The organism is Sphingomonas sp. ERG5 (assembly GCF_000803065.1).
In the GTDB taxonomy this organism is placed as follows: domain Bacteria; phylum Pseudomonadota; class Alphaproteobacteria; order Sphingomonadales; family Sphingomonadaceae; genus Sphingomonas.
The window spans coordinates 171,223-286,565 of record NZ_JSXI01000016.1 but is presented as its reverse complement, the minus strand read 5'-3'; the positions used below and the strand labels follow the sequence as shown (position 1 = coordinate 286,565).

Below are 115,343 nucleotides of genomic sequence, written 5' to 3'. Positions count from 1 at the left end.
GCGACTGATCGCCTCAATCTCGAGATCGAGCCGGGCGAAACCTACTTCGTCAAGTGCAAGATCTCGATGGGCCTGATGGTCGGCCGGCCGAACCTGTCGCCGTCGGACATTGCCGAATTCGAGAAGGGCAAGAAGAAGATCAAGTTGATGGATCCGGAAAAGCAGGTCGACAAGAACTTCACACCTGCCGCGGCAGCGACCAAGTAAGAAACCGAAAGGGGCCGGCGGCATTCCACCGGCCCCTTTTGCTTATTCCATTTCCAGGATCACGGCGTCCACGGCCAGGCTGTCGCCTGGTTGGGCATTGACCGTCTTCACCGTGCCGGCCTTTTCCGCGCGCAGAATGTTTTCCATCTTCATCGCCTCGACCACCGCAAGCGGCTGACCGGCCTCGACCTTGTCGCCGGCCGCGACGTCAAGCCGCATCAACAGGCCGGGCATCGGACAAAGCAGGAATTTCGACAGATCGGGCGGGATCTTCTCGATCAAATGCTCGGCATAGGGCGCGACATGCGCGGGCAGGACGCGAACCACGTGCGCCGCACCGCGCGCGGTCAGCCTGAAGCCGCCACGGGTGCGGGCAATGCGCACCGACAGATCTTCGTCGCCAATCTCGGCCTGCACGACGCGATCGCCGGGGGTATATTCGAGCGCGATGTCGAGTTCTTCACCATCGACGATGACACCGTCAGTCGAGATCGACACATCATGGTCGGTACCATCGATCCTGACCGACCAGTCGGCGGGCGGGCGCAAGCGCTTGCCCAGTTGGCCGTCGATGCGGCGCGCGCGATCCGCTTCCGCCGTAGCGGCAAAGGCGGCGATCGCCGACAGGCTGCGCAACAGATCGGCGCTGGCGGGCGCACCGTGGAAACCGTCGGGATATTCCTCGGCGATGAAGCCGGTGGTGATATTCCCATCGCGAAAACGCGGGTGCTGCATCAGCGCCGAGACGAAATCGATATTGTTGCCCGGTCCCTCGATCTCGAACGCGTCGAGCGCAGCGATCTGCTGGTCGATCGCCGCGATCCGGGTCGGCGCCCAGGTGATCAGCTTGGCGATCATCGGGTCGTAGAACATCGACACTTCGCCGCCCTCGCGCACGCCGTCATCGACGCGGACATAGGCACCGCCATCGGCCTTGACCTTGCCATAGGCCGGCCGCGCATCTTCGGGCGGATTGTAGCGCACCAGCCGGCCGATCGACGGCAGAAAGCCGCGATAGGGATCCTCGGCGTAAACGCGATTCTCGATCGCCCAGCCGGTCAACGTGACATCGTCCTGCGTGAAGCCGAGCGGTTCGCCGGCGGCAACACGGATCATCAGCTCAACCAGGTCAAGGCCCGTGATCGCTTCGGTCACCGGGTGTTCGACCTGCAAACGCGTGTTCATTTCGAGGAAGTAGAAGCCCTGCCCCGTGGTGTCGGCACCCGAGACGATCAGTTCGACCGTGCCGGCGGAAAAATAGCCGACCGCACGCGCCAGTGCGACGGCCTGCTCGCCCATGCTCTTGCGCATTTCGGGCGTGACGAAGGGCGATGGCGCCTCCTCGACCACCTTCTGGTGACGGCGCTGGATCGAGCATTCGCGCTCGCCGAGATAGACGATGTTGCCGTGTTGATCGCCCATCACCTGAATTTCGATGTGGCGCGGGCTTTCGATGAATTTCTCGATGAACACGCGGTCGTCGCCGAAACTGGCAAGCCCTTCGCGCTTGGTCGCCTCGAACCCTTCGCGCACATCCTGTTCGCTATAAGCCAGCCGCATGCCCTTGCCGCCACCACCGGCCGATGCCTTCATCATCACCGGATAGCCGATGTCGGAGGCAATCTTCACCGCTTCATCGGTGTCGGCGATCTCGCCCAGGAAACCGGGCACGACATTGACGCCGGCGGCCTTGGCCAGCTTCTTGGATTCGATCTTGTCGCCCATCGCGGCGATGGCCTTGGGCGGCGGGCCGACAAAGGCGATGCCGGCCTCGGCACAGGCCTTGGCGAAGCTCTCGCGCTCGGACAGGAAGCCGTAACCGGGATGGATGCAGTCCGCGCCGGTTTCCTTCGCCGCGAGCAGGATCAGATCGGCGAGCAGATAGCTTTCGCCCGCCGGCGGCGGCCCGAGCCGGACGGCTTCATCGGCCATCAGCACATGCGGCGCGCGCGCATCGGCGTCGGAATAGACCGCGACCGTGGCGATGCCCATCTTCTTGGCGGTGCGCATAACGCGACAGGCGATTTCGCCGCGATTGGCGACCAGGATTTTCTTGAACACGCGAATTACTCCAGCACGCCTCGCCACCAGGGCAAGCGATAGATTTCAACGTTAATTAGCATGGTCGCAGCTGGACCGGCCTCGCGGTCAGCAGTCAGATGCAATCGGCGAGTGAGCGAAGGCGTCCACCACCATTCTTCGTTCTTGTCCGGCGCATGTTTCGTTACGTGCGAGAGTGCGCTTCTCATCTCATTGAGAGCGGGTGCGACGGCGGGCTTGACCATCAACGCACAAGTCCAGACGCCCTTGACAGACTGACCGCGAAGGAGCTCTGCGTTTGGCAGTTCCCAGACATCAAGCTCAAGCGGATTGGCCGCGTTTGCGGTGTGCGTCCTGCCTGCCTTCCAGCCGATGGTCTTGAGGTCAGCCTCAAACTCGCCCAGATCATCAACGGGGCCGAAGCATTGCCGCTCAACAAAACGCGCAATCTTCGTCGCGTTACCGTTCAAGTCTGTAACGGACAGAGCCGGAATCGACGATGAGTCTGATCCGTTCGTGCAACCGCCGACGGCCAAGACGCAAGTCGCGGCAAGGATGAGGCATGCACGCTTCACTCAGCCGCGCCCCGCATCGCAATGAACCCAGGCGACGGCAAGGTCCGTCCCGATGCGCACAACGCGATTTGTGAATGGCGGATTTTCTTGAACATCAGCTAGCTTTTCGTCGACGGAATAGGAGCCACAGCGACACCAGATAGAGACTGGCCGACATGGCCAGAATGAGCTGACCGGCGCCTTCCTTGCCGTCGAGACACTGTCGCATCGCCTGTGGCTCGGGGAAGCAATCTCCCATTTGGCTGAACCCGAATACAAGGCCAGTCAGGATCACGAACGCAAAGGTGATCGCTCCAACGGCAATAATCTTGCCACCGCTCACGCTGCTATCGCTCGGATCTGCAGGGCGGCGGCGAAGATCAATCCTGCCCTCACTTCCACACCAACTCGCGCAACTGCGCCGTCCGTGCCCCGCTCAGCCGCGCCTTGCACTGCGCCTGCGCCATGGGTTGCGCCGAACCGCCAGCGAACTGGCCGCCCTCGATCACGCACTGGGTATCGCGAAACTTCAGCCAGGCGCGCTGGCTCGCCAGCAGCGCCGGGGCATAGCCGAAACCGCCGCCGCGCGACGTGTTCTGCGCATCGCGCCGCTTCATATAGGCATAGGTCGCGGTCCATTGCCGGGTCATCTCGGCATCGGCGCGCTGCGCCGCGCTGCCAGCGCATTGCGTCATGTCGGCCTGAGTTTGCGGATCGGCGCAATTGAGCGGCGCTGCGGCGAGCAGCGAGGCGATCAGCAGCATGTCTTTTCCTTCCGCATCGGTTCCGCGCCCTGCATCGGTCGCAGGCCGAGCCGGGCGAACATGGCCGCGTCGGCATCGTCGCCGGCATTGCCGCTGGTGAGCAACTTGTCGCCGGTGAAGATCGAATTCGCGCCAGCCATGAAGCACAGCGCCTGAGTCGCATCGGACATGCTTTCGCGGCCCGCCGACAGGCGCACCATGCTCATCGGCATGGTGATGCGTGCAACCGCGACGGTGCGGACGAATTCGATGTCGTCGATCTTGGCCAGCGGCGTGTCGGCGAGCATGTTGCCCAGCACGGTGCCCTTGATCGGGATCAGCGCATTGACCGGTACGCTTTCGGGATGCCGGGGCAAGGTCGCCAGAGCATGGACGAAACCGACGCGATCGGCGCGCGTCTCGCCCATGCCGACGATCCCGCCGGAGCAGACATTGATGCCCGCGCTGCGCACATTCTCCAGCGTATCCAGCCGGTCGGCGAAGGTGCGCGTAGTGATGACCTGATCGTAACGCTCGGGCGAGGTGTCGATATTATGGTTGTAGTAATCGAGCCCCGCCTCGGCGAGCATCTCCGCCTGTGACGGGGTGAGCATGCCAAGCGTCATGCAGGTTTCCAGGCCCATCTGGCGCACCCCCTTCACCATTTCGATGATTGCCGGCATGTCGCGATCCTTGGGGTTGCGCCACGCGGCGCCCATGCAGAAGCGCTGGCTGCCGCTGTCCTTTGCCTGCGCCGCCATTTGCAGCACGGCGCGCGGATCCATCAGCTTGGTCGCCTTCACGCCGCTGTCGGCGGAAGCGGATTGCGAGCAATAGCCGCAATCCTCCGGACAGCCGCCGGTCTTGATCGAGAGCAGGGTGCAGAGCTGCACTTCGCCCGCCGCGTGGTGCGCGCGGTGAACGGTCTGGGCGCGGAAGACGAGGTCATCAAACGGAAGGTCGAACAGCGCGGCGATTTCGGCGCGGGTCCAGTCAGTGCGGACGTCCCCCGTCATCCTCGCGAAAGCGGGGATCCCGCTGCCTTGGATCTGGGTGGAATCGTCACAGGAAGAAGAAGCGGGATCTCCGCTTTCGCGAGGATGACGGGCGGTCAGTGTATCACTCATTCAGCAGCCTCATCGATTGGGGGCATATTGTGCCCAAGCAGCCTAAGCACTTCGCCCGCCGCGTTAACCAGGTTGGTGCCCGGCCCGAAAATTCCCTGCACGCCCGCATCGCGCAGATATTGATAATCCTGTGCCGGAATGACGCCGCCGGCGATCACCTTGATGTCGCTGCGCCCCGCATCGCGCAGATGGCCGATCAGTTCGGGGATCAATGTCTTATGCCCCGCCGCGAGACTCGAGGCCCCGACCACATCGACATCCGATGCGATCGCCAGATCGGCCGCCTCTTTCGGGGTCTGGAACAAGGGACCGGGCACGACTTCGAAACCGAGATCGCCGAACGCCGAGGAGACGAGATTGGCGCCGCGATCATGCCCGTCCTGGCCCATCTTGGCGACAAGCAGGCGCGGGCGGCGGCCCTTGCGCTGAGTCAGCGAGCCGACGCCATCGAGCAGGCCCTGCCAGCGTTTGTCGAATTCATGCGCCCCGCCATAAATGCCCGAGACCGGCGTCGGCTTGGTGCCGTAGCGGCCGAACACATCTTCCATCGCGAGGGAGATCTCACCCAGCGTCGCGCGCTGGCGAGCGCACTCGACCGCGAGGCCAAGGACATTCTCGGTGCCGCGCGCGCCGTCGCGCAGTGCGTCGAGCGCGGCGCGGCATTTGTCCTCGTCACGACCGGCTTTGGACTTCCTGATGCGGGCGATCTGCGATTCACGCACCGCCACATTGTCGACGTCGAGGATGTCGATCGCATCTTCCTCGGCCAGCTTATATTTGTTGACCCCGACGATCACGTCCTCGCCCATATCGACGCGCGCGGCGCGGCCGGCCGAGGCTTCCTCGATCATTGCCTTGGGCCAGCCAGCGGCGACCGCCTTGGCCATGCCGCCTTCGCTCTCGACGCGCTCGATGATCTCCCACGCCTTGTCGTAGAGTTCCTGCGTCAGGCTTTCGATATAATAGGAGCCGCCGAGCGGATCGACGACCTTGGTCATGCCCGTCTCTTCCTGGATCACGATCTGCGTGTTGCGCGCGATGCGGGCGGAGAAATCGGTCGGCAACGCGATCGCTTCGTCGAGCGCATTGGTGTGCAGGCTCTGCGTGCCGCCGAGCATCGCCGCCATCGCCTCGATCGTGGTGCGGATGACGTTGTTGTACGGATCCTGCTCGGTCAGCGACACGCCGCTGGTCTGGCAGTGCGTGCGCAGCATCTTCGAGCGCTCGTCCTTCGCCCCGAGATCGGTCATCACGCGGTGCCACAATTTGCGCGCCGCGCGCAGTTTCGCGACTTCCATGAAGAAGTTCATGCCGATCGCGAAGAAGAAGGACAGCCGCCCGGCAAAGGCATCGAGATCGAGCCCCGAGGCCATCGCCGCCTTGGCATATTCGCGCCCGTCGGCGATGGTGAAGGCCAGTTCCTGGAGCTGCGTCGCCCCGGCTTCCTGCATGTGATAGCCGGAGATCGAGATCGAATTGAACTTCGGCATGTGCCGCGATGTGTAGCCGATAATGTCCGAGATGATCCGCATGCTTGGCTCGGGCGGGTAGATGTACGTGTTGCGGACCATGAACTCCTTGAGAATGTCGTTCTGGATCGTGCCGTCGAGCAGTTCCTGCGGCACCCCCTGCTCCTCGCCCGCGACGATGAAGAAAGCGAGGATCGGGATCACCGCGCCGTTCATGGTCATCGACACGCTCATCTTGTCGAGCGGGATGCCATCGAACAGGATCTTCATGTCGTCGATCGTGTCGATCGCCACGCCGGCCTTGCCGACATCGCCGGTCACGCGCGGATGGTCGCTGTCATAACCGCGATGCGTGGCGAGATCGAACGCGACCGACAGCCCCTTCTGCCCGGCGGCGAGATTGCGGCGGTAAAAGGCGTTGGAGGCTTCGGCGGTCGAGAAGCCGGCATATTGGCGGATCGTCCAGGGCCGACCGGCGTACATCGACGCGCGCACGCCGCGCGTGAACGGCGCGAACCCGGGCAAGCCGGGATCGATCTCCGCCACATCCTCTTCGGTGTAGAGCGGCTTGACCGTGATGCCCTCAGGCGTCGGCCAGTTGAGGTCCTTGCCCTTCACTTCCTTGGCGGCCGCTGCCTGCCATTGGTCGAGGGTGGGCCCGGTTGTGGGTTTATCGGTCATCTCAGCTTTTCCAACTGATTATGGTCGCGCAGGATCGCGACAAGCGCTTCGGCATTGCCCCTGGCATCATTGAGCGGATCGTGATCATGCACGGTCTGGCGCAGTTTCTTCCAGCCCTGCGTATTGCCGAAATTGGCGGTCAGGCCGGCGTAAAGATCACCGATCCGGCGTGCCGAAAAGCCAAAAGGATTGGCGATACCGGCCATCGAGAAGCCGTGGTTGATCCATTGCCAGTCGAACGCCGGATTGTCCGACCAGAACACGACACGATCGGCATCCAGCGTCGTCAGCCAATGGTTGAATTCAATCATCGCGGTCGCAAGGTTCTGCGTCGCTTCGGCAACGTGGCGCTCATGAGTCATGCCAATCGACGCATAGGCAGCGTCGTTATGCACGTCGGAATAAGGTTGGATCGTTGCAGAACGCCAGCCGCGCGACAAAGCCGCTTCGGCGACGAAAGCGCCAAAACAGATCATGCTGCCAAAGCCGGGACATGGGCCGGATGCTTCGCAATCGACGATGACATGCGCCTTCATGCCAGCACTTCCATGGCTGTCCAGCCGAAGCGCGATGCCGAAAAATCGGCTTCGAACGCATGCACATTACCCCCGCCGGGGTGGCCGCCTGCCGCCACCTGATCGTGGCGTCGGTCGATCGGGTCGCCGGTGATGGCGCATTTCAGCAGCGTGCCGACGCCGCCATGACCAACGAACAGGATCGTTTCGTCATCGGCGCGATCCGACAGGCTGCGCCGGACGGCACGCGCGATACGGGCCTGCGCATCGACCGCGCGTTCCCAGCCGCGGACCGATTGCCCGGGCTGCGCGAAGAACTGGTCGGCGGTCGCCTCGAACTCGTCGGGTGGCAGAAAGCCGGTCGCGGAGCGGTCATTCTCGTGCATGGCGGCAACCACTTCGACCATGGCGCCGGTCATCGGGGCGAGGATCTCCGCCGTTTCGATTGCCTTGCGCTCTCCGCTCGAAACGATGCGGCGGACAGTTGCCAGCCACTCGCGACCCGCAAGCGCGGACAGCCGCTCACGGCCGGCGTCCGACAACCCCCAATCGGGGACCGGGACTGCCGGATCGACCCTGACCTGCGGGTGGGAAAGATAATAAGCGATCGCCACGGCCGGGTCTCAGACGCCCTTGAAGCTGGGTTTGCGCTTCTGCAGGAAGGACACCCCCCCCTCCATCGCATCGGCACTGTCGCCGGCAATGCGCTGGCCATTGGCCTCGCGCGTCAGCGCCTCGGCATAAGTGCCGTCCATCGCGGCAGCGATGTTGCGGCGCATGATGCCAAGCGCGAGGCTCGGGCCGGCGGCGAGCCGGTCGGCCAGCGCCAGCGCTTCGTCGAGCAATACCGCATCGTCGACGCATTTGTGGATCAGGCCCCAGCTTTCGGCTTTCTCCGCGCCGATCTTCTCGCCGAGCAGCATCATTTCGGTCGCGCGTGCCTTGCCGACCAGCCGGGTCAACATCCAGGACGCGCCGCCATCGGGCACCAGACCGATATTGACGAACGCCTGGAGGAAATAGGCCGAGCGACCGGCGAGCACGAAATCACCGCACAAGGCGATCGAACAGCCAATACCCGCGGCGGGACCGTTGACCGCCGTGACGATCGGCACGTCGAGTTCGGCCAGCTTGATCATCGTCGGATTATAGTGGCGGGTCAGCGCATTGTAGGACCGGCGCCCACCGCTGATCGATCCCCCACCCCGCGCTTGCAGGTCGGCGCCGGAGCAAAAGGCACGGCCCGCGCCGGTGATGACGACCGCGCGTGCGCCGTCGAGATGGTCGAGTACAGCGCCGATATCGTCCGCCATTTGCGGCGGCGCGGCGTTGAGCCGCTCGGGCCGGTTGAGCGTGATCAGCAGCACGTCGCCGCGCCGCTCGGTCAGGATCGTTTCGAATTCAGGCACCATCTTCTCCGTCTCAATGACCGCCGGCGGGCGTTTCCATCAGCTCGACCAGCATCCCGCCGAAATCCTTCGGATGGACGAAGACGATCGGCGTGCCGTGTGCGCCGATGCGCGGCTCACCCAGCACCGTTGCGCCCTTCGCCTTCAGGTCAGCGACCGCCGCATGGATATCGGGCACTTCGAAACAGACATGATGCTGCCCACCCGCCGGATTCTTCTTCAGGAAGCCGGCGATCGGCGAGCTGTCGTCATAAGGCTCGATCAACTCGATCTGCGTGTTGGGCGTATCGATGAAGCACACTTTCACGCCCTGCGCAGGCAAGTCGAACGGCGCGCCGATCACGGTCGCGCCGAGCAATGTGCGATAGGTCTCGATCGATTTTTCGATCGATGGCGTCGCGACCCCGACATGATTGAGACGGCCCAGCGTCACTGTCGCCGACGTCACTTCTTGGCCGGCGGTGCGGGCGGCGGCGGCACCGTGCCGAGCGTGTAACCGCAAGCCGTGAGCACCTGGCGGATCGGGGCATCGGTCGCCGGGCCGTCAAAGGTCGCGGAGAAGGCGAAGTTGGTCGCGTTGGTGGTTTCGACCGTGATCGTCTTGGCCTTGGCCAGCCCGGTGGTCAGCGCGGTGACGGGCGTGGCGCCGGCGATGAAAGCGGCACTACCGCGAAACTGCCAGCCATCGGCGATCGCCGGGCCATTGTTGAAGCGCATCGCGACCTGCTTGTCGGCGAACTCGCCACTGTCGGCGGCGATCTGCAATGTCTGTTTGGTGATGAATTGCACCGACACGATCGATTCGGCGCCGCGATCGCACTTCACGACCAGGCGCGACGATCCATCGCGCGCGATGACCGAGGTCGTCGTCGTCGCCACCCCCGCGGCGTCGGTGCGCTCACGTATCGCCCAGGGGACAGGCGCTGCCGGTGCCGGTGGCGCCGGAGGTGGGGGAGCCGCGACGGGAGCCGGCGCGGCCGCTTGCAGGGCGAGCAGAAGGAATGGGAGCATGGGTTCTACCTCCACGGAAAAGTCAAAGCGGAATGTTGTCGTGCTTCTTCCACGGGTTCTCGAGTGCCTTGCCCCGCAGCTTGCGCAACCCTAGCGCAACGCGCCGCCGGGTCGAGTGCGGCTGGATCACCTCATCGATAAAGCCCTTCGATGCGGCGACGAACGGATTGGCGAAGCGCGCCTCATATTCTGCGGTCCGCGCGGCGATTTCCTCCGGGGTCTTGCCGCGGAAGATGATCTCGACCGCGCCCTTCGCGCCCATCACCGCGATTTCGGCGGTCGGCCAGGCATAATTGAGATCGCCGCGCAAATGCTTCGAGGCCATCACGTCGTACGCGCCGCCATAAGCCTTGCGCGTGATCACGGTGATCTTGGGCACGGTCGCTTCGGCATAGGCGAAAAGCAGTTTCGCGCCATGCTTGATGATGCCGTTCAGTTCCTGGCTGGTGCCGGGCAGAAAGCCGGGCACGTCGACGAACGTCACGATCGGAATCTCGAACGCATCGCAGAAGCGCACGAAGCGCGCGGCTTTCTTCGACGAATTAATGTCGAGGCAGCCGGCCAGCACCATCGGCTGATTGGCGACAATGCCGATCGTACGGCCCTCGATCCGGCCAAAGCCGATGATGATATTTGCGGCATGGGTCGGCTGCACCTCGAAGAAGTCGCCTTCGTCGACGGTCTTCCGGATCAGCTCATGCATGTCATAGGGCTGGTTGGCGCTGGCCGGGATCAGCGTGTCGAGACTTTCCTCGATCCGGTCCCACGGGTCCGAGCTGGGGCGTTCGGGCGGGGTTTCGCGGTTCGACGCGGGCAGGAAGTCCACGAAGTCGCGGGCCGCGAGCAGCGCCTCGATATCATTCTCGAACGCGACATCGGCCACGCCCGACTTGGTGGTGTGCGTCACCGCACCGCCAAGCTCCTCCTGGGTGACGATCTCGTTGGTCACGGTCTTCACCACGTCGGGGCCAGTGACGAACATATAGGAGCTGTCCTTCACCATGAAGATGAAGTCGGTCATGGCGGGGGAATAGACGGCGCCACCCGCGCATGGCCCCATGATCAGCGAAATCTGCGGCACGACACCGCTGGCCAGTACATTGCGCTGGAACACCTCGGCATAGCCGCCGAGCGAAGCGACACCCTCTTGGATGCGCGCGCCGCCGGAATCGTTGAGGCCGATGACCGGCGCGCCGACTTTCAGCGCGGTGTCCATGACCTTGCAGATTTTCTGCGCGTGGCGTTCGCTGAGGCTGCCGCCGAACACGGTGAAGTCCTGGCTGAACACGAAGACCAGCCGGCCGTTGATCGTGCCCGAGCCCGTGACCACGCCGTCACCGGGGATAATCTGGTCCTGCATGCCGAAATCGACGCAATTATGCTCGACATACATATCGAGCTCCTCGAACGACCCTTCGTCAAGCAGCACGTCGAGCCGCTCGCGCGCGGTGAGCTTGCCCTTCGCATGCTGGGCGGCGATGCGTTTCTCGCCCCCGCCCATGCGCGCCGCCTGACGCTTGCGTTCGAGTTCGGCAATGGTCGACGACATGCGGCTCTCCGGCAAAGTGCGTGGCCTCTCTTTCAAGGAGTCGGCGCTTTTGCAAATGTGAACTTGCGAAGTTGTGAAGAGTGAGTTTGCGAAGTAGAGCCGCAACCATCGATGCCCCGCCCTACCCGCCTCTTCGCCGGAGAACAGCTCCGCGCATTGCGCCAGTCGGTCGGATTGAACCAGGCGGCAATGGCGGCGCGGCTCGGACTGTCGGTCAGCTATCTGTCGCAACTCGAAAGCGGCGCCCGCCCGCTGACCCCGGCGGTGACCGCGACACTCAGGCGCAACCATCCGAATGCACTTGCCGCAATCGAAGACAGCGCGCCGGCGATGCGAGTGGCATCGCTCGCCGAAGCGCTGGCCGACCCCTTGTTGCCCCCTGCCCCGCCGCCCGAGGCGATCGCGCGGCTGGCCGAAGAGCGGCCGGAAATCGCCGACCGCATCATTGCGCTGCACGGCGCGGTGCGCGCGGCGGAAGAACGGCTGCAAATGGTCGAGGAGACGATCTCCTCGGGCGCGGGCGGGCGGATGCCGTGGGAGTCGGTGCGCGACTGGTTTCATGCGGCGGGCAATTATGTCGATCCGCTCGATCGCGCGGCCGAGGCACTGGCGAGCGCGCTCGGACCCGGCGAGGCGGTGATGGTTGCCGCGCTGGCGCGGCACGGCATTGCGATCGAAACGGCGCCGGGCGACCCCGCCCCGATCCGCGCCTTCGATCGTGGGCGCGGATTGCTGACGCTCGGCGGCGCATTGCCGCCCGAGAGCCGTCGCTTCCTGATCGCGCATCAGCTGGCCGCGATCGAGTTCGACGCGGCGATCGAAACGATCGTCGCCAGCGCGCCGCTGGCAAGCGATGCGGCACGCAATCTGCTGCGCATTGGCCTCGCCAATTATGCCGCGGGCGCGCTGATGATGCCCTATGGCGCTTTCCGGGTGGCGGCGCGGGCGGCGCGGCACGACATCGACCGACTGTGCCGCAGCTTCGGGGTGAGCTTCGAACAGGCATGTCACCGCTTGTCAACGCTGCAGCGGCCCGGCGCGGAGGGCATCCCATTCTATTTCTGCCGCGTCGACATGGCCGGCAACATCACCAAGCGGCACAGCGCCACACGCTTCCAGTTCGCGCGCTTCGGTGGCGCTTGCCCATTATGGATCGTGCATGAAGCGGCGGCGATCCCCGACCGCATCGTCGTGCAGCATGCCGAGACGCCCGACGGGGTGCGCTATGTCTCGATGGCCAAGGGACTGGTGAAGCCATCGGGCAGCTTCACGCGCACGCCGCGTCGCTATGCCGTGACGCTCGGCTGCGAGGCGGAACATGCCGCCGACTTCGTCTATGCCGATGCGCTCGACCGCAGCGCGCCGGCGACTCCGATCGGGATTTCATGCCGGCTGTGCCCACGCGACGATTGCGACCAGCGGGCATTCCCGCCGGCGGACCGGAGCATTGCGGTCGACCCCGATTTGCGTGGAACCGTGCCGTACAGAGTGGTCTAACGCTCGTCCCCGGCATGGGGGAGCTAGACCTTCACGATGCCCAGATCGATCAGGCTGCGCGCGGTATCGACGATCGAGTCCTCGGCCGGGCGGGTCTTCCAGCCGAAGCGATCGAGCGCATGCGCCGAACTGGCCGAACGAGTCCGGCCCAGTTCACCCACGACCTCCTGCAGGGCAGCGTCGAACAGCGCCATCACGCGCAACACGAAATCGGGAATGTTGCGCGTCGGCACCTTGCGCCCCTGTGCACCAAGCCGATCGCGCAGAATGGCGCCGACGTCCCGGATCGCCATGAACGGGCCCGCCGCGATGAAGCGCTCGCCAGCCATGCCCGGCGCGGTCAGCGCACGGACATGAAGATCGGCAACATCACGCACATCGACCACCGCGACGCCGAGGCGCGGATAGCCCGGCACGCCGCCGCCGATCAGCCGCTTGATGATGTCGATCGTGATGGTGAAATCGGGACCGAGCACCGGCCCCAGAATGAGCGACGGATTGATCGTGCAATATTCCATTGCGCCGCCCTCGGCAGCGATCCAGTCGCGCGCCGCGCGTTCGGCAATGGTCTTCGATTTTGCGTAAGCGCTGACGCCCGGCGCCGTGACATCGCTCCAGTCGGCTTCGGTGAAGAGCCGGTCCGGATCGGCATGGCCATAGACGATCGCCGCGATCGAGGACGTCTGGACGAAGCGCTTGACCCCGGCCGCCTTGGCGAAGCGCAGCGCCCTGAGCGTCCCGTCACGCGCGGGCACGATCAATTCGTCTTCGTGATATTTGGCCCGGCCCGACGGAATCGGCGATGCGACATGCACGACGTGACTGCACCCGGCCATCGCCTCGGCCCAGCCGGTGTCGCTGGTCAGATCGGCGGCAAAAAAGGCCAGTTCCGGCCCCGGCACGCCAAGCGCCGCACGCACCTCCGCCTCGCGTCCGGGCGAGCGCAGCGTGGCGCGGACGGTCCAGCCTTCCGCCACCAGCTGCCGGATCACATAGCCGCCGATATAGCCGCTGCCCCCCGTTACCAAAACCGTGCCCGCCATCGCCCCGCTCCTGTCGATAAGTGTCAGATCTTCACGATGCCCCGATCGATCAGGCTGCGCGCGGTATCGATGATCGAGTCCTCGGCCGGCCGGGTTTTCCAGCCCAACACCTCGAGCGCATGGCTGGAATCGACCGCGCGGACCCGGCCCAGTTCGCCGAGCACCTGGCGCAGGCCGCCGTCGAACAATGCGATCAGCCTGACCAGGAAATCGGGCACCACATGTTTCGGCACTTTCTTCGCATCGGGCCCAAGCCGGTCGCGCAGCACCTGGCCGACCTCCTTCATCATCATGAACGGCCCGGCCGCGATGAAGCGTTCATTGGCGATCCCCGGCGTGGTGAGCGCGCGGACATGAAGGTCGGCGAGATCACGCACATCGACCACCGCGAAACCGAGCCGCGGAAAGCCCGGGACCGACCCGTCGATCGCGCGTTTGACGAACTCGATCGAGGTGGAATAGTCCGCACTCTGCACCGGACCGAGCACCGCGGACGGATTGACCGAGCAATATTCCATCGCCCCGCCATTGGCCGCGATCCAGTCGCGCGACGCGCGCTCGGCAATCGTTTTCGACTTCGGATAGGCCGCCACCTTAGGCGAAGTCACGTCGGTCCAGTCAGCCTCGGTGAAGGGTCGCGTCAGATCGTCGCGGCCATAAGCAATGGCGGCGACCGATGAGGTCTGTACGAAACGCTGCACCCCCGCCTCCTTGGCGAAGCGCAGCGCGCGGAGCGCACCTTCGCGCGCTGGAACGATCAGCTCATCCTCATGCTTGACCGCGCCAGCCGGGAAGGGCGACGCAACATGCGCGACATGAGTGCAGCCGGCCATCGCCTCGGCCCAGCCCGTATCGTTCATCAGGTCGGCGGCGAAGAATTTGAGCTCCGGCCCCGGTACGCCGAGCGTGTCGCGCACCTCCGCTTCGCGCCCGAGCGAACGGACCGTGGTGTGAACGGTCCAGCCTTCGCGAACCAACTGCTGAATGAGATAACCGGCGATATAGCCGCTGCCGCCCGTCACCAAAACCGTGCCTGCCATCGATCCACTCCAGCCGAAGTAAATAAAGTTTTATATTGAAACCTAACTTATGGCAAGCAGGGCCTTGCATTCGCCCACCACCCCCCGGCAAATGGGCGGGCAGGAGAGCGTTACATGACCGATCAGTCCCTCTACCCCGTCACCCCCGAATGGGCGAAGCGCGCGCGGTTCGATGCGGCGGGATATGAGCAGCTGTATGGACGGTCGCTCGCCGATCCGGGGACTTTCTGGCTGGAACAGGCACGCCGGCTCGACTGGATCAAGCGACCGGAGATCGCCGGCGACTGGTCGTTCGACGAAGCGGATTTCCGCATCCAATGGTTCGCCGACGGGCGGCTGAACGTCGCGGCGAATTGCCTCGACCGGCATCTGGCGAAGCGCGGCGAACAGGTCGCGCTGATCTGGGAACCCGATGAACCGAGCGAACAGCCCAGACGTTTCACCTATCGTCAGTTGCATGCCGAAGTGTGCCGCTTCGCCAATGTGCTGAAAGCCCAGGGCGCGAAGAAGGGCGACCGCGTCACCATCTACATGCCGATGATCCCCGAGGCCGCGTTCGCGATCCTCGCCTGTGCGCGGATCGGCGCGATCCATTCGGTGGTGTTTGGCGGCTTCTCGCCCGAGGCGCTGGCGGGACGGATCACCGATTGCGATTCGAGCATCGTCGTCACCGCCGACGAAGGGCGCCGCGGCGGCAAGAAAGTCCCGCTCAAGGCCAATGTCGATGCCGCCGCCGAGCGCGCACCGGCATTGAAAAAGGTGATCGTGGTCCGGGCGACCGGCGGCGACGTCGCGATGCGCGAAGGGCGCGACGTCTGGTATCATGACGCTGCGGTGGATCAGCCGATAACCTGCCCGCCCGAGCCGATGGGCGCGGAAGACCCGCTGTTCATCCTCTACACCAGCGGATCGACCGGCCAGCCCAAGGGCGTGCTGCACAGCAGCGGCGGCTATCTGCTCTGGGCGAGCCTGACGCATGAACTGGCGTTCGACTATCGCCCCGGCGATGTGTGGTGGTGCGCGGCCGATATCGGCTGGGTCACCGGGCACAGCTATATCCTGTACGGCCCGCTCGCCAATGGCGCGACGACCTTGATGTATGAGGGCCTGCCCAACTGGCCCGATGCGAGCCGCATCTGGCAAGTGGTCGACCGACACAAGGTCCATACCATCTTCACCGCACCGACCGCGTTGCGCGCACTGATGAAGGATGGCGACGAATTCGTCACCCGGACCGACCGTTCGTCGCTCAAGCTGCTTGGCACGGTCGGCGAACCGATCAATCCCGAAGCGTGGCGCTGGTATCATGACGTGGTCGGCGAAGGCCGCTGCCCGATCATCGATACCTGGTGGCAGACCGAGACCGGCGGGGCGATGATCGCGCCGATGCCGGGCGCGACCGATCTGAAGCCGGGCAGCGCGACACGGCCAATGCCGGGAGTCGATCCGCAACTGGTCGATGCCGAGGGCGCAGTACTGAACGGCGCAACCGAGGGCAATCTGGTCATCGCGCGGAGCTGGCCGGGGCAGATGCGCACCGTATGGGGCGATCACAACCGCTTCTTCCAGACCTATTTCACTACCTATCCGGGGAAGTATTTCACGGGCGACGGCGCACGCCGTGATGAGGATGGCTATTGGTGGATCACCGGCCGCGTCGATGACGTGATCAACGTCTCCGGTCACCGCATGGGCACCGCCGAAGTCGAATCCGCGCTGGTGCTCCACCCGCAAGTCGCCGAGGCCGCGGTGGTCGGCATGCCGCACGACATCAAGGGTCAGGGCATTTATGCCTATGTCACGCTCAACTCGGGCGAGACGGCGTCGGACGAGCTACGCGCCACGCTGATCAAATGGGTCCGGGGCGAGATCGGGCCGATCGCCGCGCCGGACAAGCTGCAATTCGCGCCGGGCCTGCCCAAGACGCGGTCGGGCAAGATCATGCGCCGTATCCTGCGCAAGATCGCCGAGGGCGATGTGTCGTCGCTCGGCGACACCAGCACGCTGGCGGATCCGGCGGTGGTTGACGACCTGGTCGCTAACCGGGTGGTGTAAAACGCTGATCGTCCTCAACAAGGCCCAAGGTCAGATCCCATGCGCAAAACCGGCAGGACAAAGGCGCTCTATGCGGGATCGTTCGACCCGATCACGCGCGGACATCTGGACATCATCGGCAAGGCGCTGATGACGTTCGACGCTGTTCACGTCGCGATCGGGACAAACGTCAGAAAACAACGAGCCTTTGATGTCGAGGAAGGCCGGCGGCTTATCGTGCGGTCAATTATGGAACATTGGCCTGAGGCAATCCCGGCGATTGATGCCGCCGCCTCGAGCGAATTGCTGTTCGATGGCGCGCTGGAGGTCGGCGAATTCACCAATCAAAGCCTGATGCGCTATGCCCGAAAGATCGACGCAACGCACATCGTACGAGGGCTTCGTGAAGCCAGCGACTTCAACGAGGAATTCAACTTGCACGGCGTGGCCGAGCGCATCGATCCTTCGATACCCATGGTGCATTTTATCTGCGAAGCTCAGTTCCTGCATATATCATCCAGCACAGCGAAAGAGCTGAACGCCGTGGGTGAGGCAATTGGCTGGCTGGTCATGCCCTGTGTTGAGGCTGCCCTTGCCGCACGTCGCGGATGAATCGCGACAACTTACTGACGCAGAGAACCTCCACCAGCAGTCACGCACGAGACGATTGAGGCATTCTCTCCAATAGTATCGATCATTACAAATAGCCGCTCCATGCTGTGAGCGACCCGCCTTGCCAATTGCCTCGCTTGCGACCCACCGCTATCCCACGGCAATACACCTCAGGAGGAATCTCCCTTATGCGCGTCTCGATTCTGGTTCGTCTCACCGCGGCGACCGCCGCTCTCGCCATCGCCATCCCGGCATTGTCCAAGGACGCCGCCACCACCGGCGCGCGCTATGGCGCATTCGGCATCGACCAGACCGCTAAACAGCCGGGCGTGAAACCAGGCGACGATTTCTGGGCATATGCCAATGGTGGCTGGGCCGCGAAGACCGAAATCGCCGCCGACAAGGGATCGGCCGGCTTTGGCTCGATCCTGTCTGACGAAGCCGAGGTCAATGTCCGCAAGATCCTCGACGACATGGCCGCCAATCCCGCGCAATATGGCGCGACCGGCAAGCAAGTCGGCGATTTCTACGCCAGCTGGATGGACACGGCCGGGATCGAGGCGAAGGGCACCGCGCCGCTGAAGCCGTATCTCGCAAAGATCGCCGCGGTGAACGACCTGACCGGGCTGCAGACGCTCTTCGCCAGCGTCGGCTATGCCACGCCGGTCGAGATCGGCATCATCCCCGACCTGGCCGATCCGACGCGCTACACCGCCGCCGCGGGTCAGGCCGGGCTGGGCATGGCGCGCGACAACTATCTGCTGCCCGGCGAGAAATATGACGGCTACCGCAAGGCCTATCGCGCCTATATCCAGCAGATTCAGGAACTGGCCGGCATTCCCGACGCCAGCGCCAAGGCCGATGCGATCATGGCGCTGGAAACAGCCATGGCGAAGGAACAATGGTCGCCCGAACAAAGCCGCGACATCGCCAAGCTGAACGATCCGCAGACCGTCGCCGGCCTTGAGAAGAAGGCGCCCGAATTCGACTGGGCGCTGCTGCTGAAGACATCGGGTCTCGATTCGTCGCCGACGGTGCTGATGACGCAGAACACCGCGCTGACCGCAATGGGCAAGCTGCTGGTGGCGACGCCGCTGCAGACCTGGAAGGACTATCTGGCCTTCCACTTCGTCAGTGACCACGCGACTTACCTGCCCAAGGCATTCGATGACGCGCAGTTCAACTTCTTTTCGAAGACCCTGTCGGGCGTGCAGGTGAAGCGTGATCGCTGGAAGCGCGGCATTCAGCTGATGAACGGGTCGCTGGGCGAAGCGGTCGGTCAGATCTATGTCGCGAAATATTTCCCGCCAGCGGCCGAAAAGCAGATGGGCGAGCTGATCGAGAATCTCCGTGCCGCCTATCAGCAGCGCATTTCGGGATCGACCTGGATGGACGATGCGACGCGCAAGGCGGCGCTGGTCAAGCTGGCCGCGTTCGAGCCGCGCATCGGCCACCCGGTCCGCTATATCGATTATGCATCGCTGAAGGTGGAGCGCGGCGACCTGCTCGGCAATGCGATGCGCTCGGGCGAGTTCGAGCAGCAATTGCAGCTCGCGCGCTTCCCCAAGCCGGTCGATCGCAGCCTGTGGGACATGACGCCGCAGACGGTGAACGCCTATTATAACCCGCTGTCCAACCAGATCACGTTCCCGGCGGCGATCCTGCAGCCGCCTTTCTTCGACCCCAAGGCCGACCCAGCGGTCAATTACGGCGCGATCGGTGCGATCATCGGCCATGAGATGGGCCATGGCTTCGACGATCAGGGCAGTCAGTTCGGACCGACCGGCAAGTTCGAGAATTGGTGGACGCCCGCCGCGACCGCCGCGTTCAAGAGCAGCACTGGCGCTCTCGCCGCGCAATATGACCAGTATGAACCGGTCCCCGGCACCAAGATCAATGGCAAGCTGACATTGGGCGAGAATATCGGCGATCTGGGCGGGGTCGAGGCGTCCTATACCGCGTACCAGATCTATCAGCAAAAGCATGGCAAGGCGCCGGTGATCGGCGGCCTGACCGGCGATCAGCGCTTCTTCCTCGCTTTTGCCCAGGCCTGGCAGAGCAAGCGGCGCGAGGCTCTGGCGCGGCAATTACTGCTCACCGATCCACATTCGCCGGCGGTGTTCCGGGTCAACGGTATCCTGCGCAATGTCGATGCCTGGTATGCGGCATTCGACGTGAAGCCGGGCGACAAGCTGTATCTGCCGCCCGAAAAGCGCGTCCATATCTGGTAAGCAGCGGGAGCTTCCCTCTCGCCGTTCGCTCTGAGCCTGTCGAAGCGCCGTTCTTCCATCTCCTGCGTGGACAGGAAGGACAGTGCTTCGACGAGCTCAGCACGAACGGGGTTTTGGGGGCGATCTTGCGCGCTAAGCCGCGCGCAACCCCAGCCAGTGGCGCGCCGGTGCGATCCGCCGCAGCGCAAGCCGCTCGATCAGCAGTACCGCGATCAACGAAGCGCCGAACAACGGCAGCAATAGTCCGAGCAACAGCACCACACCGATCAGCACCGCACCGAAACGCGGCCGGGACAGCGGGATTGGTGCGCCGATCAGGCCGACCGGCCGCCTGCGCCACCACAACACCGTTCCCGACACCGCCAGCGTCACGAGCAGCAGCGCGGCGAGCGTCCCCAACAGCTGATTGGCGATGCCGAACAACGCGCCTTCATGCGCCGCGATGCCGTAGCCGACCGCCCGGTCGATCCAGTGGCGCTGGTCGAAATCGCGTCGGCTGACAACCGCCCCGCTCCGGCCATCGACGGTCAGCTGCGTGCGCAGCGGGCGATTGTCGGCGTCGGACGTGACCGTCCAGACCTGCGCGCCTGCCGCGGGCGGCGCGATCAGCACCGGCGGGGCAATGTGCAGCGGCGCGATCGTGCGCACAACGCGGTCGAGATCGCCCGCACGCGGGGCGAGATGCGCCATCGACATGCCCATATGTTCGGCATGCTCGTCGAGCATCGCGCGCTCCCCAGGCGGCGTGACGGCGGACGGGGCGCTGGCAGCCGGAGCCGCCCCGGTCGGCCAGTCGACCGGACCATCGGCGGTGCCGGTGACGGCGCGCACTTCCTTGAAATAGCCGCCCCAGGCCTTAGCCCAGGGCAGCCCTGTCGTGATCAGCCCGAGCGCCAACAGCGAGACCCAGAGTCCCGAAACCGCATGAATGTCACGCCAGAACAGGCGGCGACCCTGGCGCAGCCGGGGGTAGAGCACCCCGCCCAGCCCGATCGCGCCGCGCGGCCACCATAGGTAGAGGCCGGTCAGGATCATCACGATCGCCCAGCACGCGGCAAGCTCGACCAGATAACTCCCCGGATTCCCCACCATCAACTCACCATGAAGGCGGAAGATATAGCGCATGAAGCGCTCTTCCTCGCCCACCCGTTTCAACACGCGAAGCGATGCGGGATCGACATAGACGCGGGTCTGCACCTTGCCCGTGCTGACGATCACGCGCGCGGCATGGCCGGGGCCGTCGGGCAGTTCATATTTGTGCAGCCGCGCGCCGGGCACCGCGGCAAGCGCCGCGGCGACTTGCGCCTCGGCACCCCGATTGGTCGCCGCCGTCGCCAGTGTGTCGTAAGGGCGATCGATCCACGCCTCGATCTGCGGCTTCCAGGTGTAGATCGTGCCGGTCAGTGCAAGCCAGATGACGAACGGCACGCACAACAAGGCAGCATAGAAATGCCAGCGCCACACGGCATTGTACCAGCGGGTTCCGGGCGGCTTGACGCTCATAGCTTGATCCCCGCTTCAATCACGAACGTGCGCTGCGGATAGGGATGGAAGACCCAGGCGCTGTCATTGGTCAGATTATTGACCCCAGCCGAAAGCCGCAGATTCCGCGCCAGATCGACATTGGCCTTCACATCGAGTGCGAAGAGCTCCGACGTGTAGCCATAGGCATCGCCGCGATACAGGCCATCAAGGTCCGTATTGGGCCGGCTGGCATAACGCATGCCGACCACCGCCTGTAGCGACGGCGCAAGCCGCCAGCGCAGATTGCCGTTGAACCGCCAGCTCGGGATGCGCGGAAATTGCACCCCTTCCGATGCACGATCGGCGCGGTTGCGCACTGTCTCGGCATCGATCCAGGCGGCATTGGCGTCGATATCCAATCCCTGCGCCGGCCAGTTGCGAACCTCGGCAATCAGTTCCGCGCCAAATTGACGGGTGATATCGATGTTCTTGAAGCTGGAGACGGAGAAGCCACCCGGCTTGATCTCGACATAGCTGAAGATCGCATCACGGATACGCTGATAGAACAGGCTGCCGGTCAGCGTCACCGGGCCGAAGCGCTTGCGCAGCAGGAAATTCGCGTCACGGCTTTTCTCGGGCTTCAGGTTCGGATCGAAGCTGTTCTGATTGAAGCTGCCATCGCTGTTAAGAGATCCCTGGAACAGTTCGCCAACGGTCGGAAAGCGCGTCGCCAGCGCAAGGCTGAGTTCGGCGGCCCAGCCATCACCCAAACCGCGCTTGAGCGCGAGTTTGGGGCTGAACGCTGTCTCGGCACGCGCAGTATAAGGCTGCGTAACCAACCGTCCGGCCTGCGCACCATTGGTCGCACGCGCCGTCAGCCCGCCATCATAGGCGCGCCACCAGTCCGCGCGCAGCCCGAGCGTCAGCAGCGTATCGGCATCAAGGGCAATCGCGTCCTCGGCAAAGACGCCGATCGTGCGCGTCCGGCCAAAGGTGCGGGTGCGTGGGGTCCGCCCGCTGGCGGCGCGCCAGTTGGTCGTGTCGAACACCGACTGATCGGTTTCGTAGAGATTGCCGTTCACCCCAAACGCAATGTCGTGGCTGCCCCATGTCCGGGTGACGAGCAGATCGCCGGTATACCAGCCGGTCGGCCCCTGCTCGGTCACTTGTCCCGCGCCATTGGCGATGCCGGCGGCATAGCCGTTCGAGCTACGGCTGTCCTGCCGGTCGAAGCGCAGGGTCGAGAGATTGGCGCGCATGTCGAAGCCGGCAACCGACCCTTCCAGCTTCAGCCCCGCCAGCCATTCGTCCTTGGCGGCAAGGCCGAGGCGGAAATTGGTCGCAGGATTGAGCGTGTAAGTGTGACCGCCGAAGCTCGCGCGCTGCGTCGCATCGCCATAAAAGGGATTTCCCGCCGCATCGCGCAGATAGGTTTTGGGATGGAGCGTCTCTTCGCGATTCCACCAGTAGGTGAACAGCGCTTCGGCATGGAAGTCCCCCTGATCGAAGCGTAGTTGCGCACGAACCTGATCCTGTCGCGTCGCGACCGAACTATAATCTCCGATGACCGGTGCCACGACGGCTTTGCCATCCCTGATCGCCGCTGGGATCAATGCCGGATCGGCATAGGCGCCGGTGACCGGCTTGCCGTCCCCGGGGCCGCCGTAAAGCGTCGCGGAATAGCCGAACTGATAATATTGCATCGGCTGGCTGTCGTTGCGCAGCCGCCGCACCGAAGCCCGGAAGCCGAATGGGCTGTTCTCGCCCTTCAACGCGAAGCCGGCTTCCGCGGCATAGCCGTAGAAATCGTCCTTGGTGCCATATTGGCGATAGGGCTGGACGAAGGCCTGCACCGTGCCGAACGCTTCGTCATGGTCGGGCGCGCGGGTGGTGACATTGACGATGCCGCCCATCGAATTGCCCGGATAGCGCGCCGAATAAGGGCCGTAGACAATGTCGAACTGCTTGACCTCGCTCGGGCTGACAATCCCCCAGGCAGGCGGGAAACCGAACGAATTGCCGAGGAAGTTGGAGACGACAAAGCCGTCGACCATCACCAGCGAGCGGGCGCTTTGTGCGCTATGCGTGCCGCGAAAGCCGGGCACGGCATTATTGTCGCCGATATAGCGCGTACGCACGAAGAAATCGGGCGCATATTTGATCAGATCCTCAGTGTTGAAGGCATTGACGCCGTCGAACTGATCCTCGCCGAGGCTGACCGAGAGGCCGCGCGGCTCGATCGAGATCGGCGCATCCTTCTGTCCGACGACGAGGATGTCTTTGTCCTTGTCGTCGTCATCGGCGGCATGAGCGGGAATCGCGGTCGCGACGGCGAACGCGCAGAACGAAGCGCGCAACAGGGCGCGCACGGTGATTGGCATTGAAATTTTCCTGTCCGAACGGGTGCGCCCTCAGGCGCATAAGGGTTCAGACGAGGATCGGCGGTCCGGTTTGCGGTGGCGGCGGCGCGGCAAGACCACGCCCGATCGACACGAGATGCGGCGTCAGCGGCGGCGGCGTAAACGTTGCCGGCGGCAGCACCGGCATCGGAATCGGGTCAGCGGCGGCAAAGGCCTGGCCCAGGCCGGCAAAGGTACAGGGATGATCGGTCGTGCCGTCATGCTTGGCCGGCGCTTTTTCGTGCAGCGTGCCATCGGGCGCCAGCACCATTTCGACCGCGCCCATGCCGGTGCACATCGAAATGACGATGCCGCCATTGGCGCCCACCGTCGGCATCCATCCCGCCGGCACCAGCGCGCGCACCAGCATGGCGCACGCAAACAGCGCGAGAATCAGGCTGCGCCGCGTGGCGCTGATGGAATGACGTGCCCCCATTGCGGCGCGTGTTTGGATCAGCCGCGCCGGATCGGCAAGTGGACGTTTGGTCCATCGTGGCGGTACGCCGACTTTCGGCGGGCTCGAACAAGAAAATAAGCCTGCTTCCCCGGCGAAGGCCGGGGCCCAGTTGAGGAACAGCCCAAATGGCCGCTGCGCGTCGTTACCCCTGACATCGCGACTGGACCCCGGCCTTCGCCGGGGAAGCCTTTCGTTTCAAAGGGTAACACCCGGCAAAACCCATGGGCAAGCTGGGCCTGGAATCAGCCCGGTTAGGCCGCTTCGCCCACCTTGGCGTAGATGCTGTTGATCGGGCGCGACATCACCCGGCCGACCATCGGTTCGAAGAATTCCAGCGGCGCGCTGTCGAAATTGGGATCGAACGCCGCCTGGTCATATTTCTCGCAGAATTCGGCGCAGGCCTCGAAATGCGGATGGCCGCGATATTGTTCGCGCATGTCGCGATCGCCACCGATGTAGTGGAAGAAATAATAGCCCTGGAACACGCCATGCGTATTGGCGATCCAGTGCACTTCCTCCGACACGAACGGGCGCAATATCGCCGCGCCGATTTCGGGATGATTGAACGACCCGAGCGTGTCGCCGATGTCATGGAGCAGCGCCATCACCACATAAGCCTCATCGCGGCCATCCTGATGCGCGCGGGTCGCGGTTTGCAATGAATGCTCCAGGCGATCGACCGGAAAGCCGCCATAATCGCCGTCGAGCAGCTTGAGGTGCGTGAGAACGCGCGCCGGCAAGCCCCTGGAAAATTCGCGGAAATGGCCGCCGATCAGGCTCCAGTCCTCTTGCGTGCCTTCGGTCATGGCGGTGAACTGGGCGCGATCTGGGGTCACGTTCATGGCATCTCTCCTGCGACGGTTGTCATACACAGTTTTGCACTGGCATCCCAGCCATAGTAAGACAGGTCGGATGGCCACCCTACCCATCCCGGCGATTCAGGCGCTGAAAAAGCCCGACATCTTCTCGCGCCCATTCTTCGAGGAGAAAAGCCGCGCCTTCTGGACGCTGCAGGCGGCGGGCTGGACCGGCTATCTGATCCTGCGCAGCGTCTCGAGCATTTCCAACGGCCCGTCGCTCGACGTGCTCATCCCGGTGATCATCGAATCGATCGTCGGCTATTGCATCACCCTGCTGCTCTCCACGCTCTACGGGTATTTTCGCGGGCTGCGGCGAATCAGCGGGATTCTGCTCACGATCGTGACGCTGGCGATCGCGACCTTGCTCTACTCGGTGCTCGACGCCTTTTCCTTCTCGTTCATCAAACTCGCCAACCCGGGACTGAATATCAGCCTGGTGCTGGGCACGGTCTTCCTCAACTTCACCGTGCTGGCCGGGTGGTCCGCGCTCTATTTCGGGATCAATTTCTACCTGATCGTGGAGGAGCAGATCGACCAGCTCGCGGCGCTGGAAAACACCGCAAGCTCGGCCCAGCTGGCCATGCTCCGCTACCAGCTCAACCCGCATTTCCTGTTCAATACGCTCAATTCGATCTCGACCCTGGTGCTGCTGAAGCAGACCGAGCGGGCGAACACGATGCTCAGCCGGCTATCGTCCTTCCTGCGCTACACGCTCGCCAACGAACCCACGGCGCATGTAACGATCTCGCAGGAAGTCGAGACGTTGAAGCTTTATCTCGAGATCGAGAAGATGCGCTTCGAGGATCGGCTGCGGCCCAGTTTCGAGATCGACCCACGCGTCGCGATGGCGCGATTGCCCTCTTTGCTGCTTCAACCGTTGATCGAAAACGCGATCAAATATGCCGTCACGCCCAAGGAAGATGGCGCGGAAATCGCCGTGGTTGCGCGGCTCGCCGGGGATCGGGTGCAGATCGCCGTATCCGACACCGGACCGGGGTTGAATGAAATGAAAGCACGTCCAAGCCTTTCAACCGGGGTTGGCCTTGCCAATATCAGGGAGCGGCTGGTGCAGGCTTATGGCCCCGACCACCGTTTCGAGACCCGGTCCCTGCCCAGTGGCGGGTTCGAGGTCGAGATCGAAATACCGTTCCAGCTCGGTGAGCTGGCGCGTGAACCTAGAGAGGTCGCATGACGATTAGAACAATTTTGGTCGATGACGAGCCACTGGCAATCCAGGGCCTCGAACTTCGGCTGCAGGCGCATGACGATGTCGAGATCATCGACAAATGCCAGAATGGCCGCGAGGCGATCCGCGCGATCAAGACGCACAAGCCCGATCTGGTGTTTCTCGACATCCAGATGCCCGGCTTTGACGGCTTTTCCGTGGTGCAGGGACTGATGGAGGTCGAACCGCCGCTGTTCGTGTTCGTCACCGCCTTTTCCGACCACGCCATCAAGGCGTTCGAGGCGCAGGCGGTCGATTATCTGCTCAAGCCGGTGGAGGAAAGCCGGCTGGCCGATACGCTCGACCGGGTGCGCCAGCGCCTGACCGAGAAGCGCGGCGTCGAGGAAGTCGACCGGCTGAAGGAAGTGCTGGCCGAAGTCGCGCCGGATTCGGTCGAGAACCTGACCGATGGCGGCGACCAGGTGTCGTCGAACCGCTTCGAAAAGCTGATCAACATCAAGGATCGCGGGCAGATCTTCCGCGTCGATGTCGACACGATCGAACGCATCGACGCCGCCGGCGACTATATGTGCATCTACACCGGGGACAATACGCTGATCCTGCGCGAAACGATGAAGGATCTGGAAAAGCGCCTCGATCCGCGCCGCTTCCAGCGCGTCCACCGCTCGACCATCGTCAATCTCGATCTGGTCAAGGAAGTGAAGCCGCACACCAATGGCGAGTGCTTCCTGGTGCTCGGATCGGGCGCGCAGGTTAAGGTGAGCCGCAGCTATCGCGACGTGGTCGCGCGGTTCGTCCACTAGGGGCTTGTGTGAAAATGCGCTGCAGCGCATTTTCACACCGACGCGCCGCTGGTGACGGAGAGATACATATGTCCAAGGCCCTGGTCTTTGCCGCCCTGCATGTCGCGGGCGACCCGTTGATCCTATACAATGCGTGGGACGTGGGCAGCGCGCGGGCAGTGGCCGGGGCCGGCGCCAAGGCGATCGCCACCGGAAGCTGGTCGGTCGCCGCGGCGCAAGGGTTTGACGATGGCGAGGCCTTCCCGCTTGAGCTTGCCCTGGCCGGGGCGGCACGGATTTCTGGCGCGGTCTCGCTGCCGGTGACGATCGATTTCGAGGGCGGCTATGCGGTCGAGCCCGAGGATGTCGCGGCCAATGTCGCCCGGCTCGCCGCGACCGGCGCGGTCGGCTGCAATTTCGAAGACCAGATCGTCGGCGAAAACAGCCTGCACCCAATCCCGGTGCAGGTCAGCCGCATCGCCGCGGCGCGGGTCGGCGCGGGCACGGATTTCTTCATCAACGCACGCACCGACATTTTCCTGCAGGCCGCACAGAATACGCATGACAAGGCGATGGTCGATACCGCGATCAAGCGCGCGGCCGCCTATGCAGCGGCGGGCGCGAGCGGCTTTTTCGCACCCGGCCTCGCCGATGCGAAGCTGATCGCGCAATTGTGCGATGCGGTCGAACTGCCGGTCAACATCATGGCCTTCCCGGGCGTCCCCTCGACCTCGGCCCTGGCCGATGCCGGGGTGTCGCGGATCAGCTATGGGCCGGGACCTTACCGCTCGGCGATGAAGTCGATCGAGACCGATGCACAGGCAGTGTTCGCCTGGCGGTGACGCCGATCCAACCTGACTGACGACAAGCGAGGCCCCTGCGCCGGCGGCGCGGCGACAATTCTGTTCCCGACACTGAGAAAGAGCGCGCCGGTATCAGTCCGGCACGCACTGCATGCCCGATCCTGTGCGATGGTTGAATCGCCGCCGATGACGGCTGCGGGCGCGCGGAGGAGATATGTTACACCCCAATGTACCATATTCCCGGCGCGAGGCGGGCGAACCATGCCGGCGACCAGCCAAACCCCATAATTATCGAGTATAGCCATAGACTTACGGTACCGCACCGCAATTTCTGGTATCAAAAAATATGGAATAAACCCCGCTCAGCTATCCAGGAAATTGATAGCTGGGCAGTTTGATGTACCGAATTCCCTGTTACTGGCGTGAAATTCCGCCACCGGATGACCCCATTTCGGGGACACAATACTAAATTTGAGCTTCAGCCTGCGCGGCCTGGGGTATCGAGCTCGCGGCGCGAGTTAATTAGTATTGTGTCCCCATATTAAGCTCCCATGCTCTGGAATAGGCGTTCCCCGCTACCCATGTTCCCGAATGGAAGGGGACGGCAATGGTCAGCACATCCAACGACGGCATTATGTCCGAGTACCTGATCAAATATGGTCTGGTTAAATCAAGCGAACGGGGGCGCCCTACGGACCTCCTTGAAACGCTCTACATTTCCGAGCGCTTTCAAGCCGGTGACGATCTGAAATCGGTCCGGGAGAATTACGATCACTCCGTATGGAATGGAGTTCCGACCGCCGATATAGATCGCCGCCTCGCGGCCCTGGATGATTTCATGAGCGAGCTTGCCCGTAATCGCGCCGCGATGTGGGGCCTCAACTGATAGCAGAGCGATGTCGGCTAACGGGGTCCGTACTCCCGTTAGCCGACCATCAGCTAACCACCCGTTATGGCTTCAAGCTCGGCCATCGCCGCCTCATGGTTTTTGGAATGCCCTCAGACAAAATCGAGGCCCTTGCGGCGATCGTAAAGCCGCCGATCAGTCGCACCCAGAAGTAACGGCCTTGAGCCATGCGCCGCTGGCCTGGCGGTGACGCCGCCGCCTCAAGGGCAACGGCGTCACCTCATGCCGACTCCGACCTACCCGTCAGAACCCCTTGCGAACGGTCATCCCGATCGTCCGCGGCTGACCGACCGCGAAGCCGAGCCGGGCACGGCCGCCACGCTCGCGGTCGAACGACAGCAGCGGGTTTTTGTCGAGCAGATTGTTGACATAGATCGAGACGCCCAGATCATTGGGCAGGTTGACGCCCGCGCTCAGGCCGACGAGCTCATATTCGGGCAATTCCAGGTCGACCACCGTGGTGGCGTTCGCCGGGGCGCCGCCAAAGGGCAGGCCGTGCACGAAGCTGCGCGGGTTGTTTTCCTGATCGCCCGGCTGCGTGAAGCGGCTGCCGACATGCTGGAAGCTCGCACCGACATACCCCTCGGTTTGGGCACCGAGCGGGAAGCTGTAGTTCGCGCTCGCCGAAAGCTGGAACTTCGGCACCGAGGGCAAACGGTTGCCGTCCCTGATCCCTTCGATCACCGTGCCATTGGGCCGGGTGAGCGTGGAATCGAATTCGGATTGCAACAGGCTGCCAGAAACCGAGAGTTCGAGCCCCTGGACCGGCTTCATCGAAAACTCGGCCTCGATGCCCATGGTATGCGCCTTGGGCACGTTGAACACGACGCGCGACGAGCAGCTTCCAGCGTCCGCCGTCACCTGCAGATTGGTGATTTTGGTGTAGAAGGCGGCTGCATTGAAGGTGATGCCGCCAAAGTGCGTCTTGACCCCGCCTTCATAGTTCCACAGCGATTCATCGTCATAGCGTGGCCGGTTGCCGAAGGTCGCGGCATCCGGGCCGCCCGCACCACCGCTGCACAGCGGCAGATTGAGCGGGTCGTTCACCCCGCCGAGCCGGAAGCCCTTGGAAACCTGCGCATTGAAGGTGACGTTCTTGGATGCCTCGAAGCTCACCAGGGCGCGCGGCGAGAACCCTTCGGAAGACGTCCTGTCGCGATTATTGTCGAGATTGGTGAAGAAGCCGCCCGAATGGAAAACCCGTTCTTCGTTGAAGGTGTAATAGCGGCCGCCAAGCGTCGCCTTGAGCGCATCGGTCAGCGCGTAGCTCGCTTCGCCGAAAATCGAGAGCTGCTTCAGCTTATAGGGAATATCGGCATTATAGGGCGAGTCCGCACCAAATCCGTTGCGCTGCGATAGCGAAAAGCCGGCGCCGAACCGCGCATCGGCGAACGCGTCAGTGCCCGGCGTAGGCAGGCGTTGCGCATATTTGCGGTCCACCGACGAATAGAAGCCACCGACAAGCCACTGGAACGGGCCAGTATCGGCCGACGCGAACCGCAGCTCCTGGGTAAATTGCTTCACCTTGGTGGTGTCGACCAGATTGGAAGGCAGCGACTGGCCAGCCGGCGCAAAACCGACATCGATAAACACGCTGTTGGTGAGCGCACTGGCATCGCGGCTCACCAGGATCTTGCGGTCGGTATAGCTGGTGACCGAGGTGACCGTCACCGGCCCGTGCGTGGCCTCGATCGTCAGGTCACCCAGCAGGACCCTATCCTCGAACTTTTCGTCGAGCATCAGATATTGCTGGCGTTCCTGCAGCGTCACCGGCGGCCGGCCGCCGGCGGTGGTGGTGTAGGGGTTGGCGAAAAGGTTGTAGACCTCCTGCCGGTTGAAGCCGTTGACGTGGATTTTCTGATACACCACGCGCGGCGTGATCTTGAGGTCGTCGATCGGCTCGAGCAGCAGCGACGCACGTCCACCGGCCCGCCAACCATCATTGACGTTGTCATCGACCTTGCCGCCCGGCCGCAGCGCGTCGATGAAGCCGCCATAGCGCGTGTAATAGCCGACCACGCGCAGCGCCGCCTTCTCCGACAGGGGCAGGTTGATCATGCCCTTGAGCGAACCGCCGACATCGCCTTCACCGACGACATTGACATTGGCTTCCACCTTGCCCTCGACCCGGTCGGTTCGCGGCTGGTTGGTGATGTAGCGCAAGGTGCCGCCGACCGAGCCCGATCCGAACAAAGTGCCCTGCGGCCCGCGCAGCGTTTCGATGCGATTGAGGTCGAACAGATCGAGGTCCGGGGTGAACAGCGACAACGAAATCACCGATTCATCGAGATAGACGCCGACCTGCTCCTTCACCCCCGGCTGGTCGCGCGCGACCTGGCCGGCGGAAACGCCACGGATCGCCACCTGGCTCTGGCCCGGCCCGAGATTCTGCACCGCGAGACCTGCGACATTGCGCGACACATCCTCGAGCGAATTCGCATGCGCGCGCTCGATATCCTCGGCAGTCTGCGCATTGATAGAGAACGGCACATCCTGGATCGACATCGAGCGCTTGGTCGCCGTAACGATGATGTCGCTGCTATCCTCGGGCGCCTCCTGCGCATAGATTGGGCTAGCAAGTATAACAATTGACGCGGCACCAATAGTGAGCCGCAGCTTCAGTCCATTTCCCGATCGACTGATCATGTTATTTCCTCTCCTGAGACGCATACTGTCTTCGTTATGAAGCATCAGAATGGAGAGCCTAAAAGGACCGGGAATAAGTGGCAACTTCGATGGACGCGATTTCGTTACGGGCGTGGCTATTTTGCATCAACCACGACATATCGCGGTTGATGACGGCCAGAGACCCAATAAAATGATTATCTAGCGCGATGCGATCATCGGCGACCCGCGCCAGGCGGATTTACGCCTCGGGCGCGTCCTCGGCCCCCTCGGCGGGGCGCTCGAACCAGGCCTCGACCGGGCCGCTATATTTCAGCGTCAGCGGATTGCCCTTGCGGTCGACTTTCTTGCCGAGCGCGACACGGATCCAGCCTTCGGAAATGCAATATTCCTCGACGTCATGGCGCTCGCGCTCCTTGAAGCGGATGCCGATGCCGCGCGACAGCTTCTCTTCGTCGAAGAACGGGCTGCGCGGATTGGAGGACAGGCGGTCGGGAGGAGTGTCGGTCATGGCACCGGGCTTTGACGCAAAATCGGCTGTGATGCCAGCCCCAACGAAAACGGCGCGAACCGAAATTCGCGCCGTCATTCGTGTCGCTCAATCAGGATGGGATCAGTCGCAGACCCGGATCCGTACCGGCCGATCATAATAGTCGTCCCAGCGCCGCTCGATGTGGCAGCGGGAATAATAGCGCTCGCGATAGCGATAGGCATAATAGCCATCGTTCGGATAATAGCCGCGCTCGCGGTAGTAATTATCGTCATAATAGGGGTCGTAGCCCCGGTCGCGATAATAGATTTCGCGGTCGCGGTTGCGACGGCCGTCTGACGCGATGGCCGCACCGATCGCCAGGCCGGCAATGCCGGCGACGACCGCGACGCCCGCGTCATTGCCGCGGTGGTAGTGGCGGCCATAGCCATAGCGCTGCGCCTCTGCCGGTGCGGCGGCGGTCAGCGCGGTCGCGGCCAGCGTCGCCCCGAGCACGACCTTTTTCATCATATTCTTCATGTCGACCTCCTCAGTCGGGAAACCAAATTCGCTGGTGCCGAAACGCGGGAACCTGCCAGCTTGTTTCACACAATATTCGAGTCGGGCTGAACTGAGCCGGAATGACATGTTAAGCCGGCGTTTAACTTATGGCGAATCCGAGGAGGGATCACATGGCGTACTGGCTGCTCAAGTCCGAACCCGAAAGTTACAGCTGGGACGACCTGCTTGCCGAGGGCCAGACCGAATGGACCGGCGTGCGCAATGCCGCCGCCGCGCTGCATCTGAAGGCCATGACGGTCGGTGACCGGGCGTTCTTCTATCATTCGGGCAAGGACAAAGCAGCGGTCGGCATGGTCGAGGTCACGCGCACCGCGCAACAGGATGGCGACGAGGCGCGCTGGGTATCGGTCGCGGTCAAGCCAATCGAGCCCCTGGCCAAGGCAGTGACGCTGGCCGCGATGAAGGCCGAGCCGAAACTGGCGGGGATGGAAATGCTGCGCCAGTCGCGGCTCTCCGTCTCGCCGGTGTCCGATGCGCAATGGGCGACGATCCTGGCCATGAGCCGCTGATCACGGGTCATATCGCCTTCTGAAGCGGCGGCGAACTGAACTGATCCCACCTCTTCCGTTCGCCCTGAGCTTGTCGAAGGGCATGTGCTGCGCTTGGGCTTCGACAAGCTCAGCCCGAACGGAGGGAGATACCACTCGAGTCCATGCCGCTCTAAACGGTCCCGGTCGGCAGCACGGTGCGCAGATCAATCTCGTCAAGCGGACGGCCAGTCGCACGATCGACCACGACGGGATCGATCGTGCGACCACTGCCCGCCTCGACCAGCCGCGTGACGCCACCCTCACCGAAATGCCGCGCGCCCCAGGCACCCAGCGCCGACAATATCGGCAGATAGTCGCGCCCGCATGCGGTGAGCACATAGTCGTCGCGCGGCGGATGCGCGCTGTAGCGCCGGCGCTCAAGCAATCCGTCGCCGACCAGCGCCGCGAGACGGCGGGTCAGGATGTTGGGCGCGATGCCCAGGCTGCGCTGAAATTCATCGAAGCGCGTCAGGCCAAGCGACGCATCGCGCAGGATCAACATGCTCCACGCATCGCCCACCCTGGCCAGACCGCGCCCCACCGGGCAGGTGCCGTCACTGATTTTTTTCGTGTCCATTGCAAAAGAATAGTCACTTACTATCTAAATGCAAGTGACTTGGCGTGGTGCCGGTCAGGGAGACGAGAAATGTCATCGAACACCAAAGGAACCGCGCTCATCACGGGCGCATCGTCAGGCATCGGGGCGGTCTATGCCGACCGGCTCGCGCATCGCGGCCATGACCTGATTCTGGTCGCGCGCGACACGGCGCGGATGGAGACGCTGGCCGCACGGCTGCGTGACGAAACCGGCCGCAGCATCGAAATCTTGCGTGCCGACCTTACTGATCGCGCCGATGTCGCGACGGTCGAAGCGCGGCTCACGGGCGACCCGGCGATCACACTGCTGGTCAATAATGCCGGCATGTCGCTCAACGGCACGCTACTCGACAATGAACCCGATCAGATCGAGCGGCTGATCGCCCTCAACATCACCGCCCCCACCCGCCTTGCCGGCGCCGCGGCCAGGGCGTTCGTCGCGCGCAAATCGGGCGCGATCGTCAACATCGCCTCGGTCCTCGCGCTCGCCCCCGAAATGTTCGACGGCGTCTATAGCGGCTCCAAGGCGCATCTGCTGAACCTCAGCCAGTCGCTCGCCAATCAGCTTGCCCCCGACGGTGTCTATGTTCAGGCGGTTCTCCCGGGCGCCACGCGCACCGAGATCTGGGCGCGCTCCGGCAAGGATGTCGACGCCTTCCCGGCGGACATGGTGATGGAGGTCGGTGATCTGGTCGACGCCGCGCTGGTCGGCTTCGATCGACGCGAAACGGTCACGATCCCGCCGCTCGCCGACGAAGGCCAATGGACCGCGCTGAACGAGCAGCGCCTCGTCATGCAGCCGGTCCTGAGCCGTCGCGATGTCGCGGCGCGTTACCGCGAACTGGTCGCGGCATGATGCCTGAGCGCGCCCGGGCCGGTACGGGCGCGCTTATCCCCGACCGCTGTTTATACCGTGACGGCTCTTTGGAAGCCGGACGTTTGGCGATCGCAAGGTCGGTTTCGAAATTCTCCCGCGCCTTGTCCAACGTGCCGGAGGCGCGTTCAATGTGCCCAGGTTGATTGTAGCTCACGGACAGATCACGCTGCCATCCGATGTTATTCGGGTCATCCGCCGTAAGGCGTCCCCGGGATAACTGGACCCGCCTCTAGCCGCTCCCGCGCTATGCCCGGATTGCCTGATGCGCTTCGCCTCCGCCCATCTTATCGTCGCTCAATCACCTGCTCCGGCGTCAAGTGCCATCGGAAGGCTGATGGAACCGGCAAATATACGTTAAGGTGTGGCCGCCACGATGGGGCATGGGCGATGTGGGAGCGGCGGACGATATATGTGGAAAAGCCTTGCTGTTATCGCTCTGGTCGTTGCCGCCACTGGTAGCGGACCGGGCTTACCGGGCTCCGGCGCCGCGCTGGCCAAGACCGCCGCAAATCCACGCGATACCGGCACCGGCGCCCCTCCCCTGTCTGAGGCCGGATTCGACAAGCTGGCGCGAACCGAAGGCGCGGGACGCTTCCTGGAATTACCGCGCGTGATGTTCGCGATCGATCGCAGCGCGTCGCCCGCGCGGCTCGATTGGATCGACACGCGCCGCTACCTCTATCATTTCGACTTTCTGCAGGCGCGCTACCTGACGCTCGCCGATAGCGAGGCGTTCATCGCGGCCAATTATTCCCGGCCGGATCGCCGCTTCGTGCTCGGCGCGGTGGTGCGCTATCCACGGCTCGGCCGGTACGGCGTCGAGCTATGGGAAGGCGATGTGGTCGAACCGGCCCTGATCGCTGCGATGATGACGCGGCTTCAGGCCTCGTTCGCCGCGCCGCTGACATTCAAGCCCAATTCCACCCAGCAACGCGAGGCCGCCGCCACAGCGGTTTTGCCGACAATCGGCATCGACGAGGCCTATGGCAGCCGGGAACAACTGGTGCTCAATCGCGGTCGCGCGGTCGGGCGTCTCGTGCTGGTCGCGGAGGATGGCGAAGACGATCTGATGCCGGGCGACATCGCGCTGCTGAAGACGATTCCGATCCGCATGCCGCCGGTCGCGGGGATCGTCTCATCCACCTTCACGACCCCGATCAACCATATCAGTCTGCTCGCCAAGACCTGGGGTATTCCCAATGCCTATCACGCCGAGGCCGACCGCCTCTGGGGCGCGCTGAACGGGCGCCAGGTCGTGCTGGACGCCAACGGCGCGAAGGTCACCGTCCGTCTCGCGACCGCGGCCGAGATCAAGGCAGCCGCCCGCGTCGCATCGGCACGCCCGATCCGCGCGCCGCGCGCCGATCTCGCTTATGCCGGCCTGCCCGCGCTGAGTGAGCAGGATGCAAGCTGGTCGCGGCGCACCGGCACGAAAGCCGCGAACCTTGCCGACGTGGCGACGCTGACCCGCAAGGGTGATGCCGGTTTCGTCGTGCCGCCCGGCTTCAGCGTGCCGTTCGCTTATTATGAGCGCTTCGTCGCCGCCAACGGTCTCAACACCAATATCGAGGCGCTGTTGCGCGACCCCGGATCGAGCGATCCGAAATGGCGGCGGACCGCGCTGGCGGCGCTCCGCGCGCGCTTTGCCGCCGGGCATATTCCCGCGGCCGATCTGACCGCGATCACTGCGCGGCGCGACGCCCTGCTTGGCGAAAAGGGCGTGTTCGTGCGATCCTCGACCAATGCCGAGGATCTGCCAGGCTTCAACGGCGCCGGACTTTACGACACGGTGCCCAACGTCAAGGGTCCGGAGGCGCTGGCCGCCGCGATGAAGACGGTGTGGGGATCGCTGTGGAACGACCGCGCCTATGCGGCGCGCGAGCGGGCGCGGATCGATCACCGTGCGGTTCGCGCCGCCGTCCTGGTGCAGTCCGGGGTCGATGCCGATGCGGCCGGCGTGATGACCACGGTCGACCCGTTCGACGAGCAGAGCGAAGAGCGCCGCCTGTTCATCGCGGCCAAGCGCGGCATTGGCATCCGCGTGGTCGAGGGGAAGAAGATCGCGGAACAACTCATCTATCGCCCCGATCTGGATTCGATCCAGGTCCTGACCCGGTCGCAGGACGACATCATGCTGCACTTCGCTGCGGATGGCGGCGTGAAGGAAGTGAAGATCGATCCCGACCGCGCGGTGCTTTCCGACGAACTGGTGCGCCGGCTGAGCCGCATCGGACTGACCATCCAGGGGCGCTTCGGTGGGCGGCCGCAGGATGTGGAATGGCTGGTCGTCGACGGACGGATCATGATCGTGCAGTCGCGCGACTATGTGAAAGGAAACTGAGATGCGGGGGTCGTGCCTTGGCCCGCCACTGCTGGTCATGGCCATGCTCGGCACGACGCCGCTTTCCGCAAGGTTCGCTCGCCAGCCCGACTATGTCGGGCCGCCGATCTTTCGGGAAGAGGCGCTCTGCAAGATCACGGTGGTCAGACCGGGGGGCCAGTCCGCGGGTACGGCGATCCCGATCCCCGCGCTTCGCCTGGGATCGCCCGTTGCCCGGGCGCAGGAGTCGTTCACCACCGGCGGCAGCGCCACCGCGAACATGGCGGAGATGGCGCGCCGCAAGGCCGCCGGGCTGCCGTTCGAACCGCAGATCTTCGACCCGGCGGCGGCCGCGATGCCGGCCATTTTTGCTGCAGAGGCCGGTACTCCCCAACTTGCTTTGCCGTATCAGCGGCTACCCCTGAAGGTTTCAGGCAATCGCTACGCCCCTGACGGCATGATCTTCGCGCAGGCGGTGTCGAAAACGACCGGACGGATCGCCGCCCTGGTTCTCACCTTGCCCGCGGCGCCCGTCGGCAGGCCGAAAGTGACGCTTATGTTCCGATCGCCTTCGGGCAAGACATGCCAGCCGCCCATCCAGGTCTATGCGTCTGCGATGACCACTGCACAGGTCGCCGGGCTGTTCGACCACCGTCCGTGCGGATGGGCCAGCCTGTCCGGCTGCACGGCCCGCTCGGACCGGCCGCGCGGCCGGGTACTGTTCGCCCGCCAGTTGCGCAGCGGCATCGGTCATGAATATCGCTGGATGGACTATGACCTACTGACCGCGCACTATTTCTGAACCGTGCGAGCGGGACTCCGGGGTTCGATGGAGGCTCTCTCGCCCGCCCCCTTTTCGAAGGAAAAGTCTATGCGACCGTCGCGTTTCGTCTGGCCGATCCTGATCGCGACGCAACTATGCGCCGGACCGGTTTTTGCGATCGCCGCTGCGCCGCCCGAGCGCGTCGGTCCGTCGGCGGAGGCAGCTCTGTCCACTTGCCGCACATCGATCACATTTCCGGGCGGGCGTTCCCCCGGACCGGCAATTCCGATCCGGGCGCTTCGGCTCGGTGCCGTGGTCGTGCGGTCGACGGCTTCCTTCTCAACCGGCGGCAGCGGGACCGCCTATTATGCCGAAATGGCACGTCGAAAGGCTGCGGGCCTGCCATTTGAGCCGGTGCTGGTCGATCCGGCCGTATCGACACCGGCGACCGTGTTCACCACCACCCCGCCGATCAACGCGCAGGCAATGGCGTATCAACGGCTGCGCGTGAAGCAATCCCCCCGCTATGCCGAACAGGGCATGATCTTCGCGCTGTCGGATCGCGCCAATGGCGGCCGCATCGCCTCGGTCGGGCTGACCCTGCAGGCCGCCCCCACTACTCCGCCCAGAACGCGAGTGAGCTTTATATCGCGGCCCAACAGCATATGCGGCCAGCGACCGATCGATATCTATGCCCCCGCCATGTCGGCTGCCCAGGTCACCGCATTATTGCGGCGGAACGGATGTCGTTGGGTCGATCTGAGCGCCTGCAAGCAACGATCGGAGTGGCCCCGCGGCCGCGTCCTGTTCGTCCAGCAATATAGCGGCGGCGGATATGACTATCGCTGGGTCGATTATGATCAGCTTGCCGTGGCCCGATTCCGGACCACGCCGTTCAGCGAATTCCGCCGCTGAACGCCTGCCACGTCCCGGACCGACCGGCTCCAGGGAGAGTCCTGCACTGCAACGAAAAGGGCGCCCGGATCGCTCCGGACGCCCCCAAAATCACGCCGCCTTCGCGCGGCTCGCGCGCTTGCGTTCGTTCGGATCGAGATAGCGCTTGCGCAGACGGATCGAGCGCGGCGTCACTTCGACCAGTTCGTCATCATCGATATAGGCGATCGCCTGTTCCAGCGTCAGCCGCCACGGCGGAGTCAGCCGGATCGCATCGTCCTTGCCGCCCGAAGCACGGAAGTTGGTCAGCTGCTTGGCCTTCATCGGATTGACCTCAAGGTCATCCGTCTTGGCATTCTCACCGACGATCATGCCCTCGTACAGCGCTTCCTGCGGTGCAACCATCAGGATACCGCGCTCTTCGAGCGGACCGAGCGCATAGGCATTGGCTTCGCCCGCGCCGTTGGAGATCAGCACGCCATTCTTGCGGCCTTCGATCTTGCCCTTGTGCGGGCCGTATTTCTCGAACAGCCGGTTCATGATCCCGGTGCCGCGCGTGTCGGACAGGAATTCGCCATGATAGCCGATCATGCCGCGCGACGGCGCGGAGAAGGTGATGCGGGTCTTGCCGCCGCCCGAGGGACGCATGTCGGTCATCTCGGCCTTGCGGATGTTCATCTTCTCGACGACGGTGCCCGAATATTCCTCGTCCACGTCGATGATGACGGTTTCATACGGCTCGGTCTTGGCGCCGGTCTCGTCCTCGCTGAACAACACGCGCGGGCGGCTGATGCCGAGTTCGAAGCCCTCGCGGCGCATCGTTTCGATCAGCACGCCGAGCTGAAGCTCGCCGCGGCCGGCGACTTCGTAGCTGTCACGGTCGGCAGCTTCGGTGACCTTGATCGCGACGTTGGATTCGGCCTCGCGGAACAGGCGGTCGCGGATCATGCGGCTGGTCACCTTGGTGCCTTCGCGGCCGGCCATCGGCGAATCATTGACCGCAAAGCGCATCGACAGTGTCGGCGGATCGATCGGCTGCGCATGCAGCGGCTCGCTCACGCTCGGGTCGCAGATCGTGTTCGACACGGTGGTGGTGGTCAGGCCGGCGATCGAAATAATGTCGCCCGCGCTGGCCACATCGACCGGCACACGCTCAAGGCCGCGGAACGCCATGATCTTCGACGCACGGCCGGTCTCGACGATCTTGCCGTCATTATCCAGCGCGTGGATCGCCATGTTGGTCTTGACCGAGCCCGAGAAGATCAGGCCGGTGAGGATGCGGCCAAGGAAATTGTCGCGGTCGAGCAGAGTGACGAGGAACTTGAACGGACCATTGGGATCGGCGCTCGGCTCGGGCACATGCTTGACGATCGTCTCGAACATCGGGGTCAGCGTGCCTTCGCGCGCATTCTCGTCGGTGCTGGCATAGCCATTGCGACCCGACGCATAGAGTACCGGGAAGTCGAGTTGCTCGTCGGTCGCTTCGAGGCTGACGAACAGGTCGAACACTTCGTCGAGCACTTCCTGGATGCGTGCGTCGCTGCGGTCGACCTTGTTGACCACGACGATCGGACGCAGGCCGAGCGCCAGCGCCTTGCCGGTGACGAACTTGGTCTGCGGCATCGCGCCTTCGGCCGAATCGACCAGCAGGATGACGCCGTCGACCATCGACAGGATCCGCTCCACTTCGCCGCCGAAATCGGCGTGGCCGGGCGTGTCGACGATGTTGATGCGGGTCTTGTGGCCGTGATGATCATCCCACTCGACGCTGGTGCACTTCGCCAGAATCGTGATGCCGCGCTCTTTTTCGAGATCGTTCGAATCCATCGCGCGTTCTTCGATGCGCTGGTTGTCGCGGAACGTGCCGGACTGACGGAACAGCTGGTCGACCAGGGTGGTCTTGCCGTGATCGACGTGCGCGATGATCGCCACATTGCGGAGGCTCATAAGTGTATCCGGTGCTTTGCTTGAAGATGTAGCGCGCGCCGATAGCGCAAATGTTGCGTTGCGAAAAGGGCCGACGTTGCACAGCGCCAAACTGGCGGTGCTCGAACAGGTCGAATTATCGACCGGACAACGGCCTTGGGCAACGGTTCCGGGCGACGCGACCCAGGATCAGCGCGGCGTCCAGTTCTGCCAATTGGCATCGGCCAGCTCGAACTGGTGGCGCAACTCGCGCTGCATCGCTTCGACATCGGCGGCCGTTGCCGGCGCCGGTGCGGCGCCCGCGGCACCAGCCCGGGGGGGCGGCTGGCCCGGCGCGGCCCTGGGCTGCGCGCCCGGATTCGCACCCGCATGCGCGCCCGCCCGCTGGGCGGCGGTCGTTCGGAGGCGCTGCAGATCGGCAAGCGCGATCGTCGCTTGCCGGTTCCACACCTGTACCGCCGTACCGACCGGGATCAGCGCGCCGCCCAGTCCCAGGTCGCAACTATAGCCGCCACGCCGCCCTTCCCACCGCATCGTCCCCGAAATGGTGAGCAGATTGGCCAGCCGCGCCGCCATGCTGACGCCGGCATCGTTCCAGTTCTGCAAATGCGGACGATCGGCCTCCGGCCCGCGAAACGCCCCGGAATTGATCCCCGCCGTACGCAGGGCGTCCCAGAAGCGCTGCGATTCCGCCGCACGCACCTTGTCGAGCTCGTGCAACCACCAGGTCTCGTTGGTGACCACGCTGCCAGTGGCCTGCAGCCATCTCAGGCCCTGGAACCCCAGATCGACCGCCATGCCGAAATTATGGTTGCTCTCGCCGGGCCCGGCATTGGTCACGCCGCGCCCACTGGTGCGCAGATCATATTGCGCCTGGAAGGTTCGCCGGTCGCCTTGCGGACAGACCCCGATCGCGACGCCGTGATCGGTATGCATGCGGTTTATCGTGGCGTTGACCCGGGTGCGGAACGCATTGGTGAACGTCATGGTCGCCGCCGCGGAGAGCTTCGCCTGAAGCTGCGCCGCGGTCGCCGCGACATAGACCGTCCGGCCACCGATCAACACGCGCATATCGGCGAATTCGGTCGGTACCTTCTCGAGCAGCTTGGCCCATGTCGCATCGCCCGCCGCGACTTGCCCGGCGGTCGCACGCGGATTGGGTGCAACCGCGAGGCCGTTGGCCGTGACGAAGACATGATCGGCCTGGAACGCCGCGATCGCGGCCAGCGTGCCCGGTCCGGCGGAACCGTCATAGCTGGCAAGATAGGGCCCCGCGGCGCGGTCGGTCGCCGCAGCGCGCTGCGTCTTGACCAGGATCGCCTGGACCAGCGCCACATCATTGATGGCGTTGGCGCCGCCGCTACCGACCGTGCCGCTGATCAATTGCATTGCTGTCTCCCATCGCAAACGACACGCTATTCGTAACAGGCAAAGGGCAGTTCAGAGTCCCGGGTCGCGCCGGCCTTGCCGTTCAGCAAGGTCGCTTTGAGGGTGATCGTCCGGCAGCCGGTATCGGCCAGCCAGAAACCGATATGAGTCGTGCCGTCGGCCGCCACCGGCCCGATTTTCGATGTGCGGTCGAGCAGGATCCGCGCGACGGGCTTGCCGCGCGTCCTGGGGCCGGCTTCGCTGGCGACGAGCCGGACTTGCGCGGCATCGGGGATCGGCATGTCCTTCCCGAAATCGACCCGCACCACGACCAGGGTCGAAACCGAAGCCTGGTCGCCGGCCGGAACATTGCCGAGCGGGGTACCCGCCGCGAGCACATCCGGCGACAGCGCGCCGGTCCTGCTGTTGAACAGGAATGCCTGGAACCCGGCGATTTGCGGCGCGGGTCCGGCATGAACGGCGCCGGGCAACGCCATCGCCGCCATGGCAAACGCCATTGTCGGCAAATAGAGTCGAGAGCGATTCGGGGCCATCACGCAATTGCCTCCATCTCTTGAGCGCAGGAAGCCAGTCGATCACCCGCCTGTCAACAGTGATATCAAACTGTTACATCCATTTCCTGCTGCAGGTGTCGGCGCGCGGACTAGCGGCGGCGCTTCACAATATTGTCATCAACCGTCCGCCGGTTCGCGACAGCCCGAGCGAATCTCGGCGGAATTTGGGTTGAGCCGCCAAGGTCCGGCATACGGAGGCGCGCATCCTGTTTTACGCCGCAACACAGGGGCAGTCATCCCGCCGCCGATGCTGTATCGTCAGCCGAGATTGACGCCGCCGACCCTGATGACCGCCCAGCTTGCCAAAAGAGACAAGCGTATTACATCGTTAATACAGTTGAACGTAATCGCGTTCGGCGGCATCTAAGGCACGACACGTGACGCTGGAGAAGAGCATGGCCACCGCAACTGATACCCAGGCCCCCGACCTGGTGCTGACCCCGCCCGATCCCGTCCCGGTGATCGCGGCCGAAAAGGCGGTCGGCCTGGTGCCGGTCGATGCGGGCACGCGCACGCAATTGCAGACGCGCGTCGACACGTTCATCGACGATCTGATCGCGCAGGACGTCAATTCGCCCGAATTCGGCAAACGCGTCGATGCGATCAGCGCGATGGGCCAGAAGGAAATCCGCGAGGCCGCCGGCCAGTCGAACCGCTTTCTCGATCGCCCGACCAAGGCGATGGATCAGGAAAGCGGCGTCGGCAAGGACCTGGCCGAGTTGCGCCGCACGGTCGAGGATCTCGACCCGGGCCGGCGCGGCAATCTGACCGCGCCGCGCAAGATCTTCGGGATCCTCCCCTTCGGCAACAAGATGCGCAATTATTTCGACGGCTATAAATCGTCACAGACGCACATCGCCTCGATCCTCAAGTCGCTCGGCAGTGGCAAGGATGAGCTGCTGATGGACAATGCCGCGATCGACGTCGAGCGCGCCAATCTGTGGACCGCGATGGGGCGGCTCGAACAGATGATCATGCTGTCCAAGACGATGGACGAAAAGCTCGAGGACAAAGCCAACGAGCTCGATCACACCGACCCGGCCAAGGCCAAGGCGATCCGCGAGACCGCGCTCTTCTATGTTCGCCAGCGGACGCAGGATCTGCTGACTCAGATGGCGGTGACGGTGCAGGGCTATCTCGCGCTCGACCTGGTCAAGAAGAACAATGTCGAGCTGGTGAAGGGCGTCGATCGCGCCTCGACCACCACGGTCTCGGCGCTGCGGACCGCCGTGACGGTGGCGCAGGCGCTGACCAACCAGCGCCTCGTGCTCGAACAGATCACCGCGCTCAACACCACCACCGCGGGGATCATCGATTCGACCGGCAAGCTGCTCAAGAGCCAGACCGCGCAGATCCACGAACAGGCGGCGGCCTCGACCATTCCGCTCGAAACGCTGCAGCGCGCGTTCCAGAACATCTATGACACGATGGACGCGATCGACACGTTCAAGCTGAAGGCGCTCGACTCGATGAAGACCACGGTCAATGCGCTCGGCACCGAAGTCGAAAAGTCGAAGGGCTATATCGCGCGGGCCGAAGGCCAGTCGCAGAATAGCGGATCGGGCGGCGAGACGTTCAAGCTCGAGGCTCTGTAATAATGAAGGTTGCAGCATGACCGACGTCGATCGCCAGATCGCGCGCAGCACCGAATATCTCGACCGCACGCGCGAGCGGTCGGCGGCATTGTCGGCGCGGCGGCGCAAACGCCAGGGTACCGAGATCATGACCCGGCTGGGCCGGATTGCAGCGGCCGATGCCGTGATCCTGATCGCGGCGGTGGTCGTCGGCTGGATCGTGCCGCTCGGCATCGGCGGCGCGATGCTGGTGATGGCGGCGCTGATCGCGGCGACCTTGCTGTTCGCAATCTTCCCGACCGTACCCGAGGTGAAGCCGGAAACCTTCGGCCAGACGCCGCTCAAGCTGCTGCCGATGAAGACCGAGCAATGGCTCGAATCGCAGCGCCCCGCCCTGCCCGCACCGGCCCAGACGCTGGTCGACGGGATCGGCGTCCGGCTGGAGGCGCTCACGCCACAGATGGTCGACCTCAACGAGCAGGAACCGGCTGCGGCGGAAGTGCGCAAGCTGATCGGCGAACAATTGCCCGAATTGCTCAAGGGCTATTCCAGGGTGCCCCAGGCGCTGCGCGGCATCGAGCGCAATGGCAAGACGCCCGACCAGCAGCTCGCCGACGGGCTGAAGGTGATCGACGAGCAGATTGCCGGCATGTCGGCGCAACTGGCCGAGGGCGACCTCAATTTGCTGGCGACGCGCGGGCGGTTCCTGGAGATCAAGTATCGCGAGGACGGGTTGGGGAGCTGACGCCCGATGGTCTGGGTGCTCTACGACAAGGGATTGCCTGTCACGCGTCCCGACAGGTCCGGCAGGAATCTGACGATCCGCAGCATTTCGGGCGGCCGCGACGATTTCGGCCACGCGGCATTCCGCGTCAGCGATGGCGAATTCATCTTCAGGTTCGATATGGGGCGTGCCTACACCCGCCCATTGACCATTGAAGAACGTGCGGCCCATCCGGACCGCGACCTGGCTTGCGTTTGGCAAATCGTGGATCACGGCCTCACCTCGGACCAGCGCCAAACCGTGCTGGAATGGCTGCAAGCGGAAGAAGATGATTCCGTGATGGATCTGCAGCTCAGCACCGGCAAGAGGCGTGAGCATGGCCTGGTATTTCTCGAATCTGTCAGTGGTATCGATGGATATTGAAGCCGGTTTTTGACCCAAAAACATTCGCCCCACCTAATTCCCGGAAGCGCCACCGCCCTTCAGATCGCCGCCGATCGCATCGGCATAAGCCTCGCCCTCGAGCGCCAGTCGCGCCCGCCCCTTCGCCGCCGTCGCATCCGCAGGCCGCCCGAGATAGCCCGACGGCGTGATCGACCGGGCGGTGTCCCCGCCCTTGCGCCAGCCGGCAAGCTGGTCCGGCGTCAGGTCGGTCGGCGGCAGCGCCCTGGCAATGTCCTGCTTTACCAACTCGGGGGCTAGGTCGAGCATCGCCGAGGTTTCCATCTCGCCGGCATGGAGATCCGGTTCGCCGGCCGGCGGGGCGGGCCATGCCGCGAAGAGTGCGCCGGACTGGCCGGACACGAGCTCAAGCCGCTTGCCGAGCGGCGCCGGGACCACGAAGCGCGCCTCGATGATCTTCTCGTCATTCGCCCGCTTCACCGCCGCGGCGATCGTCCCGGCGTGAGCGGCATCGAAATGCCCGGTGACGCAGTAGATCCGTTTGATTCCGGCCTTCGCCATGCTGCGGAACACGTCCAGCATCAATTCGGTCATCACTTCCGGGCGGATCGTGATCGATCCCGCAAACGCGCCGGTGACATTGTTCACGCCCCAATAATAGGGCGGCACGGTGACGCTCGCCACGCCACGCCGGTCGAGCGCCGCTGCTGCGATCCGCAACTGTCCCGACGGCACGACGACATCGGTCATCAGCGGCAAATGCGGCCCATGCTCCTCGATCGCGCCAAGCGCCCATAAGGCGATCGCGCCGCGTGACGCCTTCGCTTCCAGATCCTTGTAGGAATCCGCCGCGATCGTCCCGGCAAGCGGCGAACTCCGCGACGGCGCGCGCGCGACCGCTATCGTCGATGTGACGGCCGCCAGCATCACGGCGAGGATGCCGCAAACCCCATATCGGCGCATATTCTGACCCCTACTGACACGCATCGGACATCCGCCGCTACCATAGGGCGCCATGGCGGTGACAGCGCGATAGCCGCTTTATTCCATGGACGGGTGGCGCGATCCGACAGCCGGAGCCGATCCGCGCGCCGATGAGACTCCGTGCGGCAAGGCATCCTCGGTGTCGCCATGCTCGATCAGTGGTGCGATCCGATCCGCCAGATATCGCGCGGCGGTCATGCTGAGATGGTGCTCGTCGAACAGGATCGGCTTCCCGTCCAACGTGACTCGGCAGTGTGCCGCGTCGCAAAAATAATCGCTTGGCCAGATGACCTTCGCACCCTTCGCCTGCAGAACGCCGAGCATCGCGATGACCTGCTTTTGCCGCTCAAGATAGTCGCTTCTGGGAACGAGATAGTGACCGGAACGCGCCAGCCGTCTTGGCACGTTGCGGGTATTTTCCCCAGGCGTCGGGCCGATAATGACCACTGACTTTCCCGCCCCGACCAACATGTCCACGGTTTTGACGAAGCCCGGCTGAAATCCGGGGACCTTCAGATACGCGGTGTAGTGAGCGACGATGACGACGTTATGGATTTCCGGATGATCGATCAGGTAGCGCGCGACGAGCGCGTTGTGCGCCGTGCAGTCCGGCCTGCCCGGTTGGTCGAAATCAAGCGCGGGCGGGCATGATGAATAGGTGATCGACCGCAAAGGGTGCGCGGCGTTGCCGAGCGCGACGGCGAGTTCGAGGCCGTGACTATCCCCCCACAGCGCCTTGGTGGCGGTTTTCCCGCCAAACACGCACGCGCGCGCCGGGTCGGCGGTTCCGGTCACGGAAAGACAGGCCTCCCGCTTTGAGCTGAAATCATACTGGCCATCGTCGAACGCAAGCAGTTGGGGTGAAAAGCGCGACCGCAGACCATTGGAATATTGGTAGGAAAAGCCCCAGCCCAACAGGATGGCGGCACCGACGGTTGCCAGCCTGTAGATACGCTGCCGGGAAAACAGGCTGCGATTGCGGAACGGCGTTTCGACAAAGCGGTAGGAAAGATACCCTGCGGCAATCGACAGCAGCACGATCGCAATGGCCGGCCCGATCCGCCCGTCGAGCAGACCGAGATCGCGCCCGAACACGATCAGCGGCCAGTGCCAGAGATACAGCGAATAGGAGATCAGCCCGATAAAGGTGAGTGGCCTGAGCGACAGCAGCCGGGCCGTCGCCGTTCCTTCGCCATAAGCGATGACCAGCGCTGATCCGGCCACCGGCAGCAGCGCCGCGGTTCCGGGGAACCGTGTCTCGCTGTTGAACAGGACGATTGCCGCAATGATCAGCGCGATGCCCGCACCGGATAGCGCAGCCCGCCAAAAAGCCGGCGCGATCTTCGGCACGGCGCCCAATGCGATGAGCGATCCGGCGAGCAATTCCCAGGCGCGCGTCGGGATCAGATAGAATGCCGCCGATCCCCCGATCGGCGTGATGTAGATGCACGCGGCGAGCGACAGCCCCGCACAAAGCGCGATGACCTGGCGGGCATATCGGGGCGCGAAGCGCAGGATCAGGAACAACAGGACCGGGAAAATGATGTAGAATTGTTCTTCGATTCCAAGCGACCAGGTGTGGAGCAGTGGTTTTTCGTCCGCCGCGCCGTCAAAATATCCCGATTGCTTGTAGAAGACGAAGTTCGAGACGAACACGACGGTCCCAACGACGCTGGCCCCGAAATCGGGCAATTCGCTGGGCAACAGCAGGAAATAGGCGGCGGCGAGCGAAAACAGCAGCATGCCGGCCAGCGCGGGAAAGATCCGCCGGATGCGCCGCTCGTAAAAATCGGCATAGGAAAAACGCCGGGCCGACAAATCACGCGCAATGATCGCGGTAATCAGGAAGCCCGAGATGACAAAAAACACGTCGACGCCGATGAAGCCGCCGGAAAAGCCGGGAATGCCGGCATGGAAAAATGTGATCGGCAGCACCGCGAGCGCGCGCAACCCATCGATGTCCTTGCGATAGCTGCGCATCATTTGCCCCCACGAGCCGACACCCTGTCGATTTCCCGAAAGTGGCGCAATCCCGCCCGGCGGTCATCGGCCACCGACCCGGTTGCGGACGCTTCTTCAGCCCTCAGCAATCGAACGAATGACCCGCGCCGGATTCCCGCCGACAAGGCTGTTCGCGGGGACGTCCCTGGTAACGACCGAGCCCGCCGCCACGACCGAATTTTCGCCCACCGTCACTCCGCCGATGATCATCGCGCCGGCGGCGATCCACACGTTTCGCTCGATCACGATCGGCTTGGCGATCACGGCAGCACGCCGCTGCGACGGTTCGATAGGATGGCCCGAGGTGATGATGCTGACGTTCGGCCCGATCATCACGTCATCGGCAATGTCGATCCCGCCAAGGTCGTACATGGTGCAATTCTGGTTGATGAACACATTGCGCCCAACGCGGATATTCTCCCCGCCAGTGGTGTAGAATGGCGGGATCAGCGAAAAGCCCTCGTCCAGCGTATTGCCGGTCAAGTCGCCGAACATGGCCCGGACCTCGTCCGCATCGTCGAACGTCAATCGGTTGAGAACCGGGGTGATCGCCATCGCCCGCTTGACGCTGGCCACCATCGCCGCTGATTCCGGCGTTCGTCGGGGGATGATCCTGGTGCCGTCCTCATTCGACATGCGGTATTTTCCTCAGGCTGCGGTTGAGCGTGTGTTTCGGCGCGCAGGGGCGGCACCGAAAGCTGCCGAGCGTAGCCGCAAAGCAGCAGAACTGGAATCGCCCCAATAACAGAGGTTCGGTCCATCGGCGGTGGGCGCTGGGTAATGATCGATTGCGTTAACGCCGAGTTCGCGGCTGGACGGACCGATCTGGCGTCTGTCCGGGCTGCCGTCCTCTGGTGCGGAAGGCTCTGCCCGGCAAGACGTAGGGGCCCCGGGTTGTTGCGAGCACCCGCGGCAGCTCGCTGCAGGAGGCCATGAACGGTTTTCGGGTCGATTTTATTTCCCTGCCAGTCCAGAACGGAAATCGGAATGACAAGAAGCGAACGCCTGCTTGGGCTGTTGCAGGAGCTGCGGAACAGACGCCTGCCGGCGACGGCCATGACATTGGGCGCCATCTTTGGCGTGAGTGAACGCACGATCTACCGCGACATCGCGACGCTCAATCGACAAGGCGCAGTGATCGACGGCGCCGCAGGCCTTGGATATGTCCTGCGCGACGATTTCTTTATTCCGCCGCTCGCGTTCGACGCGGGCGAGGCGGCCGCCATCCTGCTCGGACTACGCTTCGTGCTCCGTCGCGGAGACGGGGCGCTCGCTGCATCGGCTGCCTCGGCCCGCAGCAAGCTGGCCGCCGTGCTGCCGGCTTTGTTCGACGACGCCGCATCGGCCGCCTGTCCTCTGCTGGTCGCGCCACCGACCGACCAGCAGACAATGGCGCTCGGCATCGTCCGCGACGCCCTCGCGCGCGAGCGAAAACTGCGGATCCACTATGTTTCCCTCAATGGTGGTCGCAGCGAAAGGATCGTGTGGCCCGTCGCCATCGGCTGGTTCGATGAAGTGGAACTGCTCGCCGCATGGTGCGAGACGCGCGCGGCCTTTCGCAACTTTCGGATCGACCGGATCGGCAAAGCCGAGACTGTCGACGAACGGCCACCGCGTTCGCGCCGGCTGTTGCTTGGCGACTATCGCGCGCTGGAGCCGTTCATCGCGCTGTGACGCTCCTGACAGGAACTGTCAGCCCGAAATGGTATTTCGTCCCGGCAGTCAGTCAGGAGATGAGCATGTATGTGATCATGGGCGGTAGTGGCCATGTTGGTTCGGCCCTTGCAGAGACTTTGTTGAAACGTGGTGAGGCAGTGACAATTGTCACGCGCGACGCCACACATGGCAGCAGCGCCGCCGGACTGGGAGCCGAAACCGCCGTCGCCGACGTCAACGACGTGGAATCGCTGCGCGCCGCGTTCCGGCTTGGGCGTCGCGCGTTTCTGCTGAACCCGCCGGCCGAGATCACGACCGACACCGACGTCGTCGAGCGCGAAACGGCCGCGAAGATCGTCGCGGCACTCGCAGGGTCCGGGCTCGAAAAGGTCGTCGCCGAGTCCACCGCCGCTGCACAGCCGGGCGAGCGAATTGGCGACTCCAACACGCTGTGGGAACTCGAGGAGGGCCTGCGCGCACAGCCGATACCAGCAGCGATCAATCGCGCAGGTTACTATATGAGCAACTGGGATGCCCAGCTCGAGGGCATCCGGAAGACGGGCAAGCTGCAGACCAACTTCCCCGCGGACTTCGAGATCCCGATGGTGGCGCCACGCGATCTTGGCGTGATCGCGGCCGAGCGCCTGACGTCGCCCATCGACGACGATGGCGTCCGCTTCATCGAGGGACCTAAGCGTTACTCGTCGGCGGATGTCGCCAAGGCCTTCGCGGCCGCGCTTGGACGAGAGGTCGAAGTCGTCGTCACCCCGCGCGAGCAGTGGGTCGCCACCTATCTCAAGCTCGGCTTCTCCCAGCCTGCTGCGGAATCCTACTCACGCATGACCGGACTCGCACTCGACAAGGGCTTCCATCTGGTCGACTCCATCCATGGACCGACGACGCTCGAACGTTACATACGCGACCTCGTCGACCGGCAGCCGGGGTGACGGGCTCAGGCGCCGGGCCAGGAAAGGCCCGGCGCTTCCCCCTCACTAATACGCCTGCCGCGTCGCCCAGCTGCGTATCGCCGTCATGAGATAATCGGCGAACCCGGGTTCGATCGACTCATATCGGGCGCGGAAGTCGGCATGCTCATAGACATCGGCAAGCTCGGCATAGGCCGGCGGCGTCGCTTCCCTGCCCCAGCTCGATCCGACCCAGGCGCGATGACGTTCGATCAGCGGATCGAGCGTCGCCGCCTGCGGCGAGACGCCGTGGCGCAACGCGTCGGCCAGTGCGGTCTCGATGCTTTCGAGTGCCTTCATCGACGCGGCGCGCGCCGCCTCGGTCTGGTCCGCCATCGCCGTCCGGCTCGCCTCGATATGCGGCGTCACCCCGGATCCATAACGTTCGACCAACCAGCTTCCGTATTCGGCCTGTTTCTCGGGTGAAACGACACCCGAATATAGTTCCGCGTCCGTCATGGCGCATTCTCCCTTCAATCGGGCGATCGTGCGGTCGATCGTCCTGACCATCCCGGCGTAGCGCTCCGCTTGCTCTTCAAGCCGCTCGCGTTGCTTTTGCAGCGTGGCAAGGCGGTCGAAATCCCGCGCATCGAGGATCGCGCCGATCTGCGACAGCGGAATATCGAGCGCGCGGTGAATGAGGATCTGCTGCAAGCGCAACAATTCCTCTTCGCCATAATAGCGGTAACGGTTACTGCCGGTAGACGCGGGCTTCAGAAGGCCGATATCGTCATAATGGTGCAGTGTCCGGACGGATATGCCGGACAATCGCGCCAATCTGCTGACGGTATAGCTTTTCATTTCCGATCCTTTGTCTCCGCGGGATCGCGATATAGTCCCTCACGTCGCGTAAGGGTCAACAGGTCGATCATCGGCAATGGTCATTATCTGAATCAGCGATGCCGCGCTCGATTCAACACCCCCGCCCGCGCCAAAAATGCCGCTCGCTCCCTGTTACTCTCGCTGTTAATTGGCTTTAACAGGGAGACTCCCGCGCTGTGCCGGGTGATGCAAGCGGGAGACGAGACATGCAGCGATCCTGGTCGAGTTTGCTGGCGCTTCTGATGAGTTGCGCCACGATCGCGTCACCGGCTCCTGCCGAGCTCTCCCGGCCGTCAGCGCAAGCCGATCCGGCAGTCGGATTGTCACTGACGCCGTGTCGCGTCGCGCGGCCCAGCGGCTCGGATGCGACCGGCGGTCCCGGGCGGGACGCGAAATGCGGCATCTTCACCGTACCGGAAAACCGGCAGACAGGCGGACGAACGCTACCGCTGCGGGTGATCGTGCTCCCGGCCAGCTCGGGCAAGGTCCGGGAACCGATCTTCGTGCTGGGCGGCGGCCCCGGCCAGGCCGCGACCGAGCTCGCATCCGATTACAAGGCGGGACAGTTCGCCGATCATGATCTGGTCTTCATGGATGTACGCGGCACCGGCGAGGGTCATGCGCTCGACTGTCCCGTCGGTTCGGACGAGGCGCCGGCAGGCTATCTCGAGCCCTTTCTGGCGGCGGGCGCCGGTCTCGCCGCCTGTCGTGACGAGCTGCAGCGGCACGCGGATCTAACGCAATATACCACCATGGCCGCGATGCGTGATCTGGACGATCTCCGGCAGGCGATGGGCTTCAAGACAATCAATATCGACAGCGGATCCTATGGCACGCGCGCGGCGCTGATCTACATCCATATGTTTGGCGATCATGTGCGCGCGGCCGTGCTGAACGGTTCGGTGCCGGTGGACAATCGCGCGCCGCTCTATCATGCGGCCGCCGCGCAGCGTGCCTTTAATCTCCTTGTCCGGCAATGCGCCGCCGAGGCCCCCTGTCATGCCGCTTACCCTCATATCAGCGACGATCTCCGGACTGTCTTGCATCGGCTCCGCACCAGGCCCGAGCGGGTGACCATCCCACATCCAGTCACGCACGCGCCCTTGCAGGTCAGCCTCTCCGCATCGGGTTTCGCCGATGCGCTTCGCGTCATGCTCTATTCGGCGGAGGCGGGCCGGCGGGTGCCGCGCCTGCTCCGGGATGCCCGGGCCGGAAATCTTGCGCCGTTCGCCGAAGCCGCCATGCAGAGCAGCCGCGGCCTTGCCAAAAGCGTTCGCACTGGCCTGCTCCTCTCCTTTACCTGCGCCGAGGATGTCCGGCGCATCCGGCCGGAGGAGGTCGCGCGCGCGACGAAGGGAAGCTTTATCGGCGACCAGCGTGTCAGAAGTCAGATGGCGGCATGCGCGGTCTGGCCCAGACCGCCCGTTCCGAAGGAATATTATGCGCCGGTCAAATCGAATGTCCCGGTGCTGATTATCTCGGGTGAGGTGGATCCGGTGACGCCGCCACCCTGGGGCGATCTGATGCTGCGCTCTTTTCCCAATGGCATTCATGTCGTCCTGCCGGCCGGACATACGCCCTATAATGACTGCACGGTCGCGCTCTCGACCAGCCTCTATGCCGCCGGCACCGCCAGGGGGCTCGATACCGGCTGCGTGTCTGCACTGCGCTATCCGCCCTTCACCCTGCCGGGATGAGCCAGGGCAATCCTATTTGGACAGTGCCCTGGCCCGCTCGCCCAGCCGCTCGACTGCGGCGGCATGGATCCCCGGGGTGGTCGCCAGCACGCCGAATGCCTGCGCGCTCGGCGTATTGAATTTGAGCTTCTGGCCCAGCGCGTCGCTGACCGTCGCGCCGGCCTCGGCCGCGATCAGCACCGCCGCCGCGACATCCCATTCATTGCCCCAGCGCAGCGTCGCGACGAGATCGGCCTGGTCGGCGGCGACCATCGCGATGCGGAGTGCAATCGAATTGGGCTTGTCGACCGCGACCAGATCGCTGTCGACCTTGGGCAGCGTGTCGGTCGGCACGCGCGATCCGGGAAAGTCGGTACGGGTGCCGGCATGGATCGCCACACCGTTGAGCGTCGCGCCCTTGCCTGCCTCGGCGCGCCACACTTCCTCGCGTGCGGGCGCATCGAGCACGCCGATCACCGGCTGGCCTTGCTCGATCAGCGCGATCGACACGGCCCAGCCGGCGCGACCACGAATATAGTCGCGCGTGCCGTCGATCGGATCGACCACCCACAGGCGGTCGCATGCCAGGCGATCGTGATTGTCGACCGTCTCTTCCGACAGCCAGCCGGCGTCGGGCAGCAATGCTTCGAGCCGCTGGCGGATCAGGACATTGACCTCCAGATCGACTTCGCACACCGGATTGCCGGGCGCCTTTTCCCAGCGCTTGAAGTCGGTGCGCCATTTGGCGAACGCGAACGCGCCGGCCTCCGCCGCGATGGCCGCGATCTGGTCGGCCAAAGCTTCGTGAACGCGCCTGTCAGGCACCGGCCACCGTCATCCCGTCGATGCGGATCGTCGGCACATTGCTGCCGTAGCGGAATTCGAGATCATTGGCCGGGGTCAGCGCCAGGAACATATCCCTGAGATTGCCCGCAATGGTGAACTCCGCCACAGGCCCGGCAATCTCGCCGCCCTCGATCAGGAAACCGGCCGCGCCACGGCTGTAATCGCCGGTCACGCCGTTGACGCCCATGCCGATCAATTCGGTGACGTAGATGCCGTGCGCGACATCGGCGATCAGCGTCTCGGGCGGGGTGCTGCCGGCCGCCATGAACAGGTTGCTCGTCGCCACACCGGGATTGCCGCCGACGCCGCGCGCGGCGTGGCCGGTCGGCTCGAGCCCGAGCTGCCGCGCCGACGCGCTGTCGAGCAACCAGGTTTCGAGCATGCCGTCGGACACGAACTCGGTCGGCGAAACCGGCAGGCCTTCGCCATCGAACGGGCGCGAGCGCAGGCCATGCGGGCGGTGCGGATCGTCGGCAATGATCACGCCGGGGGCGAAGATGCGCGTGCCGAGCGCGTCGAGCAGGAAGCTGGTCTTGCGCGTGATCGCCTGGCCCGAGATCGCGCCGATCAGATGGCCGAGCATGCTGGAGCCGATGCGCGGATCGAAGATGACCGGCATCGCGCCGCTCTTCACGGTCGCCGGATTGGCGCGGGCGACAGCGCGTTCGCCGGCGCGCGCGCCGACCGTCGCGGCATCCTCCAGCCGAACCCGGTGACGCGCGCCATGATGCGCGTAATCGCGCACCATCGCCCCGCCCTCGCCCGCCAGCACGCTGGCGGAAATGCCATAGCCGGTCGCGGCATAGGCCGCCGCGAAACCATGGCTGGTGGCGAGCGCCCAGATCGAGCGCGAGGCGCTGGCACCGCCGCCTTCGCTGTTCGACACGCCCGGCACCGCGCGGGCGGCGTCTTCGGCGGCCAGCGCCGCGGCCTTGAGTTCGGGCGGCGTGACCTCGCCGCCATCGTCGAGATCGAGCTGCGGCGCATTGCCGCGCATCAGCCGGTCCGCCGGCGCGAGCCCGGCCCAGGCATCTTCCGGGGCTTCGCGCGCCATCGCCACGGCGCGGTCGACCAGCGCCTTCAGCGCATCGGCCGACAGGTCGGAAGTCGAGACGCTGGCCGAGCGCTGGCCGACAAAGACGCGCAAGCCGAGCTCGGCGCTTTCCGACCGGCCGACATCTTCGAGCGCGCCAAGGCGAACGGAGACGTCGAGCGCCGTATCGGCGGCATAGACGGCATCGGCGGCATCTGCTCCGGCGGCTTTGGCACGGGCGACGATGTCAGCGGCGCGGTCGCGCGCCTGATCGGTGGTCAGCATCGGGCGGACTTAGGTGGAGGGGAGCGTTGGCGCAACCACCACGCGCACCACGGCGCGCAGCTTGAAGCCGGTCCGGCAGATCGAGCCGGTCCGGCGCGCTCTTTCGCGGGGCACCGGAATGATCCCGCCCGGCCGCTCTTATTGGCCGCCGCGCGCATTCGCTATCGTCGGGGATAGAGTTGGGATCCGCAATTGACCTGTCGTCGGAGACGCGCTAGCCAACGGAACATAGCGGAAACATCAGGAGCGGACCATGACCTATGCCGGTAGCTGCCATTGCGGCGCGGTGACGTTCGAAGTCGAGGGCGATGCGCCGACCACCGCGATGAGCTGCAACTGTTCGCATTGCCGCCGCAAGGGCCTGTTGCTGGACTTCGTACCGATCGACCAGTTCCGCGTCACCGCCGGCGAAGAAGTGACCAGCGAGTGGCTGTTCAACAAGCACAATATCGAACACCGCTTCTGCGAAACCTGTGGCTGCCAGCCCTTCGCGACCGGCACCGGACCCGGCGGCGCACGCATGGCGGCGATCAATCTACGCTGCGTCCCGTCGATCGACCTCGACACCCTCACGCTGAAGAAGATCGACGGCGCGAGCTTTTAGGGTGATATCGGACTAGGCAGAATTTCTCCCCTTCCGTTCGAAACGAACGGGGAGTGGTGGATCAGGTCAATTCGAGATCGCCCCAGCCGGGGCGTCCACGCTCACAGCGTCGATGCCGTCCCCACCACGAAGCAGGCGCCGAACACCAGCAACCCTGCAAACCGATTGCTGCGGAACCGATGCAACGCGCCCGCGCCGTCGGCTGGGTCAAGCGTCATGATCTGCCACGCGAAGTGCAGCGCCACCGGCAGCAACGCGGCGAGCGCCAGCAGGTCCGGCCGGATCAGCCAGATCGCCCCACCCCACAGCGCCAGCGCGACCGCATAGAAACCGGCGACACCCGGACGCACCCGGGTGCCCATGCGCAGCGCGGAGGACCGCACCCCGATCAGCGCATCATCCTCGCGATCCTGCAGCGCATAGATCGTGTCATAGCCGATCACCCAGGCGATCGACCCGGCATAGAGCAATAGGCCCGGCACGGTGAGCATGCCAGCGATCTGGCTCCAGCCGACCAAAGCCGCCCAGGAGAAGACGATACCGAGCCAGGCCTGTGGCCACCAGGTGATGCGCTTCATGAACGGATAGGCGGCAACCGGCGCCAGGCTGAGCGCCGCGACCACGGCCGCATAAGGGCGGAGTTGCAGCAGCACGACGAGCCCGATCAGGCACAGTAGCACGAGCCACGTCCAGGCCGCCCTGAGCGACACCGCACCACTTGCCAGCGGCCGGCTGCGCGTGCGCGCGACCTGCTTGTCGAGATCGCGGTCGACAATGTCGTTATAGACGCACCCCGCCCCACGCATCGCGATCGCGCCGAGCAGCAGCCACAGGATCAAATCCCAGCGCGCGATCGCCCCGCCGGCCAGCGCGACCGCCCAGGCCCCGGGCCAGAACAGCAGCCACCAGCCGATCGGCCGGTCGAAACGGGCAAGCAGCGCGAACGGCCGGATCGCGGCGGGCAGCGCGCCGACCAGGCCGCGATGCTCGGTGTCAGGCGTGAGTTCGGCGGGAGACATACGGCGTGTCTAGACCATGCGCCGCGATCGGCAACAGGCTTACACGATCAACGCGCCTTGGGAAACGGATCGGCTTCCGTGTCGGCCGTCGCCTTCTCCTCACGCACCAGATCGGCGGCATGTTTGGTCAGGCTTACCGGCGCGCCGAGCGCAGTCTTCGACCATGGGTTGGAGCGCGCGCAGTAACCCGACATATCACCGCACTGACGGATTTCCCCGGTTTCGCTGTCGACCACCACGATGATGGTCGAGTCGTCAGCAAGAGTCGGAGCGGCCACGTCAACCGGCTTGTCCTTAGGCGGATCGGCAAGCTTCAACTTGGGCCAGAGCGGGCCGGCGTTGTAGAGACCAATTCCGACATAGCGGCCACGGTTCGGCTGGCTGGCCGCATACCCGGTTTGCTCTTGCTGCGCCTGACAGCCGGCCAGCGCCAGCATCAACGGGACTGCGAGACATGGCGCTTTCAATCTTGCCCCCTGCGATCGACTAGTCCTTATCATATCGGAACAGTGCGGATTTCAAAGCGCTCGTTATCGCCGCGCCTCAGTCGCCATGCGCACCGCGAGACCGCCAAGCATTGTCGCCATGATCCAGCGCTGCACGGTCGCCCAGCGCGGACGCCCGGCCAGGAAGGTGGCGATCGAGCCGGCCATCAATGCGACGATCGCATTGACGCTGACGCTCGCCACGATCTGCACCGATCCCAGCACCAGCGACTGGACCAGCACGCTGCCGCGATGCGGGTCGATGAATTGCGGCAGCAGCGAAAGGTACATCACCGCGATCTTCGGATTCAACAAATTGGTGACGAAGCCCATGGCGAACAGGCGGCGCGGGCCATCGACCGGCAGGTCGCGCAGCTGAAAGGGCGATCGGCCACCGGGCCGGATCGCCTGCCAGGCAAGATAGAGGAGATACAGCGCGCCACCGATACGCAAAGCGTCATAGGCAAAGGGCACCGCCATCATGAACGCGGTGATGCCAAACGCCGCGCACAGCATGTAGAACAGAAAACCAAGCGCGACGCCGCCAAGCGAAATGAAGCCTGCCTTGGGTCCCTGCCCGATCGAACGCGAAATCAGATAGATCATGTTCGGCCCCGGCGTCAGGGCCATGCCCAAAGCGAGCAGAGCAAAAGCGAGCAAGCTGGCGGTGGTCGGCATGGACGGCTCCCCTTGTTTGCCGTCGTCTCTAGCCCTCGCCCGACACAGGCGCGACCGACCTTCGCTTTTGCCCGTGCAAGCGGCGCTTGGTCCTTTGCAATATCCATGGGGTGACGGCGCCGCGCAGCATGGCTAGGACGACTCCATGCCCGCTACCCCCGCCTGGCCGCCGCAATCGACGCCGCGCCTGTTCGTTGAGGCCGAACTCGCGCCCGGGCCAATCCGCATCGACGGGCCGCAAGCGCATTATCTCGCTTCGGTCATGCGCATGAAGGTCGGCGATCCGGTCAAATTGTTCGACGACAGGACCGGCGAATGGCTCGGCGTGGCCAGCGCGGTCGGCAAGCGCGACCTGATGCTCGACGTGACCGAACGCCTGCGCGAGCGCGAGGCGGTGCCCGATCTCTGGTTGTGCATGGCGCCGCTGAAGAAAGGCCGGATCGACTGGGCGATCGAGAAGGCGTGCGAGCTGGGCGTCGCGCGGATCGTGCCGGTACCGACACGGCGCACGGTGGTCGACCGGCTTAATCTCGACCGGCTGCGCGCGCACATGATAGAAGCCGCCGAGCAATGCGGGCGGACCGCGATTCCCCAGCTGGCCGAGCCGGTCAAGCTGGCGGCTTTGCTGCGCGATTGGCCGGCCGGACGGACATTGTTCTTCGCCGACGAAACCGGCGGCGTGCCGGCGTTCGAGGCAATGCGGAATGCGACCGGGCCGGCGGCGATTCTCGTTGGGCCCGAGGGTGGATTCGACAGCGACGAACGCGAGGCGATTCGCGCCGTCGCGGATGCCGTCGGAATTGGCCTTGGGCCAAGGATCCTGCGCGCGGATACCGCTGCGGCGGCAGCCATTGCGGTGTGGATGGCGGCCAAAGGCGACTGGTAATAAGCCGCCCCACTAGCGTCCGGCCTTTGCCAGCGCTACATGCGCGCCATGAGCACAAAGACCGTTTCAAAGAGCAACGCAGCGGTCATCGAGAGCCGCGATCAACTCGTCGCCAGCTTCGCCAAGGGCGAGAAGCCAATCAAGGATTGGCGCATCGGCACCGAGCATGAGAAGTTCGTCTATTCCCTCTCCGATCATCACGCGCCAAGCTATGACGAACCGGGCGGGATCAAGGACTTGCTCGACGCGCTGACCGATTATGGCTGGCGTCCGGTGCTGGAGGGCGGCACCCTTGAAGAAGGTGGCAGGGTCATCGCGCTCAGCGGTGCGGACGGCAGCGTCAGCCTGGAGCCCGCCGGCCAGTTCGAGCTGTCGGGGGCGCCGCTCGACAATCTGCACGAGACCTGCGCCGAAACCGGCCGTCACCTCGAACAGGTCAAGGCGATCGGCGACAGGTTCGGCATCGGTTTCCTCGGCCTTGGCATGTGGCCCGACAAGAGCCGCGCCGAGCTGCCGATCATGCCCAAGGGCCGCTATGCGATCATGCTGCGGCATATGCCGCGCGTCGGGTCGATGGGCCTCGACATGATGCTCCGCACCTGCACCATCCAGGTCAATCTCGACTATGAAACCGAAGCCGATATGGCGAAGAAGTTTCGCGTTGGCTTGGCGCTGCAGCCGCTTGCGACCGCCCTGTTCGCCAATTCGCCCTTCACCGAGGGCAAGCCCAACGGCATGCTGTCGTACCGCAGCCATATCTGGTCGGACACCGACCCGGCGCGCACCGGCATGCTGCCCTTCGTGTTCGAAGACGGCTTCGGATACGAACGCTACGCCGACTATGCGCTCGATGTGCCGATGTATTTCGTCTATCGCGATGGGAAGTATATCGACGCGGCGGGCCTCAGCTTCCGTGACTTCCTGAAGGGCGAACTCTCGGTCCTGCCGGGCGAGTTGCCGACGGTCGATGACTGGGCCGACCATCTGTCGACCGCTTTCCCCGAGGTGCGGCTCAAGACCTTTCTCGAAATGCGCGGCGCCGATGGCGGACCGTGGAACAAGATCTGCGCCCTGCCCGCTTTGTGGGTCGGCTTGCTCTACGACAATGCCGCGCTCGACGCGGCATGGGATGTGGTCAAGCACTGGACGATCGGGGAGCGCCAGGCACTGCGCGACGCGGTGCCCAGGCTGGCGCTGAATGCGCCGATCCCCGGCGGCGGCACGCTGCGCGACATTGCCGGAGAAGTGCTCGACATCGCCAATGCCGGCCTGACCGCGCGGTCGCGGATGGATGCGTCGGGCAGCAACGAGACGGGCTTCCTCGATCCGCTGCGCGACATCGTACGATCGGGCAAGGTGCCGGCCGAGGTGCTGCTCGAGCGCTATCACGGCGTTTGGGGCGGCGACGTTTCGAAGGTCTATGACGAGATGCGCTTCTAGGGCGGGAAGGAGGTCGCGATTCAACGCCGACACGCATGGGGTCAGGATCGCACCACACGGAGCGCCAGACTCCGGCCGCTCCTTCTCATCATGAAAAACCAGCAATGTCGTGCCGTTGGCGACGGCGGTCAGGCCGCTTGTCAACGCCATAACAAGCCCTCCCTTCACCTGTTATCGACCTGTTTTTCACCTGTTATTCAATAACAGGTGAACCTGCATCAACCTGTTGAAAAGGGGCGTATAAATCGCATCCGATCGCCAACATGACAGGCAAGAAAAAATATTCGCGAAAATCAGGCGATAACAGGTCGCCAATTCGGCAGGGCCGTCCACTCCTCGGAACCGCTTCGTCATCTTTTTTTCGCTGCGCCGAAAAAATTTTGCAAAGCCATGTCGATATTCGCATTGCTCGCTCGACGTGTCGTCAGAGTGTATCTTCAACGGGGTGAAACATCCCGGGGTCGCTCGTGATGAATGGAGCAAATCATGCGTGTGATGGTGATCATCAAAGCCAGTGCGGACAGCGAAGCAGGCGTCATGCCGAGCGAGCGGCTGCTGACCGAAATGACGACGTTTAACGAGGAACTGGTCAAGGCTGGCGTCATGCTGGCCGGCGAAGGCCTGCATCCATCGTCAAAGGGCGCGCGGGTCCGGTTCGACGGCGACAGGACCAGTGTGCTCAATGGTCCGTTTGCCGAGACCAAGGAATTGATCGCCGGCTTCTGGCTATTGCAGGTCAAGTCGATGGACGAGGCGATCGAATGGATCCGCCGCGTGCCGAACCCGGATGGCCTTCAGCATGAAATCGAGATTCGCCGGGTGTTCGATCCCGCCGATTTCGGTGAGGCGTTCACGCCCGAACTGCAGGAACGCGAACAGGCGATGCGCGATCAGACCGGCAGCTACGGCGAAACCAAGGCCTGATCCCTTGAGTTGCCTCCGCCGTTCCCATGTCTAAACTCGCGGCATGGGAATGGCGGATGCAGCGCGAGCGGTCGAGACGGTCTGGCGGATCGAATCCGCCAGGCTGATCGCCGGACTGGCGCGCAGCACGCGCGACCTTTCGCTTGCCGAGGAACTGGCGCAGGAAGCGCTCGAAGCCGCCCTCCGGCAATGGCCTGAGGAAGGCGTACCGCGTAATCCAGGCGCGTGGCTGATGGCAGCCGGCAAGCGACGCGCGATCGATGGATTCCGCCGGTCGCGCATGATCGACCAGAAACACCGCGAACTGGCTGATGGACTCGAACCGGTGAACGCATCGGTCGAGGCGGAGATCGAAGCGGCGATCGATGACGAGATTGGCGACGAACTGCTCGCGCTGATCTTTACCGCCTGCCACCCCATGCTCGCGACCGAAGCGCGCGTCGCGCTGACCCTGAGGCTGATCGGCGGATTGTCGACCGAAGAGATCGCCAGCGCGTTCCTGTCGTCCGAATCCACCATCGCGCAGCGCATCGTGCGCGCCAAGCGAACGCTGGCCAAGGCGGAGGTCGCCTATGAAGTCCCGCGCGGCGCCGAGCGCGATGCGCGTCTCTCCTCCGTCCTGGAAGTAATCTATCTGATCTTTGGCGAAGGCTATTCACCGGCGTCCGACGACAGCTGGACACGACCCGCTCTGTGCGAAGAGGCGATACGCCTGGGCCGGATCCTCGCCGGCCTCACGCCCGACGATGCCGAGGTGCATGGCTTGCTCGCGCTGATGGAATTGCAGGCTTCGCGCTTGCCCACGCGTATCGCACCGGATGGCACGCCCGTGCTGCTGCTCGATCAGGACCGGTCGCGCTGGGATCGCTTCCTGATGCAACGCGGACTCAAATCACTGGCAATCGCCGAGGGGTTCGCCGCCCCTTCCGGTCCCTATACGCTACAGGCGGCGATCGCCGCCTGTCATGCGCGGGCGCTGACGCCGGAGGCCACCGACTGGCGGCGGATCGCGGCGCATTATGACGCACTGCTCGACACCCTGCTGTCGCCGGTGGTGGCGCTCAACCGCGCTGTCGCCAGGGCGATGGCGTTCGGCCCCGCGACCGGACTCGCGCTGGTCGATGAGATCATGGCCGATGGCAGGCTGGATGACTATCATTTGCTGTTCAGTGTCCGGGGCGACTTCCTGACGAAACTCGGCCGGATCGAGGAAGCACGCGCCGCGCTGCTTCGGGCGGCCGATCTGGCGCGCAGCACGCGCGAGCGGGAGTTGATGACGGAGCGCGCGGCGGCGCTGGCCTGAGCCCCGGACCGACCGCTATTTGGTCGGCAGCGGCTTGCCCATCACCCAGGCGAAGAAGCGCGGAACCAGCCCGTTGCGCGCCATCCAGGCGGAATATTCCTGATAGGCCGGGTCAAGGCCGAGATGCCATTCCTCCGTCCGCGCGCGCCAGTAATAGATGCCGCTGACCACGCCCATCAGGATCGTCGCGCGCACCGCATCGGTCAGGCTGCCGGTGGTCAGGAACGGGATGACCGAGATCCACCAGAACAGGTTCTTGGACAGATAGGCGGGGTGGCGCGAAAAGGCGTACGGCCCGTGCGTCAGGATACCGCGATGCGTCAGGTTGGAGAAGCGGAAGCCGAAGGCGATCGTCGCCCAGGCATAGATTGCGGTCAGCCCGACCAGCACCGCACCGACCAATGTCAGGATGATCGGATGCCCGGCGAACCAGACCGACCATTCCGAGGTGCCGGGATGATAATCCAGCGGTCCATTATCGCCCATCAGGATGAACGGCGGATAGCAGATCAGCGCGCTCATCCAGCCGGCGGCGTACGGCGTCGCGCTGCGGATATGCGAATCGAGCGCGCGGAACGTGAGGATATAGCCAACCGTCGCGAACGCGACGTCCATCAGGAACATGAAGGTGATCAGCCAGTTGGCGAGCGCGACCGGGTCGCGCAGCACCTGCGAGACATCGCCGCGGATGAATTCGCCAAAACCACCCGGCACGATCGCGAGCATGAAGGCGAGGAAGAACCCCTTCACGGCCCAGCTGCGCAAGTGATTATAGATTGCTTCCTTCGCGACCGGCTCCTTGAGGCCCATCAACCAGGCTCCGAGCGCCCACGCACCGTCTTTCGGTTCGACCAGGCGGCGGTCCATCCACAGCACATAAGGGACCGACAGGATGAACAAGGCAGGCGCCGCGACCTGGAAGCACCACATCGCGAATTGGAAATTGCCTTGCCAATAGAATCGCCCGGTGGCGTAGATCAGCGCGATCGCCGCCCAGGTGGCCCACAAACCGGCGAGCTTGGCCAGGCTGATATCGAGCGTCTCGCGCCACGGCCTGGGTGACAACCAATCGACACCGGTCGTCGGATTGAGGTGAACCTTGTCGACCAGCACCGACCACAATACCATCGGCACGCCGCATGCGGCGACATTGACCAGCGCGGCGTAAGGGCCATCCATATTGTAATGGCGCGCCAGCGCGATCCAGATCAGCAAGCCGGCGAGGCCAGCCATGCCGCAGCCCGCGCTGACGGCCGATTTCGGCCGAGGGTCGGCCTTTGCGGCGCGGGCGAGTGCGGTATCATGAAACATGACCGCCACTGATACGGCCGAATGGTAAGCAAGCCGTGAAGGATCTATCGGCGCGCGCGCCGCGCGGTGATGATTTGGCGGTAAAGACAGGATGATCTTCGAACCGTCCCCCGCCGGAGCGAGGGACGGTTCGGACCTTCACATGCCGATCTTCAACCCCAGCCGGAACGCGACTGCGGCATGGCCCTGCTGCTGTTCCGCGCTGGCCTCGGCCGAGAGAGCGAACGGTCCGCGGCCACCGGACACGCCGAGCCGGCCGATAAAGCCGCTTTTGCGATCTTCCGGCGTCAGCGTGAAGCTGTTGCCGGTCGAGAAGCGTGCCACCGTCGCGCCGAGCGACCCGCCGACGAGTTCGCGGCGACCGCCCTCGACATTGACTCTCAGCCACATGCCTTCGGGATCGAGACTGCCGAAGTCATAGCCGAGCGCGACCGAACCCGTTGCCGCGAGTTCGTCACTCTTGCGCTGGCTGACGATCAGGTTGAAGGCGTCGCCGCCACCCGTCTCGGCATGTGCCTTCTCGGTCAAGCGGTAGTAATCGACCGCGGCGATCGGGCGCAAATGCAGCCGCTTGCCGACCCGCAGGTCATAGGAAAGCGTACCAGCGGCGGAATAGAGCTTGCCGTTCCATTTGCCGTCCGCGGTACGATTGAACGCCTGATTGTTGAAACTGCCGTCGAAACGCCGCACGCTGTCGAAATTGATCGTCGCCGCCGAGGCGCGCGCGCTTGCCGCCAGACCACCCCAGCGCCCGCGCCAGTGCACCGCCGCTTCGTATTGGCTCGACTGGATCTCGTTGTCGTTCGACCCATCGCCATCGGTGCCGCTCAGATACGCCAGCCCGACGCCGACGCGTCCCGCGCCGCCCAGGCTGATTTCTATCCCGCCGTTGACGCCATAACCGTTGACGTCATAGGCCGAGGTGCTGCCGAGATTCTTCGACGTGCCCCACGCCACCTGCTGCAACCAGAAACCCCATGCTCCCATATCGGTGACATTCGGGTTGGGATCCTGCAGGAACCGGGCGGTGGCACGCGATGCCTGAGTGACGGATTCGAACGCACCGCCGGCATAATCGGGCAAAAAGCTCGAATAACGCTGGCGGAATGTCGCACCATCGCCGATCGCAAGGATCGTCGCCGAGATCTTCGCATCCTTGTCGATCACCGCGAGAACCGCGTCCAATGCCGTGGCCGAGCCGGTCGTGACACCAAGCTGTGCGGCGCTCTTGCGCGCGATGGTCAGCTTGATCGACGTGTTGGTCGGATCGGTTGCGAGACTGCCGGTGAACAGGAAAGGCAACAGCATGTCGCTGGCCGCCAGGTTGTTGCCGCCCGTGATGCTGCCCGCGCGGACGATCGTGTAGACACCCTGCGCCCGTGTGACGCTGTCGAGACGCACCAGCACCTTCGACCCGGCGGCAAAAGTTGCATTGCCGGACACGTCGTAGCTCGTGACAGTGCCGGTCACGCTGTTGATGTTGACGCCGATCATGCCCGTCGCCGTGACATTGAGCGACGACAGCGCGACCGAACCGGTATTGGTAAGGTCAAGCAGGCCGGAGATGTTTGCCGCAGCGCCGTTCGCCCGGAACAGATTGCCACGGATTGACGTGCCGGCTCCCAGAGTCAGGGTATCGGCACCATAGCCGAAATCGACATCGCCGGTGATCTTCGAGGTACCCGACAGCGTGAGCGTGTCGGCGCCCCCTTCGAACTGGATGCGGCCGGTGTGCGATGTGCCGTCGGCAAGGGTCATGGTATTGGCCCCGGCCCCGAACAGGACATCGCCATTGGTCTTGGCGGTACCGGCGAGCGACAGCGTGTCGGCGCCCGCGCCGAAGCGGATTCCGCCGCTCTGCACAGCATCGCCGCTCAAGGCGAACTTGTTGTCGCCCGCGCCGAAATCGACCGTGCCGGTATAGGATCCGTCCGCCAGATCGAACAGGTCATTGCCGCTGCCGAGCAGGATCGCGCCCGAGATGGAGGGTGCGGCCTTGCCGGTCGCGGCGACCAGTTGCTTGATGGTCGCGCCGCTCGTCACCGAGCGAAGATCGATCGCAATGTTACGGCTCGCATCGGTCGATCCGCTCGCGCCGATAACGCCGCTATTTTCGATCAGCTTCAATGTGCCCGATGCGTCGTAGATCGCGGTCGCGGTGCCCTGACCCGCCGTCGCGGCGCTGATCGTGCCCGAGTTGCGCAACGTCGGCATCGACGCGCCGGTCTCGACCGAGATCGCGCGGGTCTGATGCGCTGAATCCGTCCCGCCCGTGGCCGTGATCGTACCGCTGTTCAGCGTTTCCAGCATCGTTGTGCCCGCACCGACCTTCAACGCGGTGGCGTTCGCCTTGCTGGTCGCTGCGACGGTGCCGGAAACCGAAATGCCGTTGCCGAGATTGACCGCCCTGCCCTGGCCGCCGATCGACATGCCGGTCCCATCGACCCCCGCAAAGATGCCGTTACCGGCAATCGATCCCTTGACCACGACCGAATGATTGCCCGTATCGCCGGCCACTGCACCGATCGTCAGGTCGCGCGTCGCCGATCCGATCACCACTGCGGGCGCCGCGCCGTTTGAGACGATCTTGGCGGTACCTTCGTCCTTGTCGGGGATGCCGTCCTTGTCTTCGTCGGGGTCGTTAGGATTCAGATCCGGCGGCGGCGCATCGAACAGGATGCCACCACCGACATTGCCCGAAACGCGGACAGCCGGACCGCCCTGCAGCAAATCGTCGGCGTCGAGCTTGGCCGGGTCACCGGCGATATTGCGATATCCGGACGCAGTGACATTGCCCTGGACGGAGAATTGCCCGCCGATGTCGCCATCGGCCGCAACACCGACCGCATCCTTACCCTGCACGGTGATCGTGCCGCTCAGCTTCACATTGCCCGAGACCGCATCGGTGCGCACACCGACCGCCCGGTCACCCGTGACGGTGATCGTGCCGCTGCTGGTGACTGATCCGGTCACTGGCCCACCAAGCCGGATGCCGCCCGAATCATTGCCCTCAACGGTGATCGTACCGCTGTTGACGATGCTGCCGGTGAAACCCACGCCATCGGCGGTGCGAATGCCGAAGCGATTGGTGCCCAGCGCAAACGGTCCATCGAGATCGCCGTCTTTGTCGGTATCGGTCGGGGTATAGGTTTCGTCGATCACGATCGAACCGCTATTGGTGATCGTGCCCGAACCGCCTGCCGCGACAAAGATGCCGTTCGCGTTGTTGGCGTCGGTGATGAGGATCTTACCCTCATTCTTGATATTGTTCGCGCTGTTGAGCGTGACCGCATTGCCGCCGGTCGGTTCGACCGATCCGGTCGAGGTGATGGTGACGTCCGAAGGCTGGCCGTTGGCCGCCGTGGCGGTCAATACCGGCGTCGTCACCTTGGTGGTGATCGTGGTCTGCGCGGCGGCCGGCAGTGCGGCGAAAAGGATCGGTGTGAGACAGGTCGTGGCTAGCAAATGACGCATACGTTCCTCGGGCAAGCTGATGTGCTCGGGAAAGAAACGCCCATTATTTGAGCTTATCGGGCGCGGCCCCTCCCCGACATTCAGACGGAACCGGTCGAGCAAACCCGCAGAGGAATTTTTACGCGTCTATCTGAAAACGCGTGGGAGAGCGTATTTCGGCAACGGCGGCCTGTTCCTGCTAAAAGCTGGCATCGAAACCGATGCGGATGCTGCGCGGGCGAAGCGGGGTGATCTGGTTCGCCCCGTTCATCAGGAACGGGCTGCCCAGAGCAAACCGATTACCTTCTTCATCGAGCAGATTGGTCAGCGACACGGTCAGTCCCCGGCGCTCATCGCCGAACCTGAGCTCGATGCCGGTATCGAGCGTATCACCCTGCGGACGACCCAGCACCGGCCCGATGCCGAGCCGCGACTGACCGACATAGCGTGCATAGGCATCGAGCGTGAAATAGCCGATATTGCCAAACGGCGCCGAATAGCGCGCCCTGACCAACCCGCTCGCATCCGCGACATTGGGCAGCGACGGCCCGGCACGTTTCGCGGCATGGGGTTGCGCCGGCCCGCTCTTGTCGGCGGCATAGGCTGCGACGAGTGCTGCCGTCGGCGTCGTGACCTCGGACTTGTTGAGATAGACCGCGCCCTGCAGCTCAAGGCGCGGTACGGGCCGCCAATGCGCGCTGACCCCCGCCGAGGTGATCCGGCCGTCGCCAATATTGGCGGTGATCGGAAACCCCGATGTGTCGATCAAATCGGCCTGAATGTCGCGCCAGCGCGTGTGAGCAAGGGTAAGCGATATGTCGAAGCGATGAGTGCCGGCATAGCGTAGACCGATCTCCCCGGTCTCGACTTCGTCGCCCTTATAATATTGAACGATGTCTGTGCCCACCGACAGGCCGCCGGGACGATAGCCTTGTTGATAGCGAATGAAGGCGGTGATCCGATCGGCCGGGCGCAGCGAGACGGCAAGCGACGGCAGAAAGCGCGTCTCGGTGCGCTGGCCCTGCGCTTCCTGGTCGAGACGGAACTCCAGTTCTTCGGGGCGGTCAAGCGCCCGGCCTGACAGCCGTGAATGGGTCAGCCGCCCACCGCCAGTCAGCGACAGCCAGGGCAACGGCACGATCGTCGCCTCTCCGTACAATGTCGCCTCATCGACGCGATTGCGGACCCCGACCACATCCGAGGTGAGGAAGGGCACGGTGACCAGCCCACCCGGCCCCACCACGGGAAAGGCAACCAGTTCATAAGCACCCACCGCCTCGTCCGCTTGCACGAATTGCCGGTCGAAGGTTCGGTTCTGGCGCGTGATGGTGCTCAGCGCGCTCACGCCAATTACCCAGCCATCGCCATTCTCGCCGCTATGCGACAGGCGGGTTTCGGAGCTGACCATCCTGATCCGGCTGACCTGGTCATAGGCCTTGGCCAGGCCGCCCGGCGGCGTCGCGTCGAAGCGTTCTGCGACATATTGGTCGACGATGCCGGTCGATGAGACCAGGCGCGCCTGCCCGAAATCCTTGGCGATCACGATTTCGCCGAGCAGATATTTATTGCGATAGGGCTGGGCAAGCGCGCTCGACCGGCTGAGGTCATGACGGTCGGCATATTGCGCGTCATCGCCGGCGATACGCTGGTAATTGCCCGATATATCGACCGTCCAGTCATCGCTGGGGGAAAAGCGCAGTGTCGCGCGCCCACCGATCGTCTCGACCCGGTTGACGTCGCGGAGGCCGCGTCCGCGATCATCGATATAGCCGCCATCGATGCCGCCATAAGCGAGCCCGCGAATAGCCAATGTGTCGCCCGAGACCGGCAAGTTGACGATCACCCCCGCATCGCCGCCGGGCTTGCCGTGCTGGGTGGCGGAAAGGCCGCTCCATGCCCGCGCGGAGGCCAGCCCCATGCCCGGCACTTCGGGCACGATGCGGATGATCCCGCCGAGCGAGCCCGCTCCATAGAGCGTACCCTGCGGCCCTTCCAGCACCTCGACCGAGCGGACATCGTAAAGCCTGAGACTCGGGTCGGGCGCGCTATAGTTGATCCGCGTATCACCCCAATATTGACCGACGGTCGACTGGGTCGGGCCAGTGAAGCTCGAATCCGCAACGCCGCGAATGAACAGCTTGTTGCGCCCCGCGCCGAGATGCGTCGAGGCAACGCTGGCGACGCGCGCCTCGATCGCGTCCGATCCCAAACCACTCTCGGCGAACGACAGATCGCGTCCCTGGACGATTGCCGCCATGCCCGGCAAATCGCGCAGCCGCCGATCATATTTGGCGGCCGTCACGATGATATCGCCCATCGCCTCGCTCGGTTCGGGTGGCGGCGCCGGCCTGAATGCGGCTCTTGGCCGGTTGGTCGGCATTGGCGCCGCAGCTTCGACGACGAACACCCCCGGCGCAACCTGCCGCGCCATCGCACCCGAGTCGCGCAGCATCGTCGCAAGTGCTTGCGCGGGATCGAGTTTTCCGTTGACGGCGCGCACCTTGAGCGTGGCCACGCGCCGATCGCGCAGCCCGATGCTCGCGCCGGTCTGACGTCCGAGCAGGACGATCGCCTGGTCGAGTTGTATCGCGGGCACGTTGACGTTGCGCCGCTCCCGCGCCTCGGCCGAGGTCGCGGCGATCATGCAGGTTATGGCAAGAAGAGGTCTAGCGAGGTGCACGGTCCGGCCGGGTCAGAGTCCAGCCCAGCGCATTACGCTCGGCCCGGACGCCAAGCAATGGCGCGATCGGCCCGATCGGATCGGCCGCCTTGGTGTCGAGGTTGATGATTCCGGTGAACGTCAGCGCTGCGGCAGTCCCGGTCGCACTGACCGGCTTGCCCAGATTGCGCGACAGATCGTCGGCAATGGTTGCCAGCGGGGCATTGCTGTAAACCAGCTGTCCACTCCGCCAGGCGCCGACGCTTGTCGCCTCGACCTGCACCCTGACCGGGCGAATACCGTCCGCCGCGACAAGCGCTTGTCCTGCATCGAGCCTGACCGCATCGGCATCGGGGGCGTAGATCACCGCCCCCTCACTCACCGCGAGCCGCGTTGCCCCGACGTCGCGCACGACATTGAAGACCGTGCCGACATCAACCAGCTTTGTCCCGCCCACCTTGAGCTCGAACGGGTCGCGATCGTCATGACGCACGGTAAACAACGCTTCGCCCCGTTCCAGCGTCGCACGGCGCGGCGCGGCATGATCGAGCAGAAGTCGCGTTCCGCCATTGAGCATGATGCTGCTGCCGTCCGCGAGGGTCACCGTGCGGTGCACGCCTGGCCCGGTTTCGACGATATAAGGCGAGGCCGTGTCGCGCAGCGTCGTAAAGCCGATGACCCCGGCGATGGCAGCGGCCATCGCCCCGCCGACCCATATGCGCCGCGACACACGCGGCGGCACAGCCGCGGGCATGGCAGGAATGATCGGGCGCGGTGCCGTCCGCAATGTCTCGACGGTCGACGCATCGTGCGCGACCGCCAGCTCATAGGCGGTGTTATGGACGGGATTCTCTTCCAGCCACGCTGTGAAACCATCCCAATCATCAAACGCGGCATCGCTCAGGCGGATCGTCCAAAGCTGTGCCTGGTCGCGAATCGAGTCGGAGAAGGGCGGGTTCATGCGCATGTCCCTGACAAGACGAAGCTGATCGGGCTATTCCGCATCGTCGCTCTCCCGAAGCGCGCCGAGCGCACGATACGCCCGCTGCAGATCCTTTTCCACCGTACTGAGGCTGACCCCGAGACTGCGCGCGATGTCCGCCTGGCCGACTCCGTCCAGTCGGTACTGGCGAAACACCTGTTCCGCGCGCGGCCCAAGCGCGGAAAGCGCCGCCTCCACCGCGCGCAGCCTTTCCCGTGCCAAAAGCGCGCGTTCGATACCGGGTTCGGCGACGACAGCGTCAGTCGCATCGACATAATCCTGTTCGCGGCGCGCCCGGCTGGTATCGGCGCGATACCGGTCGCGCATCAGGTTTTCGGCGGCGCGGTAGAGATAGCCAAGCGGCGCCGCGACCGGCTGTGCCGGCGCCGCCGACACCCGTTCCCACAATTCCTGGAGCAAATCCTCCGCCGCCTCCCCGGCACCGCGCGCGGCAAGGAACCGCAGCAATCGCTCACGGCTTTCCATGAAGACCTGGGCCAGGCCGCTCGGTTGAAGTTCCGCCATCGCCTCTGTCCAAAGCACCATCGCGCCCGCTTGCCAAGCGCCAGCATAAACGGCCAGCATGATTGGAACGTGCGCAGCCGACTTGCGCGGACATTCGCCCCACGCTATCCGCACGGCGGAACCATGTCGGCAAATCGTTCGAACCGGACGGGCGCTGGCATAGGCGGGTATAGCACAATGGTAGTGCAGCAGCCTTCCAAGCTGAATACGCGGGTTCGATTCCCGCTACCCGCTCCATTTTCCTACCGCTCCCTTTATCCATAGTCTGAGGATCGACCCGATGGCCGCCAGCAGCTTTGCCGAGGCACGCAGCGGTATCGTCGCGGTCGGGCGCTGGCTCGACAGCAAGGGCTGGGCCCCGGCGACATCGGGCAATTATTCGGTGCGGCTCGATGACGGCAGCTTCGCGGTCACCGTTTCGGGCCGGCACAAGGGCCGGCTGACCGAAGACGATGTGATGCGCGTCGACGCATCGGGCACCTCGCTCGACGGCAAGAAGCCGTCCGCCGAAACCGCCCTGCATCTGGCGCTGTACCGCGATTTTCCCGAGACCGGCGCAGTGCTGCACAGCCATTCGGCCACGGCCGTCGGACTGACCCGGGCCTTTCCCGACCTGACCGGCTGGACCCTGCAAGGTCATGAGATGCTCAAGGCGCTGCCCGGCACCACGACGCACGAAACACGAATCGTCCTGCCGATCGTCGACAACAGCCAGGATATGGCAGTGATCGACGCAAAGATGTCATCCTTGCTCGCTAAACCCGGCAGCGCGCCGGCCTATCTGATCCGCGCCCATGGCCTGTATGGCTGGGGCAAGGACCTGGCCGAGGCGGAGCGCGTGATCGAGGCCGTGGAGTGGATGATCGCCGCGGAACTGGCCGAGATCGGGTTCAGGAACGGGAGTGCGACATGAGCCGGTTGCAGATCTTCAATGAAAACGATGGCACAGCGGCGTTGATCGATACCCGCGACGTGGCGACGATCGCCGCCGCGCTGGAGACGATCGGCGTGCGGTTCGAACGCTGGCCGACGCGCGAGGCGGTGACCGCCGACACGATCCTGCAAGTCTACGCACCCGAGATCGAGGCCTTGAAGGCGGAGGCGGGATACCAGTCGGTCGATGTCGTCGCGCTCGCGCCCGATCATCCCGATCGCGCCACACTGCGCGGCAAGTTCCTCGCCGAACATACCCATGGCGAGGATGAAGTGCGCTTCTTCGTCGATGGCGAAGGGCTGTTCACGCTGCATGAGGGCGGCCGGGTGTTCAACATGCTGTGCACCAAAGGCGATCTGATCTCGGTCCCTGCCGGCATGCGTCACTGGTTCGACATGGGCCCGACGCCGAACTTCACCGCGATCCGGCTGTTCGTGAACCCCGATGGCTGGGTCGCGCGCTTTACCGGCAGCGATATCGCGGACCGCTTTCCACGTCACGAGCCCGTTACCGCCTGACATGAAGGCGATCGTCACCGATATCGAGGGCACGACGTCGAGCATCGCCTTCGTCGCCGATGTGCTGTTTCCCTACGCGCGGGCACGGCTGGCGGACTGGGTCGCGGCCCATCCGGCAGAAGCCGCGCCGATCCTGGCCGACGTCGAGGCGATCGAGGCGAGTGATCCGGTCGCCACCCTGATCCGTTGGATCGATGAAGATCGCAAGGCGACGCCACTCAAGACGCTGCAGGGGATGATCTGGGCCGATGGATATAAATCGGGCGGGTTCACCGGCCATGTCTATCCCGACGCGGTCGCGGCGCTGCGCCGCTGGCATGAGGCGGGCGTGGCCCTTCATGTCTTCTCGTCTGGCTCGATCGCGGCGCAGGCGTTGCTTTTCGGCCATAGCGACGCGGGCGATCTGACGCCGCTCTTCTCCGGCTATTTCGACACGACCACCGGACCGAAGCGCGAAGCGGCTTCCTATACCGCAATCGCCGCGGCGATCGGCGAAGCGCCGGCTGACATCCTGTTCCTGTCAGACACGCCCGAAGAGATCGCCGCCGCCCGCGCCGCCGGGATGGAAGCGCTGCTGATCGACCGGACCGGCGGCGCGGGCGATATCGCCACGTTCGATGAGGTGAGCGCATGAAGCTGCACGGCACGCACCAGCGCTCGATCACGCGCACCGCCGATGGGCGCGGCGCGCGGATCATGGACCAGCGCGACTTGCCCTGGACCGTCAATTGGGTCGAATTGCGCAACGCCGAAGAAGCCGAACGCGCGATCCGCGAGATGTGGACGCGTGGCGCGCCGCTGATCGGCGCGACCGCCGCCTATGGTCTGGCGATGGCGCTGGCCGAGGATGGGTCCGACGCGGCACTTGATCGGGCCTATCGGCTGTTGCTCGCGTCGCGGCCGACGGCAGTCAATCTGCGCTGGGCGCTCGACAAGGTGGTCGAGGCGGTGCGCACCCTGCCCGCCGCCGATCGCGCCGCCGCCGCCTTTGCACGGGCCGATGCGATCTGTGACGAGGATGTCGAGTTGAACCGCGCGATCGGCGAACATGGCCTCGCGCTGTTCCGCACGTTACATGCGCAGCATCCTGATCGTCCGCTCAACATCCTGACGCATTGCAATGCCGGCTGGCTGGCGACGGTCGATTACGGCACCGCGACCGCGCCGATCTATCTCGCGCATGACGCCGGCATTCCAGTGCATGTCTGGGTCGATGAGACGCGCCCGCGCAACCAGGGCGCACTGCTCACCGCGTTCGAGCTGGCCGGGCATGGCGTGCCGCACACGGTGATTGTCGACAATGCCGGCGGGCACCTGATGATGACGGGCCAGGTCGATGCGGTGATCGTCGGCACTGACCGGGTGACCGCGAACGGCGATGTCTGCAACAAGATTGGCACCTATCTGAAGGCGCTGGCGGCGAAGGACACCGGCGTGCCTTTCTATGTCGCCTTGCCCTATACGACCTTCGATGCCGACACCGCGACCGGCGCCGACGTACCGATCGAGGAACGCTCCGGCGACGAAGTGACGCATGTTTCGGGCGAAGGCGGGAGCATCCGGGTGACGGCCTCGACTGCCGCCAACCCGGCGTTCGATGTCACGCCCGCGCGATTGGTGACTGGGTATCTGACTGAGCGGGGGCTGCTCGATCGGGTTTAGCCTTCAACCTTCCTGCTGATGCGACCGCCGTCAAGAAGATGCTAGATGGCCGCATGAACAACGCAAAGAACCAGGTCGATGGGAAGCATAAACGCTTTCTCTTCATCACCATCTGCTTCCTGCCGATCGCCTTTATAGTGTTTATGATCGCGGTGATGGGCGATTGCACGATGGAGATCACCGCTCGGGAATGCGGCGAAGGGAAAGACGCCGCGCTGAGAACCAGCATGGCCTGCGTCGGGGTTGCCTATGCCATCGTGCTGGCGCTCCCAATGCTACGCCGGCGCATGCGCACGCTGCTTGGACGCCGTCGAAATGGTGAGGCTGACTAGCGCGCTTTCCATCCGCGCGGACTCGTGCCCGTCCAGCGCTTGAACGCCCGTGAGAAGGAACTCGGATCGGAAAAGCCGACCAGATACCCCGTCTCGTTCACTGAGGTCTTCCCGCCACTCAGATAATGCAGCGCCATGCGGTGGCGCAGATCGTCGACCAACGCCTCATAACTGACGCCTTCGTCCTTCAGCCGGCGGTAGAGCGACTGACGGCTGAGCTTCATCTGCCCGGCGACATCATCCATGCCGACATCGCCCCGGTGCAGTATCGGGATCAACAGGCTTTCGACCCGCCCCCGCATCGTTTGCGCGTTCTCAAGGTTTTTGAGCAACCGGTCGGCATGCTCGCTGAGCACCCCGAAGACATAGCGATTGGGCTGATGCAGTTCGATCGACAGCCAGGACGGGTCGATCATGATCGCGTTCCTGTCGCTGTCGAAGGTGACCGACGCCTTCAGGATACGATCATAATCGGCGCGATAGTCCGGCGCGGGATGCGTGACATGCACTGCCTTGGCGAAAGGGGCGTCGGGGAAATGGCGCGCGGTTTCGCAGATGAACCGCGACCAGGTCGCTTCGGTCATCTCCGGAAAGCTGTTCGGGTCGGACCGCCGGTCGACCATCCATAGCTCCCCGTCGATCCAGGCCAGCTCGAACCGCCCGCCAACCCCGGGCAGATCGACTTCGGCCGCGAGTCGGGCATAACGGCTCAGTTCGGCAAAGGCCTCGCCCATGGTCGGCGCGGCGTAGCAGATCAGGCCGACGACCGAGATTTCCTTGAAGTCCTTCTCCGCACCGAGCTCGAGCGCCAAAGCGGGCGCGTCGCACAGCTGCTTGGCGGCACGCATCAGCGCGACGTACTGCGTGAGCGGTACGCGATTGTCCGGGTCGGACAGATCGCCGGGATCGATCGCCGACAGGTCGCAAAGCTGCTGCCGGTCAGCGCCTCTCGACACCGCGAACTGCAGCAGATTGTCCGCATAGCCGGCCGACACCGTGGGCTCAGCCACCGGGACGCTCCTGCGAGCCGAAAGTCAGGTTTTTGATCTTCACGGTCATGTGCCGGAGGTCATAGCCGCTCTATCGCCGGACGAGAACCAGAAGGGGCGTCCGGAGGGACAAGGATGGACAAAACTGTTGCGGCCGGTTCAACGGCATTGCGATCCGCGGCGACGAGGGCGCTCAAGGCGTCGGCGATTTTCTGGTATGCGACGGCGGTCATCGGACAATGGCTGTTCGTCGCCTATATCGCCAGCTTCTACGGCGGTGCCGCGACGGTGGGGAATTTCCAGAAATGGAACGATGTGCTGGTCGGCGGCTATGTCGCAGGCGGCACGATCGGCAATGTCGCGCTTGCCGCGCACCTGCTGCTCGCGATCATCATCACTGTCGGCGGGCCGCTACAACTGGTGCCGTATCTTCGCGCCCGCGCCCTGCCCTTTCATCGCTGGAACGGGCGGCTGTACATTCTGACCGCGATCGTGATGAGCCTGACCGGATTATATATGGTGTGGACGCGCGGCACGGCCGGCGGCTTTTCGATGCGCTTCGGGATCAGCATCAACGCCGCCCTGATCCTGGCCTGCGCGGCACTGGCCTGGCGCTACGCGCTCGCTCGCAAGATCGCCGTGCATCGCCGCTGGGCGCTCCGCACCTTCATCCTGGTTAGCGGGGTGTGGTTCTTCCGCGTCGGGCTGATGCTGTGGATCATCGTCAATAACGGCCCGGTCGGGATCGGTGGGAAGGGGTTCGACGGTCCGTTCGTCCGCTTCTGGGCCTATGGCTGCTATCTGGTGCCGCTGGTGGTGCTCGAACTCTATCTGCGCGCGCAGGATCGAGGCGGCGTGACCGGCAAGTTCGCGATGGCGGGGCTGTTGTTCGTGCTCACCGCCGGGGTCGCTATCGGCATCTTCGGCGCCTTTATGGGGATGTGGCTGCCGCGCATGGCCGGGTGAGCGCACAGCATCAAGGCCGCACCCGCATCCGCTCCAGCGCTTCGTCGAGCGTCGCATCGGCCTTGGCGAAGCACAGCCGCACGACATTGGTCACCGGCGCCTCGACATAGAATGCCGAGACCGGGATCGAGGCGACGCCCGCCTCTTCGACCAGCCATTCGCAGAATGCGACATCCCCCATATCGACGCCCGAGCGGCTGAGATCGATAGACAGGAAATAGGTCGCCGCACTTGGCAGCACGGCATAGCCAAGGCCGGTCAATCCCGCCGCCAGCCGGTCGCGCGAGCGCTGGAACGCGGCGCGCATTTCCTCGAAATAACGGACATCCCTGGCCAGTCCAAAAGCGGCGGCGGCCTGGAGATTGGGTGGTGTGGTGAAGGTCAGGAATTGATGCGCCTTGGCCAGCACCGCCGCCAGCGGCGGAGCGGCGCACATCCAGCCGACCTTCCACCCGGTGAGCGAGAAAATCTTGCCCGCCGAACCGATCTTGACCGTGCGTTCGCGCATGCCCGGAAAGCCGATCAGCGAGCGATGCACGCCACCGTCGAACACGACATGCTCCCACACCTCGTCGCAGATCGCGATCGCATCATGCGCGACGCAGAAATCGGCGAGCAAGGCCAGTTCGGCGTTGGACGCCATGGTCGCGGTCGGATTAAGCGGCGAATTGAGGATCACCAGCTTCGTGCGCGTGCTTACGACCGCCGACAGCGCTTCGGCGGTGATGCGCCATTCGGGCGGCTCCAGCCCAACCAGCTTCGGCACGCCGCCGGCGCGCACGACCAGCGGCCAATAGGCATCATAGAGCGGCTGGAACATCACCACTTCGTCGCCCGGCGAGATCAGCGCGAAAATCGTCGCGGCCAGCGCCTCGGTCGCGCCCGAGGTGACGATCACCTCGGCCGGTATGAGGTCGAGCCCCTGATGCACGGCATAATGTGCCGCGACGGCCTCACGCAGCGCGGGAATGCCGAGCATCGGCGGATATTGGTTCGATTCCTCGATCAGCGCACGCGCCGCCTCGGCCAGCACATCCTCCGGCCCACGCCCGTCGGGAAAGCCCTGTCCGAGATTGATCGCGCCGGTCGCACGGGCGCGCGCCGACATGATTTCGAAGATGGTGGTGCCGAGCGAGGCATAAAGCGGATTCATCGCGGACGGCCCTGAAGTAAGTTGATGGACGGCGCACCCGACCGGCGCGCTGGCGCGGATACCATGCCGACATTCCGGCAAGCAATCTCGCGTGCGATCTGCTCAGCGTTTCAAGGCGGTGGCGATCGTTCCGGCCGGCAATTCATGATCCATCATCGCAACGATCCGCGCGCGCATCGCGGTCAGGCGGGCGAGATGAGCATCGATATCGGCCAGCCGGGTGCTCAGGATCACCCGCGCATCGGCGCAGTTCGGCAGCGAACCGTCCGCGGGCGCGCTCGCCCTGATCTCCGCCAGCGACAAGCCAAGCGACTGTGCGAGCACGATCATGCGCAGCCCTTCCAGCGTCGCGGCGGGATAGTCGCGATAGCCGTTCGCGCCGCGTGCCGCGGGCGGGATGAGGCCCTTGTCCTCGTAAAAGCGGATACGCGACGTCGATATGCCCGCCGCACGCGCAAGCTCACCGATCTTCATGCTTGACCTTCAACTTTGATTGAAGGTGTAAGGTCGCGCGACTCACGATCGAAAGTCAATACCATGTTCGACGAAAATGCCGCCAGCACTGCTCCCCACGAGATCGAAGGGACGTCCGCACCCGCGCGCTCAGCGCTGTTCGAACCATTGTCGCTACGCAATGGCGCGATCATTCCCAACCGGCTCGCCAAGGCCGCGATGGAGGAGAATATGGCGGATCAGGGCCAGGTGCCAGGTCCGGCGTTGCTCGCGCTCTACACGCGCTGGGCACAAGGGGGCGCCGGCTTGCTGTTGACCGGCAATGTCATGATCGATGCCCGTGCGCTGACCGGTCCGGGCGGGCTCGTCCTCGAAGACGACCGGGACCTGGCGCTGTTCTCGCGCTGGGCAACGGCGATGAAATCGGGCGGCGCCCAGGCCTGGATGCAGATCAACCATCCGGGCCGACAAATGCCCGTCGCCCTGGGTCAGCAAGCGGTCGCCCCATCCGCCGTGCCGCTTGATCTTGGCGGACTGTCGAAGCTGTTCGCTCAGCCCCGCGCGATGACGTCGGCCGAGGTCGAGGACATCATTGCCCGCTTCGCTCGCACTGCCGCACTCGCCGAACAAGCCGGCTTCGACGGGGTCCAGGTCCATGCCGCGCATGGCTATCTGCTCAACCAATTCCTCTCGCCGCTGGTCAACCAGCGCACCGACACATGGGGCGGCAGCCTGGAGAATCGCGCGCGCGCCTTGCTCGATACGGTCCGCGCGGTTCGAGCGGCGGTCACGCCGGGCTTTACCGTGTCGGTGAAGCTCAATTCGGCCGATTTCCAGCGCGGCGGCTTCGATGTCGACGATGCGAAGCAAGTCGTGCAGTGGCTCAACGACCTTGATATCGACCTGCTCGAACTGTCGGGCGGCAGTTATGAAAGCCCGGCGATGCAAGGCACGCCGGTCGAAGGAAGCAGCACGGCAGCGCGCGAAGCCTATTTCGTCGATTTCGCGCGCGACATTGCCGGTGTGGCGGCCATGCCGGTGATGGTCACCGGCGGTATCCGTCGTCGCGCCGTGGCGGAAGCCGCATTGTCACCCGAGGGCGACCGAATCGGCGTCGCGATGCTCGGCATCGCCACCGCGATGACGGTGGAGCCCGCCTTGCCCGCCCGCTGGCGCGCCGGCGAAAGCCTGGAGATCGCCTTACCCAGCCTGAGCTGGAAGAACCGCGCGCTGGCGGCGGGTGCGACGATGGCGATCGCCAAGCTGCGCCTGCGCCGCATGGCCGCCGGCAAGGCGACGGAACGAACACCCTCCGCCGTGCTGACTTTCATTGGCGATCAACTCCGCACCCGCCGCCTGGCGAAACGGTACCGGGCATGGATGAACGAACGACAGCCGGCGGTGTAAGCCGCTCCTTCGCCTCCGTTTCAGGGAAAGCGAACGCCAGTGAGCTCTTCCGATACTTCCCACAATCTGGCGGCCACGGTTTCATCTCGTGCCTCCTTGCCCACCACCGCATTGCCGACCCGCCCGGTCAGTTCGAACGGCCCCTTCGGCCCATAATAGCCCTTGGGCACCGCATCGGGCGCGGTTGCCGCGAACAGGGTCGGCAGCGCCCCGGCCGCCGCCGTCTGCGACATGAACGGTTCCATCACGCTGCTCAGCCGTTGCAGCGGTGATGGGCCGGTCCGGCCCAACCCGGGTCCCGAACTCTGCAGCCCGGTGCGGGCATAGCCCGGATGCGCTGCGTTGCTCATCAGGCCGCATCCATGCCGGTCGCTGCGGCGCTGCAACTCGAAGGCGAACAGGATCATCGCGAGCTTGGACTGGGCATAGGCCCGCCACGGCTTGTAGCGCCGCTCCCATTGCAGGTCGTCGAAATGGATCGCCGCCTGCAACCGATGCGCGCCGCTGCTGAGATTGACGACGCGGGGCGCATCGCCCCGGCACAGCAGCGGCAACAACCGCCCGGTCAGTGCGAAATGTCCGAGATAGTTGGTGCCGAACTGCAATTCGAACCCGTCCGCCGTGATGTTGCGAGCGGGGGGCATCATCACGCCGGCATTGTTGATCAGCAGGTCGAGCGATTGATGCTCGCCCGAAAAGCGCGTGGTGAACGCCGCCACTTTTTTCAGGTCGGACAGATCCAGATCCATATAGCGGAGCGTCGCATTCGGATGGATTGCGCGGATCTGCTTCAGCGCCACTTCGCCCTTGGTCGGATTGCGACCGGTCAGCACCACATCGGCGCCGGCACCGGCCAACGCCAGTGCGGTCTCATAACCCAGACCGCCGGTTGCACCGGTGATCAATGCGAGCCGCCCTGCCTGAGAGGGAATGTCGTCGATGCCAAAATCTTTCATGATACGTCCTTCAATGGAAACGAGCGCTTGCTCACTCATTTTATCTTCAAAACATCACGGCTTGGTCAGCGCGCTCCAGAACGCGTCAAACCCGGCCTGCTTGTACCGGCTGCGTGCCTTGGGATCCTGTTCGATGAACTGCACGGTGGTTTCGGCGAGCGCCTGCATGATCGCGCCGACAAAGGCGATTGACTGGTCCTTGAGCGCCCCCATCGCCATCGCATCCCTCAACAGGGCCTCCGCGTCGCCGAACGCGGCGTTTCCCGATTGCCGGCTTGCCGCGCAAATTCGATCGGACACTGACAATTGGCGCATCGCCTTGCTTTTCGCGGCGTGATCCACGCCCCAGTCGATGAACCGGTCCCACACATGACGACCGCGCTCGCGCAACGCGCCAGATGCGGGATAGGTCGTCATCATCGCGCCATGCAGATCGCTTTTGAGCTCAAGATAGAGTGCGTTGAGCAAGTCGTCCTTGGTCGGGAAATAGGTGAACAACGTCCCCTCGGCGACGCCGGCCGCCCTGGCGATCTTGGCGGTCGGCGCGCCAGTGCCCAGCGCGGCCACCGCATCGGTCGCCGCGACCAGGATCGCATCGCGCTTTTCTTCGCTTAACGGGCGGGCCATTTCATATCCAATGAGTGAGTGCTTACTCGTTTATATGAACTGGGCACGCGGATTACAAGGCGTCAATCCGGTGCATCCGCCGCGAGTTTCGCCACCAGCTTCTCCAGCCGGCTTGCCCGGGCCGCGGGCGTGGTCGCTTTCAGGATCGGCAAGGCGACGGCATATTGTCCCGACCGGTCGAGCCGCTCGTACGCAGCACTGGCGCGTGCGTCGAGCTTCAGCGCGGCGGACAGATCATCCGGCAGCGTCGCGATGCGCTGCGATTCATACGCCACCGCCCAGCGGCCATCCGCTTGCGCGAGAGCGACCTCGGCCAATCCGCCCGGCCGCATGCGCCCGGCATCGTTCAGCGCCTCGACACGCGCCACATTGAGTTTCGACCAGGGGCTTTTCGACCGGCGCGGCGAGTAGCGCTGCAGATAATGGTTCGCGTCATATCCTTTGCGCTGGCTGTCGATCCAGCCATGGCAAAGCGCGACATCGAGCGCGTCGCTGATCGCGAGCGCTGCTTTTTTGGAACTCTTCTTGCCGATCAGCAGCCAGACGCCGCTCGACTCCGCATGATGATCGGCCAGCCATGCTTCCCATGCCGCATCATCGGCAAAGGCAAGGATTTCGCTGCTGTCGATCACGATCATTCATGCTCTCTCACCCCGGGATAGAGGGGATAGCGTTCCGCTTCCTCCATTCGCAAACCTTCATTTTTGCCAACGCCACGCGACTTGACCCGATCATGATCTTCGCGTTGTGAGCACCGCAGACCCCGTCGCGGTCATCCCAGGCCCGGAGCATGATATGAGACTTGGTTTTATCGGCACCGGCGCCATCACATCGGCGATCATCCACGGCCTGGGCACGAGCTTCGCCGATCAGGGCGTGATCCATGTCTCGCCGCGCAGTGTCGCCATCTCCACCGCGCTCGCACAGGAATTCCCGCATGTTCGCGTTGCTGCCTCCAACCAGGCGGTGCTGGACGAGAGCGACGTGGTCATTTTGGCGGTGCGGCCGCAGATCGCGCGGGACGTCATCCCTGCGCTGCGGTTCCGGGCGGACCATCATGTCATCAGCCTGATCGCGACGCTGTCGCTCGACGCACTGACCGGTCTGGCCAACCCGGCACCGACCGTCTCGAAAGCCGTGCCGCTTCCCTCAGTCGCGCTTGGGCGAGGCCCCACCGCGATCTTTCCACCCGACCCGATCGCCGCAGCATTGTTCGACCGCACCGGCACATCGATCCAGGTGGACCGGCCGGAGGTGTTCGACGCGCTGACCGCCGCAACTGGGACGATGGCGTCCTATCTGGCGTTCGCGGGGGCCATTTCCTCCTGGCTGACGCACAATGGCGTGACCGAAGCGCAAGCCCGCCATTATGTCGCGAGCATTTTCGACGGTCTCTCCAGAACGGCGATCGAGGCACCGGACCAGAGTTTCGCGGCGCTCGCGGCGGACCACGCGACGCTGGGCGGGTTGAACGAGCAACTGCTGAAACATGTTTCGGATCTCGGGCTGTTCGCCAGCCTCAGCGAGGGTCTCGACGAAATCCTGTCGCGCATAACGGCAAGGCCCGGCGCGTAGGCTTTGGCAAATGCCCGGGGGCGTCCCAAGTCATCGGAATCATATTAAATAGCTGATATATATAACTATTATATAAACCCCTTCTGTCGGCGACGGAGGAGATATGTTACACTACCGGTGTAACATATCTCTCGCTGCTCCTTCCACAGCTGCAACCGCTCGCCCCTATCGCCGACGGTGATTCAACCATCACGCAGCAACGGGCATGTCTTTCGTCGCCGGACCGATGCCGGCTCGCTCTTTCCCAATGTCAAAAAACATCGTTGCCACAGCGCCATCGGCGCAAAGGCTGACCTAGCGTAGTGCCAAGTCGCAAGCGTCAACTTACTTCGCCGGCACGCCGTGCCCGAACCGGGCGACCAGGCTATATTGGTCGCCGAGAAAGCATTGCTGCACTGAGGTGACGCGTTCCTTGCCGCGCCAGGTCTGGCGCTCGACCAACAGGCAGGGTGTTGTCGGATCGACCCCGAGCAAGGCTGCGGTTTCGCCCTCCGCCGACACCGCGGAAATACGGGTCTCCGCTTCGGTCCAGGGCACATGACGCAGCAACCAGCCGCCGGGAGATTCGACTTCGGGGTCGATCTCCTCGATCGCCGGTACCGCGTTCAGGCTGATCAGGCGGCGCTCGACCGCCAGCGGCACGCCGTCGGCGAGATGAACGCCGTCGATCTGGAGCAACCTTCCGGTCCCGGCCAATGCCCGCTCTTCACTATTGTCGCGATCGGGCGCACGCACCATGCGCGTGAGAAGCCGGTAGCGATATACGCCGCCGCGCTTCGCCACTTCGGCGGCCAGGTCCGGCACGTCGAGGACCATCGAATCGACCTTGGGCCGCGCGACGAACGATCCCGCGCGCTTGCGGCGATCAATGAGACCGGCGGCAACCAGCGCCGACAACGCCTTGTTCACGGTCATGCGCGAGCAGCCATATGTCTGCATCAATTCATGCTCGACCGGGATGCGCTGGTCCGGCGCGAGCTTGCCGGAAAGAATGCCCGCCTCGATGTCGGTGCGAATGCGTTCATGCAGCGACAGGGTCACAGGATCAGTTTCTCCAGCACCCGCCGATAGTTCGCGACGATCGGGTCGCGACTCAGGTGACGGCCGCCGCTAACCAGCTTGCGGCCGCGACGCCAGACCGAATCGATCGCCGACCGCCCGCCGGCGAACACCAGCGCGTCGAGCAGCGCACCTTCTTCGCGACCGATCAGGCTGGGATTGGACCGGTCGAGCGTGACGAAATCAGCGGCCTGCCCCACGGCAATCGTCGGATCGACGCCAAGTGCCTGCCCACCGCCCGCAAGCGCGGCGAGATAAATGTCCTGCCCCGTCGACCCGCCCGGCCCGCGCGCGAGCGCGTTGCGCTTGAGACCGGCCAGCCGCTGGCCATATTCGAGCAGGCGCATTTCCTCCGTCGCATCGATCAGAACGTTCGAATCCGATCCGATGCCATAAGCGCCGCCCGCTGCCAGAAACGGTTGCGCGGGAAAAATGCCGTCGCCGAGATTGGCTTCGGTGATGGGGCACAGGCCAACCACCGCACCGCTGGCGGCAATGGCTTTCGCTTCCGCGTCGGTGACGTGCGTGGCGTGGACCAGGCACCAGCGACGATCGACCGCGGCATGATCGAGCAGCCATTCGACCGGCCGCGCGCCGCTCCAGGCGATGCAATCCTCAACCTCCTTCACCTGCTCGGCGATATGGATGTGGATCGGCGCCGCTCCGGCGAGATCCACCAGCAGGCGGAGTTCTTCCAGCGTCACGGCGCGCAGGCTGTGCGGGGCAAGGCCAATGATCGCGTCGTCCAACGGTGCCGCCGCGACGCGAAGCCGATCAAGCAATTGCGCAAAACCGTCGGGATCATGCAGGAAGCGCCGCTGCCCCGTGCCGGGCATCGCGCCGCCAAAACCGGAATGCGCGTAGAACACCGGCAGATGCGTCAGCCCGATGCCGGTCTCCCCGGCAGCGGCGAAGATCGCAGCGCTCATCTCGATCGGATCGGCGAAGGGCGTGCCGTCGCGGTCATGGTGGAGATAGTGAAACTCGCCGACACGGGTGAAGCCGCTCTCCAGCATCTCCAGATAGGCGAGCGACGCGATCACGCGGAGATCGTCGGGCGAGAGCCGATCGACGAATCGGTACATGACCTCGCGCCAGGTCCAGAAACTGTCGTCGCTCGCGCCGCGCACCTCGGCAAGGCCGGCCATGCCACGTTGAAAGGCATGGCTGTGGAGGTTGGGCATGCCCGGCACGGCAACCTGATGCCGTTCATCGCCCGGAGCGACCGGGACCTCGCGCTCGATCGCGGTGATCAGGCCATTGCTGACCGACAAACGGACATTCCGGGCCCAGCCATCGGCCAGAAGCACGGATGCGAAGTGATGGCTCACAGCCGGTTCGGCGTCGACAGTCATGGTCGTTTCTGGCCTCCTGTGGTTTTATGTCTATACATTCTAGCGCGGCGGTGCAATGATCGACTTCAGTGATCCCGGACGGGGAAATTGCGCATGCAGTGTGACAGGATCTGGACCAATGCGCGCCTCGCAACGATGGCGGGCAATGGCCTTGGTATCGAGGACAAGGGCGTTATCGCCGCCAGCGCCGGGCGAATCGTCTATGCCGGCGCTGTGGCGGATGCCCCCGGTTTTGACGCCCTTGAGACGATCGACTGCGCGGGCCGATGGATCACGCCCGGCCTGATCGATTGCCACACCCATCTCGTCCATGGCGGCGATCGCGCACATGAATTCGAATTGCGGCTCAACGGCGCCTCCTATGAAGAAATCGCGCGCGCCGGCGGCGGCATCGTCTCGACGATGAAGGCAACACGCGCCGCGAGCGAAGAACAACTCGTCGCCTCCGCCCTCCCCCGCCTCGATGCATTGATCGCCGAGGGGGTCACCACCATCGAGATCAAATCGGGCTATGGCCTCGCGCTCGATGCCGAACTGCGCATGCTGCGCGCGGCACGCGCGCTCGGCACGCATCGGCCAGTGCGCGTCGCCACGACCTTTCTCGGCGCTCATGCGCTGCCGCCCGAATATGCGGGCGACCCGGACGGATATATCGACTCGGTTTGCAACGCGATGATCCCGGCGGTCGCCGATGCCGGCCTGGCCGACGCGGTCGATGCGTTTTGCGAAGGCATCGGTTTTTCCGCGGCACAGACACAGCGTGTTTTCGAAGCCGCGGCAGCGCGGGGACTTCCGGTCAAGCTCCATGCCGAACAGCTGTCCAACCTCCACGGTGCGGCGCTGGCCGCGCGCTACGGTGCGCTTTCCGCCGATCACCTCGAATATCTCGACGATGACGGCATCGCCGCAATGGCCCGGGCCGGCACCGTCGCGACCTTGCTGCCCGGGGCTTTCTATTTCGTACGCGAGACGAAACTGCCGCCGATCGACGCGTTGCGTGCAGCCGGCATAGCGATAGCGATCGCCACCGATTGTAATCCGGGCACGTCACCGCTGACCTCGCTGCTGCTCACCATGAACATGGCCGCGACCCTGTTCCGGCTGACCGTCGACGAATGCCTTGCCGGTGTCACCCGCAACGCCGCGCGCGCACTTGGTCTTCATGGAGAAACCGGCACGCTTGAGGCCGGCAAGAGCTGCGACCTCGCGATCTGGGACATCGAGCGTCCCGCCGAGCTTGTTTATCGCATGGGGCTGAACCCGCTCCATGCCCGCGTCTGGAGAGGCAAATGACCGATATTACCCTGGTTCCCGGCGCTGTGACGCTGGCGCAATGGCGCGCCATCTATCGCGGTGCTCCGGCTGGCCTCGATCCGGCTTCGGCATCGGTGATCCGCGCCAGCGCGGACGCCGTTGCCCGTATCCTCGCCAAGGGGCAGCCAGTCTATGGCATCAACACCGGCTTCGGAAAGCTGGCGAGCGTGCGCATCGGCGATGAGGATCTCGCCACGCTCCAGCGCAACATCGTGCTGAGCCACGCCGCTGGGACCGGCGACCCCTCTCCGGTGCCGGTGATACGCCTGATGATGGCGCTGAAGCTCGCCAGCCTCGCTCAGGGCGCATCCGGCGTGCGGCCCGAAACGGTGGCACTGCTTGAGGCTATGCTGCGCCTCGGCCTCACCCCCATGATCCCGGCACAGGGCTCGGTCGGCGCGAGTGGCGACCTCGCACCGCTGGCGCATATGGCCGCAGCGATGATCGGCGTCGGCGACATCATCATCGGCGATGCGCGGAAGCCCGCCGATATCGCGCTGAAGGAGGCGGGCCTCACACCGCTCGAACTCGGCCCGAAGGAAGGGCTGGCGCTGCTCAACGGCACGCAATTCTCCAACGCCAATGCGCTTGCCGGACTGTTCGAGGCGGAGCGGCTGTTCCAGTCGGCGCTGGTCACCGGCGCGCTCTCGACCGAAGCGGCCAAGGGATCGGATACGCCGTTCGACCCGCGCATCCAGGCGCTGCGCCGGCATCGCGGCCAGATCGAAACCGCCGATGCGCTGCGCACACTGATGGCAGGGTCGGCGATCCGCGCCAGCCATCTGGTCGACGATGCTCGCGTGCAGGATCCCTATTGCCTGCGCTGCCAGCCCCAGGTGATGGGCGCCGCGCTCGACATCTTGCGCCAGGCCGCGTTCACGCTGGAGACCGAAGCCAATGGCGTGTCGGACAATCCGCTGATCTTCGCCGAGACCGACGAAGCCTTGTCGGGCGGGAATTTCCATGCCGAGCCGGTCGCCTTCGCCGCCGACATGATCGCGTTGGCGGTGTGCGAAATCGGGTCGATCGCGGAACGGCGGATCGCAATGCTGGTCGATCCCGCATTGTCCGGCCTGCCCGCTTTCCTCACGCCGCGCCCGGGGCTCAATTCGGGCTTCATGATCCCGCAGGTCACCGCCGCCGCCCTCGTGTCCGAGAACAAGCAGCGCGCCTATCCCGCGAGCGTCGATTCGATCCCCACCTCCGCCAATCAGGAGGATCATGTGTCGATGGCGGCGCATGGCGCACGGCGACTGCTCGACATGACCGCCAATGCCAGCGCGGTGATCGGCATCGAACTGCTCGCCGCCAGCCAGGGCTGCGATTTCCATGCCCCGCTGGCATCGAGCGCCGCGCTCGAAGCGGCGCGCGCGCGGTTGCGCCGAGAGGTGCCGACGCTCACCGACGACCGGCATTTCCATCCCGATATGGAAGCCGCGAACCTGCTTATCCGCTCGGGCGCGCTGGTCAAGGCGGCGGGGCTCGACTTGCCCGGCGTGACGGCATGAGCGACTGGCTCGAGGTCCATCGTGGCGAGGCGCCGCTGATCATCGCGTTCCCGCACACCGGGACCGAGTTGCCGCCCGAGCTTGAAGGCCAGTTCGTGTCGCCCTGGCTGGCGCGGCGCGATGCCGATTGGTGGATCGACCAGCTCTACGCCTTTGCGCGCGAGCTCGGCGCGACCACGGTGCGCACGCGCATCTCGCGCAGCGTGATCGACTGCAACCGCGATCCATCGGGCGCGTCGCTCTATCCGGGGCAAGCAACGACCGAGCTGTGCCCGACGACCGATTTCGACGGCGCGCCGCTTTACGCCGCGACTCCGCCCGACGCAGCGGAGATCGCCCGCCGCCGCGCGACCTGGTTCGACCCTTATCACGCCGCGCTTGCCGGAGAAGTCGCCCGGCTGCGCACCACCCATCCCACCATCGTCTTCTACGACGCGCATTCGATCCGCAGCCGCATTCCGCGCCTGTTCGAGGGCGAGTTGCCGCAGTTCAACATCGGCACCAATGACGGCACCACCTGCGCGCCCGAACTGGCCGCCGCCGTCGCGGCGATCTGCGCAGCGAGCGGGCACAGCCATATCCTCAACGGCCGCTTCAAGGGCGGCTGGACAACGCGTCACTACAGCCGCCCGAACGAGGGCGTCCATACCATCCAGATGGAGCTCGCGATCCGTGGCTATATGCCCGAGCCGGACGCGCCGACGCCCGCCAACTGGCCGACGCCGTTCGACCCCGATTTCGCGGCGCCGCTCGCCGCCACCCTGACCGATATCCTGAAGGCATGCCTCGCCTTCGCCCGCGCCTGAGAAAGGACCGCCACCATGAGCCGTATCGACAATAGCCGCGTCATCCGCGCCGCCACCGGCACCGAGCTTTCGGCGAAAAGCTGGCTGACCGAAGCCCCGTTGCGGATGCTGATGAACAATCTCCATCCCGATGTCGCCGAGCGCCCCGAAGAGCTGGTCGTCTATGGCGGCATCGGCCGCGCCGCGCGCGACTGGCAAAGCTTCGACCGGATCGTCGAGACGCTCCGGCGCCTCGAAGACAACGAGACGCTGCTGGTTCAGTCGGGCAAGCCGGTCGGCGTGTTCCGCACCCATAAGGATGCGCCGCGCGTGCTCATCGCCAATTCCAACCTGGTGCCCAAATGGGCCAATTGGGAGCATTTCAACGAGCTCGATCGCAAGGGCCTGGCGATGTACGGCCAGATGACCGCGGGTTCGTGGATCTATATCGGCACGCAAGGCATCGTTCAGGGCACGTACGAGACCTTTGTCGAAATGGGCCGCCAGCATTATAACGGCGACCTGACCGGCCGCTGGCTGTTGACCGCCGGTCTGGGCGGCATGGGCGGCGCCCAGCCGCTTGCCGCGGTGATGGCGGGCGCATCCTGCCTGGCGATCGAATGCCAGCCGAGCCGCATCGAGATGCGGCTGCGCACCGGCTATCTCGACAAGGCGGCGGAGACGATCGACGACGCGCTGGCGCTGCTCGACCAGGCCAAGGCCGAGGGCAAGGCGATCTCGGTCGGCCTGCTCGGCAATGCCGCCGAGATCCTGCCCGAGATGTTTCGGCGCGGCATCCGCCCGGACCTGCTGACCGATCAGACTTCGGCGCATGATCCGATCAACGGCTATCTCCCCGCCGGCTGGACCGTCGCCGAATGGGTCGAGCGCCGGGAACGCGAGCCCGATGCGGTCGCGGCGGCAGCCAAGGCGTCGATGGCGGTGCATGTCCAGGCAATGCTCGACTTCCAGCAAGCGGGCGTGCCGACGGTCGATTACGGCAATAATATCCGCCAGGTGGCGAAGGACGAAGGCGTCGCCAACGCGTTCGATTTCCCCGGCTTCGTCCCCGCCTATATCCGCCCGCTGTTCTGCCGCGGCATCGGCCCGTTCCGCTGGGTGGCGCTGTCGGGCGATCCGGAGGATATCTACAAGACCGACGCCAAGGTGAAGGAATTGCTGCCCGACAACGCACACCTCCACCGCTGGCTCGACATGGCGCGGGAGAAGATCCACTTCCAGGGCTTGCCGGCACGGATCTGCTGGGTCGGCCTCGGCGATCGCCATCGCCTGGGTCTCGCGTTCAACGAAATGGTCGCCAGCGGTGAGCTCAAGGCGCCAGTGGTGATCGGCCGCGATCATCTCGACAGCGGTTCGGTCGCCAGCCCCAACCGCGAGACCGAAGCGATGCGGGACGGATCCGACGCAGTGTCAGACTGGCCCTTGCTCAATGCGCTGCTCAATACCGCATCGGGCGCGACCTGGGTGTCGCTGCATCATGGCGGCGGCGTCGGCATGGGTTATTCGCAGCATTCCGGCATGGTGATCGTCGCCGACGGCACCCCCGAAGCCGCGCAGCGGCTGGAGCGCGTGCTGTGGAACGACCCCGCCACCGGCGTGATGCGCCATGCCGATGCGGGCTATGACATCGCGCTCGACTGCGCACGGGAAAAGGGTCTAGACCTGCCTGGTATCCTGGGATGAAGCACGACATCCTTCGTGCCGCCGATCGCGTCGCGCGCCCGTGGAAGAATGGCGGCGGCGTCACGCGGGACATCTGCACCTTTCCCGCCGGTAGCACGATGGATGATTTCGACTGGCGGCTGAGCATGGCCGAAGTCCGCGAAGCGGGGCCCTTCTCTTCCTTCGCGGACATCGACCGCACGCTCATGGTGCTTCAGGGGCGGCTCGAACTCGATTTCGGCGCGGGCGAGCCAGTCACGCTGACGCCGGAAACCGCCGCCCACCCCTTTCCCGGCGACGTGGCCGTGAACGGCAAGCCAGTCGACGGCCCCGTCACCGACCTGAACCTGATGGTCCGGCGCGGCCTGTTCACCGGCGCGATCCGGCATCAGCCGGCCGGCACGATCCGCATCGCGGCTGACCTGGCTGCGGTCCATGTCCTGATCGCGACCAGCGACATGGAGATCCGGTGCGGGGCGACGGCCAGCCGGCTTGACCGGTTCGACGCGCTGCTGATGGGCGCAGGCAGCGGCGAAGACCAAATGCTCGACGTTACCGGATCGGGGCTGCTGATCGCCATACGCCCGGCGTAACCGGGCACTGCGGCAGGCGCGAAAACCTGCCGCGCTGTCAGCATTTTCCCGCAGCTGCGGGACTTGCTGCGGGACAATGCTTTTTTGGGCGTTCTGCGGGAATCTGCGGGAAATCCTGCGGGAATTTCGATGGAGCGGCACGGGAATTTTGCCGGTGCGCTGCGGGAATATCGGGAAATGGCGAAGCAGCCCCGATCCGCACGACGATCCGATATTTTGCCGGTGTGGAGAGATGCGGCGGCACTGCCCGGTGGGATGCGCCGGTGCCGATGAACGACTGTTCGATCTTCATGATGCGAAAGAGCGCCGCGGACGCGAGCGTGCATCCATTGCCGGCGACATTGGCAGAGGTGCCGGCGGTGTTGAATCGTCGATGACCGACGCCCCACGCCATTTGGACCGCGCGCGAAGAAGGATGATGCGTGACCGACCTGGCGCACCTTGTGACACCTGTTTCACAAAGGCGCCACGCCGGGACCGGGCGCCCTGCGCTCAGCGCGCGGCGATGACGATCACTTCGACCTTATAGGCCGGTGTGGCGAGCTTCGCCTCGCCGGTCGCGCGCGCAGGGGCATCCAGCCCGCCGACCCACACATCCCAGACCGCGTTCATCTCGGCAAAATCGGCCATGTCGGCAAGCCAGATCGTCGCCATCAGGATCTTCGATTTGTCGCTGCCGGCACGCGCCAGCAGCGCCTCGACCTGCGCCAGGACCGCTTCGGTCTGCGCGGTGACGCTTTCACCCGGTGCGCCGACCTGCCCGGCCAGATAGACGGTATCACCATGGATCACGGCCTGGCTCATACGGGGTCCGGCATCGAGGCGCGTGATGGTCATTCGTCAATCTCCCGGTGGTCATGGTCAGCCTGATTTGCCAACGTTCCTGCCGAAGAAGACGCCGCCACGCAACCACCGCCGCACAGGCATGTCACTCGCCTGACCTCACCGAAAGCCGAATGCGCAGCCGGCGGCCGCCTTGAGAGTCACGGCAAGGATCTCGCCGTCACGAAGCGCGCGGATCTTGTGGAGAAACTCCTCCTGGGAGAGCTTATCGAGCGGCTGGTTTCTCAGGCTGCCCAGCGCCGAGATGCGTCGAAGCTGCGTGACCGAGAGCTTGTGCGCCATACGATCCGCCATGCAGGTCGATTGTGCCTCCGGCAGGCCCATGTCGATCAGTCCCGAACGCAGGCGCGCTTCGGGGGTCGCACAGGCTGACAGCGCGAGGGCAAGAAGCAGAGAGATCAATAACCGCATGGACTATCCGCTCAATTGTGCCGGATGCTCCAGCGTTGAGGACATGCGGGACACACCGTTCCAATCAGATCGAGCGCAGCCCACCTGTCAAAACGATAGTGATAAATACCATTCTTGCAAGAGCCGACCGAAGCAAGTCGCAAGGGAATGTCGGCCTGGCACAACTTTCAGATCAGCTTCCCTTTACGAAGCCATCGTCTCCCAGCAGCACAAATCGCATCATGCGCCCGGTTTCCGCATAAACCGCCTCGGGCGAAATCCGGTCTTCCTCGCTCATCATTTCATGCGCGGCATAAGCGAGCTCGATCATGAACCTGATCCGCCGCCACAAGACATCTCTGGGCACATCCGGCAGCATCGCGGAAACGATTTCGAGTTGCGCGTCCGTCACGAACCGATGGGATTCGATGCGGATGTGAGACAGTCTCGGGGACGCGTGCAGCGCGCGTTCGATCCAGATGCCGCCTGGCTCGGCCGCGGTGATCTCGGCAGTGCGCCGCAGAATCTCCTCGGTCTTTTCGAGCATGCCCTCGATGCCCAGATTCATATTGCCTTCGATCCAATCGATCAGCAACGAATTCTGCCGTTCCATCAGACGCATGCCGAGCGCTTCCAGCACGGCGTGCTTGTCGGCAAAATACCGATAGAGCGCCGGTGGGCTCATGCCCGCACGAGCACAGATCAAATTGGTCGAGATATCCTCAAGGCCAACCTCGGCGAGAAGCGCTCCGGCGACATCGAGCAAATGCTCGCGGGTTTGAATGGCGCGGGCTTGCTTGGGCATCAAGGTCGGTTTGGACCGGGTCTTTTTCTGGGAAGCGCCGTTTACCTGGGGAGTCTTGTTCAACGATTCAGCCTCAAAGATATGTACCTCTTCAGGTTTGGGGGCTCTTGCCCGAAGCGCCGTTGCGCCGTCAAACTGCGGCATAACCGACCATCATCCGGACCGCGCTGATCGGTGGACGCCCATGACCGAGAGTCGCTCGATCCACTGATGACCAGGCACGCAATGGCATCCTGACAAGCTGTTAACGTTCGCTCAGTATTGAGCCTTTTCAAATCAAAAAGCAAGTTTCAGTAATCTTCTCTTATCTACAAGACTGTCCATCAGCGAAACACTGTCCGGGCGGAGCATTCTGGCTTCGTCTTTGTCTTATTGTTACTGCGACGGAACCAAAACACTCCGCAATTCGCCAAATCGAGTCAGTGTAGCGAGCGTCAACGCGAAACCCAAAATATAGCGGGACAAGTTACTGCCAATATACTTGCCCGCCGATCCGATCAGACCTTGGAGGGTGCCCAGAGCGGCGGTCGACGCTGCGCCCAGGGCTGAGCGGCCTCAAGTTCGAAGGAGAGCTCCAGCAGCGCGCGATCGCCGCCCAACGGTCCGGCGAACTGCACGCCAACCGGCAAGCCATCCCTGGTCCAGTGCATCGGCAAGCTCAGCGCGGGTCCGCCGGTCGCGTTCTGCAGCATGGTATAATCGGCATAATTGTTGAGCCGCTGCATCACCACCGCCACCGGCAAGGAGCCGTTGATGTCGCCGATCCGGGCTGGCGGCTTGAGCAGGACCGGGGTGACGAGGATATCAATGGTGTCGAACAGCCCGAAATAGGCCTTGGACGCCGCCGCGATGCGCGCATAGCATTTCGCCACCATGTCTTCCGGCACGTCTTCGGCCAATTGGCTCATGCTGAAGGAAACAGGCTCAACCAGCGCGCGCAGAATCTTGGGGTCCACACTGGTTCCCGGGGGAAGCAGCTTCTTGGCTTCGTTGGCCCGGGCGAGATAGACGACGGTGAAATCCTCAACAAAGGTCGCGCCGTCGAATGGCCATTTGACCGGGCTGACATGATGACCAAGCGATTCAAGCAGTTTCAGCGTCGAATTCACGCCCTCGGCCACTTCCGGCACCGGCGTATGATCCCCCAGACTGTTCATGATATAACCGACGCGCAGCCTTTTGGCGCCTGGCCCGGTCACCTTGCCGATCGGTGGATAGACCGCCCCGGCACCCTTCATTTCAAGCAATGCGAGCATATTGGCGGTATCGCGCACGGTGCGCGAGAGGCAGAATGATTCACCCAGAAAGCCGCTGACATCCATCTTGCCGTTGACGATGCTCAACGGGCCGGAAAGGCGATCGCGCGACGGCTTCATGCCGACCAGTCCGCACACGCTCCCCGGAATGCGCAGCGAGCCGGCGCCGTCCGAACCATGCGCCAATGGAATGATACCGGCGGCAACCGCCGCCGCCGCCCCGCCCGAGGATCCGCCCGGCGTATGATCCAGATTCCACGGATTGCGCGTCACGCCATAAGCAAGCGTTTCAGTGGTCGGCAGGATGCCGAACTCGGGCATCGTCGTGCGAGCAAAGATGTTGAAGCCCGATTGCTCGATCATCTCGACCAACTGGTCATTCTCTTTCGCAATCGGCGTCAGCTTGTCCAGCTTGGAACCGAAATGCTTCGCCGTTCCGGCGACGTCGGCCTCGTCCTTGATCATCATCGGCACGCCAGCGAACGGTCCAGCCGGGTTGATCGCGGGAACATGCTTGCGCGCACGATCGTACAGTTCCTGGCTGATGCAGTTGATCTGCGGCTGTACCGCCTGGGCACGGGCGATGGCGGCATTGACCGCCTCCAGCGGAGAGATTTTGCGCGCCTTGATCGCCGCGGCCAGACCGGTGGCGTCCATGCTGGCGAAATCGGCTGCGGGCTCGGCCACGGCGCGGGCGAACGCGCCGCCGGGAAGCAGCGTCGCGACACCCGTCATCGCCGCCACTTTCAGGAAATTGCGCCGTACTTGCGATAAATTCTCGTCCTGGTTCATCATGTCATTGGTCCTCAAAGATCGGGGAAATTCGAATTTTCGGCAGTTTCGTGACTTGATTGAGTGGGGAGTCGGTCGGTGCGCGCGGGGTCAGGGCGAAAAGATCCGCCGCCCTCGTTCCACCTGCATTTTCCGACTGGGTCGGGTGGCGAGCGACCGCGTCTTCACGCCTTCCATCATGACCCATTCGCCAGTGACTTTTTCCGGGGTCAGTTCAATCGCCATATAGCCGCGGCTGCTGGTCTCCGCCCATTTGAGCTCCGGGCTGGCGTTGACGAAGAATTGCCCGACCAGAGCCGGCGGCACGGAGATATATTCCTCAAGCCCCGGCGACGTGACGCTGTGCCCGCCGAATTCCACGCCCGCCGGCCTTCCGTCCTGGGCCAGATCGAATGCCCAGGCATTATGGCTGTCGCCGGACAGGACGATCAGATCGGCATCGGCAGCTTGCGCGGCGCTGAGGAAGCGCGCGCGCGCGGCGGGAAAACCGGCCCAGCCGTCGAGGTCGGCGGGAAGGCCCGCTTTCGCCGCGGCATTGATCGCCTTGAGATACGCGGCGCCCTCGGGGGGAAGTTTCAGGTTGGACAGCATGGCCTGGGGCAGTTCGGGCAGCTTCTGCTGGCCAACCAGGACTTGCTGCGACACGACCTGCCATTTGGCGCCGCGTCGTTTGGACTGCGCCATCCCCTGATACAGCCATTGTTCCTGGGTATCGCCCATCAAGGTGCGCTTCGGGTCGGCCAATGGCCCGTCGCGCAGCGCGATCAGATTGGCCACCGGGTCGCCCGCTGCCTCCACCGCGGGACGCATGTCAAGCCAGGCGCTACGCGCGGTGAGTCTGGTTTCCGGGCGAAAGATCGTCGCCAGATCGCCGACTTCATAACTCGACCAACTCTGCCCCGACACCGGCAGCCATTCATTATAGGCCTTGATCGAGGCACGCTTGCGCACCTCATAATCGCCTTCATCGGGGGTATGGTTTTCGGCGCCATGCGCCCAGCTGTCATTGCCCAGTTCATGATCGTCACGCTGCGCGATCATCGGGAACATCTGATGCAGTCGCTGCAGATCCGGATCGGCACGGTAACACGCGAGGCGCAGCCGATAATCGGCCAGCCGGATCGCCTCGGTCGGCGGCTCGATCATCCGCCCGGCCACCGCCTTTTGCGCATTGGGATAATAGCCGCGTTGATATTCGTAGAAATAGTCACCGGTGTGAACCATCAGATCGATATCATCGCGCGCCGCGGCATGGGCATAGGCGTTGAACCAGCCATTGGGCATATTGGCGCAGGAAAATACACCAAGGCAGAAACGCCCGACCGGCCCGACCGGCAAGGTACGCGTGCGACCGATCGGCGACACCGCGCCATTTGCGGCGATGAAGCGGTAATAATAGAATCGCGCGGGCTCCAGCCCGGCTACCGTGACGCGTGCCGTATAATCGTCCCCGCGCCGCGCGACTGCGACCCCGCCGGCCTTGATCGTCTTGAAATCAGGTGTTTCCGCAACCTCGGCAGTCAGCCGGGTTTCGCCGCCATGGGCCGGGACATAGCGCGTCCATAGCAATGCCGAGTTGGGGCCCGGCTCACCGCTTGCGACATTATGCGTGAAACCATTTGCCCGCAGTGTCGCCGCCATCGCAGCCGGTCCGGCCAGCGCCGCCGCGCCGAACCCGAAACCACCCATCAGCACCAGTTCCCGCCGACCAATCTCCATCGCCTCGCACTTTCAACTCGCGGTTCTTACGTGGACGCGTTTTCTTGCCCGGGACCGTCCACCCGTTTTCCGCATTGCCCCGCAAGCGTGACGCGCCCCTTCCCCAAGGCATGACGAAACCTCGTCCGGTCGAACGAGGTTTCATCATGCCCGGAGCGAGAGGGGAGGAAACTCGACCAGGTGACCGACCCGAGGCCGGCCTCCGACAGGTAAACCGGGTCGGCCCGGTCAGCGCGGCGCAGTTTCCGGGGCCGATGCCGGCGTAGCGCCTGAAGCAGGTACCGGCGAAGAAGCGGGGGCCGTCGGCGCGGCAGCGACCGACGCGGTGGCAGCGCTGGCTGCATCGGCACCCGGCGCAGGCGTGCCGACCGTACCGCCATCGGCGGGGAGCGCCTTCAGCGCTGCATCGATCGCCACGATACGCTCATGCGGAATGACGTTGGGGAACATCGCTTCCAGCGCGTCGATGCTCATGGTCTTGAACTGCTCATATTGCGGCAAGGTGGTGAAGCCAGGCAGCTCACGGTCGAGCACGGCGTTGGCGCCGGGATTGGCAGCCAGCTTTTCGAGCGGCGTCTTGATGCTGAAGGCGGGTTTACCGTCTGCCGCATAGGCAGGCACTGCGATCGACAAAGCCAAGGAGGCCATCATGCCGCCAAGAAAAACCGACTTTCTCATTGGGATACTCCAAAGTTACTCGAGAATTCTGACAATCCCGGCTTTCCGCGAAGAAACTGCATGACGAACTTCCGCCTTGCCGATCGAAGCTTCAGCCGATGACAATCGGACTGGACACTGTCTGCAACGTCCCAGTGACAGAAGTGCAGATGCCGGCGGCCGTACTTATGGTTCCGCCGGATGTTGAATTATTCCATGCCACCGGAACATTGTTCTTTGTGCAAGTTCCCAGCGGGGTGGTGAGTTTCAGTTGATCAATCGTCAGCACCGATTGCGATGTCGTTCGGGCGATAATGGGAAATGTAACGGTACCCAATGTCTGGTCGTTACAGACGGCCCCTCCCGGTATGTCGGTCGCGGTGCCCGAGGTAAAAGTGACGACCCCTGGAGTCGTCGCCGTTCCGACGCTCGTCACTGTTCCCGACATCGTGACATTGCAGGTCGCGTTGAATAGGAAACCCAGCACGGTAGTGCTGATAGCGCCCGTCACATTGACCGGCGCGCCAAGCACAGGTGAGGCGATCGGGTTTGCCAAGGCAGGCGAAGCTATCGACAAAGCCGAGGAGGCGATCATGCCGCCAAGCAAAACCGACTTTCTCATTGAGGTACTCCAAAATTACAAATAGCCTAAATATTACTTATATTTAACTAATTCATCGTGAGTCCGCTTAGCGGACCAGGAAGAATACTGCCGCTTCCAAGAAATTCCTGAACGCTATTACCGGAGATCGTCTTCTAAACGGCAAGATGGTTCTTCTCTTACCATTCTCAGCTGGAGAAGATGCGGCATGGCGGAAAACCGCCATGCCACAAATTCAGTAGTTTAAAGAACGGTCATTGATGGAGTAACCACCACATTCATCGTGTGCACGGTGCAAAAGCCCACCGTCACTGCAGACGTTGTGAACGCGGTCGATGCTGAGTTATTCCAATCAACCAACGTGTTGGTCGTTGTGCAGGGGCCGAATGGCGTGCTGAACGACAATTGGGTGATCCGCACCTTGTTGAACTGCGTGCTGGGCAGCGTCGTTTCAATCTTAACCGGCCAAATGGTGGAACCGGTGCCGGTTGAGGTGCAATTCGTGCCCGTTGCCGTGCCGGCCGTGAAGGTCATTTCGCCAGTGACAGCCGGCGATACCGAACCCACCCGGGTCACGGTACCGGTCATCGTGATTCCGCACGTCCTTCTGCCGAGGCCAAGAACGCTGACTTCAATAGTGCCAGATGCCGTAACACTTGCACCAAGCCCCATCGGCGAGATTTGCTGCGCATAGCCAGGGCCTGACGACAGGCCAACTGCGGTCGTGAGCACAAGAGCGGATTTCAAAAGAGATTTCATTTTCGAATACCTTTCAGATATTATTAAGTATGCACCTAATTATATATAGCTACGGTTCTACTAATAAAACTCGACTATAATATATCTCTCCATGCACTCTCCTTTTGTTTTTATTTATCTAGTTCACTTGATACAAAGATATCACGCCCTGATATTGAAATATCAAGACAGCGACTCACCTTTGCATCTTCGTAAATAGCATAATTATAGCTATTATAAAATATAATTTGAGCCAAAATGAAGCTAAAATACTATCCTTAATTATTTAGAACCCTACTTTTACGTTAAGTCCGTAGAGCCGTGGATCAAGCGTGAAGACATTGGTAAAGTTACCAAGCTCATCTGGCCCGGTAAATGCATCAGTTATCGGTGTGCTATTGAAGACATTCTTGATATAGAATTGGAATGTCAGGTTTGATTGCGGCCGTGTTAGCGTTATCGCAATATTACCATTACCCCAACCTTTCAGCTTGTCATAAGCGGTATTGTATATCCGTGCGTAGCTACTCGATTGACGATAATAGTCGCCACGCAGGCCGAGCTGCCAGTCATTGAGGAAAAAGGTGTATTGCGCGCCCACATTGAAGGTGAAATGCGGAGCGTTGGGGAGCTGATGCCCGCCAACATTGGCGCCAAAACCCCGCCCCTGATTGGGAGCGCCATAGTTTGATGGATTGGCCGGATCATAGCTTGATGGCTGACTGGGATCATAACCCGATGTGGGATCGTAGACCACATTGCCGAAGAAGGGCTGGGAAAGCAGGCTGCCCGGCGAGAATCTGCCTGGGAAAAAATTGGGCGATTCGCACAACAGCCTCGTGAAGATGCCAATACCATTAGCAAACCGCGGAGGATCGCCCGGCTTCCAATCCGCAGGCGGCGTACCCGTCACCCCCGAACTGATAAACACGGGGGAATTAAGCAACCGCGCGACAACTTCCCTTGGGGCCACGCAAGTATTGGGACTTTGCGCCCAGGGGCGCAGCACGACCCAATCATCATGCCCTTGAAGCCGATCCATCACGTCGATCGAATATTGCCCCTTGCCGATCTTGGTATTGAGATACCCGAAGGTAGCGCCGATCCGGAAATGGCGCGAGGGAATCCAGGCACCCTCGAACTCCAGACCCATCGTCCGCGCATCGAAGTTCTCGGTATGGAAACCGCGATCGATCAGCTGCGATATCTGATATTTCTTATAGTCGTTGTAAAATGCCGCCGCACTGAACATCAACTTGCCACCGGCGAGCTGATTCTTGGTGCCGATCTCAAACGCGTTGACATCCTCCGGCTGAAATGAATCAGTCAAGGTGGTGTAATTGGCAAAATCCGGATTGGAGACCTGACTTCGGGGATTTGCGCCGCCCGCTTTATAGCCATGTGAAAATGAGGCGTAGAGCAAAGTACTGTCGGTAAAGGACAGATTGGGCTTCCAATCAGCGGCCAGGCGACCAGTGAAACGACGCCATTGCTGAACCTTGTCGGGATCTTCCGGATAACCTCGGCCGACGAATCCGCCACCATATTCTCCGGCGAAGGCCAGCAACTGGGTCGCAACCGGCGTCAACGTCTTCCTGTCATCGGTATAGCGAAGCCCTGCCGTTATCTTGAAATTGTCGGTGGCCTTCCAATAAAGCTCACCAAAAGCCGCAGCCGAACGAATCTTCGCAATACTGATGCTGCGTAGATAATTGTGGCCATCCTGCGGCCCTTGACCAATTGGGTTTGGATCGATGTAAATACACCCAGGGTTGGTTTTGCGCTCCGCCTCGGTGCAATCGATCGATCCGAATGTATTCAACCCGAGCGAAATGAGTGTCAACAAATTACTGTAGACATTATATTCTTCGCGGGTTTTGAATTTCACATAATTAGCGCCAACGCTGAAATTCAAAGGCCCATTGAAGGAGGATTGGAACCGCAGTTCCTGTGACCATTGCTCACTGTTAGACCTGGAAAGATCCACGGCCAATGGGCGATCAGAGCATCCAAGTTGCGGATCGCAGAAAGTGCCGCCTCTTGCGGTATCCTCTCCAAGAAACGGAGCAAAAGTCGGCTGAATTAAAGCGCTGAAGCTCGACTTAGGAGCAAAAATAGGCTGCGAATCGAATCGGAAGAAATCCTGCGATCCGTAATAACTGTCCTTCATATAGAGCGTCTGCGAGTAAAGGCGCAGATCAGATGACACATCGAATTCGGCATTGAGCTGCACGACATCGTTCTTGGCCCGGAACACCGGATCATAGACTGTCGAAATCTCACGCAAATTAGCAGATTGCTTGTTACCCTCCACTTTGAATGGGTCGAGTACCGGATTTGCGTAAAGACCGCCGGGATAGAGGCTGGGAAACCCGGCCCGGACGAACAACATGCCGGTGACGATCGGGAAACCAAGGCCGTTGGGCACGCCGTTGGAATCCTTGGTGAACAGCGATTTGTTCTGACAGCCCGGCGTCAGCGTGGAGGCCGGCCAGACGTCATAAAGCGGATAGCTGTTCGGGTCGCCCTCGGCATCGGTATAGCCCTTGGGATATTGGAGCTGGCTTGGCGTATCCGCGCGCGTACAAAGCTGCTTGCCGGTGCGCGAGCGATTATCGTCCTCGTTGAAATGCTCCCAGATCACGCCGATGCGGAAGTTGGATGTCGGCTCCCATAAGGCCGAGGTCCGGATCGACCAGAGATCGCGGCCGTTGACCGCCCGATCAGTGATGGTGTTGTAGTCGAAGCCCCGGCGCTTGGTCCAGGCACCGGCCACGCGAAGCGCGAAATTGTCACCGATCGGAACGTTGACGAAGCCGCGCGCACGCTGCGAGCCGTAATTGCCCACTTCGCCTTGAATTTCGCCGGTGAATTTGGAGAGTTCAGGCTTGTGCGGGATCATGTTGACCACACCGGCCGTCGCGTTGCGGCCATAGAGCGTACCCTGTGGACCGCGCAGCACCTCAAGCCGCTCGACGTCGAAATATTCCTGTTCGAACAGTCGGTTGCGTAGCAAGGTGGTGTTGTTGAAGCTGATCGCCACAGCCGGATCGGCGCTGACCGAAGTCGCCTTGGTGCCAATACCGCGAATCGCGAAATTGAAACTGGTGAAGTTGTCCTTGGAAAAATTGACGTTGGGAATTGCGCGAAGCAATTCCGACCCGCCGTCAATCTTCAGGTCCGCAAGATCCTTGGCGGAGAAAGCCGAGATCGAGATCGGCACATCGAGGATCCTCTCCTCCATGCGCTGCGCCGTCACCACGATATCCCCCGCGCCGGAAGCCTGAGCCTCGGGAGCCTCCTGAATGCGCTCCACACTTGTACGAGCCTGCGCGTCAGGCCCCTCCTGAGCGTGCGCCGCAACCGTCGTTGCGAGCAATCCAATCAGCGCCCCGCCCGTCAAAGCGCGCGCACGCACCTGTCCATAAGAGCTCAACATACGGCTCATTTCCACCCCCTCCTTGCTGCTTCTTTTGGCAGTCGACACCCTTTTGCGGTGACGGGGTGAGGCTATGATATGGAAATTACATAGTCAACACTATCATATAACTGTAATTACCATTTTGGCGGTGTTTGCGAAATTTACGTACGTGAGGCGGCGCCGGGATCCTGAAATTAACCCGTTGATTCTCCAAGACTAAAAAATTGTGGTAATAAGCGCGGGATTTGTCCTACGAACCGTCGTAAATCGCCCGTTCATAGTCGCGACAACGCTGCTGCGGCAGCGGATTTCACAAATCCTGGCTTCGGCCCCCGAGTCGCGGGCAAACCGAAACATCGGTTCGAAGCCGGTGAGACAGCGCCGCCCTTCGGCAATGCGAGTTTCTTCCATCGAACCACCGGAGCGCGGCCAGCGACATGGCATTCGCCCCACCAGCGACGCCAAGGCGAGCGACGCCTTGCCGCGAACAGCAAGGCGCGCCCGATGAATTCAAAGTAACGAGTCGAATCGCGGGCGCCCGGATGATCTTCCGATCATCCCGGGAGCCTGATCCGCGCTCTCATGCCGACCGCCTTTCGCTTGGTAACGAAACACAGATTGATGTTCGGCTCGCTATGCGCGCTCCCGGCCCCGCTCCTGCTGGTCGACCCAGGCCTGAACGATCGCATCGCCCGGCGCGATCCAGGCTTCCGGGCGGCTCGACAGATCGGCCAGCAGCGCTTCGAACGCGCCGATCCGGTATGGCAGCGCCGTGATGTACGGCGTGATGTGGATCGGGAGCATCCGTCCGCACTGGCCGCGCGCTTCCGTCGCCAGCCAGTCGAACGCATCGGTCATCTGTTGCGCGAAACTGTCGGCGGATTGCTGTTGCACCGTGATGATCTGGCGATCGGACAATTCGTGATTGAGCGGCAGATTGATCAGGCCATTGCTGAAACGATATGGCAGTTCGTCATTCACCCAGTCGCAACCATAGGTCAGTCCCGCCTCTTTCAGGAGATCGGGTGTGTTCCAGCTCTCCGACCGGGCAATCGACAACCATCCGCTTGGTCGCTTGCCCGATACGCGCTCGAGCGTGTCGAGCGACGTCGCGATCAGCGCGCGCTCGTCCTCGATCGGCATGCCCGACGCGATCGTGCCGTTCATGTCGGTCGAATGGGCAATGATCTCATGACCCGCCGCGACGATGTCGGCGATCAGTTCGGGATAGCGTTCGGCAATCGCCGCGTTGGTCGCGACCGAGGCGGTGACGCCGGCTTTGGCAAAGGCATCGAGCAGCCGGTAAAAGCCGATCCGCGTGCCATAATCGCGCGAGGTATAATGGCGATAATCGGGATAGGGCGTGACCATGTGGCCGGGCGCGCGGAACGGCGTGTCCGAGGGCGTGATCGGAAACCATTCCAGGCTGACGCAAATCCATACCGCAACCGATTTGCCGTCCGGCCAGGCGACCGGCGGCCGGTCGCGCAGCGCCGTCCAGGGATAGAGATCATGGTCATAGCCCAAGCGGCGCTTCGGATAAGCGAGATAGGTGGGGTCGAGAGTCATGCGGCGGCTCCCGCCTGCGCGCGCCAGGCATCGACGATCTCGCCGGCACGGGCGATCCAGGCACGGCCGTCGGCGGCGATATGTTCGAGCACGCGCTCGAACGCGCCGATGCGGTGCGGCTGGCCGATCAGATAGGCGTGAAGCGGAATGCACATCACCGTGCCCGACGCCGCACCTTCCTGCGCGAGCCGTTCGAACTGGCGGATCAGCGTGTCGGCATAATCGCGCGGGCTCATATTATAGACGAAGAAGCCGTAATGGTCGTTGACCTCCAGGCTATAGGGGATCGAGGCGAGGCGGCCCTTCGCGACCTTGACCGGCTGCACCTGATCGTCGTGATACAGGTCGCAGGTATAATCCAGGCCATATTCGGCGATCAGGTCGAGCGTGCGCGGCGTATGAGTCAGTGCCGGCGCGAGCCAGCCGCGGATACGCTGGCCGGTCGCCGCCTGCACCGTCGCGATCGAATCCTCGATGATCGCGCGCTCCTGCGCTTCGTCCATGCCATAAGTGTAGCGCGTGTTGTAAATGCCATGGCTGAAGAACTCCCAGCCGCGCTTCGCCCCGTCCTCGACCACATCGGGATGGTGCTGGCACAAGGCGACCGAGAGCGAGACGGAACCGGGAAAACCATGCCGGCTCATCGCCTCGGCCATGCGCCAGTGCGAGACGCGGTTCGAATGATCGCGATGCGCATAGCCGACGATATCGGGATGCGGTTTGGTCCAGCTCTTGCGCTGCGGGTTGGCCGGCGGATCAATCTCATAATATTCGAGATTGGGCGCGACCCAGACCGCGACGGTCTTGCCGCCCGGCCAGACGATCTTCGGCCGGTCGCGATAGGGGGCGAAATCATACAGGCCAGGATCGGCGGCGCCCTCGCGCATCAGCGTGCCTCCAGCCAGTCGATGACGGCCTGGACCGGTTCGACATCGGCATATTTGAGCTGAAGGTCGGTCAGATTGGCGAAATGATAGCTGGCATGCTTATCGGCGCAGGTCTCGATCGGCACGATCGTGCGATAGCCATGGCTCAAACTGTCGACTGCGGTCGCCCGCACGCAGCCCGACGTCGAGCCGCCCGTCACCACCACGGTGTCGACCTTGTGCCACACCAGATAGCTGGCCAGCGAGGTTTCGAAAAAGGCCGAGGGCATCCGCTTGGTGAATTGCAGGTCGCCGGGATCGATCTCGCAGCGCGGGTCGAAGTGATGCCGCTCGCTGTCATATTTGATGTTCTGCAGCGAATCCGGCGTGTCGGTCCGCGTACCCCAGATCCCGGCATCGCCCGCATCGGCCTTATAGGCGACATGGCTCCAGATCACCGGCATGTTCCGCGCACGCGCCAGCGCCGAGAGGCGATTGACATACTCGATCTGCCGCGGGTCCGTTTCATAAGCGGTCGCGAAACGGTCGATCGCGGTATAGGCCAGCTGGAAATCGACATTCACGATGGCGAGCTTCTGACCGAAGCCGAATTTCCTGCGCGCGGGATTCGCCATCACGCTGTCGAAGATCTCGCGCGCCGTGCGGCCGTCGTCGATCATCCGCGTTCCCACCAGATCCGCCATTTACTCGTCCTTACTTGTCTTCACCAAACGCTCGAAGATCAGGGCGCGCCTTACCGTTCCGGTCGCCCATCGGTCGGCACGCGCGGATCGATCAGGATGCGCAGCACGCGGGCCAGCAACGCGTCGGTCGCCTGCTGGCGCTCGTTGGCCGCCGCCCCGTCATACGCCGTGTCGCGAAGCGCCTCGACCGTCATGCCGCCTTGTTCCGCGACGAACCGCTCGAGCCGATCGATTCGATCGTTCGAGACCGCCAGTTCGACCAGCAGTGCAAGGGCGATGTTGAGCACTTCCTCGACTTCGCGATCATCAAGGCTCTGCGGCCGCGCGCCGCGCGCGGAATGGACCAGCGCCAGAATCGCATCAATGGGTGCCGTCATGATCAGCCTCGCTTGCGTGCGGTGATCGCGTACCAGCGGTTCGACCCATGGATCGCGGGCAGGTTGTGCTCGACGATATCCTCGTCGGCGAACCCGGCCGCCAGCATGTCGGCGCGCATGTCCGCGGTGGCATAGGTATGCCAGTGCCGCTCATTGTTGAAATGCGTGTCCCAGTCGCGCTCGACCTGATGGACGATCGTCGGTTCGAAGCGGATCGACACGTCCTGATGGATCACGACCCCGCCCGGGCGCACCGCGCGCGCCGATTCCCGGATCATCGCCCGGCGCTTCTCGGCGCCGATCTCGTGCAGCACATTGTGCGAGACGACCAGGTCGAACCCGTCATCCGCGAAGTTGAGCACGGCGGCATCCATCTGGTGGAAATGCACCGCGACGCCGAGCGATTCTGCACGGGCGTGAGCGTAGCGCAACATGCCCGCGCCGATATCGATCGCATGCACATCGGCCTGCGGATAGGTTGCGGCATAAGCGGCGGATGCCGCGCCCGCCGAACAGCCGATGTCGAGGATACGACGCGGTTCGAGATCGGGAAAATGCTCCTCGAGCAACCGGACCGCGACGCCGGTCTTGGTGTCGCCCCGCCCCGCTCCCTGACCGAAGGAGAACACATTGCCGCCGGTTTCATAGAGCGCGCCCGCAACCACATCATCAGGGCCGAGATCGAGCCCATAGCCGCCGGGCTGAAGATGGATGTCGATATCCGCGACCTCGGGCGACGGATCATAATCGGGATCGAGCGTCAGTGATCCCTTGCGGTCGGGCGACTCGATCAGCGCGCGCGCCGCTGCGCTCATCCGGTCGATGTCGCGATAGACCGGTTCGCCGACTGATACCCAGAGCATTTCCTGCGCCGAGCGATTGGCCGCGCTCCACATGCGATAGCGTTGCGATTCGAACAAAGCGGCGCGGATATCTTCCGGGGATTGCGGCTGACGCCCCTGCCGCGCGGTAAAGGCGGGCGCGCCCTCACTGTCATAGCGCGCGACATTGCCCGAGCGGACATTGGCGTTGAGCAACTTGCGGAGCGACACCACGGCGCGCTGCCGGCTACGCTCTTCGGGCGTCGCCCGCGGCAACACCTCATGCTGGAGATCGCGGACCTTCATGGTGCACTCCTCAAATCATCGTCCGGCACATGCTATGTCTTTGACGCCCGGACGGCAACCCATTTTGTTCTAGAATTGATACAAATGATCCAGATCATGCGGATCACCCGTCAACGCCTCCGTTCGATGAATTCGACCAGCTCGCCGGCCGGCCCGACCGCGGCGCAGGTCATTCCGCCATCATAGCCCAGCCCAGCGCGGGCCACCGGTGGGGCGATGGCGATGTCGTCGACCAGGGCAATATCGTCGATCTCGAAACTCGCCATCGCATTGCCGGGCGGCACCATGCCGGGCGCGACCTTGCGCGGTCCGGCAATACGATCCGGCCCGGTGAGATAGCCATCCAGCTCGATCAGGAAGCCATGTTCCGCCAGCCCGAGCGTGGTGAGCGGAAAGCTGTCCTCAGCGGTCAGGCCTTGCGCACGCTGGATGATACGAACCCGCGCATCGCGGATCGGGCGCTGGCGAAGATCGAAGCGATCGACATACCATTGGCGCATGGCCGGGAAATCGCCGCCGGCAAGCACCAGGATGAACGGCCGGTCGATCGCCGCACGCGGGCTGGGCAGGATCGATGTGCTGCGGTCGCCGCTTTCCATCGTCAGGTAGAGGCATTCGCCAGCCGGACCGATCAGCTGCATCGCATGGATCGAGGGCATGAACTGAAGCGGGTTGGGACCGTCGATGATCTCGAACGGCGACGCCCGCAACCGATCGGCCAGCGCATGCACGTCATCGACAATGATCTCGCAAGCGTTCCAGCCAAAACTGGTGAGCGGGCGATAGCCGGGAACGGCATCGGTCTCGATCGCGCGAATATGGACATCATCGGCGCCGTCGCTGCTCAGCAGGATAAAGCGGCGGCCCGCCATACCGGATGCACCCCAACTTGCCGCCAGATCGCCGGCGACCGTACCGCGCTCACGCACGCGGTAACCCAGCCAGTCGACATAGCAGCGCTCGAACCGGTCAAGATCGGGCGCGCCCATGGTCGCCATGCGGAAGCGGGACAGGCGCGGGACGGCACCCGGTACGGAGTCCGTCATCAGCCGAAATGCATCTCCGCCTTCGACTTATGGAGGTCGAGGCGGATCTGGTAGCGGTCCGGGCGATATTGCGCGAGGATATGCTGGACCGGCCGACCGTTAACATCGGTGACGGTGCGGCTGATCCGCAGGATCGGGGAACCGACCTCCACCGCAAGCGTCGCGGCAAGCGTGGCATCGGCCAATGTCGCCGAAATGGTCTGCGTGGCGGCACCGATCTTCACCCCGGCCTGCTCGATCAGCGCCAGGATCGGCGTGCTGCGCAGGCCCGCGCGGGTGATATGTTCACCCAGATCGGTCGGCACATAGCTGATCAGATGCCCCAGCGGCTCGCCGTCGAGCGAGCGGACGCGGACGACCCGGATCAGCGGCGTCCCCACCGCAACGCCCAGCGCTTCGCTGATCGGTGCGCGAGCGGGCGCCTCGCCCAGTTCGATCAGCTTGACCTGAGTCGACCGACCAAAGGTCAGCAGCGATTCGATCGCCTGGTCGATGCTCCCTTCGATCGGGCGCGCCGGCGGTTCGAAGATCACCGTCGTGCCGACCCGGCGCTTGCGCGCGACCAGATTGGTATCGGCAAGTTCGGCCAGGGCGCGCCGCGCAGTGATGCGCGAAACCCCGAAATTCGCGGCCAGTTCCTGCTCGGTCGGCATGCGCGAGCCAAGCGGCCGCTCCCCGCTGGTAATCTCCTCACGCAGTTGCAGGAAGATCTGATGATAAAGCGGGATGGCATTAAGCCGATCGACGCTCCCCAGTTCGCCAAGTTCGATATCCGATTTTTTCAAACGCTCACGCTCCCAGGTTTCCCCACGCCCATTAAGCGGATAGTGCCCGATTGCCGTCGCGACGGGAAGGAGCCTTTGATGAAAACCAAACCGGTCCTCACATCTGCCGAACTGGATCCGATGCTCGCCGCCGCACGCACCGAGGCCGTACGGCGCGGGCTGGCCATGTCGATCGCCATTGTCGATGATGGCGGCTACCCGCTCCGGCTTGAGCGAATGGACGGTGCGGGCGCGATGACGCCGTCGGTCGCGCTGGCCAAGGCACGCACCGCAGCGCTGATGCGGGGATCGACTCGGTTGCTGGCCGAGCGCGTGAAGACCGAACCCGCCCTGCTCCGGCTGACCGACTATCTGCCGATGGAGGGCGGCCTGCCGATCATGGCGCAAGGTGTTTGTGTCGGCGGGATCGGGATTTCGGGCGGCAAGCCCGACGATGACGAAGGCGTGGGCCAGGCGGGTATCGACGGATTGCAGGAATAAGCCGGCGCACGCGCGGCTCAATGCATCTCCTCGCCGCCCGATACGTTCATCGATTCGCCGGTGATGTAGCGCGCCTGCCCTGAGCAAAGGAATGCGCAGGCATTGGCGGTATCCTCGACCTCGCCGACCCGGCCAAGCGGAATCCGCCCGCGCATCGCGGCAAGATATTCATCGACGCTCTGGCCGCGCATGCGCGCCATATAATCATTCTGCCATTCGCCCAGGCCGGTCGTGACATGGTTGGGACAGACCGCGTTGACGGTGATCTGTTCAGGTCCGAGTTCCATCGCCGCGGACCGGGTGAGCCCGACCAGGCCGTGCTTGGACGCGACATAGGAGGAGGTGAGCGCCGATCCCGATTTCGCCGCGCGGCTGGCGATCGAAACGATCCGGCCACGTCCCCAATGCTCCTCGATCGGCTGAGCGAGCATTTGCCGCGCGGCATGTTTCATGGCGAAGAAAGCGCCGCGCAGATTGACGTTGAGCACGGTATCCCATTGCTCTTGCGTCGCCTCGATCAACGGGCCGAACAGATAGCCGACCCCGGCATTGTTCACGAGGATGTCGAGACGGCCAAAGGTCGCAACGGCATGCGCCACCAGCGCCTCGACGTCGTCCTCGACCCGCATATCGGCGGCGAAGGTGGTGATTTCAGCGCCATCCGCCCGCATTTCGTCGGCGACGGCGCGCATTTCCTCATCCAGGCCGATGCCATGCGCGGGCGCGGTGTCGCCGGCGGTCTTGCCGAGATCGTGGAGAACGATCCGCGCGCCGTCGGACGCCAGTTTGCGCGCGATCGCCTCCCCCAGCCCCTTGCGACGCCCGGCACCGGTGACGATCGCGACCTTGCCGGCAATATCGGGATACATCGTCATGTTCAGATCTCCATTCCTGCGCGATACCCTTCGGCCGTCGCCATCAACACGCTGCGCGGCGCATAACAATCGCCCACCAGCGTCACGGATATGCCCGCAGCGCGGAGGGCACCGGCCAGCAGATCGTTCGGGCGGCGCGGCGTCGCAAAGGTGAACAGGGCGACATCGCGGATCAGCCCCTCGCGCCCGCTATGCACATTGGCATAGGCGATTTCACCTTCCTCGAAGCGCGAGGTGGCGAGCGGGCGTACCGACGTCACGATCTCGGCGCCCAGGCGATAGAGCCGTTCATAAGCACCCTGGCGCACGACGATTGCCGCGTCGCTTGCGATCCGGTCGCGCGACGTCAGCAACATGACGCGTTCGAATCGGGCGCAAAGCAGTTCCGCGGCGTCGTAAGTGAAGGCGCCATGATCCTCGTCCCAGATCACCGCAGTGCCCGGCTGGCGGGCTTCGAACCGGGCGAGCATCGCAACCGCGTCGCGCAAATCGGGGAAAACGCCTTCGTCGCGATAGTCTTCCGGCAGGAAGCAGGGCCAGGCGGGCGTCGCGCCGGTCGCCAGGATGACATGATCCGGGTCCAGCGCCAGAACGTCCCGCACATCCGCGTGCCGGCCGAGCCGCATGGTCACGCCGCCCCGATCCGCGCAAAGCCGCTGATAATCATAGATGCTGCTCAGATTCTCGCCGCCCGGCAGCAGCGCATGCAGCCGTGTCTTGCCACCGACCTCGTCACCTGCCCCCAACAAGGTCACCGCATGACCGCGCGCGGCGGCGACCCAGGCCGCCTCCAGCCCGGCGATGCCGGCACCGACCACCACGACCCGCCTGGCGGCAGGTGCCGGCCCGGGCTGCCAATCGGCCTCGTCCGGCGCACCGACGCGCGGGTTGTTGTCGCATAACAAGCCGCGGCCGCTCGTGATCATGTGCCAGCAGGTGTTGCACGACACGCAATAGCGAATCTCGGCTTCGCGCCCTGCCCTTGCCTTCGCGCCCCAGGCTGGATCGGTGACGAGTGGACGACCAAGCATGACGAGATCGGCCAGGCCATCACGCACGATGCGCTCGCCTTCATTCGGATCGGTGATCAGCCCGAGCGCACCGATCGGAGTGCCGGGCGCGGAGCGGCCCAGCGCGGCGATCCGGTCAACATAAGGCGCGCGCGCGCCGTGCAGGTCAGGAAGATGCGCATGCAGCGTGTCGCCATGCGCACCCCAGCACCAGGTGAGATAATCGACCGCGCCGGTCGCATGGACTCGTTCGGTGATCGCCGCCGCCTCGGCCAGGTCGATGCCGCCGACAATCCCGTCCTCGGCCGGCAGCTTGACCCCGATCATGAAGTCGCGACCGCAAGTCGCGCGCAACCCTTCGATCAATTCAGTCAGCAAGCGCGTGCGCCCGGCACGGTCGCCGCCATAGACATCGTCGCGGATATTGGCCTGGGCGGAGAGGAATTGATGGAAGAGATGGCCATGGCCGGCGGAAATCTCGACCCCGGCAAAACCAGCGCGCGCCAGCCGGAGCGACGCGGCGACGAACGCGTCGATCATGCGGCGCACCTCGTCGGTCGACAGCGCATGCGGAACGGTCCAGCTCAGATCGTCGGGAAGCGGCGACGCGCCATAAGCGAAATCATTGCGCCCGCCATTGCGGAAACCGCGACCATTGTCCTGGACCTGCCCCAGCATCAGCCCGCCGGCCGCCTCGACTGCACTGGCCCAGCGCGCAAAAGCGGCGTCATTCTCGGCAGTGAACGCCATCGGCCGGGTCGGGAGCGTGTGCCAGTGCAACATCGCCATCGGCTCACTGACCAGCAGCGCCGCACCGCCTTTGGCACGGTTGACATAATAGTCGATCAGCCGATCCGTCACCCGGCCACGATCGGCATAATGGGTCGACATCGACGCATGGACGATCCGGTTGGGCAGGATGCGCGTCCCCACCTCCACTGGCGAGAACAGATGCGGATAGGCGGTCATCGCGCCGTTCAGTCCGGCGCGTGCATCCGCAGCACGCGCTCGATAAAGGCCTTGCGCCAGGCGGTGCGCTCGCTCTCGATCATATCGTCGGCGCGGAAGCTTTCGATATCGTCCCGGCTGATGCTGGTTTTGGCATCGAGCAGCCGCTCGATCGTGTCGACACGATCGCGCAACGCCGATGTCTCCGCCATCAGTTCGAGCAGGAACGTCATCATCTGGTCGAGCGACGGGTCTTCGAAGAAATGCGGCCGCTTGCCCTTGCTGACGCGCGGCAAGCTCACATCACCTGGAACGGGTTTCGTCATGCTCGCATCTTCCAGAACATCGAATCGAGGCGCGGCAGGGTTGCGCCCTGCCGCTCCCCAAAGGCAAGTCGGATCAGAAGTCCTTGCGCACGCGCAACATCCAGCGGCCCGGATCGTTGAGGTACGGGTAGATCAGAAACGACGTCTTGAAGGTCTTGTCGAAGCAGTTGGTGCACTCCGCCGTAATCGACGCGCCAAGGTTGCTGTTGCGCAGGGTGAGCCCGAAATTGAACAGGCTGTGCTTGTCCTGATAGCCACGCGGATCATCCGAGGTCGAAACCCATGAGCCGTCGGTATATTGCCAGGTGGCGTTCGGCACGAGCGTGGTCGCGTCGCCCAGGTGGAAGGTGTAGTTCGCACCAAGGGTCGAGGCGAAGCGCGGCACGCGTACCGGCTCGGCGACGGTGCCGGTCGGGGTGACGATGCCCGCATTGCAATTATTGGCGACGATACCGGCCTTGCAGCGCGCGATCTGCGCATAGACCGCCGGATTGAGATTCTCGTAGCGCGCCTTCTGCATGCCGAACGACCAGTAGATGTTCAGGCCGGTCACCGGAATCACGGTCACCTCCCCTTCCAGGCCGTAATTCTTCAGATCGGCAAAGTTGCGCGTCAGATAGGTGATCGTGCTGGTGATGGGATCGAGATAGCCGGCCGGCAGCTGGAAATCGCGATCGACGAAGGAGAAGCCGGTCAGGTTGACACGCAGGTGGTGGTCGAAGAATTCGGACCGGATGCCGGCTTCATAGGACCAGATGGTTTCCCGCGTGAACGGCACGGCAAGCGCAGCATAGTTGGCACGGGCATTCCAGCCACCCGATTTGAAGCCCTTGGTCGCCGAGGCGAAGACCATCACATCGGGCGTGATCTTGTAATTGATCGCAAAACGCGGAGTCCACACCTTCGAGCTTTGCGTGATCGGGATGCCGGCCTTGACGACGTCGATCGTCGAGAAGGGCTGATTGTTGACGCCCGAGCGCGGCAAGCTGTTCGGGTTGGGCGCGAACGCGACATCCTTGAATTCATCGGTGTAGCGGATGCCGGCGGTAAGCGTCAGGCCCTGCACCGGATGCGCGTCGAACTGCGCATAGCCGGCATAGGCCTCCGTGCCGTTCCTGACCGTGCGATCCTGCGTCACCGTCGCGGAACCGACCAGCGGCACGTTCACATTGGCGAAGGAGGTCCGGTTCTTTTCATTGAGGTAATAGAAGCCGCCGACATAATCGAGAAAGCCGTTGAACGCCTTGCCCGTGACCTTGATCTCCTGGGTGAACTGGCTGCTATACGCGTCATTGGCGAGGACAGTGGTCGTGCCGGGCGACGACGAGATATAGTCAAAGTTCTTATAGATCACCGATGCAGCAGTCCGGCTGTCCGCGCTGTCGGTGACATATTCCTGGAAGAGATGGCGGTAGCCGGTGATGAAGTTGACCGTCGCCGCGCCGACATCGACCTTCAAATTCGAGATGATCGAATAGGATTTGGCGGTATTGCCGAGCATGTTGTCGGCCAGTTCGGGCGAAACGATCGACCCGATCGCCGTGTCCGAACGCAATTTGGTGAAATTGATCCGCTTGTTATCGCTGTCGCGATAGAAGTTCACCAGATTGGCGCCATTGGCATAGACATAGTCGGACGAGAGATCCCAGGTCACATTGTCCGAGATCAGGCCGCGGACCGCGCCGCGCAGGCCCCAGCTATGATCGCCATTGAGCCGTTCGCCCGTGGTCTGATTATAAACATAGCCATCGGCGCGGGTGAAATAACCCGACACTTTGGTGAGCAGCTTGTCCTCCACGATCGGGATATCGACCGAGGCGCGGCCCTGGGTGCGGTTGTACCTGCCGTAACCGGCTTCAGCGAAGCCAGTGAAATCATTGCCCGGCTTCTTCATGATGACGTTGATCGCGCCGCCGGTCGTGTTGCGGCCGAACAATGTGCCCTGCGGCCCGCGCAACACTTCGACTCGCTCGACATCGAAGAAGGAGAAATTGTTGGCGCCCTGGCGCGACAGGAAGACGTCGTCGACATAGCTGCCGACCGGGACGTCGAAGGTCGCGATCGATTCGGTATTGCCCAACCCGCGCAGCGTATAGGCGTTGGCCGTGCCGAGCGCGGTGTTGTTGTGGCCGATCAGATTGGGAACATAGGCAATCAGGTCGAGCGTGCGCGCCACCTGCCGCACCGACAATTCCTGATCGGTGAACGCGCTGACCGAGAGCGGCACATCCTGCAGTCTTTCCGAACGGCGCTGCGCCGTCACCACGATGTCGGCCAGGCCGCTATCACCGGCCGGTGCCGCATCGGCCTCCGGCACCTGGGCGGGCTCGGGCGCGGCGGCCGGGGCCGTCTGCGCGAGGACGGAAGTCGAGGTCATCAACAACGCCAGCCCGAAGGTAGCGCCGATCCTCTTGGTGGTGGCAGTCATTTGCTTCGCTCCCTTCATGTCTTTTGGACGGCTCGGTTTCCGAGTCCGTAAGTGACCGTCCCACTGCGAAACCGGCCGCGTTGTCGCGGCTCTCAACCTTATATGTCGTTAATATGTCGTTCCTCGTATCACCGGGAACATTGTCATTATGTACTAATGTTAGTGCAAATCAAGTCAGGTTTTTCGTTGATACCCAACATGGGTGTCAACGAAAGGAAACAGGGTCGCGCACCATGTCGCAGCATGATCGAGCAACACGCCCGCACCCCCTGATAATTCAGCATATTCCCACTCCGGACGCCGATCGATCAGGGCGCGGCCGGACGGG

At 63.7% G+C, this 115,343-nt stretch carries 107 protein-coding genes and 1 tRNA gene (2 of these 108 only partly in view); 40 read left to right on the top strand and 68 right to left on the bottom strand.

What is annotated here, in order from left to right; genetic code table 11:
- On the top strand, positions 1–207 hold the 3' end of the coding sequence (locus tag OO12_RS05250; protein ID WP_034157546.1) for a hypothetical protein. The gene continues 324 nt to the left of window position 1, outside the view; only the last 207 of its 531 coding nucleotides appear in the window; the start codon falls outside the window, past its left edge; its stop codon occupies positions 205–207.
- Between the two features lie 42 nt (positions 208–249).
- On the opposite strand, the gene OO12_RS05245 is transcribed toward OO12_RS05250, so the two are convergent.
- From OO12_RS05245 to OO12_RS05190, 12 genes are all read right to left on the bottom strand, one after another.
- Positions 250–2,268, bottom strand: a complete 2,019-nt coding sequence (locus tag OO12_RS05245) for an acetyl-CoA carboxylase biotin carboxylase subunit (protein ID WP_034157545.1) — start codon at positions 2,266–2,268, stop codon at positions 250–252.
- Between the two features lie 5 nt (positions 2,269–2,273).
- Positions 2,274–2,717, bottom strand: coding sequence for a hypothetical protein (locus OO12_RS05240; RefSeq protein WP_034157544.1), 444 nt, complete (start codon positions 2,715–2,717; stop codon positions 2,274–2,276).
- A 199-nt stretch (positions 2,718–2,916) separates the two neighbouring features.
- The gene (locus tag OO12_RS05235) at positions 2,917–3,144 is read right to left on the bottom strand and encodes a hypothetical protein (protein WP_034157543.1); all 228 of its coding nucleotides are present in this window, start codon (positions 3,142–3,144) and stop codon (positions 2,917–2,919) included.
- Positions 3,145–3,193: 49 nt separating this feature from the next.
- The gene (locus OO12_RS05230) at positions 3,194–3,565 is read right to left on the bottom strand and encodes a lysozyme inhibitor LprI family protein (protein ID WP_034157542.1); all 372 of its coding nucleotides are present in this window, start codon (positions 3,563–3,565) and stop codon (positions 3,194–3,196) included.
- The gene (gene bioB, locus OO12_RS05225; RefSeq protein ID WP_034157541.1) at positions 3,556–4,560 is read right to left on the bottom strand and encodes a biotin synthase BioB; all 1,005 of its coding nucleotides are present in this window, start codon (positions 4,558–4,560) and stop codon (positions 3,556–3,558) included. Before bioB ends, OO12_RS05230 begins: the two co-directional genes overlap by 10 nt.
- A 107-nt stretch (positions 4,561–4,667) precedes the next feature.
- Entirely contained in the window at positions 4,668–6,821 is a 2,154-nt protein-coding gene (scpA, locus tag OO12_RS05220; protein WP_034157540.1) for a methylmalonyl-CoA mutase, read from the bottom strand.
- Positions 6,818–7,357, bottom strand: coding sequence for a 3'-5' exoribonuclease domain-containing protein (locus tag OO12_RS05215; protein ID WP_034157539.1), 540 nt, complete (start codon positions 7,355–7,357; stop codon positions 6,818–6,820). Before OO12_RS05215 ends, scpA begins: the two co-directional genes overlap by 4 nt.
- Positions 7,354–7,950 (bottom strand): histidine phosphatase family protein, encoded by a 597-nt coding sequence (locus OO12_RS05210; protein ID WP_082006351.1) that lies wholly within the window; start codon positions 7,948–7,950, stop codon positions 7,354–7,356. The genes OO12_RS05215 and OO12_RS05210 overlap by 4 nt, the downstream gene beginning before the upstream one ends.
- A 9-nt stretch (positions 7,951–7,959) precedes the next feature.
- Complete coding sequence (locus OO12_RS05205) at positions 7,960–8,748, bottom strand: enoyl-CoA hydratase-related protein (protein ID WP_034157538.1); 789 nt, start codon at positions 8,746–8,748, stop codon at positions 7,960–7,962.
- 10 nt (positions 8,749–8,758) lie between these two features.
- Entirely contained in the window at positions 8,759–9,178 is a 420-nt protein-coding gene (gene mce / locus OO12_RS05200) for a methylmalonyl-CoA epimerase (RefSeq protein WP_034157626.1), read from the bottom strand.
- A gap of 11 nt (positions 9,179–9,189) precedes the next feature.
- Complete coding sequence (locus tag OO12_RS05195) at positions 9,190–9,756, bottom strand: hypothetical protein (protein ID WP_052215563.1); 567 nt, start codon at positions 9,754–9,756, stop codon at positions 9,190–9,192.
- A gap of 22 nt (positions 9,757–9,778) precedes the next feature.
- Positions 9,779–11,305: an acyl-CoA carboxylase subunit beta gene (locus tag OO12_RS05190; RefSeq protein WP_034157537.1), complete on the bottom strand. Its 1,527-nt coding sequence runs from the start codon at positions 11,303–11,305 to the stop codon at positions 9,779–9,781.
- 111 nt (positions 11,306–11,416) lie between these two features.
- On the opposite strand from OO12_RS05190, the gene OO12_RS05185 reads away from it, so the two are divergent.
- On the top strand, positions 11,417–12,802 hold the full coding sequence (locus tag OO12_RS05185) for a helix-turn-helix domain-containing protein (protein WP_034157536.1): 1,386 nt from the start codon (positions 11,417–11,419) through the stop codon (positions 12,800–12,802).
- A gap of 23 nt (positions 12,803–12,825) precedes the next feature.
- On the opposite strand, the gene OO12_RS05180 is transcribed toward OO12_RS05185, so the two are convergent.
- Together OO12_RS05180 and OO12_RS05175 are read right to left on the bottom strand one after the other, a co-directional pair.
- Entirely contained in the window at positions 12,826–13,845 is a 1,020-nt protein-coding gene (locus tag OO12_RS05180; RefSeq protein ID WP_034157535.1) for an SDR family NAD(P)-dependent oxidoreductase, read from the bottom strand.
- Between the two features lie 23 nt (positions 13,846–13,868).
- On the bottom strand, positions 13,869–14,885 hold the full coding sequence (locus tag OO12_RS05175) for an NAD-dependent epimerase/dehydratase family protein (protein ID WP_034157534.1): 1,017 nt from the start codon (positions 14,883–14,885) through the stop codon (positions 13,869–13,871).
- A 114-nt stretch (positions 14,886–14,999) separates the two neighbouring features.
- Between OO12_RS05175 and acs the strand changes: the two genes are divergently transcribed.
- The 3 genes from acs (at position 15,000) to OO12_RS05160 (ending at position 19,762) form a co-directional block, all read left to right on the top strand.
- Positions 15,000–16,940: an acetate--CoA ligase gene (acs, locus tag OO12_RS05170; RefSeq protein ID WP_034157533.1), complete on the top strand. Its 1,941-nt coding sequence runs from the start codon at positions 15,000–15,002 to the stop codon at positions 16,938–16,940.
- Between the two features lie 39 nt (positions 16,941–16,979).
- Positions 16,980–17,531: a pantetheine-phosphate adenylyltransferase gene (gene coaD / locus OO12_RS26725; RefSeq protein WP_052215562.1), complete on the top strand. Its 552-nt coding sequence runs from the start codon at positions 16,980–16,982 to the stop codon at positions 17,529–17,531.
- Positions 17,532–17,719: 188 nt separating this feature from the next.
- Positions 17,720–19,762 carry a M13 family metallopeptidase gene (locus OO12_RS05160; protein WP_034157532.1) on the top strand — a complete coding sequence of 681 codons (2,043 nt, stop codon included), beginning with the start codon at positions 17,720–17,722 and terminating at the stop codon, positions 19,760–19,762.
- Positions 19,763–19,894: 132 nt separating this feature from the next.
- Here the strand turns inward: OO12_RS05160 and OO12_RS05155 are convergent, their stop codons facing one another.
- From OO12_RS05155 to OO12_RS05140, 4 genes are all read right to left on the bottom strand, one after another.
- Entirely contained in the window at positions 19,895–21,265 is a 1,371-nt protein-coding gene (locus OO12_RS05155; RefSeq protein WP_034157531.1) for a PepSY-associated TM helix domain-containing protein, read from the bottom strand.
- On the bottom strand, positions 21,262–23,607 hold the full coding sequence (locus OO12_RS05150) for a TonB-dependent receptor (RefSeq protein ID WP_034157530.1): 2,346 nt from the start codon (positions 23,605–23,607) through the stop codon (positions 21,262–21,264). The genes OO12_RS05155 and OO12_RS05150 overlap by 4 nt, the downstream gene beginning before the upstream one ends.
- 46 nt (positions 23,608–23,653) lie before the next feature.
- Positions 23,654–24,061 (bottom strand): hypothetical protein, encoded by a 408-nt coding sequence (locus tag OO12_RS05145; protein ID WP_052215561.1) that lies wholly within the window; start codon positions 24,059–24,061, stop codon positions 23,654–23,656.
- 272 nt (positions 24,062–24,333) lie between these two features.
- Entirely contained in the window at positions 24,334–24,924 is a 591-nt protein-coding gene (locus OO12_RS05140) for an HD domain-containing protein (RefSeq protein WP_034157529.1), read from the bottom strand.
- Between the two features lie 70 nt (positions 24,925–24,994).
- Between OO12_RS05140 and OO12_RS05135 the strand changes: the two genes are divergently transcribed.
- From OO12_RS05135 to OO12_RS05120, 4 genes are all read left to right on the top strand, one after another.
- Positions 24,995–26,134 carry a sensor histidine kinase gene (locus OO12_RS05135; RefSeq protein WP_034157528.1) on the top strand — a complete coding sequence of 380 codons (1,140 nt, stop codon included), beginning with the start codon at positions 24,995–24,997 and terminating at the stop codon, positions 26,132–26,134.
- Complete coding sequence (locus tag OO12_RS05130) at positions 26,131–26,931, top strand: LytR/AlgR family response regulator transcription factor (RefSeq protein ID WP_034157527.1); 801 nt, start codon at positions 26,131–26,133, stop codon at positions 26,929–26,931. The genes OO12_RS05135 and OO12_RS05130 overlap by 4 nt, the downstream gene beginning before the upstream one ends.
- A 68-nt stretch (positions 26,932–26,999) precedes the next feature.
- Positions 27,000–27,752: an isocitrate lyase/PEP mutase family protein gene (locus OO12_RS05125; protein ID WP_034157526.1), complete on the top strand. Its 753-nt coding sequence runs from the start codon at positions 27,000–27,002 to the stop codon at positions 27,750–27,752.
- Positions 27,753–28,320: 568 nt separating this feature from the next.
- Positions 28,321–28,599, top strand: a complete 279-nt coding sequence (locus OO12_RS05120; protein ID WP_034157525.1) for a hypothetical protein — start codon at positions 28,321–28,323, stop codon at positions 28,597–28,599.
- 264 nt (positions 28,600–28,863) lie between these two features.
- Here OO12_RS05120 and OO12_RS05115 read toward each other — a convergent pair whose 3' ends face one another.
- The 3 genes from OO12_RS05115 to OO12_RS05105 form a co-directional block, all read right to left on the bottom strand.
- Positions 28,864–31,266 (bottom strand): TonB-dependent receptor, encoded by a 2,403-nt coding sequence (locus tag OO12_RS05115; protein ID WP_052215560.1) that lies wholly within the window; start codon positions 31,264–31,266, stop codon positions 28,864–28,866.
- A 220-nt stretch (positions 31,267–31,486) separates the two neighbouring features.
- Positions 31,487–31,756 carry a DUF3297 family protein gene (locus OO12_RS05110; RefSeq protein WP_034157621.1) on the bottom strand — a complete coding sequence of 90 codons (270 nt, stop codon included), beginning with the start codon at positions 31,754–31,756 and terminating at the stop codon, positions 31,487–31,489.
- A gap of 102 nt (positions 31,757–31,858) precedes the next feature.
- Complete coding sequence (locus tag OO12_RS05105; protein WP_034157620.1) at positions 31,859–32,254, bottom strand: hypothetical protein; 396 nt, start codon at positions 32,252–32,254, stop codon at positions 31,859–31,861.
- A gap of 152 nt (positions 32,255–32,406) precedes the next feature.
- On the opposite strand from OO12_RS05105, the gene OO12_RS05100 reads away from it, so the two are divergent.
- The gene (locus tag OO12_RS05100; RefSeq protein WP_034157524.1) at positions 32,407–32,805 is read left to right on the top strand and encodes an EVE domain-containing protein; all 399 of its coding nucleotides are present in this window, start codon (positions 32,407–32,409) and stop codon (positions 32,803–32,805) included.
- Between the two features lie 151 nt (positions 32,806–32,956).
- Here OO12_RS05100 and OO12_RS05095 read toward each other — a convergent pair whose 3' ends face one another.
- Positions 32,957–33,403 carry a winged helix-turn-helix transcriptional regulator gene (locus tag OO12_RS05095; protein ID WP_034157523.1) on the bottom strand — a complete coding sequence of 149 codons (447 nt, stop codon included), beginning with the start codon at positions 33,401–33,403 and terminating at the stop codon, positions 32,957–32,959.
- A 69-nt stretch (positions 33,404–33,472) separates the two neighbouring features.
- Here OO12_RS05095 and OO12_RS05090 point away from each other — a divergent pair, with 69 nt between their 5' ends.
- From OO12_RS05090 to OO12_RS05075, 4 genes are all read left to right on the top strand, one after another.
- Positions 33,473–34,279 (top strand): SDR family NAD(P)-dependent oxidoreductase, encoded by an 807-nt coding sequence (locus tag OO12_RS05090; protein WP_034157522.1) that lies wholly within the window; start codon positions 33,473–33,475, stop codon positions 34,277–34,279.
- Between the two features lie 430 nt (positions 34,280–34,709).
- The gene (locus tag OO12_RS05085; RefSeq protein WP_034157521.1) at positions 34,710–36,641 is read left to right on the top strand and encodes a PEP/pyruvate-binding domain-containing protein; all 1,932 of its coding nucleotides are present in this window, start codon (positions 34,710–34,712) and stop codon (positions 36,639–36,641) included.
- A 37-nt stretch (positions 36,642–36,678) separates the two neighbouring features.
- The gene (locus tag OO12_RS05080; protein ID WP_160296745.1) at positions 36,679–37,422 is read left to right on the top strand and encodes a hypothetical protein; all 744 of its coding nucleotides are present in this window, start codon (positions 36,679–36,681) and stop codon (positions 37,420–37,422) included.
- A 69-nt stretch (positions 37,423–37,491) separates the two neighbouring features.
- Complete coding sequence (locus OO12_RS05075; protein ID WP_034157519.1) at positions 37,492–38,298, top strand: hypothetical protein; 807 nt, start codon at positions 37,492–37,494, stop codon at positions 38,296–38,298.
- Positions 38,299–38,388: 90 nt separating this feature from the next.
- Here OO12_RS05075 and typA read toward each other — a convergent pair whose 3' ends face one another.
- The 3 genes from typA to OO12_RS05060 form a co-directional block, all read right to left on the bottom strand.
- Positions 38,389–40,224: a translational GTPase TypA gene (typA, locus tag OO12_RS05070; protein WP_034157518.1), complete on the bottom strand. Its 1,836-nt coding sequence runs from the start codon at positions 40,222–40,224 to the stop codon at positions 38,389–38,391.
- 168 nt (positions 40,225–40,392) lie between these two features.
- Positions 40,393–41,592 carry a hypothetical protein gene (locus OO12_RS05065; protein ID WP_034157517.1) on the bottom strand — a complete coding sequence of 400 codons (1,200 nt, stop codon included), beginning with the start codon at positions 41,590–41,592 and terminating at the stop codon, positions 40,393–40,395.
- Between the two features lie 26 nt (positions 41,593–41,618).
- On the bottom strand, positions 41,619–42,089 hold the full coding sequence (locus OO12_RS05060) for a hypothetical protein (RefSeq protein WP_034157516.1): 471 nt from the start codon (positions 42,087–42,089) through the stop codon (positions 41,619–41,621).
- Positions 42,090–42,541: 452 nt separating this feature from the next.
- Between OO12_RS05060 and OO12_RS05055 the strand changes: the two genes are divergently transcribed.
- Genes OO12_RS05055 through OO12_RS05045 form a run of 3 tightly spaced genes read left to right on the top strand, consistent with a single transcriptional unit; the run spans position 42,542 to position 44,867 of the window.
- Positions 42,542–43,741 (top strand): toxic anion resistance protein, encoded by a 1,200-nt coding sequence (locus tag OO12_RS05055; protein WP_034157515.1) that lies wholly within the window; start codon positions 42,542–42,544, stop codon positions 43,739–43,741.
- Between the two features lie 16 nt (positions 43,742–43,757).
- Positions 43,758–44,465, top strand: coding sequence for a hypothetical protein (locus OO12_RS05050; protein ID WP_034157514.1), 708 nt, complete (start codon positions 43,758–43,760; stop codon positions 44,463–44,465).
- 6 nt (positions 44,466–44,471) lie between these two features.
- Positions 44,472–44,867, top strand: coding sequence for a hypothetical protein (locus OO12_RS05045; protein ID WP_034157513.1), 396 nt, complete (start codon positions 44,472–44,474; stop codon positions 44,865–44,867).
- Positions 44,868–44,900: 33 nt separating this feature from the next.
- On the opposite strand, the gene OO12_RS05040 is transcribed toward OO12_RS05045, so the two are convergent.
- From OO12_RS05040 to OO12_RS05030, 3 genes are all read right to left on the bottom strand, one after another.
- Positions 44,901–45,809 carry a creatininase family protein gene (locus OO12_RS05040; RefSeq protein ID WP_052215559.1) on the bottom strand — a complete coding sequence of 303 codons (909 nt, stop codon included), beginning with the start codon at positions 45,807–45,809 and terminating at the stop codon, positions 44,901–44,903.
- 78 nt (positions 45,810–45,887) lie between these two features.
- Positions 45,888–47,810 carry an acyltransferase family protein gene (locus OO12_RS05035; protein WP_160296744.1) on the bottom strand — a complete coding sequence of 641 codons (1,923 nt, stop codon included), beginning with the start codon at positions 47,808–47,810 and terminating at the stop codon, positions 45,888–45,890.
- A 96-nt stretch (positions 47,811–47,906) separates the two neighbouring features.
- Positions 47,907–48,467 carry a sugar O-acetyltransferase gene (locus tag OO12_RS05030; RefSeq protein ID WP_034157512.1) on the bottom strand — a complete coding sequence of 187 codons (561 nt, stop codon included), beginning with the start codon at positions 48,465–48,467 and terminating at the stop codon, positions 47,907–47,909.
- Between the two features lie 351 nt (positions 48,468–48,818).
- Between OO12_RS05030 and OO12_RS05025 the strand changes: the two genes are divergently transcribed.
- Both OO12_RS05025 and OO12_RS05020 read left to right on the top strand, forming a co-directional pair.
- Positions 48,819–49,505: a helix-turn-helix transcriptional regulator gene (locus tag OO12_RS05025; protein WP_034157511.1), complete on the top strand. Its 687-nt coding sequence runs from the start codon at positions 48,819–48,821 to the stop codon at positions 49,503–49,505.
- Between the two features lie 65 nt (positions 49,506–49,570).
- Positions 49,571–50,434 carry an NmrA family NAD(P)-binding protein gene (locus tag OO12_RS05020; protein WP_034157510.1) on the top strand — a complete coding sequence of 288 codons (864 nt, stop codon included), beginning with the start codon at positions 49,571–49,573 and terminating at the stop codon, positions 50,432–50,434.
- Between the two features lie 45 nt (positions 50,435–50,479).
- On the opposite strand, the gene OO12_RS05015 is transcribed toward OO12_RS05020, so the two are convergent.
- Complete coding sequence (locus tag OO12_RS05015; RefSeq protein WP_034157509.1) at positions 50,480–51,253, bottom strand: MerR family transcriptional regulator; 774 nt, start codon at positions 51,251–51,253, stop codon at positions 50,480–50,482.
- Positions 51,254–51,480: 227 nt separating this feature from the next.
- Here OO12_RS05015 and OO12_RS05010 point away from each other — a divergent pair, with 227 nt between their 5' ends.
- On the top strand, positions 51,481–52,971 hold the full coding sequence (locus OO12_RS05010) for an alpha/beta fold hydrolase (RefSeq protein WP_034157508.1): 1,491 nt from the start codon (positions 51,481–51,483) through the stop codon (positions 52,969–52,971).
- A 12-nt stretch (positions 52,972–52,983) separates the two neighbouring features.
- Here OO12_RS05010 and OO12_RS05005 read toward each other — a convergent pair whose 3' ends face one another.
- The gene (locus OO12_RS05005) at positions 52,984–53,748 is read right to left on the bottom strand and encodes a 3'(2'),5'-bisphosphate nucleotidase CysQ (protein ID WP_034157507.1); all 765 of its coding nucleotides are present in this window, start codon (positions 53,746–53,748) and stop codon (positions 52,984–52,986) included.
- A gap of 19 nt (positions 53,749–53,767) precedes the next feature.
- Positions 53,768–55,114, bottom strand: a complete 1,347-nt coding sequence (locus OO12_RS05000; RefSeq protein WP_034157506.1) for a TldD/PmbA family protein — start codon at positions 55,112–55,114, stop codon at positions 53,768–53,770.
- Between the two features lie 253 nt (positions 55,115–55,367).
- Here OO12_RS05000 and OO12_RS04995 point away from each other — a divergent pair, with 253 nt between their 5' ends.
- On the top strand, positions 55,368–55,718 hold the full coding sequence (locus OO12_RS04995; RefSeq protein WP_034157505.1) for a GFA family protein: 351 nt from the start codon (positions 55,368–55,370) through the stop codon (positions 55,716–55,718).
- Between the two features lie 101 nt (positions 55,719–55,819).
- Here the strand turns inward: OO12_RS04995 and ubiA are convergent, their stop codons facing one another.
- From ubiA to OO12_RS04980, 3 genes are all read right to left on the bottom strand, one after another.
- Positions 55,820–56,737, bottom strand: coding sequence for a 4-hydroxybenzoate octaprenyltransferase (gene ubiA, locus OO12_RS04990; RefSeq protein ID WP_034157504.1), 918 nt, complete (start codon positions 56,735–56,737; stop codon positions 55,820–55,822).
- 47 nt (positions 56,738–56,784) lie between these two features.
- Positions 56,785–57,177 (bottom strand): hypothetical protein, encoded by a 393-nt coding sequence (locus OO12_RS04985; RefSeq protein ID WP_160296743.1) that lies wholly within the window; start codon positions 57,175–57,177, stop codon positions 56,785–56,787.
- 90 nt (positions 57,178–57,267) lie between these two features.
- The gene (locus OO12_RS04980; RefSeq protein ID WP_034157502.1) at positions 57,268–57,900 is read right to left on the bottom strand and encodes a LysE family translocator; all 633 of its coding nucleotides are present in this window, start codon (positions 57,898–57,900) and stop codon (positions 57,268–57,270) included.
- Between the two features lie 145 nt (positions 57,901–58,045).
- Between OO12_RS04980 and OO12_RS04975 the strand changes: the two genes are divergently transcribed.
- The 4 genes from OO12_RS04975 (at position 58,046) to OO12_RS04960 (ending at position 62,453) form a co-directional block, all read left to right on the top strand.
- Entirely contained in the window at positions 58,046–58,786 is a 741-nt protein-coding gene (locus OO12_RS04975; protein WP_034157501.1) for a 16S rRNA (uracil(1498)-N(3))-methyltransferase, read from the top strand.
- Between the two features lie 48 nt (positions 58,787–58,834).
- The gene (locus tag OO12_RS04970; protein WP_034157617.1) at positions 58,835–60,226 is read left to right on the top strand and encodes a glutamate--cysteine ligase; all 1,392 of its coding nucleotides are present in this window, start codon (positions 58,835–58,837) and stop codon (positions 60,224–60,226) included.
- A 486-nt stretch (positions 60,227–60,712) separates the two neighbouring features.
- On the top strand, positions 60,713–61,150 hold the full coding sequence (locus OO12_RS04965; RefSeq protein ID WP_034157616.1) for a YciI family protein: 438 nt from the start codon (positions 60,713–60,715) through the stop codon (positions 61,148–61,150).
- Between the two features lie 49 nt (positions 61,151–61,199).
- Entirely contained in the window at positions 61,200–62,453 is a 1,254-nt protein-coding gene (locus OO12_RS04960; RefSeq protein WP_235364685.1) for an RNA polymerase sigma factor, read from the top strand.
- Positions 62,454–62,468: 15 nt separating this feature from the next.
- Here OO12_RS04960 and OO12_RS04955 read toward each other — a convergent pair whose 3' ends face one another.
- The 5 genes from OO12_RS04955 to OO12_RS04935 all read right to left on the bottom strand — a co-directional run bounded on the left by OO12_RS04955 (position 62,469) and on the right by OO12_RS04935 (position 71,383).
- Complete coding sequence (locus OO12_RS04955) at positions 62,469–63,764, bottom strand: methyltransferase family protein (protein WP_052215556.1); 1,296 nt, start codon at positions 63,762–63,764, stop codon at positions 62,469–62,471.
- 138 nt (positions 63,765–63,902) lie between these two features.
- Positions 63,903–67,238 carry an autotransporter domain-containing protein gene (locus OO12_RS04950; protein WP_034157499.1) on the bottom strand — a complete coding sequence of 1,112 codons (3,336 nt, stop codon included), beginning with the start codon at positions 67,236–67,238 and terminating at the stop codon, positions 63,903–63,905.
- Positions 67,239–67,416: 178 nt separating this feature from the next.
- On the bottom strand, positions 67,417–69,861 hold the full coding sequence (locus OO12_RS04945) for a TonB-dependent receptor (protein ID WP_052215555.1): 2,445 nt from the start codon (positions 69,859–69,861) through the stop codon (positions 67,417–67,419).
- A gap of 22 nt (positions 69,862–69,883) precedes the next feature.
- Entirely contained in the window at positions 69,884–70,837 is a 954-nt protein-coding gene (locus tag OO12_RS04940) for a FecR family protein (RefSeq protein WP_034157613.1), read from the bottom strand.
- A gap of 33 nt (positions 70,838–70,870) precedes the next feature.
- Positions 70,871–71,383 carry an RNA polymerase sigma factor gene (locus OO12_RS04935; RefSeq protein ID WP_034157612.1) on the bottom strand — a complete coding sequence of 171 codons (513 nt, stop codon included), beginning with the start codon at positions 71,381–71,383 and terminating at the stop codon, positions 70,871–70,873.
- Between the two features lie 163 nt (positions 71,384–71,546).
- On the opposite strand from OO12_RS04935, the gene OO12_RS04930 reads away from it, so the two are divergent.
- The 6 genes from OO12_RS04930 (at position 71,547) to OO12_RS04905 (ending at position 74,829) form a co-directional block, all read left to right on the top strand.
- Positions 71,547–71,620: transfer RNA gene (locus OO12_RS04930), tRNA-Gly, on the top strand.
- Positions 71,621–71,663: 43 nt separating this feature from the next.
- Positions 71,664–72,296, top strand: a complete 633-nt coding sequence (locus OO12_RS04925; RefSeq protein WP_052215553.1) for a methylthioribulose 1-phosphate dehydratase — start codon at positions 71,664–71,666, stop codon at positions 72,294–72,296.
- Positions 72,293–72,835 carry a 1,2-dihydroxy-3-keto-5-methylthiopentene dioxygenase gene (locus OO12_RS04920; protein WP_034157498.1) on the top strand — a complete coding sequence of 181 codons (543 nt, stop codon included), beginning with the start codon at positions 72,293–72,295 and terminating at the stop codon, positions 72,833–72,835. The genes OO12_RS04925 and OO12_RS04920 overlap by 4 nt, the downstream gene beginning before the upstream one ends.
- 1 nt (position 72,836) lies before the next feature.
- On the top strand, positions 72,837–73,469 hold the full coding sequence (gene mtnC, locus OO12_RS04915) for an acireductone synthase (protein ID WP_034157497.1): 633 nt from the start codon (positions 72,837–72,839) through the stop codon (positions 73,467–73,469).
- Positions 73,466–74,497, top strand: coding sequence for an S-methyl-5-thioribose-1-phosphate isomerase (gene mtnA, locus OO12_RS04910; RefSeq protein ID WP_034157496.1), 1,032 nt, complete (start codon positions 73,466–73,468; stop codon positions 74,495–74,497). The genes mtnC and mtnA overlap by 4 nt, the downstream gene beginning before the upstream one ends.
- Before the next feature lie 53 nt (positions 74,498–74,550).
- Positions 74,551–74,829: a hypothetical protein gene (locus OO12_RS04905; protein ID WP_034157495.1), complete on the top strand. Its 279-nt coding sequence runs from the start codon at positions 74,551–74,553 to the stop codon at positions 74,827–74,829.
- Here OO12_RS04905 and OO12_RS04900 read toward each other — a convergent pair.
- The gene (locus OO12_RS04900; protein ID WP_034157494.1) at positions 74,826–75,839 is read right to left on the bottom strand and encodes an AraC family transcriptional regulator; all 1,014 of its coding nucleotides are present in this window, start codon (positions 75,837–75,839) and stop codon (positions 74,826–74,828) included. The two genes, OO12_RS04905 and OO12_RS04900, sit on opposite strands and share 4 nt — an antisense overlap.
- A gap of 114 nt (positions 75,840–75,953) precedes the next feature.
- Between OO12_RS04900 and OO12_RS04895 the strand changes: the two genes are divergently transcribed.
- Positions 75,954–76,784, top strand: coding sequence for a DUF2306 domain-containing protein (locus OO12_RS04895; protein WP_034157493.1), 831 nt, complete (start codon positions 75,954–75,956; stop codon positions 76,782–76,784).
- A 10-nt stretch (positions 76,785–76,794) separates the two neighbouring features.
- On the opposite strand, the gene OO12_RS04890 is transcribed toward OO12_RS04895, so the two are convergent.
- Both OO12_RS04890 and OO12_RS04885 read right to left on the bottom strand, forming a co-directional pair.
- A complete protein-coding gene (locus tag OO12_RS04890; protein WP_034157492.1) occupies positions 76,795–77,937 on the bottom strand; it encodes an aminotransferase in 1,143 nt (380 codons plus the stop codon).
- 102 nt (positions 77,938–78,039) lie between these two features.
- A complete protein-coding gene (locus tag OO12_RS04885) occupies positions 78,040–78,411 on the bottom strand; it encodes a MerR family transcriptional regulator (protein WP_034157491.1) in 372 nt (123 codons plus the stop codon).
- 63 nt (positions 78,412–78,474) lie between these two features.
- Between OO12_RS04885 and OO12_RS04880 the strand changes: the two genes are divergently transcribed.
- Positions 78,475–79,797 carry an NADH:flavin oxidoreductase/NADH oxidase family protein gene (locus tag OO12_RS04880; protein ID WP_082006347.1) on the top strand — a complete coding sequence of 441 codons (1,323 nt, stop codon included), beginning with the start codon at positions 78,475–78,477 and terminating at the stop codon, positions 79,795–79,797.
- Between the two features lie 20 nt (positions 79,798–79,817).
- Here OO12_RS04880 and OO12_RS04875 read toward each other — a convergent pair whose 3' ends face one another.
- From OO12_RS04875 to OO12_RS04865, 3 genes are all read right to left on the bottom strand, one after another.
- Entirely contained in the window at positions 79,818–80,753 is a 936-nt protein-coding gene (locus OO12_RS04875; RefSeq protein WP_034157490.1) for an SDR family oxidoreductase, read from the bottom strand.
- Positions 80,754–80,807: 54 nt separating this feature from the next.
- The gene (locus OO12_RS04870; protein ID WP_034157489.1) at positions 80,808–81,380 is read right to left on the bottom strand and encodes a TetR/AcrR family transcriptional regulator; all 573 of its coding nucleotides are present in this window, start codon (positions 81,378–81,380) and stop codon (positions 80,808–80,810) included.
- A 62-nt stretch (positions 81,381–81,442) separates the two neighbouring features.
- The gene (locus OO12_RS04865) at positions 81,443–82,018 is read right to left on the bottom strand and encodes a YdeI/OmpD-associated family protein (protein ID WP_082006346.1); all 576 of its coding nucleotides are present in this window, start codon (positions 82,016–82,018) and stop codon (positions 81,443–81,445) included.
- Positions 82,019–82,175: 157 nt separating this feature from the next.
- Here OO12_RS04865 and OO12_RS04860 point away from each other — a divergent pair, with 157 nt between their 5' ends.
- Positions 82,176–82,955 (top strand): pyrroline-5-carboxylate reductase, encoded by a 780-nt coding sequence (locus OO12_RS04860; protein WP_034157488.1) that lies wholly within the window; start codon positions 82,176–82,178, stop codon positions 82,953–82,955.
- 324 nt (positions 82,956–83,279) lie between these two features.
- Here OO12_RS04860 and hutC read toward each other — a convergent pair whose 3' ends face one another.
- Entirely contained in the window at positions 83,280–83,996 is a 717-nt protein-coding gene (gene hutC, locus OO12_RS04855) for a histidine utilization repressor (protein ID WP_034157487.1), read from the bottom strand.
- Positions 83,993–85,369 (bottom strand): formimidoylglutamate deiminase, encoded by a 1,377-nt coding sequence (locus tag OO12_RS04850; RefSeq protein WP_052215552.1) that lies wholly within the window; start codon positions 85,367–85,369, stop codon positions 83,993–83,995. The genes hutC and OO12_RS04850 overlap by 4 nt, the downstream gene beginning before the upstream one ends.
- A gap of 93 nt (positions 85,370–85,462) precedes the next feature.
- On the opposite strand from OO12_RS04850, the gene hutI reads away from it, so the two are divergent.
- Genes hutI through OO12_RS26720 form a run of 5 tightly spaced genes read left to right on the top strand, consistent with a single transcriptional unit; the run spans position 85,463 to position 91,252 of the window.
- Positions 85,463–86,662 (top strand): imidazolonepropionase, encoded by a 1,200-nt coding sequence (gene hutI, locus OO12_RS04845; RefSeq protein ID WP_034157486.1) that lies wholly within the window; start codon positions 85,463–85,465, stop codon positions 86,660–86,662.
- Positions 86,659–88,191, top strand: coding sequence for a histidine ammonia-lyase (gene hutH / locus OO12_RS04840; RefSeq protein WP_034157485.1), 1,533 nt, complete (start codon positions 86,659–86,661; stop codon positions 88,189–88,191). The genes hutI and hutH overlap by 4 nt, the downstream gene beginning before the upstream one ends.
- Entirely contained in the window at positions 88,188–88,997 is an 810-nt protein-coding gene (gene hutG / locus OO12_RS04835) for an N-formylglutamate deformylase (protein WP_034157484.1), read from the top strand. Before hutH ends, hutG begins: the two co-directional genes overlap by 4 nt.
- Before the next feature lie 15 nt (positions 88,998–89,012).
- Complete coding sequence (hutU, locus tag OO12_RS04830) at positions 89,013–90,680, top strand: urocanate hydratase (protein ID WP_034157483.1); 1,668 nt, start codon at positions 89,013–89,015, stop codon at positions 90,678–90,680.
- Positions 90,677–91,252, top strand: coding sequence for a HutD/Ves family protein (locus OO12_RS26720; protein WP_052215551.1), 576 nt, complete (start codon positions 90,677–90,679; stop codon positions 91,250–91,252). Before hutU ends, OO12_RS26720 begins: the two co-directional genes overlap by 4 nt.
- A 492-nt stretch (positions 91,253–91,744) precedes the next feature.
- On the opposite strand, the gene OO12_RS04815 is transcribed toward OO12_RS26720, so the two are convergent.
- The 16 genes from OO12_RS04815 to OO12_RS04740 form a co-directional block, all read right to left on the bottom strand.
- A complete protein-coding gene (locus OO12_RS04815; RefSeq protein WP_034157481.1) occupies positions 91,745–92,089 on the bottom strand; it encodes a RidA family protein in 345 nt (114 codons plus the stop codon).
- A gap of 105 nt (positions 92,090–92,194) precedes the next feature.
- A complete protein-coding gene (locus OO12_RS04810; RefSeq protein ID WP_034157480.1) occupies positions 92,195–92,506 on the bottom strand; it encodes a hypothetical protein in 312 nt (103 codons plus the stop codon).
- Positions 92,507–92,678: 172 nt separating this feature from the next.
- Complete coding sequence (locus OO12_RS04805) at positions 92,679–93,434, bottom strand: TetR/AcrR family transcriptional regulator (protein ID WP_082006345.1); 756 nt, start codon at positions 93,432–93,434, stop codon at positions 92,679–92,681.
- A 353-nt stretch (positions 93,435–93,787) separates the two neighbouring features.
- Positions 93,788–95,341 (bottom strand): amidase family protein, encoded by a 1,554-nt coding sequence (locus OO12_RS04800; protein WP_052215550.1) that lies wholly within the window; start codon positions 95,339–95,341, stop codon positions 93,788–93,790.
- 87 nt (positions 95,342–95,428) lie between these two features.
- Positions 95,429–97,057 (bottom strand): alkaline phosphatase D family protein, encoded by a 1,629-nt coding sequence (locus tag OO12_RS04795; RefSeq protein ID WP_034157478.1) that lies wholly within the window; start codon positions 97,055–97,057, stop codon positions 95,429–95,431.
- A 228-nt stretch (positions 97,058–97,285) separates the two neighbouring features.
- Entirely contained in the window at positions 97,286–97,735 is a 450-nt protein-coding gene (locus OO12_RS26715) for a hypothetical protein (protein WP_052215549.1), read from the bottom strand.
- A gap of 91 nt (positions 97,736–97,826) precedes the next feature.
- Positions 97,827–98,336: a hypothetical protein gene (locus OO12_RS27895; RefSeq protein ID WP_152616272.1), complete on the bottom strand. Its 510-nt coding sequence runs from the start codon at positions 98,334–98,336 to the stop codon at positions 97,827–97,829.
- Positions 98,337–98,558: 222 nt separating this feature from the next.
- On the bottom strand, positions 98,559–99,074 hold the full coding sequence (locus OO12_RS04780) for a hypothetical protein (protein WP_152616271.1): 516 nt from the start codon (positions 99,072–99,074) through the stop codon (positions 98,559–98,561).
- Between the two features lie 265 nt (positions 99,075–99,339).
- Positions 99,340–102,501 carry a TonB-dependent receptor domain-containing protein gene (locus OO12_RS04775; protein ID WP_200887380.1) on the bottom strand — a complete coding sequence of 1,054 codons (3,162 nt, stop codon included), beginning with the start codon at positions 102,499–102,501 and terminating at the stop codon, positions 99,340–99,342.
- A 606-nt stretch (positions 102,502–103,107) separates the two neighbouring features.
- Positions 103,108–104,043, bottom strand: coding sequence for a polysaccharide deacetylase family protein (locus tag OO12_RS04770; RefSeq protein WP_034157475.1), 936 nt, complete (start codon positions 104,041–104,043; stop codon positions 103,108–103,110).
- Complete coding sequence (locus OO12_RS04765) at positions 104,040–104,930, bottom strand: polysaccharide deacetylase family protein (protein WP_034157474.1); 891 nt, start codon at positions 104,928–104,930, stop codon at positions 104,040–104,042. Before OO12_RS04765 ends, OO12_RS04770 begins: the two co-directional genes overlap by 4 nt.
- A complete protein-coding gene (locus OO12_RS04760) occupies positions 104,930–105,613 on the bottom strand; it encodes an isochorismatase family protein (protein WP_034157473.1) in 684 nt (227 codons plus the stop codon). Before OO12_RS04760 ends, OO12_RS04765 begins: the two co-directional genes overlap by 1 nt.
- Positions 105,614–105,663: 50 nt before the next feature.
- The gene (locus tag OO12_RS04755) at positions 105,664–105,990 is read right to left on the bottom strand and encodes a hypothetical protein (RefSeq protein WP_034157472.1); all 327 of its coding nucleotides are present in this window, start codon (positions 105,988–105,990) and stop codon (positions 105,664–105,666) included.
- A gap of 2 nt (positions 105,991–105,992) precedes the next feature.
- Positions 105,993–107,117, bottom strand: a complete 1,125-nt coding sequence (locus OO12_RS04750) for a class I SAM-dependent methyltransferase (RefSeq protein ID WP_052215547.1) — start codon at positions 107,115–107,117, stop codon at positions 105,993–105,995.
- A gap of 110 nt (positions 107,118–107,227) precedes the next feature.
- Positions 107,228–108,163, bottom strand: coding sequence for a hypothetical protein (locus tag OO12_RS26710; protein WP_052215546.1), 936 nt, complete (start codon positions 108,161–108,163; stop codon positions 107,228–107,230).
- Entirely contained in the window at positions 108,163–108,948 is a 786-nt protein-coding gene (locus OO12_RS04740) for a GntR family transcriptional regulator (RefSeq protein WP_235364684.1), read from the bottom strand. The genes OO12_RS26710 and OO12_RS04740 overlap by 1 nt, the downstream gene beginning before the upstream one ends.
- Positions 108,949–109,026: 78 nt before the next feature.
- Between OO12_RS04740 and OO12_RS04735 the strand changes: the two genes are divergently transcribed.
- Entirely contained in the window at positions 109,027–109,428 is a 402-nt protein-coding gene (locus OO12_RS04735) for a GlcG/HbpS family heme-binding protein (protein ID WP_034157471.1), read from the top strand.
- Positions 109,429–109,445: 17 nt separating this feature from the next.
- On the opposite strand, the gene OO12_RS04730 is transcribed toward OO12_RS04735, so the two are convergent.
- From OO12_RS04730 to OO12_RS26705, 5 genes are all read right to left on the bottom strand, one after another.
- Positions 109,446–110,303: an SDR family NAD(P)-dependent oxidoreductase gene (locus OO12_RS04730; RefSeq protein ID WP_034157470.1), complete on the bottom strand. Its 858-nt coding sequence runs from the start codon at positions 110,301–110,303 to the stop codon at positions 109,446–109,448.
- Positions 110,304–110,305: 2 nt separating this feature from the next.
- Entirely contained in the window at positions 110,306–112,282 is a 1,977-nt protein-coding gene (locus OO12_RS04725) for an oxidoreductase (protein WP_052215545.1), read from the bottom strand.
- A gap of 8 nt (positions 112,283–112,290) precedes the next feature.
- Positions 112,291–112,587: a hypothetical protein gene (locus OO12_RS04720; protein ID WP_052215544.1), complete on the bottom strand. Its 297-nt coding sequence runs from the start codon at positions 112,585–112,587 to the stop codon at positions 112,291–112,293.
- A gap of 73 nt (positions 112,588–112,660) precedes the next feature.
- Complete coding sequence (locus OO12_RS04715; protein ID WP_052215543.1) at positions 112,661–115,015, bottom strand: TonB-dependent receptor; 2,355 nt, start codon at positions 115,013–115,015, stop codon at positions 112,661–112,663.
- 174 nt (positions 115,016–115,189) lie between these two features.
- On the bottom strand, positions 115,190–115,343 hold the 3' end of the coding sequence (locus OO12_RS26705) for an alpha/beta fold hydrolase (RefSeq protein ID WP_052215542.1). 680 nt of this gene lie beyond the right edge of the window; 154 of the gene's 834 nt are visible here — the last part of the coding sequence; its start codon lies beyond the right edge, outside the window — the gene reads right to left on this strand; the stop codon is at positions 115,190–115,192.

Bases quoted from the DNA above. Each gene is read 5' to 3' on its own strand.
- OO12_RS05230 (WP_034157542.1), bottom strand. From the start codon at position 3,565: ATGCTGCTGATCGCCTCGCTGCTCGCCGCAGCGCCGCTCAATTGCGCC.
- bioB (WP_034157541.1), bottom strand. From the start codon at position 4,560: ATGACGGGGGACGTCCGCACTGACTGGACCCGCGCCGAAATCGCCGCG.
- scpA (WP_034157540.1), bottom strand. From the start codon at position 6,821: ATGACCGATAAACCCACAACCGGGCCCACCCTCGACCAATGGCAGGCA.
- OO12_RS05215 (WP_034157539.1), bottom strand. From the start codon at position 7,357: ATGAAGGCGCATGTCATCGTCGATTGCGAAGCATCCGGCCCATGTCCC.
- OO12_RS05205 (WP_034157538.1), bottom strand. From the start codon at position 8,748: ATGGTGCCTGAATTCGAAACGATCCTGACCGAGCGGCGCGGCGACGTG.
- OO12_RS05195 (WP_052215563.1), bottom strand. From the start codon at position 9,756: ATGCTCCCATTCCTTCTGCTCGCCCTGCAAGCGGCCGCGCCGGCTCCC.
- OO12_RS05190 (WP_034157537.1), bottom strand. From the start codon at position 11,305: ATGTCGTCGACCATTGCCGAACTCGAACGCAAGCGTCAGGCGGCGCGC.
- OO12_RS05185 (WP_034157536.1), top strand. From the start codon at position 11,417: ATGCCCCGCCCTACCCGCCTCTTCGCCGGAGAACAGCTCCGCGCATTG.
- OO12_RS05180 (WP_034157535.1), bottom strand. From the start codon at position 13,845: ATGGCGGGCACGGTTTTGGTAACGGGGGGCAGCGGCTATATCGGCGGC.
- OO12_RS05175 (WP_034157534.1), bottom strand. From the start codon at position 14,885: ATGGCAGGCACGGTTTTGGTGACGGGCGGCAGCGGCTATATCGCCGGT.
- acs (WP_034157533.1), top strand. From the start codon at position 15,000: ATGACCGATCAGTCCCTCTACCCCGTCACCCCCGAATGGGCGAAGCGC.
- coaD (WP_052215562.1), top strand. From the start codon at position 16,980: ATGCGCAAAACCGGCAGGACAAAGGCGCTCTATGCGGGATCGTTCGAC.
- OO12_RS05160 (WP_034157532.1), top strand. From the start codon at position 17,720: ATGCGCGTCTCGATTCTGGTTCGTCTCACCGCGGCGACCGCCGCTCTC.
- OO12_RS05155 (WP_034157531.1), bottom strand. From the start codon at position 21,265: ATGAGCGTCAAGCCGCCCGGAACCCGCTGGTACAATGCCGTGTGGCGC.
- OO12_RS05150 (WP_034157530.1), bottom strand. From the start codon at position 23,607: ATGCCAATCACCGTGCGCGCCCTGTTGCGCGCTTCGTTCTGCGCGTTC.
- OO12_RS05145 (WP_052215561.1), bottom strand. From the start codon at position 24,061: ATGGGGGCACGTCATTCCATCAGCGCCACGCGGCGCAGCCTGATTCTC.
- OO12_RS05140 (WP_034157529.1), bottom strand. From the start codon at position 24,924: ATGAACGTGACCCCAGATCGCGCCCAGTTCACCGCCATGACCGAAGGC.
- OO12_RS05135 (WP_034157528.1), top strand. From the start codon at position 24,995: ATGGCCACCCTACCCATCCCGGCGATTCAGGCGCTGAAAAAGCCCGAC.
- OO12_RS05130 (WP_034157527.1), top strand. From the start codon at position 26,131: ATGACGATTAGAACAATTTTGGTCGATGACGAGCCACTGGCAATCCAG.
- OO12_RS05125 (WP_034157526.1), top strand. From the start codon at position 27,000: ATGTCCAAGGCCCTGGTCTTTGCCGCCCTGCATGTCGCGGGCGACCCG.
- OO12_RS05120 (WP_034157525.1), top strand. From the start codon at position 28,321: ATGGTCAGCACATCCAACGACGGCATTATGTCCGAGTACCTGATCAAA.
- OO12_RS05115 (WP_052215560.1), bottom strand. From the start codon at position 31,266: ATGATCAGTCGATCGGGAAATGGACTGAAGCTGCGGCTCACTATTGGT.
- OO12_RS05110 (WP_034157621.1), bottom strand. From the start codon at position 31,756: ATGACCGACACTCCTCCCGACCGCCTGTCCTCCAATCCGCGCAGCCCG.
- OO12_RS05105 (WP_034157620.1), bottom strand. From the start codon at position 32,254: ATGAAGAATATGATGAAAAAGGTCGTGCTCGGGGCGACGCTGGCCGCG.
- OO12_RS05100 (WP_034157524.1), top strand. From the start codon at position 32,407: ATGGCGTACTGGCTGCTCAAGTCCGAACCCGAAAGTTACAGCTGGGAC.
- OO12_RS05095 (WP_034157523.1), bottom strand. From the start codon at position 33,403: ATGGACACGAAAAAAATCAGTGACGGCACCTGCCCGGTGGGGCGCGGT.
- OO12_RS05090 (WP_034157522.1), top strand. From the start codon at position 33,473: ATGTCATCGAACACCAAAGGAACCGCGCTCATCACGGGCGCATCGTCA.
- OO12_RS05085 (WP_034157521.1), top strand. From the start codon at position 34,710: ATGTGGAAAAGCCTTGCTGTTATCGCTCTGGTCGTTGCCGCCACTGGT.
- OO12_RS05080 (WP_160296745.1), top strand. From the start codon at position 36,679: ATGGCCATGCTCGGCACGACGCCGCTTTCCGCAAGGTTCGCTCGCCAG.
- OO12_RS05075 (WP_034157519.1), top strand. From the start codon at position 37,492: ATGCGACCGTCGCGTTTCGTCTGGCCGATCCTGATCGCGACGCAACTA.
- typA (WP_034157518.1), bottom strand. From the start codon at position 40,224: ATGAGCCTCCGCAATGTGGCGATCATCGCGCACGTCGATCACGGCAAG.
- OO12_RS05065 (WP_034157517.1), bottom strand. From the start codon at position 41,592: ATGCAATTGATCAGCGGCACGGTCGGTAGCGGCGGCGCCAACGCCATC.
- OO12_RS05060 (WP_034157516.1), bottom strand. From the start codon at position 42,089: ATGGCGTTTGCCATGGCGGCGATGGCGTTGCCCGGCGCCGTTCATGCC.
- OO12_RS05055 (WP_034157515.1), top strand. From the start codon at position 42,542: ATGGCCACCGCAACTGATACCCAGGCCCCCGACCTGGTGCTGACCCCG.
- OO12_RS05050 (WP_034157514.1), top strand. From the start codon at position 43,758: ATGACCGACGTCGATCGCCAGATCGCGCGCAGCACCGAATATCTCGAC.
- OO12_RS05045 (WP_034157513.1), top strand. From the start codon at position 44,472: ATGGTCTGGGTGCTCTACGACAAGGGATTGCCTGTCACGCGTCCCGAC.
- OO12_RS05040 (WP_052215559.1), bottom strand. From the start codon at position 45,809: ATGCGCCGATATGGGGTTTGCGGCATCCTCGCCGTGATGCTGGCGGCC.
- OO12_RS05035 (WP_160296744.1), bottom strand. From the start codon at position 47,810: ATGCGCAGCTATCGCAAGGACATCGATGGGTTGCGCGCGCTCGCGGTG.
- OO12_RS05030 (WP_034157512.1), bottom strand. From the start codon at position 48,467: ATGTCGAATGAGGACGGCACCAGGATCATCCCCCGACGAACGCCGGAA.
- OO12_RS05025 (WP_034157511.1), top strand. From the start codon at position 48,819: ATGACAAGAAGCGAACGCCTGCTTGGGCTGTTGCAGGAGCTGCGGAAC.
- OO12_RS05020 (WP_034157510.1), top strand. From the start codon at position 49,571: ATGTATGTGATCATGGGCGGTAGTGGCCATGTTGGTTCGGCCCTTGCA.
- OO12_RS05015 (WP_034157509.1), bottom strand. From the start codon at position 51,253: ATGAAAAGCTATACCGTCAGCAGATTGGCGCGATTGTCCGGCATATCC.
- OO12_RS05010 (WP_034157508.1), top strand. From the start codon at position 51,481: ATGCAGCGATCCTGGTCGAGTTTGCTGGCGCTTCTGATGAGTTGCGCC.
- OO12_RS05000 (WP_034157506.1), bottom strand. From the start codon at position 55,114: ATGCTGACCACCGATCAGGCGCGCGACCGCGCCGCTGACATCGTCGCC.
- OO12_RS04995 (WP_034157505.1), top strand. From the start codon at position 55,368: ATGACCTATGCCGGTAGCTGCCATTGCGGCGCGGTGACGTTCGAAGTC.
- ubiA (WP_034157504.1), bottom strand. From the start codon at position 56,737: ATGTCTCCCGCCGAACTCACGCCTGACACCGAGCATCGCGGCCTGGTC.
- OO12_RS04980 (WP_034157502.1), bottom strand. From the start codon at position 57,900: ATGCCGACCACCGCCAGCTTGCTCGCTTTTGCTCTGCTCGCTTTGGGC.
- OO12_RS04975 (WP_034157501.1), top strand. From the start codon at position 58,046: ATGCCCGCTACCCCCGCCTGGCCGCCGCAATCGACGCCGCGCCTGTTC.
- OO12_RS04970 (WP_034157617.1), top strand. From the start codon at position 58,835: ATGAGCACAAAGACCGTTTCAAAGAGCAACGCAGCGGTCATCGAGAGC.
- OO12_RS04965 (WP_034157616.1), top strand. From the start codon at position 60,713: ATGCGTGTGATGGTGATCATCAAAGCCAGTGCGGACAGCGAAGCAGGC.
- OO12_RS04960 (WP_235364685.1), top strand. From the start codon at position 61,200: ATGGCGGATGCAGCGCGAGCGGTCGAGACGGTCTGGCGGATCGAATCC.
- OO12_RS04955 (WP_052215556.1), bottom strand. From the start codon at position 63,764: ATGTTTCATGATACCGCACTCGCCCGCGCCGCAAAGGCCGACCCTCGG.
- OO12_RS04950 (WP_034157499.1), bottom strand. From the start codon at position 67,238: ATGCGTCATTTGCTAGCCACGACCTGTCTCACACCGATCCTTTTCGCC.
- OO12_RS04945 (WP_052215555.1), bottom strand. From the start codon at position 69,861: ATGATCGCCGCGACCTCGGCCGAGGCGCGGGAGCGGCGCAACGTCAAC.
- OO12_RS04940 (WP_034157613.1), bottom strand. From the start codon at position 70,837: ATGAACCCGCCCTTCTCCGACTCGATTCGCGACCAGGCACAGCTTTGG.
- OO12_RS04935 (WP_034157612.1), bottom strand. From the start codon at position 71,383: ATGGCGGAACTTCAACCGAGCGGCCTGGCCCAGGTCTTCATGGAAAGC.
- OO12_RS04925 (WP_052215553.1), top strand. From the start codon at position 71,664: ATGGCCGCCAGCAGCTTTGCCGAGGCACGCAGCGGTATCGTCGCGGTC.
- OO12_RS04920 (WP_034157498.1), top strand. From the start codon at position 72,293: ATGAGCCGGTTGCAGATCTTCAATGAAAACGATGGCACAGCGGCGTTG.
- mtnC (WP_034157497.1), top strand. From the start codon at position 72,837: ATGAAGGCGATCGTCACCGATATCGAGGGCACGACGTCGAGCATCGCC.
- mtnA (WP_034157496.1), top strand. From the start codon at position 73,466: ATGAAGCTGCACGGCACGCACCAGCGCTCGATCACGCGCACCGCCGAT.
- OO12_RS04905 (WP_034157495.1), top strand. From the start codon at position 74,551: ATGAACAACGCAAAGAACCAGGTCGATGGGAAGCATAAACGCTTTCTC.
- OO12_RS04895 (WP_034157493.1), top strand. From the start codon at position 75,954: ATGGACAAAACTGTTGCGGCCGGTTCAACGGCATTGCGATCCGCGGCG.
- OO12_RS04890 (WP_034157492.1), bottom strand. From the start codon at position 77,937: ATGAATCCGCTTTATGCCTCGCTCGGCACCACCATCTTCGAAATCATG.
- OO12_RS04885 (WP_034157491.1), bottom strand. From the start codon at position 78,411: ATGAAGATCGGTGAGCTTGCGCGTGCGGCGGGCATATCGACGTCGCGT.
- OO12_RS04880 (WP_082006347.1), top strand. From the start codon at position 78,475: ATGTTCGACGAAAATGCCGCCAGCACTGCTCCCCACGAGATCGAAGGG.
- OO12_RS04875 (WP_034157490.1), bottom strand. From the start codon at position 80,753: ATGAAAGATTTTGGCATCGACGACATTCCCTCTCAGGCAGGGCGGCTC.
- OO12_RS04870 (WP_034157489.1), bottom strand. From the start codon at position 81,380: ATGGCCCGCCCGTTAAGCGAAGAAAAGCGCGATGCGATCCTGGTCGCG.
- OO12_RS04865 (WP_082006346.1), bottom strand. From the start codon at position 82,018: ATGATCGTGATCGACAGCAGCGAAATCCTTGCCTTTGCCGATGATGCG.
- OO12_RS04860 (WP_034157488.1), top strand. From the start codon at position 82,176: ATGAGACTTGGTTTTATCGGCACCGGCGCCATCACATCGGCGATCATC.
- OO12_RS04850 (WP_052215552.1), bottom strand. From the start codon at position 85,369: ATGACTGTCGACGCCGAACCGGCTGTGAGCCATCACTTCGCATCCGTG.
- hutI (WP_034157486.1), top strand. From the start codon at position 85,463: ATGCAGTGTGACAGGATCTGGACCAATGCGCGCCTCGCAACGATGGCG.
- hutH (WP_034157485.1), top strand. From the start codon at position 86,659: ATGACCGATATTACCCTGGTTCCCGGCGCTGTGACGCTGGCGCAATGG.
- hutG (WP_034157484.1), top strand. From the start codon at position 88,188: ATGAGCGACTGGCTCGAGGTCCATCGTGGCGAGGCGCCGCTGATCATC.
- hutU (WP_034157483.1), top strand. From the start codon at position 89,013: ATGAGCCGTATCGACAATAGCCGCGTCATCCGCGCCGCCACCGGCACC.
- OO12_RS26720 (WP_052215551.1), top strand. From the start codon at position 90,677: ATGAAGCACGACATCCTTCGTGCCGCCGATCGCGTCGCGCGCCCGTGG.
- OO12_RS04815 (WP_034157481.1), bottom strand. From the start codon at position 92,089: ATGACCATCACGCGCCTCGATGCCGGACCCCGTATGAGCCAGGCCGTG.
- OO12_RS04810 (WP_034157480.1), bottom strand. From the start codon at position 92,506: ATGCGGTTATTGATCTCTCTGCTTCTTGCCCTCGCGCTGTCAGCCTGT.
- OO12_RS04805 (WP_082006345.1), bottom strand. From the start codon at position 93,434: ATGCCGCAGTTTGACGGCGCAACGGCGCTTCGGGCAAGAGCCCCCAAA.
- OO12_RS04800 (WP_052215550.1), bottom strand. From the start codon at position 95,341: ATGATGAACCAGGACGAGAATTTATCGCAAGTACGGCGCAATTTCCTG.
- OO12_RS04795 (WP_034157478.1), bottom strand. From the start codon at position 97,057: ATGGAGATTGGTCGGCGGGAACTGGTGCTGATGGGTGGTTTCGGGTTC.
- OO12_RS26715 (WP_052215549.1), bottom strand. From the start codon at position 97,735: ATGAGAAAGTCGGTTTTTCTTGGCGGCATGATGGCCTCCTTGGCTTTG.
- OO12_RS27895 (WP_152616272.1), bottom strand. From the start codon at position 98,336: ATGAGAAAGTCGGTTTTGCTTGGCGGCATGATCGCCTCCTCGGCTTTG.
- OO12_RS04780 (WP_152616271.1), bottom strand. From the start codon at position 99,074: ATGAAATCTCTTTTGAAATCCGCTCTTGTGCTCACGACCGCAGTTGGC.
- OO12_RS04775 (WP_200887380.1), bottom strand. From the start codon at position 102,501: ATGAGCCGTATGTTGAGCTCTTATGGACAGGTGCGTGCGCGCGCTTTG.
- OO12_RS04770 (WP_034157475.1), bottom strand. From the start codon at position 104,043: ATGACTCTCGACCCCACCTATCTCGCTTATCCGAAGCGCCGCTTGGGC.
- OO12_RS04765 (WP_034157474.1), bottom strand. From the start codon at position 104,930: ATGCGCGAGGGCGCCGCCGATCCTGGCCTGTATGATTTCGCCCCCTAT.
- OO12_RS04760 (WP_034157473.1), bottom strand. From the start codon at position 105,613: ATGGCGGATCTGGTGGGAACGCGGATGATCGACGACGGCCGCACGGCG.
- OO12_RS04755 (WP_034157472.1), bottom strand. From the start codon at position 105,990: ATGACGGCACCCATTGATGCGATTCTGGCGCTGGTCCATTCCGCGCGC.
- OO12_RS04750 (WP_052215547.1), bottom strand. From the start codon at position 107,117: ATGAAGGTCCGCGATCTCCAGCATGAGGTGTTGCCGCGGGCGACGCCC.
- OO12_RS26710 (WP_052215546.1), bottom strand. From the start codon at position 108,163: ATGACGGACTCCGTACCGGGTGCCGTCCCGCGCCTGTCCCGCTTCCGC.
- OO12_RS04735 (WP_034157471.1), top strand. From the start codon at position 109,027: ATGAAAACCAAACCGGTCCTCACATCTGCCGAACTGGATCCGATGCTC.
- OO12_RS04730 (WP_034157470.1), bottom strand. From the start codon at position 110,303: ATGACGATGTATCCCGATATTGCCGGCAAGGTCGCGATCGTCACCGGT.
- OO12_RS04725 (WP_052215545.1), bottom strand. From the start codon at position 112,282: ATGACCGCCTATCCGCATCTGTTCTCGCCAGTGGAGGTGGGGACGCGC.
- OO12_RS04720 (WP_052215544.1), bottom strand. From the start codon at position 112,587: ATGACGAAACCCGTTCCAGGTGATGTGAGCTTGCCGCGCGTCAGCAAG.
- OO12_RS04715 (WP_052215543.1), bottom strand. From the start codon at position 115,015: ATGACTGCCACCACCAAGAGGATCGGCGCTACCTTCGGGCTGGCGTTG.